The following is a 107,415-nucleotide window of genomic DNA, read 5'->3' as shown; positions in this document are numbered from 1 at the left end:
TTAAGGCTCCCAGTAGACGACTGGGTTGATAGGCCGGATGTGGAAGCCCAGTAATGGGTGGAGCTGACCGGTACTAATAAGCCGAGGGCTTGTCCTCAGATGCTCGCGTCCACTGTTTGGTTCCCGGGTTGCGAACGGTCGCACCGGTTGAACCAGTCACTTAACTGAAGAGTGTGCTTGTTCGCCTAACACCCGATGGTGTTTCGGTGGTCATAGCGTTAGGGAAACGCCCGGTCACATTTCGAACCCGGAAGCTAAGCCTTTCAGCGCCGATGGTACTGCAGGGGGGACCCTGTGGGAGAGTAGGACGCCGCCGAACAATCTTTATGGACCCTCGGTCCTGGCCAAAGCGCTGGGACCGGGGGTCTTTTGTTTTTCTCGTGGTGCGCAGTTCGCGGACGGGTACGAGAGACTGGCATTAGAGCAGTACGAACGACAGGAGTCACGTCGATGTCCAACTCGCCCGAGGAACGGCCGGATCGGCCTGAGGGGCGCGGTCCGCGCCAGGGCGGCGACCGGGGTGGATACCGCAGCAGCGGCCCCCGGCGCGAAGGCGACCGGGCCGGCGGCGGTTTCCGCCGCGATGACCGTCCGCGTGGGCGGTATGAGGACCGGGGTCGCGATGACCGGCGTGACGATCGGGGTGGGTTCCGTCGGGACGATCGTCCGCGTACGGACCGGCCGCGCGACGACCGTGGCGGTTTCCGTCGCGACGATCGCCCGCGTGAGGATCGTCCCCGTGACGACCGCCGTGATGACCGTGGCGGTTTCCGCCGGGACGACCGCCCGCGTACGGACCGGCCGCGCGACGACCGTGGCGGTTTCCGTCGCGACGACCGCCCGCGTGAGGATCGTCCCCGTGACGACCGCCGTGATGACCGTGGCGGTTTCCGCCGGGACGACCGCCCGCGTACGGACCGGCCGCGTGACGACCGTGGCGGTTTCCGTCGCGATGATCGGCCGCGTTATGACCGGCCGCGTGAGGATCGTCCCCGTGACGACCGCCGTGACGACCGTGGTGGGTTCCGTCGTGATGACCGTCCCCGCTACGACCGGCCGCGTGAGGATCGTCCCCGTGACGACCGGCGTGACGACCGTGGTGGGTTCCGTCGCGATGACCGCCCGCGCACGGACCGGCCGCGCGACGACCGTGGCGGGTTCCGTCGCGATGACCGGCCGCGTTATGACCGGCCGCGTGAGGATCGTCCCCGTGACGACCGCCGTGATGACCGTGGCGGGTTCCGTCGCGATGACCGGCCGCGTTATGACCGGCCGCGTGAGGATCGTCCCCGTGACGACCGGCGTGATGACCGTGGCGGGTTCCGTCGCGATGACCGTCCCCGCTACGACCGGCCGCGCGACGACCGCCGTGACGAGCGGCCGCGTGGGCCGCGCCGGGAGGACGACCGTGGCGGTTACCGCCGTGACGACCGTGGGGACGAGCGGCCCCGCGGGCCGCGTCGTGACGACGAGCGGGGCCAGGGCGGCGGCCGGAGGCCGTACGTGCAGGGCCGTGGGCGGTTCGAGAACACCCGGGGTCGCGACGAGCGCCGCGAGGAGCGGGAGCCCATCAGGCGCCTTCCGATCCCGGACGACGTCACGGGCCAGGAGATCGACCCGAGCGTCCGGCAGGAGCTGATGAGCCTGCCGAAGACGCTGGCGGACGACGTGGCCCGCAACCTCGTCATGGTGGCCAGGCTGCTGGACGAGGACCCGGACCTGGCCTATGGCTACTCCCGGGTGGCGCTGCGGCTGGCGTCCCGTGTCGCCGCCGTCCGTGAGGCGGCCGGCTTCGCGTCGTACGCCACCGAGCGGTACGCCGAGGCGCTGGCCGAGTTCCGCGCCTGCCGTCGTATGACCGGCACCGTGGATCTCTGGCCGGTCATGGCGGACTGCGAGCGGGGCATGGGCCGTCCGGAGCGCGCGCTGGAGATGGCGGGTGCGCCGGAGGTGCACAAGCTGGACCGCGCGGGCCAGGTGGAGATGCGCCTGGTGGCCGCCGGCGCCCGGCGTGACATGGGCCAGAACGAGGCCGCCGTGGTGACCCTGCAGAGCCCCGAGCTCGCGTCCAACGCGGTGCACCCGTGGACCGCGCGGCTGCGTTACGCGTACGCCGACGCGCTCCTCGCGGCGGACCGTGAGGACGAGGCCCGCGAGTGGTTCGCCAAGGCGCTGGAGGCCGACCAGAGCGGCAGCACGGACGCCTCTGACCGGCTGGCGCAGCTGGACGGCGTGGCCTTCGTGGACGCGCTGGACGAGTCCGCCGAGGACGAGCAGGCGGCGGCCGCGGCGGCCGAGGAGAAGGCCGGCGAGACCGCCGACGAGGGCGTGCCCGGCACGCCGGAGCCGGACGACGCGGACGAGGCGGCCGACGTGGCTGCCGAGGTCGCCGAGGAGCGGGCGACGGAAGAGGAGCCGGAGGTCGACCTGACCGACGAGGCCGACCCGACGGCGTTCCTCGACGATCCGTTCAAGGAGCCCGCCAAGGGCAGCGAGGACTGATCGCGCGGCGCACAGGACAGAAGAGGGCGGCATCCGCACGACGCGGATGCCGCCCTTTTCGTTCCGTCCGTGTCAGGCGGGCGTGCCGTCGAGTTCCAGGCTGCGCAGCACCAGTCCGGTCGCCGGCTTCGGGCCGAAGGAGGTCGACTTGCGCGGCATGGTCACGCCCTGCTTGGCGAGTTCGTGCACGACGCTCTCGCGCACGGGGTGGATGAGCACGGCCGTGCCGCCGAACTGCTCGGCGCGCTCGACGGCCGCCTCCGTGTCGTGGATGTAGTGGATGTGCTCGGGGGCGTCGGGCACGTCCCAGATCCGGTCCAGGAGCAGGCTGTGCAGCACGGTGGCGTCCAAGTGCCGCCACTCCTCGGGGCGGTCCCGCGGGATGGCCTCGTCGGCGGCCTCGCTGTCCGGCCGGTCCAGGAGGTGGAAGCGGCCGTCGCCGGTGAGCAGGAAGGCGTTGCCCTCGGCCGCCGCGGTCTCCAGGGCGGCCAGCGCCTCGGGCAGCGGTCCGGGCAGCTCGCGGACCCGGAAGGCGCCGCGGGCCGCCTCGACGGCCTGTGCGACGGGCAGTTGGGGCAGCACCCGGTGGATGGCGCGGACCCGCAGCGGGTAGCGGCCGGTGTCGACCAGCAGCACCAGGCCGTAGTCCCAGGGGCTCGGGGCCTCGTGCTCGGCCTGCAGCAGCAGATAGGTGGCCCAGCGGTGGTGGCCGTCGGCGATGACGGCCTGGTGCCGGGAGAGGTCCGCGTCGACCGCCGCGATGGCCTGCGGGTCGGTGATCGCCCACAGGCGGTGGTGGATGCCATCCTCGGTCGTCGTGGCCAGCAGCGGCGGGCCCTGGGCGGTGCGTTCGACGATCTCGGCCGCCTCGCCGCCGTCGCCGCGGTACGCCAGCAGCAGCGGCTCGAGGTTGGCCGCCGTGGCGCGCATCAGCGCGGCGCGGTCGGCGACCGGGCCGGGCATCACGTCCTCGTGCGGCAGCACGATCCGCTCTTCGGGCGGCGTGAGGCGCAGAGCGCCGATGAGGCCGCGCTGCACCTGCTCGCCGTCGCGCTGCTCGTACACGTAGAGGGCGGGTTTGGGGTCGAGGGCCAGGACGCCCTCCTCCTGCCATTGGAACAGCGCCCAGGCGGCCTTGCGGTGCCGGCCGTCCGGGGGCTCGGCGGTGGGCAGGATGAGCCGCACGACATTGTGCGGGTCGGCTGTCTCCAGGTGCCGCAGTCCCTCGGGCCGGACGACGACGTCGTACGGTGGCGAGGTGACCGCGGCCAGGCTGCCGACCCGCTCGGGGACGTAGCGGAGCGCGCGGAACGGCGCCAGCCGCAAGCCCCGCACAGCGGGTCCGGAATTGCTCATCCGGGCATGCTACGCGGGTCACGTCCGCGAAGTGTGCCGAGTGATCGACAACATACGAGGAGCGACCGCCCGATGACCCACCCGACCGGCCCGGCCGGCAGCGAAAGGCCTCTTGACCAGGCGTACGACACGGCTCTGCTCGACCTCGACGGAGTGGTCTATGCGGGTGGTGACGCGATCGCCCACGCCGTCGAGTCGCTCGGCGCGGCGCGTGCGCACGGCATGCACCTGGCCTACGTCACCAACAACGCCGCCCGCACCCCGCAGACCGTCGCCGAGCACCTGACGCGGCTCGGCGTGCCGGCGGAGGCGGGGGAGGTCATCACCTCCGCGCAGGCCGTGGCGCGGCTGATCGCCGATCAGGTGCCGCCGGGCGCGCGGGTGCTCGCGGTCGGTGGCGACGGGCTCCTGGAGGCGCTGCGCGAGCGCAGTCTCCAGCCGGTCTCCTCGGCCGACGACGACCCGGCCGCGGTCGTGCAGGGCTACTCGCCCACGGTGGGTTGGGAGCAGCTCGCCGAGGCGGCGTACGCGGTCAACCGCGGCGTGCCGTGGTTCGCGTCCAACACCGACCTGACGATTCCGACCGCGCGCGGCACGGCACCGGGCAACGGCGCGCTCGTCGAGGTCGTCCGGATCGCGACCGGGGGCGAACCGCAGATCGCGGGCAAGCCGTTGCCGCCGATGCACCGCGAGACGGTGATCAGGACCGGCGCGCGGCGCCCGCTGGTGGTCGGCGACCGGCTCGACACGGACATCGAGGGAGCCCGCGCGGGCGGTGTCGACTCCCTCCTGGTGCTGACCGGGGTCACCACGCCCGCGCTGCTGTTGGCCGCCCCGCCGGAGCACCGGCCCACCTACGTGGACACCGACCTGCGCGGCCTGCTCACCCCGCAGCCCGAGGTGGTGGCGGCGGGTGGGGGCGCGTACCGCTGCGGGGGCTGGACGGCCTCGGCGGGGGACGGGGCGCTGCACCTCGACGGCGACGGCGAGCCCATGGACGGGCTGCGGGCGCTGTGCGCGGCGGCCTGGACGCGGGCCGGGGGCGGCTCATGCGACCTGGACGCCGGGAAAGCGCTGGACCGGCTGGGTCTCTAGCCGCCGAGGGGCCTGGGCGGCTCTACAGGAGCTTGCGCAGCCGCAGCAGGTCGCGCAGGCCCGCCTCGAGTTTGACCCTTCCGCTGCCCCACGCCTTCGCGAAGTGCAGTCGTCCGTCAACGAGCGCGACCAGGTCGTCACCGGCCATGGTGAGCCTTATCTGGGCGCGCTCGGGCGACGGGCCCTGCACGGTGACCACGTCCTGGATGCGGCCGTCCGCCAGGCGGCCGACGAAGGTGATGTCGAGATCGGTGATGCGGCAGCTCAGTGAGCGGTCCAACGCGACCGCGCTGCGCAGGTCGCCCTCGGTCTTGGCGAGGTTCTCGGACAGCCGCTCGAGCGCGCTGCGGCACTCGTCGATGGTCGCCATCGGCTGTTGCGTCTCCCGTTCGGACGTCGATCGTGCAGGTGCTGATCGACGGTACCGCAGCAGACCGTCGGGGAGATGCGGTGGCATAGGCGGTAGCGTCGTGACCGACGATGTCTGGGGAAGTGGCGAAGGCGAGGAGTGAGGCGTATGCGGGACGCGTTGCGGACCTGTCTGCAGATCGCGGGCGGCCTGACCGAGGCCACCCGGCGACGGGCGGTCGGAGCGGCCAGGGAACTGCTCGACCAGACGGGGATAGACGTCGACGCGGTCCAGCGGAGCATCGGCGAGCGGATCCCGCCCGAGGTGCAGACGCTCGCGGATGAGCTGATGGCGTCGGGACGGGCCAACCGCGACCTGCTGGTGGGGCTCATCGGTGAGGAGATCGACAAGGCGATGAGCCGTGTCGGGCGACTCGCGGACGAGGTCACCAAGGTCGGCGTCGTCCTCGAGGCCCTGGAGCGCCGCATCCGCAACCTGGAGGGCGGCGGCGGCGACGCGGCCGAGGCCGACGAGCCGGATCCCGGTTTCTACGTACCGCCGCAGCCGCCGGTCGAGCATGTGCCGGTCGCCGCGGACGGGGCCGCGTCCGCGCCGGCCGCCGAGCCCCCGGCGAAGCCCGTCGCGAAGCCTGCGGCCACGGCTGCCGCCCGCACGCCGGTGGCCCGCAAGAACGCCGTTCCGGCGCAGCCGCCCGCGGCACCCGAGGCTTCCGGGGTTGCCGGGGTCGGTGACCCCACGGTGGCGGCCGGGGCTCCCGTGGCCCGCAAGAACGCCGCCCCGGCCAAGGCGCCGGCGGCGAAGCGGACGGCTGCCGCCGGTACAGCGGCGGCGGCGAGGAAGGCTGCCGCCGGTTCGGCCCCCGCGAAGAAGGCACCTGCGGCCAAGAAGGCACCTGCCGCCAAGCGGACGGCTGCCGCCGGAACCGCGACCCCGGCGAAAAGGGCTGCCGTGGTCACCGGCCGTGCGGAGGCGGCTCCCGCCAAGAAGGCGCCCGCGGCGAAGAAGGCCACCCCGGCGAAGAAGGCCACCCCGGCGAAGAAGGCCACCCCGGTCACCCAGGCCGCCCCCGCTGAGATGGCGGCGCCCGCCGCCCGTGCCGGCGTGGCGAAGAAGGCGTCGGCCGCGTCGAATGCCGCCGCCACTCCGGCCAAGAAGGCCGCGGCCAAGAAGGCCACCCCGGTCAAGGAGGCCGCCCCCGCCAAGGAGGCCGCCCCCGCCAAGAAGACGGCGGCTGCCAAGAAGACGACGGCCGCGAGGAAGGCCGCCCCGGCCAAGAAGGCGGCGGGGCGTGCCGAGGGGGGCGCGGGGGCGTGACCGAGAACGCGCCGGAGGGCACGGTTCCGGAGCCGGAGCCGTTGCAGGAAGTGGAGGCGGGGCCGCGTCCCCTGGGGGTCGTCCTGGAGGCCACGGGGAATACCGAGGTGGACGCCGTCCTTGTGCGCCTTCGGGACGCCGACCTGCTTCCCACAGAGGACCACGTCGAGGTGTACGAGGATGTACACCGTGGGCTGCGCGACACGCTCACAAGACTCGACGACGACAACAGGAGCTGAACCTCACGTGGCACGACGCCGACTCGACGCCGAGCTGGTGCGCCGGAACATGGCCCGCTCGCGGGAGCACGCCGGGCAGCTGATCGCCGCCGGCCGGGTGACCGTGGGCGGGACGACCGCGACGAAGGCCGCCACACAGGTGGAGACCAGCGCCGCGGTCGTCGTCGCCAAGGACGCCTCGGACCCGGACTACGTCTCCCGCGGCGGGCACAAGCTCGCCGGGGCGCTGGCGGCGTTCGTACCGCGGGGGCTGCTGGTCGAGGGGCGCCGCGCGCTGGACGCCGGGGCGTCCACGGGGGGCTTCACCGACGTCCTGCTCCGCAACGGCGCGGCGCACGTCGTCGCGGTCGACGTCGGCTACGGACAGCTCGCGTGGTCGCTGCAGAGCGATGAACGCGTCACCGTGCGGGACCGTACCAACGTTCGCGAGTTGACGCTCGAGCAGATCGACAACCGGCCGGTGGACCTCGTCGTCGGCGACCTGTCCTTCATTCCGCTCGGGCTCGTTCTGCCCGCCCTCGTAGGGTGCGCCGCGCCCGACGCGGACCTGGTCCTGATGGTCAAGCCGCAGTTCGAGGTCGGCAAGGAGCGACTGGGCAGCGGCGGTGTCGTGCGCAGCCCGGAGCTGCGGGCAGAGGCCGTACGACAGGTCGCCGGACAGGCGGCCGCACTGGGACTGGGGGTGCTGGGCGTGACCGCGAGCCCGTTGCCGGGACCGTCGGGGAATGTGGAGTACTTTCTGTGGCTGCGCGCCGGGGCTCCCGAGCTGGACCCGGCGGATGTCGACCGCGCTGTGGCGGAGGGGCCCCGTTGAGCGAGACGCACGAGACGCACGAGACGTCCGACCGCACGGTCTTCCTGCTGGCCCACACGGGCCGGCCGGCGGCCATCCGCAGTGCCGAACGGGTGGTCCAGGGGCTGCAGCGCTGCAACATCGGCGTACGGGTGCTGGCCGAGGAGGCCGAGGACCTGACGCTGCCCGGGAACGGCGCGGTGCAGCGGGTGCGGGAGATCGGCCCGGAGACCGTCGCGGACTGCGAGCTGATCATCGTCCTGGGCGGTGACGGCACGCTGCTGCGCGGCGCGGAGTTCGCGCGCGCCTCCGGGGTGCCGATGCTCGGGGTCAACCTGGGCCGGGTCGGCTTCCTCGCGGAGGCCGAGCGCGACGACCTGGACAAGGTCGTGGACCGCGTGGTCACCCGCGACTACGAGGTCGAGGAGCGCATGACGATCGACGTCCTGGTGCGCAACGACGGCCGGGTCGTCCACACCGACTGGGCGCTCAACGAGGCGTCGGTGGAGAAGCAGGCGCGCGAGCGGCTGCTGGAGGTCGTCACGGAGGTGGACGGCCGTCCGGTCTCCCGCTTCGGCGGCGACGGGGTGGTCATGGCGACCCCGACCGGGTCGACGGCGTACGCGTTCTCGGCGGGCGGGCCCGTGGTGTGGCCCGAGGTCGAGGCGCTGCTGATGGTCCCGATCAGCGCGCACGCGCTGTTCGCGAAGCCGCTGGTCACCTCTCCCAAGTCGGTGCTGGCGGTGGAGGTGCAGCCGAAGACCCCGCACGGCGTGCTGTGGTGCGACGGACGGCGCTCGGTGGACCTGCCGGCCGGGGCCCGCGTCGAGGTCCGGCGTGGCGCGGTGCCGGTGCGTCTCGCACGGCTCCACCACGCCTCGTTCACCGACCGGCTGGTGGCGAAGTTCGCGCTGCCGGTGGCCGGCTGGCGGGGCGCGCCGCACTGAGATTGCCCTCAGGGGTGAGGCCCGTCGCGCGGCGGGCCGCAAACCTCGTATGGTCGTATCCGTGTTGGAGGAAATGCGGATCCGGTCGCTGGGAGTCATCGAGGACGCCGTGGTCGAGCTGTCGCCCGGCTTCACCGCGGTGACGGGCGAGACCGGCGCGGGCAAGACCATGGTCGTCACGAGCCTCGGGCTGCTGCTGGGCGGCCGTGCCGATCCCGGCCTGGTCCGGATCGGTACGAAATCGGCGTCCGTCGAGGGGCGGATCACGCTGAGTGCCGGCGCGCCGGCCGCCGTGCGGGCCGAGGAGGCCGGTGCGGAGCTGGACGACGGCGCGCTGATCATCGGGCGTACGGTGTCGGCCGAGGGCCGCTCCCGGGCGTACGTGGGCGGCCGCTCCGTCCCCGTCGGGCTGCTGGGAGAGCTGGCGGACGAGCTCGTCGCCGTCCACGGCCAGACCGACCAGCAGGGGCTGCTGCGGCCCGCCCGGCAGCGTGAGGCGCTGGACCGGTACGCGGGCGACGCGGTCGCGGTGCCGCTGGCCAAGTACGCGGCCGCCTACCGGCGGCTGCGCGAGGTCGCCGGCGAACTGGACGAGCTGACCACGCGGGCCCGCGAGCGGGCCCAGGAGGCGGATCTGCTGCGCTTCGGCCTCGAGGAGGTCGCGGCCGCCGAGCCGCTGCCGGGCGAGGACGCCGACCTGGCCGCCGAGGCCGAGCGGCTGGGGCACGCCGAGGCGCTGGCGTCCGCCGCGACCATCGCGCACGCCGCGCTCGCGGGGAACCCCGAGGACCCGGAGGGCGTCGACGCGGGCATGCTCGTCGCGGGCGCCCAGCGGGCGCTGGACGCCGTCCGCTCCCACGACCCGGCGCTGGCCGCGCTCTCGGACCGGATCGGCGAGATCGGCATCCTCCTCGGCGACGTGGCGGGCGAGCTGGCCGGGTACGCCGACAACCTGGACGCCGATCCGCGGCGCCTGGCGGTCGTGGAGGAGCGGCGGTCCGTGCTCGCCCACCTGATCCGCAAGTACGGGGAGGACATCGACGCCGTCCTGGCGTGGGCGGAGCAGGGCGCGGCCCGGCTCGGCGAGCTGGAGGGCGACGACGAGCGGATCGGGGAACTGACGGCGGAGCGCGACGCGCTCCGCGCCGAGCTCGGCGACCTCGCGCAGGCGCTCACCGACGCGCGGGCCGAGGCGTCGGACCGCTTCGCGGGGGCCGTCACGGCGGAGCTCGCGCAGCTCGCGATGCCGCACGCCCGGGTCTCCGTCGCCCTGCGGCAGACGGAGGACCCGGAGGGCGTGGAGGTCGGCGGCCGCCGGGTCGCCTTCGGCGCGACCGGGGCGGACGAGGTCGAACTGCAGCTCGCGCCGCATCCGGGCGCCCCGGCCCGGCCGATCGCCAAGGGCGCCTCGGGCGGTGAGCTGTCCCGGGTGATGCTCGCGGTGGAGGTCGTGTTCGCCGGATCCGACCCGGTGCCGACGTATCTCTTCGACGAGGTCGACGCGGGTGTCGGAGGCAAGGCGGCGGTCGAGGTCGGGCGCCGGCTGGCGCGCCTCGCACGGACGGCGCAGGTCGTGGTCGTCACCCACCTGCCGCAGGTGGCGGCGTTCGCCGACCGCCAGTTGCTGGTCGAGAAGACGAACGACGGGTCCGTGACGCGGAGCGGGGTGCGCGTTCTGGAGGGGGAGGAGCGGGTGCGGGAGCTGTCGCGGATGCTGGCCGGGCTGGAGGACTCGGAGCTGGGGCGCGCGCACGCGGAGGAACTGCTGGCGGCGGCCCGCGAAGCGCGCTGACGCGCGCCGGGACCTGGGTACGCGGCGTGCCGCCGGTCCCGTGGGCCCGGGCGGCACGTCGGCCGCGGTGCGGCCACGGTCGTGGCCAGGGTGCCCCGTTGGTGTGGTTGGTTGCCGGGGGTGTGCCCGGGCCAGGTGGGCCGGCGTGCCGGTCACCGCGTGCGCGGGCCGCGGCGCGGCTGCGGTCGTCGCCCAGTCGCCTCGCTGGTGCGGTTCGTCGCCTGGAATGTGCTCGGCCTTCGCCATCGAGCGGTGTGGCCTTGCCGCGACGGGTGGACGCCGGCCGGGCGCCGTCCGGCGGGCCTCGGGAGGGGTTTCCGGGCGTCGCCGTCACCGCGGTGGTTCCGGCGGCCGCGGGGTAGGCGGTCGTCCGTGGCCGGTCCGCCTGAGGCACCGCCGTTCCGGGGCGCGGTCGTGAGCCGGTGGATGACACGCCCGACGGTCGGGCGCCACCCTCACCGCGGCGGTTCCGGCGGCCGCGGGGGAGGCGGTCGTCCGTGGCCGGTCCGCCCGAGGCACCGCCGTCCCGGGGCGCGGTCGTGCGCCGGCGTGATGGCGTGCCCGATGGCCGGGCGCCGTCCGGCGGGCCCCGGGAGGGGTTTCCGGGCGCCACCCTCACCGTGGTGGTTCCGGTGGCCGCGGGGGAGGCGGTCGTCTGTGGCCGGTCCGCCTGAGGCACCGTCGTCCCGGGGCGCGGTCGTGCGCCGGTGGATGACACGCCCGACGGCGGATACCCCGGCTTGGAGGCCGCGCGGACAGGCGGGACGGCGTCGCGTGCCGATGGCTCTCGCCTGGCGGCGTTGCCGTCGGTCGCCGCAGTCCCCCGTGGCCCTTCGGGCCTGGGAGGTGCCCCCACCGCTGCGTCTCCCTCGCCTCCCTTCTCCGCCTGGCCAGGCTCGGCCGACTCGCTCCTTGACCCGCCCCACCGGTCCGCGCGGCCTCCTACGGGTGCGGGGTCGGCGTGTTGGGGGAGTCGGGGCACTCGTAAGGGTGGTCCCGCGTACGTGTGGCCGGGTGGGGGTGGGGCAACGCTCCCTGGATGGCCTATCGGCCTGGCATCCTTGAGGCAGCAGACCCCGACCCTTCGCACGATGCCGAGTCAGGAGCCCGACCCCGCGTGAGCAGTTCACCGATTCCCCTGCACGGGCAGCTGCACGCCGTCCACGTGCTGGGCGAGACGGCGCGGGCCCATGTCGTCTCCGTGGCGGGCGGGTTGGTGGCCCGCGGCGTGCAGGTGACGGTCTGCGGGCCGGGCGAGGCCGAGGAACGGTACGGATTCGGCGCGGCGGGCGCGCGGTTCGCCCCGGTCGAGATCACGCGGCGGGCGCAACCGAGGGCGGACGCCGCCGTGGTGACGGCGCTGCGGGCGGCCTGCGCCGGGGCGGACGTGGTGCACGCGCACGGGCTGCGTGCCGGCCTGCTCGCCACGATGGCCCTGAGCGGGCGCCGTACGCCGCTGGTGGTGACCTGGCACGGCGCGGTGCTCGCGGAGGGGGCGCGGGGGCGGGTGCTGCGGCTGCTGGAGCGCCGGGTGGCGCGGGCGGCGGCGGTCGTGCTGGGCGCCTCGTCGGACCTGGTGGACCGGGCCCGTTCGGTCGGGGCCCGCGACGCGCGGCTCGGGCCGATCGGAGTGCCGGCGCCGCCACGGCCGGTACCGTGCGCGGAGGCCGCGGCCGAGGCGGAGCGCCGGCGGCAGAAGACCCGGGACGAATTCGTCGCGGGGGAGCGGCCGTTGCTGCTCGCGGTGGGCCGGCTGGAGCCGCGCAAGGGTTATGACCTGCTGTTGGACGCCGCCCACGGCTGGGCGGGGCTCGACCCGGCCCCGCTGCTGGTCGTCGCGGGCGAGGGCTCGTTGCGGCCGGAGCTGCAGCGGCGGATCGACGCCGAGGAGCTCCCGGTGCGGCTGCTCGGCCGGCGTGACGACGTGCCCGAACTCCTCGCCGCCGCCGACGCGGTGGTGCTGCCGTCACGCTGGGAGGCGCGATCGCTGATCGCCCAGGAGGCCCTGCACGCGGGGGCTCCGCTGGTGGCGACGGCCGTCGGCGGCACGCCCGAGCTCGTCGGCGAGGCTGCGGTGCTGGTGCCCTACGGCAATCCGAAGGCGCTCGCCGACACCGTCACGCGCCTGCTGCGGGACCCGGCGTGGCGTTCGGAGCTGGCCGCGGCCGGTCCCGTGCAGGCCGCCACTTGGCCGACCGAGGATGACACGGTCGCCCAAGTGCTCAGCATCTACGACGAGTTGATCTCGCGCTGAGGTCCGGCGCCGACCGTGGTCAGCCGCCGTACGCGCCGCTCGCGGTGAGCCGCAGCGCGGTGTCGATCAGCGGCACGTGGCTGAACGCCTGCGGGAAGTTGCCGACCTGCCGCTGCAGCCGCGGGTCCCACTCCTCCGCGAGCAGGCCCAGGTCGTTGCGGAGCGCGAGCAGCTTCTCGAAGAGCCTGCGGGCCTCGTCGACCCGGCCGATCATGGCGAGGTCGTCGGCGAGCCAGAACGAGCAGGCCAGGAAGGCGCCCTCGTCGCCGGGGAGACCGTCCAGGTTCTCGCCGCCGGGCGGGGCGTCGGTCGGGTAGCGCAGCACGAAGCCGTCCTCGGTGGACAGCTCGCGCTGGATCGCCTCGATGGTGCCGATCACGCGCTTGTCGTCCGGCGGCAGGAAGCCGACCTGGGGGATGAGCAGCAGGGAGGCGTCCAGCTCACGCGAGCCGTAGGACTGCGTGAAGGTGTTGCGCTCCTTGTCGTACCCCTTCTCGCACACGTCCCGGTGGATCTCGTCGCGCAGGTCGCGCCAGCGCTCCAGCGGGCCGTCGACCTCGCCGGACTCGATGAGCTTGACGGTGCGGTCGACGGCGACCCAGGCCATGACCTTGGAGTGAACGAAGTGCCTGCGGGGGCCGCGGACCTCCCAGATGCCCTCGTCCGGCTCGTCCCAGTGGTCCTCCAGGTACTGGATGAGCCGGATCTGCAGGAGCGAGGCGTAGTCGTTGCGGGCCAGACCCGTCATGTGGGCGAGGTGCAGGGCCTCGGTGACCTCGCCGTAGACGTCCAGCTGCAGCTGGTGGGCGGCGCCGTTACCGACCCGGACGGGGATCGAGCCCTCGTAGCCGGGCAGCCAGTCCAGCTCGGTCTCGCCGAGCTCGCGCTCACCGGCGATGCCGTACATGATCTGCAGGTTCTCGGGGTCGCCGGCGACCGCCCGGAGCAGCCACTCGCGCCAGGCGCGGGCCTCGTCGCGGTAGCCGGTGCGCAGCAGGGAGGACAGGGTGATCGCCGCGTCGCGCAGCCAGGTGAAGCGGTAGTCCCAGTTGCGGACGCCGCCGATGTCCTCGGGCAGGGAGGTCGTGGGGGCGGCCACGATGCCACCGGTCGGGCCGTACGTCAGGGCCTTGAGGGTGATCAGCGAGCGGACCACGGCGTCCCGGTACGGGCCGTGGTAGGTGCACTGGGCGACCCACTCGCGCCAGAAGTCCTCGGTGGCCTCCAGCGAGGCCTCGGGCTCGGCGAGCGGGGGCGGCTCCTTGTGCGAGGGCTGCCAGCTGATGGTGAAGGCGATCCGGTCGCCGGGGGCGACCGTGAAGTCCGAGTAGGTGGTGAGGTCCTTGCCGTAGGTCTCGACATCGGTGTCGTGCCAGACCGAGTCCGGGCCGGCGACCGCGACCGTGCGCTCGCCGACCTTGTGGACCCACGGCACGACCCAGCCGTAGCTGAAGCGCATCCGCAGCGCGGAGCGCATCGGCACCCGGCCGCTGACGCCCTCGACGATCCGGATCAGCTGCGGGGCGCCGTCACGCGGCGGCATGAAGTCGATCACCCGCACCGTGCCGCGCGGGGTGTCCCACTCCGACTCCAGCACCAGGGAGTCGCCCCGGTAGCGGCGCCGGGTGGCGCTCGGCGGCTGGGCGCCGTTGGCGAAGGCGGGACCGAGGCGCCAGTAGCCGTGCTCCTCGGTGCCGAGCAGGCCCGCGAAGATCGCGGGGGAGTCGAAGCGGGGCAGGCACAGCCAGTCGACCGTGCCGTCCCGGCACACAAGGGCGGCGGTCTGCATATCGCCGATGAGTGCGTAGTCCTCGATACGCCCGGCCACGTAGGTCTCCCAGTCGAAACGACGGCGGCGCCCCTTGGGACTGGGGCGGTGATTGCGGTCTGTGGATCTGTCGACGAGCTCTTTCCCGGGAGCGGGCGGGGTAGTGCCGTGCCGGTTCACTCGCATCGAATCGATGTGTCCGAGCAGGATACGACGTCGACGCGGGCAGTGCGGGCGACGACCGCACCCTCTGGGCCGGTCGGGTGCATTTTGTCGTACCAAACTTCTGCGGCCGTGTTTTTCGCCAGAGAGCCGTCCGCGTCGTCCGGTGCGCGTCACTGATACCCTGGTAGCCCGTGGGCCGGTGGGCTGAACCACTGAACCGCCGCGACGACACCCCTCCTCATCACCATGGTGCCGTCCCGACCACCACCTCGCGACCACGGGAGCCCCCTCTTGGCAATGCCGCCCAAAACCACGACGACCAAGCACCTCTTCGTCACCGGGGGTGTCGCCTCCTCGCTCGGCAAGGGTCTGACCGCCTCCAGCCTCGGCGCGCTGCTCAAGGCCAGGGGGCTGCGCGTCACGATGCAGAAGCTCGACCCGTACCTCAACGTGGACCCGGGCACGATGAACCCCTTCCAGCACGGTGAGGTGTTCGTCACCGACGACGGCGCCGAGACCGACCTGGACATCGGCCACTACGAGCGCTTCCTGGACGTGAACCTCGCCGGCTCGGCCAACGTCACCACCGGCCAGGTCTACTCCTCGGTGATCGCCAAGGAGCGCCGCGGGGAGTACCTCGGCGACACCGTGCAGGTCATCCCGCACATCACCAACGAGATCAAGTCCCGCATCCGGCGCATGGCGACCGACGACGTGGACGTGGTGATCACCGAGGTCGGCGGCACGGTCGGCGACATCGAGTCGCTCCCCTTCCTGGAGTCCGTGCGCCAGGTCCGGCACGAGGTCGGCCGGGACAACGTCTTCGTGATGCACATCTCGCTGCTGCCCTACATCGGCCCCTCCGGCGAGCTGAAGACCAAGCCGACCCAGCACTCGGTCGCCGCCCTGCGCAGCATCGGCATCCAGCCCGACGCGATCGTGCTGCGCGCCGATCGCGACGTGCCGACCTCCATCAAGCGCAAGATCTCGCTGATGTGCGACGTGGACGAGGAGGCGGTGGTCGCCGCCCCCGACGCCCCGTCCATCTACGACATCCCCAAGGTGCTGCACACCGAGGGCCTGGACGCCTACGTCGTCCGCAAGCTGAACCTGCCGTTCCGCGATGTGGACTGGTCGCAGTGGGGCGACCTGCTCCAGCGGGTCCACGAGCCCGAGCACGAGGTGAAGGTCGCCCTCGTCGGCAAGTACATCGACCTGCCCGACGCCTACCTGTCGGTGACCGAGGCGCTGCGCGCCGGCGGCTTCGCCAACAACGCCAAGGTCTCCATCAAGTGGGTCACGTCCGACGAGTGCAAGACCGCGGCCGGAGCCGCCCGCCAGCTCGGCGACGTCGACGCGATCTGCGTGCCCGGCGGCTTCGGCGACCGCGGCGTGGAGGGCAAGGTCTCGGCGATCACCTACGCCCGTGAGAACCGCATCCCGCTGCTGGGCCTGTGCCTGGGCCTGCAGTGCGTGGTCATCGAGGCCGCCCGCAGCCTGGCGGGCATCCCGGACGCCAACTCGACCGAGTTCGACCCGGCGACCGCCCACCCGGTGATCTCCACCATGGCCGAGCAGCTCGACATCGTCGCCGGCCAGGGCGACCTCGGCGGCACCATGCGGCTGGGCCTGTACCCGGCGAAGCTCGCCGAGGGCTCCATCGTCCGCGAGGTCTACGGGGGCGAGCCCTATGTGGAGGAGCGCCACCGGCACCGCTACGAGGTGAACAACTCCTACCGCGGCGAGCTGGAGAAGAAGGCCGGCCTGGTGTTCTCGGGCACCTCCCCGGACAACACGCTGGTCGAGTACGTCGAGTACCCCCGCGACGTGCACCCGTACCTCGTGGCCACCCAGGCGCACCCCGAGCTCAAGTCCCGCCCGACCCGTCCGCACCCGCTGTTCGCGGGTCTGGTCGCGGCCGCGGTCAAGCGCCGCCAGGGTTGATCGATACGGTGGCGGGGGCGGGCCGGCGAACGGCCCGCCCCCGGCACCGCGTACGGAGGGCAGCATGCTCAAGGACACCCCCGAGGAGTGGCGCGTCACCGCCACCGCCACCCCCTTCACCGGGAAGAAGACCAGCGTCCGCACCGATGACGTTGTCATGCCCGACGGCGGCGTGGCCCGGCGCGACTACCAGGTCCACCCCGGTTCGGTGGCCGTGCTCGCCCTCGACGACCAGGACCGCGTCCTGGTCCTCAAGCAGTACCGCCACCCCGTGCGGATGAAGCTGTGGGAGATCCCCGCCGGGCTGCTGGACATCCCCGGCGAGAACCCGCTGCACGCCGCCCAGCGCGAGCTGTACGAGGAGGCCCACGTCAAGGCCGAGGACTGGCGGGTGCTCACGGACGTGTACACCACGCCCGGCGGCTGCGACGAGGCCGTGCGGATCTTCCTGGCCCGCGGTCTGTCCGAGGTGGAGGGCGAGCGCTACGAGGTCTCGGAGGAAGAGGCCGACATGGAGTTCGCCCGGGTCCCGGTGGACGAGCTGGTCCGCGGCGTCCTCGCCGGGGAACTGCACAACAACTGCCTCGTGGTGGGTGTGCTCGCGTTGCAGGCCGCGCGCTCGGGGGACGGCCTGGAGGCCCTGCGCCCCGCCCTGGCCGAGTGGCCCGCGCGACCCTACTCCGCCTGACCCGTTCGGTCCGACCATCCGATCGTCCGAGAGGGTGATCATTGGCCGGATCCGCCGCGTCGCGTACGGGGGTTGGACCCGCCCCGTGAACTAGGCTCATTCCGTTCTCAGTCAGAACGGGAGTGGGCCCGTGGCGGATCACGTGCTGGACGCCGACGCATCGGCGGCGGCCTCTGACGACGGCCCGTGGGAGCCGGCGTCGCAGACCCCGGCACACGGCACGCTGCCACCCGGCCTGCAGGGCTTCGTCGGCCGCCGCCGCGAGCTCGAGGAGCTGCGCGCCGACATCGACCGGCCCGGTCTGGCCGCGCTGCGCGGCCGGACCCCCGACGGCAGCCGCGTGCTGCTGGTGGCCGGCCGGCCGGGCTCGGGGCGCACGGCGCTGGCCGTCCGGCTCGCCCACGACGTCGCGGACCGCTACCCCGGCGGCCAGTTCTACGTACGCCTCAGCGAGAACGACGGCCGGCCCGTGCCGCCCGAGCAGTCCGCCCGCGCCCTGCTGCGCGCGCTGGACGTCGAGGCCGAGCCGGGCGCGGAGCGCGAGGAGCTGTTCGCCGCGCTGCGTGGCGCCCTGAACGGGCGCAAGGCCGTACTCGTCCTGGACGACGTCGCCGACTCCCGGCAGGTGCTGGACCTGCTGCCCAAGGGCTCCGGGAATCTGCTGGTCGCCACCTCGGAAGGACCGCTGCCCGGAGTCCCGGACGTCCGCCCGTGCACTCTCGGCGGGCTCGATCCGGCCGCCTGCGTCGATCTGCTGGCCGAGGCCGTGGGCCGGGTCCGGATCACCAACGACCCCCGCGGCGCGGAGGCCCTGGCCCAGGAGTGCGCCGGCCACCCCGCGGCGCTGCGGCTGGTCGCCGCGTGGCTCGCCGCCCAGCCCCGTACATCCGTCGCCGAGGCCACCCGCAGGCTGCGCGCGGCCGCCGAACCGGCGGCCGGGCCCGCCGCGCCCGCGGCCGCCGAGGGCGCGGCCACCCGGGGCGCCGGCATGCTGCGCGCCGACGTCGGGCACCGTACGGGCGCCGGTCCGCTGCCGGAGTCGCTGCGCGGTCTGGCCGCGGACGGGCAGGCGCGTGTGCTGCGCCGGGCGGGCGCGTCCGCGGAGGGATCCGCGGAGCCGTCCGCCGAGGCGGACAAGGGCGGCACGCGGAAGGCCAACGGCTCCGGGGGAGGAGAGGACAAGGAGAGCGCCGCCGCGCCGCCCGCCCCCCGGGCCACGGCCGCGCCGGAACTGCTGCGCGCCTTCCGTTTCGTGTACGGCGCGCTCTCGCCCACCGTGGCCCGGATGCTGCGGCTGCTCGCGCTGGCCCCCTCGGGCCTGACCGACGCGCAGACCGCCTCGGCGCTGGGCGGCTGCTCGGTCGAGGCCGCGCAGTCCACGCTGGAGGACCTGGCCGGCTGCGGGCTGCTGCACGCCGAGCCCGTGGCGGCGGGGCTGCCGGCGCTGTACCGGGTGCCGGGCTGGCTGACCCCGCCGCTGCGGGCGCTGCTGGACGGGACCGAGAAGCCGTCCGAGGTGCAGCTCGCCCGGGCCCGGATGCTGGAGCGCACGGTGCGGCTGCTGCACGCGTGCCGGATGTGCCTGGAGGGGGAGGCGGAACCGGACGGGCTGCCCAAGTCGCTGCGCTTCCCCAGCCGCCCGGTCGCGGCCGGCTGGCTGCGGGCACGGCTGTCGGTCCTGCTGGCCGCCGCGCGGCTGGCGGTCGCGGACGGCGAACTCGACACCCTGGCCCGCCGCCTCATGGCCGCACTCGTCCGGGCCCTGGCCGCGGACCCCGACGGAGGCGAGACCGCTCCGGAGCGCTACCGGCTCCACCACCTGGTGCTGGACGTGGCCGAACGGCGCGGGCTGCACCGCGAGAAGGCGGCGGCCCTGCTGAACATCGGCGACCTCGACGTGGAGGCCGTGCGCCCGCTGGACGCCCTCGACCGCTACCGGGCCGCGCTCGTGGCCTCCCGGGAAGCCTTCGACGGCGACGCGGAGGGCCGCGCGCTGGAGGCCATCGCCGGGACCTACCTCGAGCTGGACGATCCGCAGCGCGCCTCCGACTGGTACGGCCGGGCGCTGGCCCTGCGGCAGGCCCGCGGCGAGTTGGTGCACGAGGCACGGCTGCACTCCCGGCTCGGCGCCCTGTTCACCTACGCCGGGCACTACGGCAACGCGTTGCGCGAGTGGCGCGCGGCGGCCGCCGCCCACCGCCGGCTGAAGGACCTGCCCGCGCAGGCCCGCGCGCTGAGCGAGGTGGCCAGGGTCCAGGAGTACGCGGGCCACCCCGAGGACGCGCTGCGGACCTGCCGCGACGCCCTGTACTGGGCCCGCCAGGCGGGGGAGCGCCGGCTTGAGGGGGCGGTGCTGCTGCGCATGGCCGACACGCTGGACCGTCTCGGGGACCCGGCGGGCGCCCGGCTGCAGCGGGCCGCGGCACGGCGGCTGCTGCCCGCGGAGGAGATTCCGCAGACCGAGGGGGACTGAAGGGCCGGGGCCTGTGTTTCCCGGGTCCGGAGGGCCCGGGAGGCCCTCGGATCACATGGTCGGCCACCTTTACCTACGAAACTGCCAATGCCTTCGCTAAAAGTAGTCACTTTGTAAGGCTGGACAGCGAGTCCTCCTTCACTACACTTGGTCGCACCGCGGAATAACGCGGTCAGGTCCGACGTACCCCGTCATGGCGCGATATGTCCGGAGACCTGCTGAAACCCTCCACTCCCGTGAACAGGACCGTGATCGACGTGAAGGTCGGCATCCCCCGCGAAGTCAAGAACAACGAGTTCCGCGTGGCCATCACCCCCGCCGGCGTGCACGAGCTCGTCCGCGGCGGCCATGAGGTGTTCGTGGAGCTGGACGCCGGTCTCGGCTCGTCCATCCCGAACGAGGAGTACGTCTCCGCCGGCGCCACCATCCTCCCCACCGCCGACGAGGTGTGGGCCGTCGCCGACCTGGTGCTGAAGGTCAAGGAGCCGATCGCGGAGGAGTACCACCGCCTCCGCAAGGACCAGACCCTCTTCACCTACCTGCACCTGGCCGCGTCCCGCGAGTGCACCGACGCCCTGCTGGAGTCCGGCACCACCGCGATCGCGTACGAGACCGTCGAGACCGCCAACCGCCAGCTGCCGCTGCTGGCCCCGATGTCCGAGGTGGCCGGCCGGCTCGCCCCGCAGGTCGGCGCGTACCACCTGATGCGTTCGGCCGGCGGCCGCGGTGTGCTCCCCGGCGGCGTCCCGGGCGTGGCCCCGGCCAAGGCCGTCGTCATCGGCGGCGGTGTCTCCGGCTGGAACGCCGCGCAGATCGCCATCGGCATGGGCTTCCACGTCACCCTGCTCGACCGCGACATCAACAAGCTCCGTGAGGCCGACAAGATCTTCGGCACCAAGGTGCAGACGATCGTCTCCAACGCCTTCGAGCTGGAGAAGGCCGTCCTCGACGCCGACCTCGTCATCGGAGCGGTCCTGATCCCCGGCGCCAAGGCCCCCAAGCTCGTCACCAACGAGCTGGTCTCCCGCATGAAGCCGGGCTCGGTGCTCGTCGACATCGCCATCGACCAGGGCGGCTGCTTCGAGGACTCCCGTCCCACCACGCACGCCGAGCCGACCTTCGCGGTGCACAACTCGGTCTTCTACTGCGTCGCCAACATGCCGGGCGCGGTGCCGAACACCTCCACCTACGCGCTGACCAACGCGACGCTGCCCTACATCGTCGAGCTGGCCAACCGCGGCTGGCGCGAGGCGCTGCGCCGTGACGCCGCGCTCGCCAAGGGCCTCAACACCCATGAGGGCCAGGTCGTCTACGGCCCGGTCGCCGAGGCGCACGGCCTGGACGCGGTGGACCTCGCCACCGTTCTCGGCTGACGGTCTGCTCGTCGATTGATCGATTTTTCGCCGTCGGCGTCAACTTGTCGCCAATCCGGTACGCACGGCCGGGTCTTGAGTCTCAAGACCCGGCCTTTCGCGTGGAACCATACTGTTTTGCCGATTCGTCCCCCCGCGAAACATCCGCGGCGTCGTCGTTACACCCTTGACAGAGAGACGTTCGGTTGCCGACACATCGTGCCGTGTCCGGTGGATTGTGTTGCTGTGAACCACCGACACGCCATAGAGTCGCCAACCGTCGGCATGCTGCAACGCTGACCTATTGAGAAGTTTCCTGGTCACCAAGGAGGTAAGACGACTTGTGAATGAGTCGACATTTGCTCCCGGGGGTGGTCAGCCAGGAATGACCGTGCAGACCGAGGGCTCCGCGCGGCTCGAACCGGTGGCCTCCGTGGCCGTCCGGACGTTCGAGGCGCGCAGGACCGGGACAGACAACGAGACGCGTTACGCGAACCCCATGGCGCACTACGAAGAAGAGCTGCAGGACGGTCAGTTCTACGACCCCGACGCGGAGTACGAACCGGACCCCGAGTACGCGGCGACGCTCGCGCCCGACGCGGCGCGTCAGCGCAGGGAGCGCGTCGGCCCCACCGGGCGCCCGCTGCCGTACTTCCCGATCCCCGGGCCGCTGACGGACCACGGCCCGGCGAAGATCATCGCCATGTGCAACCAGAAGGGCGGCGTCGGCAAGACGACGTCCACCATCAACCTCGGTGCCGCGCTGGCCGAATACGGCCGTCGCGTGCTCCTGGTCGACTTCGACCCGCAGGGCGCGCTCTCCGTGGGCCTCGGCGTCAACCCGATGGAACTGGACGTCACCGTCTACAACCTGCTGATGGAGCGCGGGCTCTCGGCCGACGAGGTGCTGCTGAAGACCGCGGTGCCCGGCATGGACCTGCTGCCCAGCAACATCGACCTGTCGGCCGCGGAAGTCCAGTTGGTCAGCGAGGTGGCCCGCGAGTCCTCGCTGCAGCGGGCGTTGAAGCCGCTGCTGCCCGACTACGACTACGTCATCATCGACTGCCAGCCGTCGCTCGGCCTGCTGACCGTCAACGCCCTGACCGCGGCCCACCAGGTGATAGTGCCACTGGAGTGCGAGTTCTTCGCACTGCGCGGTGTCGCCCTGCTGACCGAGACGATCGAGAAGGTCAGGGAACGGCTCAACCCCGAGCTGGAGCTGGACGGCATCCTCGCCACGATGTACGACTCGCGCACCGTGCACAGCCGCGAGGTGCTGGCGCGTGTCGTCGAGGCCTTCGACGACCACGTCTTCCACACCGTCATCGGGCGGACCGTCCGCTTCCCGGAGACCACGGTCGCCGGTGAGCCGATCACCACGTACGCCTCCAACTCGGTCGGCGCCGCCGCCTATCGCCAGCTCGCCAGGGAGGTGCTCGCCCGGTGTCACGCCGAGTGAGTCTCCCGGGGGCCGACGAACTGTTCCGGACCACCGGCGGGCGGGGACTCCAGCCCTCCACGCCGCGGCAGCACGCCAACGGCGAGACTCCCGGCGCGGCCACGGGCACCGGTGCGGCGGGCACGGGACCCGGGGCGGGCTCCGGCGCCGGCGAACGCCCCCTGCGGCCCGTTCCCGCCCCCGCGGAGGAGCCGGCGGCGGAGGAAGCGCCCGTCCGGGAGTCCGCGGCGCCCGCCGAGGCCGCCGAGCACGGCGGCCGGGACACCGGCGCGGATCCCGGTGCGGCGCAGGCCCCCGCGGCCCGTTCCGTCCCCGAGCAGGCCGGCCCGTCCGGCTCGCCCGTACGACGCGGCCTGCAACCGCCCGTGCCGGGCTCCACGGGCCCCCAGGCGGCCCCGCAGCCGCCGCAGGCCCCGCAGCCGCGCCGCAAGTCCGGACGGGCCCCCAGGCGGCCCAGCGGCCGCGAGCGCCACGACGAGAAGATCACGGTCTACGTCTCCGCCGAGGAGCTGATGGACCTCGAGCACGCCCGTCTGGTCCTGCGCGGGGAGCACGGGCTCGCCGTGGACCGCGGGCGCATCGTCCGCGAGGCGGTCGCCGTGGTCCTGGCCGACCTCGAGTCCCGCGGCGACGCGAGCATCCTCGTACGCCGCCTGCGAGGCCGCTGACGCGCTCCGCGCGATACGGTGCCGTTTTCCGTACGGCCCCGCCGGCACCACCTGGACCCCCATGCCCCCCGACGACACCGCCAGCCCGCAGCGCTCCCGCCGCCTCCTCGGCCGCGGCCCCGGTGCGGCCCCCTCGTCTGCCCCGCCCGCGGCAGGGCCGGGCACCGCGGACCCGGGCAGTGAGTTCGGCCACATCCCGACCGCGCCGGAAGCGACGGTCGACACCCCGCCGGCGCCGCTCGAGCCCGAGCCCGCGACCGTGTCCGTTCCCGCGACCGAGCCCGCCGATGCGGAGCCGGCGGCCGCGGCCCCGGAGCGTTCGCCCGGGTCGGTGACGGAGACACTGCCGGCCGGCCCGGCACCCGCCGATGCCGTGGTGCCCGGCCCCGCCACGCCCGCGGACCCGGGGCCCGGCGTGCCCGCCGGCGGCCGCGCCGGGGAGGACCCGGCCGGAGCCGCGCCGGGCCCCGCGGAGGCCGATCCGGTGCCCGCGGAGGACGGCGGCGCGGGCGGCGACGGCAGGTTCACCGTGCGGCTGGCGAACTTCGAGGGCCCGTTCGACCTGCTCCTGCAGCTGATCTCCAAGCACAAGCTCGACGTCACCGAGGTCGCGCTCTCCAAGGTGACGGACGAGTTCATGGCGCACATCCGCGCCATGGGACCGGACTGGGACCTGGACCAGGCCACGGAGTTCCTGGTCGTCGCGGCGACGCTGCTGGATCTGAAGGCCGCGCGCCTGCTGCCCGCCGCGGAGGTGGAGGACGAGGAGGACCTCGCCCTGCTGGAGGCCCGCGACCTGCTCTTCGCCCGGCTGCTCCAGTACCGCGCCTACAAGCAGATCGCGGCGATCTTCGCCGAGCGCCTGGAGGCCGAGGCGCTGCACCACCCCCGCACCGTGGGGCTGGAGCCGCAGCACGCCGAACTGCTGCCCGAGGTGGTGCTGAGCATCGGGCCCGAGCGGTTCGCGCAGCTCGCCGTCAAGGCGATGCAGCCGAAGCCCAAGCCGCAGGTGTACGTGGACCACATCCACGCGCCGCTGGTGAGCGTCCGCGAGCAGGCCGAGCAGGTGATCGCGATGCTGCGCGAGCGCGGCGAGGCGACCTTCCGGGAGCTCACCTTCGACGCCCCGGACACGCTGACGGTCGTGGCGCGCTTCCTGGCCCTCCTGGAGCTCTACCGGGAGAAGGCGGTCGCGCTCGACCAGGAGGAGGCCCTGGGTACGCTCCAGGTCCGCTGGACGGGCGGCGAGGCGGCACCGGACCAGCCGCTCGTCACCGATGAATTCGACCAGGAGCCGGCCGCCGGGAAGGACGGGAAGGCATGACCGAGGAAGCGACGGAGGCCGCGCCCGCGGGACTGCTGTCCGTGGCGGAGCTGGAGCTGCGGCCCGCCCTGGAGGCGGTGCTGATGGTCGTGGACGAGCCCGTCACCGAGGAGACGCTCTCGAAGGTGCTGGACCGCCCGCGCAGGGAGGTCGCCCTCGCCCTCCACGACCTCGCCGAGGAGTACGCCGCCCAAGGGCGCGGCTTCGACCTGCGGCTGGTCGCGGGCGGCTGGCGCTTCTACACCCGGCCCGCCTACGCCGCGGCCGTCGAGAAGTTCGTCCTGGACGGGCAGCAGGCCCGGCTCACCCAGGCCGCGCTGGAGACGCTGGCCGTCGTCGCGTACCGCCAGCCGGTCAGCCGTTCCCGCGTCTCCGCGGTGCGCGGGGTCAACTGCGACGGCGTGATGCGCACCCTTCTGCAGCGGGGTCTGGTGGAGGAGTGTGGGACGGAAGCCGAGACAGGTGCGATCCTGTACAGGACGACGAACTACTTCCTGGAGCGGATGGGCCTGCGCGGCCTGGACGAGCTGCCCGAGCTCGCCCCCTTCCTCCCGGAGGCGGACGCCGTCGAGGCGGACTCCCTGGAGGGCGTCCCCTCATTCGACCCGGACTCGACGACGGATACTTGATGCGAAGCAGTAGCGGCAGCGGCAGGAACAGCGGCGGCAACCGGAATTCCCGGGGCGGCGACGGGGGGACCTCCCGGTCGAGGAGCGGGGGGCAGCGCGACGACCAGCAGAAGCGCGCCGGCCGGCCCCGTCCGGAGGAGCGCCGCTACGACGTCGGCGGCTCCGGCGGCCCGGGCGGGGCAGGCAAGGGCAGGACCGGCGGCAAGCCGGGCGGTGCCTCCGGGAAGCCGGGCGGTGCCTCCGGCAAGCCCCGCAAGTCCGTACCGGCGCGCCCGCGCGAGCTGGACGCCCAGATCGAGGAGCGCAACCGCGAGCGGCACAGCAAGCCCAAGCTGAACCTGCCCAAGACCTTCCCGGGCGCCGAGCAGGAGGGCGAGCGGCTGCAGAAGGTGCTGGCCCGGGCGGGCATGGGCTCGCGCCGTGCCTGCGAGGAGCTGATCGAGCAGCGGCGCGTCGAGGTGAACGGCAAGATCGTCACCGAGCAGGGCCTGCGCGTCGACCCCGCCAAGGACGAGGTTCGCGTCGACGGGCTGACCGTCGCCACGCAGTCGTACCTGTTCTTCGCCCTGAACAAGCCGGCCGGCGTCGTATCCACGATGGAGGACCCCGAGGGCCGCCAGTGCCTCGGCGACTACGTCACCAACCGCGAGACCCGGCTCTTCCACGTCGGGCGGCTGGACACCGAGACCGAGGGCATCATCCTGCTCACCAACCATGGCGAGCTGGCCCACCGCCTCACCCACCCCCGCTACGGCGTGCAGAAGACCTACCTCGCCGCGATCAACGGCGTGCTGCCGCGCGACATCGGCAAGCAGCTCAAGAACGGCATCCAGCTGGAGGACGGCTACGCCCGCGCCGACAGCTTCCGCGTCGTGCAGCAGACGGGCAAGAACTACCTCGTCGAGGTCACCCTGCACGAGGGCCGCAAGCACATCGTGCGCCGCATGCTGGCCGAGGCGGGCTTCCCGGTCGACAAGCTGGTCCGCACCAGCTTCGGCCCGATCGCGCTCGGCGACCAGAAGTCGGGCTGGCTGCGCCGGCTCACCAACACCGAGGTGGGCATGCTGATGCGCGAGGTCGACCTCTGACCCCGTCCGGTCCCGGCCGGTCCGCGTCCCGTACCGGACCGGCCCTCTGATCGGCTTCTCATCGGATAAAGGCTTTCCCGGAGGCCGCCGTTCCGGGAAGGATGGCGCCATGACCATCCACGCCGACCGCCTGCGCGAGGCCGGGCTGCCCGAACTCGGCCCGGCCCTCGCCCGGCAGGGACACCCGCTGCTGTTCGCCACCGTCTCCGGTGCGCACCTGTACGGTTTCCCGTCCCGCGACTCCGACGTGGACCTGCGCGGCGTCCACCTCCTCCCGCTGTCCGACCTGATCGGGCTGCGGGAGGGCGAGGAGACCCAGACCCGCATGTGGGAGCGGGACGGCCTCGAACTCGACCTGGTCACCCACGACCTGCTGAAGTTCGCCCGGCTGATGCTGCGGCGCAACGGCTATGTGCTGGAGCAGCTGCTCTCCCCGCTCGTGGTGGACACCAGTGGCGTCCACGCCCAGCTGGTCGACCTGGCGCCCGGTGTCATCACCAGCCACCACGCCCACCACTACCGGGGCTTCGCCCGTACCCAGTGGGAGCTGTACGAGAAGACCGACCAGCTCAAGCCGCTGCTGTACACCTTCCGGGTGCTGCTGACCGGCATCCACCTGATGCGCACCGGCACCGTCGAGGCGCACCTGCCGACGCTGCTGGAGCACGTCACCGCCCCCGGATACGTCCGCGAACTCATCGACGAGAAGGCCGACGCCGAGCACGGCCTCGCGATGGACCTCGACCCGCGCCGGGTCCGTGCCGACGTCGGCGTCCTCCAGGCCGCCCTGGACGACGCGCAGCGGGACTCCCGGCTCCCGGCCGAGCCGACGGCCTACGACGCCCTGCACGACCTGGTCGTCCGCACCCGGACGGCCGCCGCGTGAGCCCCGCGACGGCCGGCCGCCGTCCCGCGGCCGGGGCGATGGCCGGACTCGCGATCGGCGACGCGCTCGGGTTCCCCACGGAGTTCAACGACGTCCCGTCGATCCTCGCCAAGTGCGGTCCCTGGCGCGGTATGGAACTGCCCCGCCCGGCCTTCGTCACGGACGACACTCAGATGACGCTCGCCCTCGGCCGCGGGCTGCGCACCGCCCTGGAGCGCGGCCCGCTGACGCCGTCGCGGCTGGCCCGGCCGGTGCGCGAGGAGTACGTGGACTGGTACCACTCGCCCGACAACAACCGTGCCCCGGGCCGGACCTGCCTGATCGCCTGCGAGAAGCTGGACCACCCGCCGGACCGGCGCTGGCAGGAGGCCAGCCAGACCGGCTCCAAGGGCTGCGGTGCGAACATGCGGGTCGCGCCGGTCGGCCTCGTGCCCGGGCTGCGGCCCGACGAGCGGGCGGGGGCGGCGCAGTTGCAGTCCGCGCTCACGCACGGCCACCCCACCGCCCTGGCGGCGAGCGACCTGACCGCGCACGCGGTCCACCTGCTGGCGCAGGGTACGGCCCCCGGGGAACTCACCGGCCTGCTGCGCCGCTACGCGGCGGAGCAGCGCGACACCTACCACGAGTGGTGGCTCGGCGACCTGTGGATGCTCGCCCACGACCACGGCCCGACGGCCTACATCCGGCGCGGCTGGGACGAGTGCCTCGGGGTGCTGGACCGGCTGGAGGCGGCGCTCGCGGCGCCGGACCGGGAGGCGGACCCCTGCCTGGCCACGGGCGCCGGCTGGATCGCCGAGGAGGCCCTGGCGACCGGTCTGCTGTGCTTCCTGCTCTTCCCCGACGAGCCGGTCACCGCCGTACGCCGGGCCGCGTGCTCCTCCGGGGACTCCGACTCCATCGCCTGCCTGGCGGGCGCCTTCGCCGGCGCGCACCACGGCCTGGCGGCCTGGCCGGACGAGTGGGTGGAGCGGATCGAGTACCGCGACGAGCTACTGGCCCTCGGCGCCCTCTGGGACGGCGCCGGCGGCTGACGCCCGCCGGACCCGGACCAGGAAGTCCTCGACGCGGGCCCGGTCCGGCTCGGCCGGGAGCGGGCTGCGCGAGGCGGCGGCCGCGCCCTCGTCGTGCAGCCGGAGCATCCAGGACTCCGTCTCCGGCCAGCCGACCTCGCCGCGCTTGACCGCCAGCAGCCGCTCGCGGTGCTCCCCGACCTCGATGCGCAGTTCGCCGGTGCGCAGCAGGTCGCGGGAGCTGATCAGCAGCCGGAGCAGGTGCATGGCGTGCTTCCAGCGGGGCGCGCCGTGCGTGCGGACGTCGGCCTCGAGCTTCCGCAGCTGGCCCGTGGCGTAGCGGCCGAAGGTCTCGTGGGCCTGCCGGGACAGGAAGGCGCCGCGCAGCGCGAGCAGTTCCCTCCCGGTGTCGTCGACGTGCTCGACCAGCGGGGAGTGGAGGCACTCCAGGATGTTGGGGTTGGCGCGCAGGGCGAGTTCGCAGAAGCGCTCCAGCTCCCAGGAGAACTGCTCCTCGGCCGGGCCCTCGACGTGCGTGGGCGGCTTGTCGAAGCGCCAGAACAGCGCGGTGGGCGCGACGTAGACCCCGCGCCGGTCGGTGTCGCTGCCGTCCGTGGCCAGGCCGAAGGCGCGCGAGCCCATGACGCAGGCGTAGACGGTGTGGTGGCGTACGAGGTCGTGGTCGCGCATGAACGCGGATCGTACGGGCTACGCGAGGAGGATCTCCCCGCCTTTTTCGGTGATGGCCTGCGGCGCCAGCGGCTTCGGGGCCGGTCCGGCGGCCACCGAGGCGTCGGCGACGCGGTACTTGCTGCCGTGGCAGGGGCAGTTGATGGTGCCGCCCGAGACGTCCTTGACGATGCAGCCCTGGTGGGTGCAGACCGCCGAGAAGGCCTTGAACTCGCCCGCCTCGGGCTGCGTCACCACGATCTTCTTCTCCGCGATCACCGTTCCGCCGCCCACCGGCACGTCGGCCGCCTTCACCAGCACCTCGCCCTCGGCGGACGCCGGCGGCGCGGAGGCCGCCACGGAGCTCGCCGCCGGGGGCGAGCCCTCTTCGCCGTACTTGCTGCACCCCGCCAGTGCCACCGTGGACACCAGCACCATGCGTCGCTTCATGTCGTCACCCCGACCGTACGGAAGAACCACAGCGCGGAGGTCAGCCACAGCACCGTCAGTGCCGTGAAGACCAGCCCGCCGACGACCGGCAGCAGCCAGGAGGGCAGCCGCTCGGTCCGCAACAGCAGCATCTTGGCGCTGAAGGCCCCGAAGAAGAAGCACCCGAGCAGCGAGTGCCACATCACGCGGCTGCTGTACGTCTGATAGCCCAACGCGTAGAGGCAGTGGACCGCGACGGGCACGGACAGCAGGAAGGCGATCCGCCCCGACCAGCGGTGCAGCCCGCCGGTCCAGGAGGGGGCGCGGACTCCCGGCACCTTGCCGTACATCACCAGGGCGGAGGCGAGCTGCACCAGGGCGAAGGCGAAGGCGGCCGTGGCGAGCCACGACTTGACCGCGCCGGTGCTGGAGAAGCCGGCCAGGTTGAAGGCGGTGCCGGCCGGGTCGTGCACCTTGCCGTACGCGCCGAGCCCGACCCCGACCGCCGCGGCGACCAGGGCCGGCACGAGGTAGGCGGCGGCCGCGCGGCGTGCCCCGCCGCGCGGCGGCGGGGCCGGGAAGGAGGTGGTGGCGGCGTTCGGGTCCACGCTCATGGGGCGCTCCTGCTGCTGCCTGCGGGCGGTCAGGGGATCGGGCGTGCGGTGAGCTGTGTGCCGTCGACGGTCACGGCGCCGGTGGCGGTGTCGATGGCGGGCGCCGCGGACGGTTCGCCGTCGCGCGAGACGATGCCGACCTGCGCGCCGCCCGGCAGCACGATCCAGCCGCCGACGACCGCCGCCCCGCGTACGGAGGCGGTCGCGCGGTACAGGCCGGAGGGTTTGGCCGCCCGGTCCGCGGTGAAGGGCTGCCGCAGGCCGGTGAGCCGCACCGCGCCGGTGATCCGGCCGTCCTTCAGGGTGCCCTCCAGCCGGGCGCCCCGGTCGCCGGTGAGACGCATGCCGCCGTCGTCCCCGACGTCGCCGCGCAGCCAGGCCTCCTTCGTCCGTCCGTCGCAGACGTACGCGACGGCCTTGCCCTTGCGCAGCGCGATCGCCACGCTCGCCGCTTTGTCGCCGGTGCGGCCGGCGTAGTCCGCGTCCGGGCGCGGGACGGCGGTGGTACGGGACGGGGAGGCCGCGGGGGCGGAGGAGGGTGGGGCGGCGGACGGAGTGGCGGAGGACGGCGACCGGGTCGCGGGCGCCGGGTCGCCGCCCTTCACGTCCACCACCGGCCGGGTCTCCGTCGTCGCGTTGAGCGACAGCATGATCAGCGCGAGTACCAGCCCCGCGAGGAGCGTGTAGAGCGGTCCGGAACGCTGCATCTCCGCCTCCCCCGAGGCCGCGCGGTCAGGGAACCATCGAAGCGGATCCCCGGCCCCGCGTCCAGGGGCGGGTCAGGACAAAACCGGCGCCTATGACCACACCGCGAGCCCCAGGGCGCGCCCCTCCGGGTCCCGCTGCACCTCCAGCATCCCCACCACCGCACTGCGGTTGATCCGGCCGTACACATGCGGGAAACGCGTCTCCTCCGGCACTCCGGGCGGAGGCACCGGATCGGCGTCCTCCCAGAGCACACGGGCCTCCAGGGCCTCCTCGTCGATCAGCAGCACCATCAGCGGGCCCGGGGTGCCCCGGTGGAAGGCGTCGGCGACGGCGAGCGCCACCGCCTCGTCGGGCGCGCAGTGCACGAACCCGTCCTCGGCGAGCGACGAGGGCGCGTACGGGCGGTCCGGGTCGCGCAGCCAGTCGTCCAGCGGAACCAGGTGGTAGATCATGCTTCATGGTGTACCGCGGCACCGCCCGCGTCTCGCAGGGCGGGCGTGTCCGCCGCACCCCGTCCCCCGCGACTACGCTGACCAGGTACGTACGCGCAGCAACACAGGGAGCGATGACGTGGCGGTACGAGCGGTCCGCGGAGCCGTCCAGCTGGAGCGGGACGAGGCGGAGCACATGCACGAGCAGGTCGCCGAGCTGCTCACCGCCATCCTCGAGCGCAACGGCATCGCGACGGACGACCTGATCAGCGTCTGGTTCACCGCCACCCCCGACCTGCACAGCGACTTCCCCGCGGTCGCGGCGCGCAAGCTCGGCATCACCGACGTACCGCTGATCTGCGCGCAGGAGCTGGACATCGCCGGCGCCATGCCCCGGGTCGTGCGCATCCTCGCCCACATCGAGACCGACCTGTCCAAGGGCGAGATCTCGCACGTCTACCTCGGCGCCGCGGCCGCCCTCCGCAAGGACATCGCCCAGTGAGAACCGCCCTCGTCATCGGCACCGGCCTCATCGGCACCTCCGCCGCCCTCGCACTCGCAGCGCGAGGCGTCGAGGTCCACCTGGAGGACCACGACCCCGCCGTGGTGCGCACCGCCGCCGCGCTCGGCGCGGGCACCGACGATCCTCCCGCCGGCCCCGTCGACCTGGCGATCATCGCCGTACCGCCGGGGCACGTCGGCACGACCGTCGCCGACGCCCAGCGCCGCGGGCTCGCCCGCGGCTACCTCGACGTCGCCAGCGTCAAGGCCGGCCCACGCCGCGACCTGGAGGCGCTCGGCTGCGACCTGACCTCGTACATCGGCACGCACCCCATGTCCGGCCGCGAGCGCTCCGGCCCCCTGGCCGCGACCGCCGACCTGTTCGAGGGCCGCCCCTGGGTGCTCACCCCGACCCCGGTCACCGAGACCGAGGTGCTCAACCTCGCCCTGGAACTGGTCGCGCTCTGCCGCGCCGTCCCGGTCGTGATGGACGCCGAGGCCCACGACCGCGCCGTCGCGCTCGTCTCGCACACCCCGCAACTCGTCTCCAGCATGGTCGCCGCGCGCCTCCAGCACGCCGAGGACAGCGCGGTGCGCCTGTGCGGGCAGGGCATCCGCGACGTCACCAGGGTCGCGGCCTCCCAGCCCGGCATGTGGATCGACATCCTCTCCGCCAACCCGGGTCCGGTCGCCGACGTCCTCGCCGAGATCGCCGCCGACCTGACGGAGACCGTCGAATCCCTGCGGGCCCTGCAGTCCGCCGACGACGCCAAGCGCCGCGACGGCGTCTCCGGCATCGAGGACCTGCTGCGCCGCGGCAACGCGGGCCAGGCCAAGGTCCCCGGCAAGCACGGCTCCGCCCCCAAGACCTACGACGTCGTCGCCGTCCTCATCGGGGACCAGCCGGGAGAGCTGGCGCGACTCTTCGCGGACGCGGGAGCGGCGGGCGTCAACATCGAGGACGTGCGGATCGAGCACTCGACCGGGCAGCAGGCGGGCCTGGTGCAGCTGATGGTGGAGCCCGCCGCGGCGGCGCGCCTGTCGGTGGCGCTGCGCGAGCGAGGCTGGTCGCTGCGCGCCTGAGCGGGGGGCCGGGGAAATCGTGGTACGGAGCCGAATGGGTGGGCCGGTAACCTTGTGGGGATGGCATTGCGCCAACCGTGTCTCCGCTCCACGCACCAGGAAGGTCCCCCCACTGTGTCGAATCCGGTGATCGTCGCGATCGACGGCCCCTCGGGCACTGGCAAGTCCAGCACTTCGAAGGCGGTCGCGGCCAAGCTCGGCCTGAGCTACCTCGACACCGGGGCGCAGTACCGGGCCATGACCTGGTGGATGCTGAGCAACGGTGTGGACGTGAACGACGCGGCCGCGGTGGCGACCGCCGCCGAGAAGCCGGTGATCATCTCCGGGGCCGATCCCACGGCGCCCACGATCACGGTGGACGGCGTGGACGCCTCCGGCCCGATCCGCACCCAGGAGGTCACCTCCGCGGTCAGCGCCGTCAGCGCGGTGCCCGAGGTGCGCACCCGCCTGGTCGGTCTGCAGCGCGACGCCGCCGCCGGGGCGTCCGCCGGCATCGTCGTCGAGGGCCGGGACATCGGCACGACCGTGCTGCCGGACGCCACCGTGAAGATCTTCCTCACCGCGTCCCCCGAGGCGCGCGCCGCCCGCCGCGGCGGCGAGCTGAAGGCCGCCGGCACCGGCGAGGTCGACCTCACGGCGACCCGGGACGCCCTCGTGCGGCGGGACGCGGCCGACTCCGGCCGCAAGACCTCCCCCCTGGCGAAGGCGGACGACGCCATAGAGGTCGACACCAGCGAGCTCACCCTCGACCAGGTCATCGAGTGCGTCGTCACCCTGATCGAGGAGAAGCGGGCGGCTTCGTGAGCGACTCCTCCGCGGTTCCGGGGCCGAAGGGCGCGGCGGTCGGCCGTCGCCTCGGCATCGGGATCATCAACAGCCTGTGGCGCCCCAGGGTGCTCGGCGGCTGGCGGCTGCCCGCCGCGGGCCCGGTGATCCTGGCCGTGAACCACGCGCACTACGTGGACGGGCCGGTGCTGATGGGCACCTGCCCGCGCCCGGTGCACTTCCTGATCAAGAAGGAGGCGTTCGTCGGGCCGCTGGATCCGTTCCTGCGCGGGATCGGCCAGCTCCCGGTGGACCGCCACAGCACCGACCGCAACGCGGTGACCACCGCGCTCGGCGTGCTGGAGCGCGGCGGGGTGCTCGGGATCTTCCCCGAGGGCACCCGGGGCGAGGGCGACTTCGCCGACCTGCGGGCGGGCCTGGCCTACTTCGCGGTGCGCTCCGGCGCGCCCATAGTGCCGGTCGCGGTCCTCGGCACGTCCCGGCCGGGACGGCTGATCCGCGGCCTGCCGCCGCTGCGGGGCCGGGTCGACGTCGTCTTCGGCGACCCGTTCGACGCCGGTGACGGCACCGGGCGCCGTACCCGTACGGCGCTGGACGCCGCCACCGTGCGCATCCAGAAGCACCTGACCGGCCACCTCGAGTACGCCCGGCGTACCACGGGCCGCGCCTCCTAGCGCCGGCCTGATCCACACTGGGGCATGCAGCCCCCGCACATTTGACGATCGACGGAGAAGCTTTCATGGACATCGAGAACGAGTACGGCGAAGTCGGCGCGCTCGACGACGCCGAGTACGCCGAGTTCATGGAGCTCGCCGCCGAGGAGGGCTTCGACCTCGACGACGTCGCGGGTGACCTCGCGGCGGCGGGCCACGGCCCGCTGCCGGTGGTCGCGGTCGTCGGCCGCCCGAACGTCGGCAAGTCGACACTCGTCAACCGGATCATCGGCCGCCGCGAGGCGGTCGTCGAGGACCGGCCCGGCGTCACCCGCGACCGCGTCACGTACGAGGCCGACTGGAACGGCCGCCGCTTCAAGGTCGTCGACACCGGCGGCTGGGAGCAGGACGTGCTCGGCATCGACGCGTCCGTCGCCGCGCAGGCGGAGTTCGCGATCGAGGCCGCCGACGCCGTGGTCTTCGTCGTCGACGCCAAGGTCGGCGCGACGGACACCGACGAGGCCGTGGTCAAGCTGCTCCGCAGGGCCGGCAAGCCGGTCGTGCTGTGCGCCAACAAGGTCGACGGCCCCTCGGGCGAGGCGGACGCCGCCATGCTGTGGAACCTCGGCCTCGGCGAGCCCTACCCGGTCTCGTCGCTGCACGGCCGCGGTACGGGCGACCTGCTGGACGCGGTGCTGGAGGCGCTCCCCGAGGCGCCGATGCAGTCCTTCGGCAACACCGTCGGCGGCCCCCGCCGGGTGGCGCTCATCGGCCGCCCGAACGTCGGCAAGTCCTCGCTGCTGAACAAGGTGGCCGGCGAGGAGCGCGTCGTCGTCAACGAACTGGCCGGCACGACCCGCGACCCGGTCGACGAACTCATCGAACTCGGCGGCAAGACCTGGAAGTTCGTGGACACCGCGGGCATCCGCCGCCGGGTCCACCTCCAGGAGGGCGCGGACTACTACGCCTCGCTGCGCACCGCGGCCGCGCTGGAGAAGGCGGAGGTCGCCGTCGTCCTGATCGACGCGAGCGAGACGCTGGCCGAGCAGGACACCCGGATCATCTCGCTCGCCGTCGAGGCGGGCCGCGCCCTCGTCATCGCCTACAACAAGTGGGACCTGCTGGACGAGGAGCGGCGCTACTACCTGGAGCGCGAGATCGAGAAGGACCTGGTGCAGATCCAGTGGGCCCCCCGGGTCAACGTCTCCGCCAGCACCGGCCGCCACATGGAGAAGCTGGTCCCGGCCATCGAGACGGCCCTGGCGGGCTGGGAGACCCGGGTGCCGACCGGCCGCCTCAACGCCTTCCTGGGCGAGCTCGTCGCCGCCCACCCCCACCCGATCCGCGGCGGCAAGCAGCCCCGCATCCTCTTCGGCACCCAGGCCGGCACCAAGCCCCCGCGCTTCGTGCTCTTCGCCTCCGGCTTCCTGGAGGCGGGCTACCGCCGCTTCATCGAGCGGCGGCTGCGCGAGGAGTTCGGGTTCGAGGGCACGCCGATCCAGGTGTCGGTGCGGGTGCGGGAGAAGCGCGGCCGCAAGAAGTAGCCCCGCGGGGACCGGACATGGTGCCGCCCGCCTGGTCGCTCCCTCGTCGGGGCGGTCCGGGCGGGCGGTTCTTCGTGCGGGGGCCGCTAGAGCCCGTGCATGCGGTTCTCGGCGAGGCCCGGGGGGAGGGCCGGGAGGTCGCCGCGGTGGCGCCCGGAGCGGTAGGGGGAAGAGGAACCGCCGCGGTCGGCGAAGCCGTTGAACTGCAGGTCCTCCTCGCCGGTGCGGTCGCCGGGAAGGGTGCGGAAGAGCCTGCGGTATTCGGAGTAGAGCGCGTCGTAGATCGGCGTGCCCTCACTCAAGGACGCCTCCTGCGCGGTGCGCATGGGGGGAATGGGGCTGCGGTACGGGGCTCGTGAGGAAGCGTCAAAGGTGTGCACATCGTGCCAACGAGCGGCTCATCTGCGGGGATGCGGGGCGTACGGATGAATCACGCATATGCACTGCCATAGGCCAAAGGCGCGTACGGGCCTCCGTACGCGCCTTTGGCCGGATCCGGGTGGATCAGGTGCCGGAGAGCGGCATCGTCGCACCGACGAGGAGTCCGTTCGCGCACGCGCGCTCCAGGGCGTCGCGCAGCAGGTCCTCGCGGGGCTGCTGGCCGATGGAGCCGTGCGGGGCGGCGTACACGTACACCTCGTTGGACTTGTTGACCGCCTGGCGCCAGCCCTCGCTCACCGCGAGCGGTTGGTGCGCCTGCCACCAGGCGCCGGCCGAACCCGGCTGCAGGATCGCGTGCAGCTGCCCCATGGCCAGCAGCACGGACCAGCCGGGCAGCGGGGAGGGCGGGGTGGGGAGGTCGCTCACCGGGAGGAAGCCCTGCTCGATGAGGATCGGCAGGAAGTCGTCGCCGGGACCGGTCTCGCCGGGCCGGGCGATCGGGCCGGTCGGTTCGATGACCAGGGCGGGGCACACCTCGTCCTTGACCAGGACGAGACCGCAGGTGATGCCGAGCACCGCCTGGCGAGGCGTGGCACCGGCCGCGGTGGAACCGGACGGGTCCTCGCCGGCGATGCTCTGCACCGCGCCCTGCAGTTGCTCCTCCGAGACCGGCACGACCTGGGAGGGGATGCAGGTCGCGTGGGCGAAGGCGAGCACGGCGGTCTCCTCGCCGACGAAGAGCACCGTGCTGGTGCGCTCCGTGGCGGTGTCCCCCGGGGTGCGGCAGGAAGTGCAGTCGTACGTGCCGGGCGCGCTTTCGCCGGCCAGCAGGCGTGCCGCCTCCTCATCGCCGATCTCGGCTCGTACCTCGTCGCTGACGTCGAGCATGGGCGGCACTGAAGCCTCCTTGGAAATGTACGGCTACGGGCTCCTTTGCCGGGCCTCGCCCGGCACATAGTGACAACGGCCGATCTGTGGCGGGAGTCACGGCTTTCTTCGCACGCGCTCGTGTGTCCACGTGCGGAGTGTGAGCGGCGGTGCGGAGCCGGTCACTCCATGTCCCACCTTTCACCGTGGAAAGCCCCCACGCCTATGAGACGGGTCACATGGCGCATATGCGCCGTACGGACATGACGTATAAAGCACCATCAATCCGGTGTCCTAAATAGGTCGTTACTTCGGGTAACCCTCAAGTGGCCTGCATCGGAGGCGATTTGCTTGGTGACCGAACGCGACTCTGCCTAGATTTGCCCGCCGTGTGCAGAGAGCACCGCCCGGGAGAGCTCGTACCGAGGGTGACGGTGGATCGGAACGTCATCGGCCGGCGAGCGAAGGGGACGGGAACCGCGCCCGATGCGCGGGGCCCCCGTCCGTCGGACGCCGTACCGCGGGTACGGCGCCATGGGGGAACCCCGGGTCCGTGGAGAGGGATTCCATGGCCGTATCAGCCAAGTACCGTCAGTCCGCAGTCGCAGCCGGTGTCACCGTGCTGACCCCGCTGGCCCTGCTGGCCGTCGCGGGGCCCGCGAAGGCCGCCGACAGCGGGGTCTGGGACCGCATCGCGAACTGCGAGAGCGGCGGGAACTGGCACATCAACACCGGCAACGGGTACTACGGAGGACTCCAGTTCTCCGCCGGGACCTGGCGCGCCTACGGCGGCTCCGCGTACGCGGCGACCGCCGACCGGGCGAGCCGCGCACAGCAGATCGCCGTCGCCACCAAGGTGCAGCGGGCGCAGGGCTGGGGCGCCTGGCCGACCTGCTCCGCCCGTGCCGGCGCCTACGGGAGCGCGCCCGGCCGCGGCACCGCCCCGGCCGTGCCCAGGGCGAAGCGGCACACCGCGCCGGCGCCCGCGAGGGACGCGCGGGGCACCACCGGTCACTCCGACCGGGGCCAGGGCCGTGCGAAGGGGCACGGCGACTACCACGTCCGCGGCGGTGACACCCTGAGCGGCATCGCCGCCGCCCACGGCACGACCTGGAAGAAGCTCTACGCCGTCAACCGGTCCGTCATCGGCGCCGACCCGAACCTGATCTTCCCGGGTCAGCGGCTCTCGGTCTGACCTTCCGTGCCCCCGGCCCATCCGGCGGTTGTACTCCGATGTACTCCGACCGGGTGGGCCGGGGCGCCCGACCCGGCGCGGCGCGCGACGACGCGCGCCGTGCCGTCCCTAATCTGACCCCCATGTCCCGTCCCCGCCGTCTCGCGGTGACCGCGCTCACTCTGCTGGCCACATGGGCGGCCCTCGCCCCCCAGGCCGCGCAGGCCGACGGGCACGCCCCCGTCTGGGTGGAACTGGCGACGTGCGAGAGCAGCAACCGCTGGAACACCAACACCGGAAACGGCTTCTACGGCGGGCTGCAGATCTTCCAGCCCACCTGGGTCGAGCACGGCGGACTCGACCTGGCCGCCCGGCCCGACCGGGCCACGCCGGACCAGCAGGTGAGGGTCGCCGAGGAGATCCTGCGCGACCAGGGCTGGGAGGCCTGGCCGACCTGCGCGCAGCGCCTGCGGCTCTCCGGCCGGGCGCACGCCGTCCAGCCCGGCGAGACCCTGGAGACCATCGCCCGGCGCTTCAACGTCAGCGGCGGCGCCGCCGAGCTGTACCGGCTCAACCAGGACGTCATCGGGTCCGACCCGGCCCGGCAGCTCACGCCCGGAACCCTGGTGCGCCTGCCGAGATGAGCCCGCCCGACCCCTACCTTCCGGGTCGCTCCCGGCGCCGCCTGACGGGCGCGGCGAACCGCCTCGCGAGGTGGAGCGGGGCCGTGGGGGCGGTGGGGATTCGGCTCTCTCGCCGTCTCGCTCCCTTCGGTCGCACAGCGGCGGGCTGCGGATGGGAGGGTGGGGGCTCGGGGCCGGTTGGCGCTGTGCGGGTCGGTGGTCGGCGGGGGTTCAGGCGCCGGAGCGGGGTCGGTTGTTCGTGGGCTGTCGGTCTCGTTGCCGTCCGCGGGTATAGATGGCCGGTTGCCACGCCCACCCTTCGTGGATGGCGCGCCCACCGTAACCGGCGTCTGCGGGTGATTCCCCGGCGGGCACCGGGCTCGGCGGGTGGCTTTACGAGATCGGGCTCTGTTTCGCCGACATAGTCGGTGAAAGCGAGCCCGATGTCCCCCGGCACAAAGAACGGGCTCTCTTCCGCCGAACATATCGGCGAAAGCGAGCCCGATGTCCCGCAGGCCGCTCAACAGCACCCCGGATCAGCCGCAGACGCCGGTCACGGCAGGCGCGCCCACCACTCAGAGTGGGCGTCGCAACCAGCCATCTATACGCGCGGACGGCAACGGGACCCCCGCCACCGGAGTGGGAACCCGCTCCGGCGCCTGAACGCCCGCCACGCACCCACCCGCACACCGCCAACGAGCCCCAGTCCGCCACCCTCCCCTCCGCAGCCCGCCGCTTTGCGACCGAAGGGAGCGAGACGGCGGGACAGCCGGCCCACAGCCGAACGGCCGCTGGGGACTCCGGCCCCGGGACGCCGCGGTGCCGGGCGTCCGCGGCCTCGTACGGGCTCGCGGGGTTCCTTGTTCTCGCTCATCCCGCCCCCGCGGCGGCCGCGGCCCGCGACGGGGCACGGGTACCCCACCGTCCCAGTGCGGGCCGGAGGCGGGAACGGGGTCGTGCGGTCCGCCGACGCTCTCGCCTCTCCGCGGCGCGTGGCGCGGAGTCATCCGTCAGCCACCGTCCGTGCCGGTCCGTAGCCTGGTGGGGTGACATCGCGGACGGGGGCGGGAGGGCGTGACCGCCGAGGGAAGCGATAGGGAGCGCGGTCGCCTTGATGCGCAGCAGCCGGTCCTCCCGTGCCGGACGGGCGCGCGCCCCGGGGAGGATGTCATGCGGATCCACAGAAACATCACAGCGGGGACACGGCGATGAAACGGGAAGGTGAACAGACGCAACCCGCGAGTCGGGGGCGCGGTCTAGCCACCACGAGGGCGGACGCGAGTCCGCGGGGAGAAGACGAACGCGGGGACGCATGCGCATTTCGATACTGATCCACAACGCGTACGGAGTCGGGGGCACCATCCGCACGACGTACAACCTGGCCGGTGCCCTGGCCGAGCGGCACGAGGTCGAGATCGTCTCCGTGTTCCGCCACCGTCAGGACCCCGTCTTCGCCCTCGACCCCCGGGTCGGGCTGCGCCACCTGGTGGATCTGCGTCGGAAAAGCGCGACGAGCGACCTCGAGAACCCGCTCTACCACCGGCCCGCCAAGGTCTTCCCGTCCGGCGAGAACCGCTACGAGCAGTACAGCCTCCTCACCGACCAGCGGATCGGCGCCTACCTCGCGGCACTCGACTCCGATGTCGTCATCGGCACGCGCCCCGGGTTGAACGTCCACATCGCGCGGCAGGCGCCGCGTCACGTGATACGGGTCGCACAGGAGCACCTGACGCTGGAGACCCACTCCGTGCCGCTGGTCCTCACGCTGCGCCGGCTCTACCCCCGGCTGGACGCGGTCACCACGACGACCGCCGCCGACGCCGAGTCCTACCGGCGCCGACTGCGGCTACCCGGGGTGCGGGTGGTCGCCCTGCCGAACAGCGTCCCCGACCCGGGGGTCGCGCCCAGCACGCTGGACGCCAAGTACGTCGTCGCCGCCGGCCGGTTGGCCCCGGTGAAGCGCTACGGAGATCTCATCAGGGCCTTCACCAAGGTCGCCGCGGAACGCCCGGACTGGGGCCTGCGGCTGTACGGCGGCGGAGCGCAGGAGGAGAAGCTGCGGCAGCTCATCGAGAGCCTGGAGATCGGCGACAAGGTCACGATGATGGGCACGGCGGCGCGGATCGAGCCGGAGATGGCCAAGGGCTCGCTGCTCGCCGTCTCCTCCAGCTTGGAGTCGTTCGGCATGACCATCGTCGAGGCCATGCGCGTCGGTCTCCCGGTCGTCAGCACCGACTGCCCGCTCGGCCCCGGCGAGATCATCACCGATGGAGTGGACGGCCTGCTGGTGCCGCCGAAGGACGTCGACGCGCTGGCCGCGGCGATGCTTCGGCTGATCAACGACGACGAACTGCGCCGGCGGATGGGCCGGGCGGCCCTGGAGAAGGGTGCCCGGTACGACCCGGCCGAGATCGCGCTGGCCTGCGAACGCATGCTGGAGGAGCTGCTGGAGCGCCGTTCGGGGCCCGCGGGCCGGCTGCGCGCGGCCGGGCGGCGGGCCGGCGGCCTGGGGGTCGGCGCCGTGTACGCGAGCAAGGACCTCGCCCGCGCGGCGAAGCGGCGCGCCCGCAGGCTCCGCAAGAGGCTGCGGGCCAAGGGGTGAAGGCACGGCCGCGCAGCGGGCGTCCCGCACCGGTTCGGGGCCCGTTCAGGGGCCGGGGTCCACGACGTCGCGGCGGCCCGTCGCCCGCGCGTGGTCGAGGGCGGCGACCTCCGGGTGGTGCAGGTCGAAGGCGGGGGACTCGGAGCGGATCCGCGGGAGAGTCGCGAAGTTGTGCCGCGGCGGCGGGCAGGAGGTCGCCCACTCCAGGGAACGGCCGAAGCCCCAGGGGTCGTCGGCCGTCACCCGGTCCCCGTACCTCGCGGTCCGCCAGACGTTGCAGAGGAACGGCAGGGTGGACAGGCCCAGGAGGAACGCCCCGATCGTCGAGACGGTGTTGAGCACCGTGAAGCCGTCCGCCGCCAGGTAGTCCGCGTACCGCCGGGGCATGCCCGCCACGCCCAGCCAGTGCTGGACGAGGAAGGTGGTGTGGAAGCCGACGAACAGCGTCCAGAACTGGATCTTGCCCAGCCGCTCGTCGAGCATCTTCCCGGTGAACTTCGGCCACCAGAAGAAGAAGCCCGCGAACATCGCGAACACCACCGTGCCGAAGACGACGTAGTGGAAGTGGGCCACGACGAAGTACGAGTCGCTGACCTGGAAGTCCAGCGGAGGAGAGGCGAGGATCACCCCGGTGAGGCCGCCGAACAGGAAGCTCACCAGGAAGCCGACCGCCCACAGCATCGGTGTCTCGAAGGACAGCGAGCCGTGCAGCATCGTGCCGATCCAGTTGAAGAACTTGACCCCGGTCGGCACCGCGATCAGGAACGACAGCAGCGAGAAGAACGGCAGCAGCACGGAGCCGGTGACGAACATGTGGTGCGCCCACACCACCATCGACAGCCCGGTGATGGCCATCGTCGCGCCGACGAGCGTCGTGTAGCCGAAGATCGGCTTGCGCGAGAACACCGGGATGATCTCGGTGATGATGCCGAAGAACGGCAGCGCGATGATGTAGACCTCGGGATGGCCGAAGAACCAGAACAGGTGCTGCCACAGCAGCGCCCCGCCGTTGGCCGGTTCGAAGACCACCGATCCGAAGCGCCGGTCCGCCTCCAGCACCAGCAGCGTCGCGGCCAGCACCGGGAAGGCCAGCAGCACCATCACCGAGGTGAAGAGCACGTTCCAGGTGAAGATCGGCATCCGGAACATCGTCATGCCCGGCGCCCGCATCCCCACGATCGTGGCGACGAAGTTGACCGCGCCGAGGATGGTGCCGAAGCCCGCCAGCGCCAGCCCCATGATCCACATGTCGGCGCCGATGCCGGGCGACCGGGTCAGGCTGTTCAGCGGTGCGTAGGCGAACCAGCCGAAGGACGCCCCGCCGGTGGGGGTCAGGAAGCTGCCCAGCACGATGAGCCCGCCGAAGAGGAACAGCCAGTACGACAGCATGTTGAGCCGTGGGAAGGCGACGTCGGGCGAGCCGATCTGCAGCGGCATGATCTCGTTCGCGAACCCGGCGAAGGTCGGGGTGGCGAAGAGCAGCAGCATGATCGTGCCGTGCATCGTGAACAACTGGTTGAACTGGTCGTTCGTCATCAGTTGCAGCCCGGGACGGGCGAGTTCGGCGCGCATCAGCAGGGCCATGAGTCCCGCTGCGAGGAAGAAGCCGAACGAGGTGATCAGATAGAGGTGGCCGATCTTCTTGTGGTCGGTGGTGGTCAGCCAGTCCACCAGCAGCCGTCCCGGCCGCCGGGGCCGCCCCGGGGCCCGCGTCTGCCCGGCCGTGGCCTGCGCCGCGTCCGTCCCCATGCGCGCTCCCTAGCTGTCGGAGATCCTGCCGGGCCGATCCTTCGTACAGTTTCCGGCAGACGGCGCGTCATATGGCGGACCGGGACATGACGGCCCTGCCGCGCCGTCCGCCCGGCCTGGCCGGTCCGGCGTCACCATGGCGTGCCCTGCCCTGGGGAGCGCGGGCGTGGGGGTACGTCAGGCGCCGGGTGCCGTGGGTGGGTGCGGGCGCCTTTCGCGAAGGGGCGGAAGCGTCGTTCCGGGCGGTCAGGGGCCGTTCGAGGCGGCATTGAGGAGACCGTCGAACGAAAGTACGATAAAGGGGTCATGCCGTAGCGCAGCGAGGGGGCACCCCGTGACGCATCCGGACCACGACCACGCGCTGGAGTGCGCGCTCGCCGCCGCGCGGCGCGGTTTCCCCGTCATCCCGCTGTCGCGGACCAAGCTCCCGGCGGTGCGCTCGCCCCACCGGGGGGAGACCGGGCGCGGGATGTGCCGCGGACAGTGCGGCCGGCTCGGCCACGGAGTGCACGACGCCGCCACCGACCCCGCCCGGATCGCCGAGCTGTTCGCGGCGGCTCCCTGGGCCGCGGGATACGGGATCGCCTGCGGACGCGCGCCGCACTGCCTCATCGGCCTCGACCTGGACCGCAAGGACGGTGTCGACGGCGTGACCGACCTGGTGGACCTGGCGGCCCGGTACGGCTTCGCGGTGCCCTGGACGCGCACGGTGATCACCCCGAGCGGCGGGCGGCATCTGTGGCTGCGCGGCCCGGCCGAGGTCATCGTGCCCAACTCGGTGCGCCGGCTGGGCAACGGGATCGACGTGCGCGGCAGCGGCGGCTACCTCGTGGGGCCGGGGTCCGTGACCGTCGCCGGGCGCTACCGGTGGGATCCGCCGACGGCGTCGATGCCGCCGGCCGCGGTGCCCAAGCGGCTGCTGCGGCTGCTGCTGACGACCCCGCAGCGCCGGCCGTCGCGCACGGCGGCGGGGGCCGGGACGGGTGCGGGTGCCGGGGCCGGCGGGGGTGCGGCCGAGCCGCTGATCCGCTTCGTCCTCGGCTCGGCGGTCGGGGAGCGCAACGAACGGCTCTTCTGGGCAGCCTGCCGGGCGTTCGAGAACGGGCACGGCGACCGGGTGGCCGCGGAGATGGTCGGCGCGGCCGTCAGCACCGGTCTGCCGGAGCGCGAGGCGGAGTCGACGGTGGGCTCGGCCCGCCGTCATGTCCTCGGGGGGTCTGGCGGGCGGCGCCCGGCGGGAGCACTCTGAACGCCATGACCTCTATCGCACCCAGGGCCGGCCGGGTCGCCGTCACCGAGGAGGCCGCGGGGCTGCTGCGGCGTCTCGCCGACCAGAACGGCCCGTTGATGTTCCACCAGTCGGGCGGCTGCTGCGACGGCAGCTCGCCCATGTGCTACCCGCTGGGGGAGTTCCTCACGGGTGACTCCGACGTGCACCTGGGCGACCTCGACGTCCTGGGCATCGACCCGGTACCGGTGTGGATGTCCCGTGACCAGTTCGCGTACTGGAGCCACACGCATCTGACGATCGACGTGGTGCCGGGGCGCGGCAGCGGCTTCTCGCTGGAGGCGCCGACGGGCAACCGGTTTCTCATTCGGTCCCGGCTGCTGACGGACGAGGAGCTGTCGAGCCTGGGGATGTGATGTGAGGGAACTGTGAGGACCCTTTCCTGGAATTCCCTTCCATCCGGCCCGGCTGGTTTTCGGCGGTCGGCTCCGCGAATTCGGCGGGGGACGGGAAAAGTGACCCCCAAAGAGTGAACGGTGCACGCCAAACGCAACCCTGGTATCTGTGACACAAGTGTGACGATCAAGGCTTCGCCGCCTTCCGTCACGGCTCGTGTGCGCCTACGGTTGCTCACATGGCAACCGATCCGACTCCCGCACGGCAACCTCAGGACGAACCGGAGACCTATGTCGGCCTCCCGGCCGACGAGGCCGAGCGCCGGGCCGCCGCGCGTGGCTGGAGCATGGTGCGCGCCCTGCCGCCGGGCGCCGTCATCACCATGGAGTACCGCGTGGGACGTCTCAATTTCACCGTCGCCGACGGCCGGGTGACCCGCTGCTGGAGCGGCTGAGGCCGGCCGCCCGGCCGCGCACGGCAGAAGGCCCTGGCCGCTCCCTCGGGGGTGGCCAGGGCCTTCGTACGCCTTCGGGCGGGACGGGAGGTGTGCGTACCTGCCCCGCCTTCGGTCAGCCGGCGGCGCCGCGGCCGCGGGCCACGCCGGCCTGGCCGAGCGTGCCCGGGCGGGCCGGACGGTCGGCGGGTGGACGGCGGCTGCCGGCCGGGGTCACCGGGGTGCGCTCGTGCCGGGTGGTGTGGGGGCGTGCCGGGTGGTGCGGTATCCCGGACGCGGGCGTGGTGGCCCGGCCGCTCAGAACGACGGGCTCGAGTACGCCGTCCGGGTTGTCGGAGAGCTGCGAGGAGGCCATCGCCGTGCTCGCCACGGGGGTTGCGACGGGCACCGTGCCGGTGCCGCGGCGGCGCTCCCAGGCGGCCGTGATCCGCTGCTCCGCCGAGGCCATCAGCGGTTCGAACCAGGGCAGGGCCAGCAGGATCAGCAGGCCGGCCGCCCAGCCGAGCAGCACGTCGCTCACCCAGTGGGTGCCGAGGTAGATGGTGGTCATGCCGACGCCCAGCGCCAGCAGTGCCGCGATCACGGAGGTGACCCGGCGGACCCACGGGGTGGTGGCCAGATAGGCCAGGACTCCCCAGGTCACCACGGCGTTCGCGGTGTGACCGGAGGGAAATATATCGCCGCCGGCGAAGAGTTCGGCCGATCCGGCGCTGGTCGCGTAGTGCGGGCCGAGTCTGCCGAGGCCGTACTTCACCGAGCCCACGGTGACGTTCAGCAGCAGGAGCGACGTCCCCAGCACAAGGAGTGGGTGCAGGGTGCGCTGGCGCCAGGCGCGCCAGCCCAGCCAGGCGGCGACGATGGCGGCGGTCGGGCCGCGCTGGCCCAGAACCACGAAGTAGTCCAGGAACGCGTGGATCTGCGGCCATTGCTTGTACGGCCGCCACATCATGACCTGCCAGTCCAGCGTGACGAGCTTGGACGTGGTCAGCACGGCTACGACGATGGCCACATAGGCCACCAGCGTCGAGCCGAACAGCAGCACACGTGTTCGGCTCATGCCCGGTGGCGCCTGGGCTGTCTCGGGCTCCTCCATGAGGAGAAGCTTGTCATCGGTACGCACTCAATCGACGTTACAGCGTGTGATGGCGGAGTTCGGCCGGAAGGCGGTGTTCGTAATGACGATGTGATGTGGACTGCGTCTCACGCCACCCATTGGCCGTAGTGCGGACGGACGCATTGCGCCGAATGCGGGAACTCTTTGATTTTATGTTTCAAGGTGTACGCGGAGGATCTTGGCAAATCTCGTGTTCGATTTCCGCACGCGCCGTTCTTCTTTGATTACCCGTCACTTTTCCCGGAGTTCGCCCGCCCTTCCGCCGGGCCCGCCCCGGCTCTCGGCGCGGATCCGGGGCCGGTGCCGGCCGACGTCGGTGACCTGGGCGAATCCCGGATCGGGGGCGCGTGAACGGGTGTGGAGGGCGTACGGGTTGACGGACGCGCGCCGTGCTTCGGCTGTGTACGGCCGGAGTCGGCGGGTACACGACATCGAGTCGGCGGGCGGGGTGACCGGCTTCCGGCGGGACGGCCGGTGCGGCAGGCGCACCGGAAAGCCGCGGCGATCGCATCGGGTCCGGTGCCGGACATGTCCGGCAGGTCTCCGATGGGTGACGGTCACGTGACGACCACCACGTCGGAACGTGACCTGCGCCACCCACCGGGAGCGCGGACTCGCGTAGTCTGACGACTTCACTCGCCCTCGTCGCTGGGTTCCCCCGGGACCGTCCCCTCGTCCTGCCCAGGGACACCGCGAGCGCACCGCTGGGAGGTACGTACATGACAGGGACGTCCTCGGCCGGCATTCCCGGGCCGGCCGCCGTCCCACAGCACACTCGGCCGGTCAACCGCTGGACCGTGCTGATCGTCCTCTGCGTCAGTCTGCTGCTCGTCGCCCTCGACGCGACCGTGCTGCACGTCGCCGTTCCCGCGGTGAGCGAGGACCTGCGCCCCGGCGCGATAGAGCTGCTGTGGATCGTCGACGCCTATCCGCTCGTCGCGGCATCCCTGCTGATCCTTTTCGGCACCCTCGGCGACCGGGTCGGGAGACGCCGGATCCTGCTGCTGGGGTACGCGATCTTCGCGGCCGCCTCGGCGGCGGCCGCCTTCGCGCCGGACCCGCGCGTCCTCATCGCGGCCCGCGCCCTGCTCGGCGTCGGCGGGGCGATGATCATGCCTGCCACGCTGTCGATCCTCCGGCAGGTCTTCCCGGACCGCCGCGAACGGGCCGTCGCCATCGGGGTGTGGAGCGCCGTCGCGGCCGTCGGCGCGGCCGTCGGGCCGGTCCTCGGCGGCTTCCTCGTCGAGAACTTCTGGTGGGGCTCGGTCTTCCTGATCAACATCCCGCTGATGGCCGTCATCCTTCCGGTGGCCCGCTGGCTGCTGCCCGAGTCCCGCGGGGAGCTGGACGGCCCCTGGGACGTCCTGGGCGCGCTGATGGCCGCGTTGGGCATCCTCGGCGCCATCCTCGGCGTCAAGCGGATCGGCGGCGGTGCGACCCCGTACGAGCCCTCCGCGCTCGTGCCGCTGCTCGCGGGGCTGGCCCTGCTGGTGCTGTTCGTGCGCCGGCAGCGCAGGCGCGAGCACCCGCTCATCGACATACGCATGTTCGTCAGGCCCGCCTTCGGCACCTCCGTGGGCTGCATCGTGCTGGCGCTGCTCGCCCTCGTCGGCCTGGAACTGATCGCCGTCCAGTACCTGCAGCTGGTTCTCGGCCTGAGCCCGCTGCAGACGGGGCTGCGGCTGCTGCCGCTCACCCTCGCCGCCATGGGCGCGGGCCTCCTGGGTTCCCGGATGCTCGGCAGCTTCGGGCCGCGCGTCATGGTGAGCTCCGGTTTCGTGCTCACCGCCTGCGCGGTGCTCGTGCTGACCCTGATGGGCCAGCACGACCGGCCGGGCGTGCTGACCGCGGGCTTCGTCCTGCTCGGCTTCGGGCTGGAGACCACGCTCTTCGGCGCGTACGAGTCCATGCTCAGCGACGCCCCCGCCGAACAGGCGGGCGGCGCCGCCGCGATCGGCGAGACCTCCTACCAGCTGGGCGCCGGCCTCGGCATCGCCTTGCTGGGCAGCGTCATGAACGCCGCCTACGCCCCCGGCGTCGCGCGGGTCCCCGGGGTTCCGGCCGACGCCCGCGCCTCGGCCGGGAAGTCGCTCGGCGAGGCCTACGAGGTCTCCGACCACCTCGGCGGTTCCGCCGGGGCCTCCCTGCGGCACGCCGCACGGCACGCCTTCGTCCACGGGATGCACCTCACCCTGGTGGTCAGCGCCGGCCTGCTGCTGCTCGGCGCGGTCGCCGCGCTGCGGCTGCCCCGCCGCATGGAGTGCGGCACGGCGGCCCAGCGGCCGGCCGCCCCCGGGATCCCGGCGCCGCGCGAGCACGCCCTGGCCGGGGCCGACGTGTCGCGCTGAGCACACGGCCGGGGGCTTTACCCGCCCCCGCCGCGGAAGTAGCTTCGTCGGCGAAGCGCAGTGATCACCGGAGAGGACGACGATGTCCGCTGGAAAGCCGCAGTTCGACCCGCACGACCCGCTCGGCGTCGACGACCTGCTCGGCGAGGAGGACCGCGCCGTGCGGGACACCGTGCGCCGCTGGGCCGCCGACCGTGTGCTGCCGCACGTGGCGGAGTGGTACGAGCGCGGCGAGCTGCCGGAGATCCGCGAGCTGGCCCGGGAGCTCGGCTCCATCGGGGCACTGGGCATGTCCCTGAGCGGATACGGCTGCGCGGGCGCCACCGCGGTCCAGTACGGACTGGCCTGCCTGGAACTGGAGGCGGCCGACTCCGGCATCCGCTCGCTCGTCTCCGTCCAGGGTTCGCTGGCGATGTACGCCATCCACCGCTTCGGCTCCGAGGAGCAGAAGCAGCGGTGGCTGCCGCGGATGGCCGCCGGCGAGGTCATCGGCTGCTTCGGGCTCACCGAACCCGACCACGGCTCCGACCCGGCCGGCATGCGCACCCACGCCAAGCGGGACGGCTCCGACTGGATCCTGAGCGGCCGCAAGATGTGGATCACCAACGGCTCGGTCGCCGGCGTCGCCGTGGTGTGGGCCCGCACCGACGAGGGCATCCGCGGTTTCGCCGTTCCCACCGACAGCCCCGGCTTCTCGGCTCCCGAGATCAGGCACAAGTGGTCGCTGCGCGCCTCCGTCACCAGCGAGCTGGTGATGGACGACGTACGCCTGCCCGCCGACGCCGTCCTCCCGGAGGCCACCGGCCTGCGCGGTCCGCTCAGCTGCCTCAACCACGCCCGCTACGGCATCGTCTGGGGCGCCATGGGCGCCGCGCGCAGCAGCTTCGAGGCCGCCCTGGAGTACTCCCGCACCCGTGAGCAGTTCGGCCGGCCCATCGGGGGCTTCCAGCTCACCCAGGCCAAGCTCGCCGACATGGCGGTCGAACTGCACAAGGGCATCCTCCTCGCGTACCACCTCGGGCGACGCATGGACGCGGGCACGCTCCGGCCCGAGCAGGTCAGCTTCGGCAAGCTCAACAACGTGCGCGAGGCGATCGAGATCTGCCGCACGGCCCGGACCATTCTGGGCGCCAACGGCATCTCGCTGGAGTACCCCGTGATGCGGCACGCGACCAACCTCGAGTCCGTGCTCACCTACGAGGGCACCGTCGAGATGCACCAACTCGTGCTGGGCAAGGCGCTCACCGGCATCGACGCGTTCCGGTAGCCCGCCGGTCAGTTCTGGTTGAAGAACCCGTCGCCGCCGCGCTTGCTGTCGGCGTTGACGACCAGGTAGTCGGGTGGGGTCAGCAGGAAGACGCGGTTGGCCACCCGGTCGATGGAGCCGCGCAGGCCGAAGGTCAGGCCGGCCGCGAAGTCGACGACGCGCTTGGCGTCGGCGGACTCCATGGCCGTCAGATTGACGATGACCGGGACGCCGTTCCGGAAGAGCTCGCCGATGCCGCGGGCGTCCCGGAAGCCGTCCGGGGTGACCGTGGCGATCCGTCGGCCCTGCTCCTCGGCCGAGTCGGAGGCCACGCGCACGCGCGGGTCGGTGACCCAGGAGTCGGGGGAGGACGTCTCGGCGCCGTCGCCGTAATCGGCGTATTCCTCGTCGTAGTACTCCTCGGCGCTGTTGTCGTCGACGAGTCCCAGCCAGGCGCTCGCCCGTCGTACCGATCCCATGGACGCCTCCTCTCGCACGCGGTCAGTTTGCCGTCCGCACCCCTATGGTCGTCCATGATGCGGATGATGCGCCAAGCGGATACCCACCGTGGGGTGGATTCGTGACAGACCTGGTGCATAAATCGCACTAGTGGCCCCTCAGTCATCCCCCGGAATACGGCTTCTGACGGATGATCGGAAAGAGTCCCGCTCGGTAGAGTGATCAGGCACCGCCGGTCGGCCGAACGGCGGGCGTACGGAACGACCAGACGATGACGTGCTCCATTGCTGCGAATGACGTACGGGGGATTGCGATGTTCGGAATCGTCAGACCATGCCGGCACCGTCTGCCGGAGAAGCTGGCCATATCGTGGACGGCCCATCTGTGCGGCCTCTGTCTCGCTCTGCGCGACGACCACGGGCAACTGGCCAGGGTGGCCACGAATTACGACGGGCTGATCATCTCGGTACTCGTCGAGGCCCAGGCGGCGCGGGCGGACGGCGGGCGGCGGACCGCCGGGCCGTGCCCACTGCGCGCGATGCGGACCGCTCCGGTGGCCAAGGGGGAGGGGGCGCGGCTGGCCGCCGCGGTCTCGCTGGTCCTGGCCTCCGCGAAGATGCGCGACCACATGGCGGACGGGGACGGGTTGCTGGCCCGGCGTCCGGTGGCCGCGGCGGCGCGCACGGTCGCCCGGCGCTGGGACCGGGCGGGCGCGGCGACCGGTTCGGGACTCGGCTTCGACACCGCGGTCCTGGTGGACGCCGTCGGCCGGCAGACGGCCGTCGAGGCGGCCGCCGGGCCGGGCACCCCGCTGCTCGCCGTCACCGAGCCGACGGAGACCGCCACGGCCGCCGCGTTCGGCCACACGGCGGTGCTGGCCGGGCGTCCCGGCAACCGGGCGCCGTTGGAGGAGGCGGGCCGGCTCTTCGGGCGGCTCGCCCATCTCCTGGACGCGGTGGAGGACCTGGACGCCGACGCCGCGGTGGGCGCGTGGAACCCGCTGACCGCCACCGGCACGGGCCTGGACGAGGCCCGGCGGCTGTGCGACGACGCCGTGCACGGGGTGCGGCTGGCCCTGCGGGACGTGGAGTTCACCGACGGCGCGCTCGCCCACGTCCTCCTCGCCCACGAGCTGCGGCGCTCCGTGGACCGCGCGTTCGGCGCCTCGTGCGCCCACCACCCCGGCGGTCCCGGGGGGCCGGTCCAGTCGCCGTGGCTGACCCCCGGGCCGCCGCATCAGCCCGGACCCCGTCGCGGCCTGCTCGCCGGGTGCGCGGTGTTCGCGGGGCTCTGCTGCACCTGCCAGGTCTGCTGCCGGGACCATTACGACGACCCCTGGAGCGGCAAGCGCCGCGAGGGCTGGTGCTCCAACTGCGACTGCTCCGGCTGCGACTGCGGTTGCGGGGACGGCTGCTGCTGCGACTGCGACTGCTGCGGCTGCGATTGCTGACGGGCCGTGCGGCCCGTTCCCCGCGGTGGCGGTGGCGGTGGCGGTGGCGGTGGCGGTGGTGACGGGGCGCGGGCGCGATGTCATGGGGGCGTGGGGCCCGTAGGAGGGCGCGGAAGCGCATGGGCGGTGGTGTCGGGTGCGTGCCCGGCGTGCGCGTCCGATCCGCCGCGCCCGGTGCCGCCCGGGCGCGGGCGCGGTGAGGCGGTTCAACGGGCCCTGCGGCGAGGGATCACACGGCCTCGGCACCTGGGGGAGGCGGCGCGGACGGCCGCGTCCTGGGCGCGGGGCGCCGCCGTTCTCCTGCCGCCGTTCCCCTGCGGGCGGGCGATCATGGAGCCGGGGCCAGGCGGAGGGGGCGTGAGGGGACGGGGACGTCGTGCTGCGCTCCCCACTGCGGAAAGCGGGGCACCGCGAGAGCGGCGAGTGGGCGTCGGGGGCCTGGACGCGCGTGGCCGGCGGGGCCGCTCAACGGGGAGCGTGCGGTGGGCGAAAGGGGCGTCGGCGCGATCGCGCGGGCCCTTGACGCGGGTCGCGCGGCCGCACATCGGCGGTGGCGGGCGGCGACCCGGCGGCGTCGCGCCCGGCGCTCCCCGCGGAGCCGCCCGTTCGCGCCAAACCGGGGGCGGGGCGGGGCGGCCGGGGCCGGCCGGCGTGGACGCGGGGCTCACCAGGTGATACCTCGTCACCGTGGCGTCCCCGGCCCGTCGCAGCCGCGTTTCCGGGGTGTCACGCGGCCGAAACCCGCCCTTGTGCGCTTGTGCGTGACTCTGAATACTCCCGTGTGCGCAGCACTTGTCAGGGGCACGCCACCCCCACAGTACGGCGGCGCCCTCGCTGCGCCTCACAGGCCCGCGCTACGCGGGTCAACTTCCGTTCCCCCACAGGAGGAAAAGAGTGAGGATCAAGCGCACGACCCACACCCCCGTCCCGAGACGCGCACGGCTGATCGCCGTGGCGTCCGGTCTGCTGGCGGCCACCGCGCTCACCCTGCCCGCCGCCCAGGCCGCCCCCGCGCCCAAGGCCTCCCCCGAGGCCGCGGCCACGCTCACCACGTCCCTCGGCACCGCCTCCACCGCCGGCTCGTACTACGACGCCAAGGCCAAGACCATGGTCGTCAACGTCACCAACGCCAAGGCCGCCCAGGCCGTCAGCGACGCCGGCGCGGTCCCGAAGCTCGTGGCGCACAGCACCGCCCAGCTGAACAAGGCCGGGAAGGCCGCCCTCGCCGCGGACATCGCGGGCACCTCGTGGGTCGTCGACCCGAAGTCCAACCGCCTGGAGATCACGGCCGACAGCACGGTCACCGGCGCCGAGCTCGCCACGCTGCAGGAGGCCACCGCCTCCTACGGCGACGCGGTCACCTTCCGCCGCACGGCCGGCACCTTCAAGCGGCTGATCGCCGGCGGCGACGCCATCTACGGCGGCGGTTACCGCTGCTCGCTCGGCTTCAACGTGCGCAGCGGCAGCACCAACTACTTCCTGACCGCAGGGCACTGCGCCGAGGTCGCCTCCACCTGGTACTCCAACTCCAGCCAGACCACGGTGCTGGGCCCGAACGCCGGCTACAGCTTCCCGACCAACGACTACGCGCTGGTCCGGTACACCAACACCTCCGTGACCAAGAGCGGCACCGCGGGCAACACCGACATCACCAGTGCCGGCAACGCCTTCGTGGGCCAGGCCGTCCTGCGCGACGGCTCCACCACCGGCATCCACAGCGGCTCGGTCACCGGTCTCAACGCCACCGTCAACTACGGCGGCGGCGACGTGGTCTACCAGATGATCCGCACCAATGTGTGCGCCGAGGGCGGCGACTCCGGTGGCGCGCTCTACACCTCGGGCGGCATCGCCCTGGGTCTGACCTCCGGCGGCAGCGGCAACTGCAGCGTCGGCGGCACGACCTTCTTCCAGCCGGTGACGGAGGCGCTCAGCGTCTACGGCGTCAGCGTCTTCTGATCCTCGGGGAGGTCCACGCCCTCCCTTGCGTCACGGACGTGCCCGGTGGCCTCACGGCTGCCGGGCACGTCCCGTATGGCCCTCTTGTCCGCCCGGCCCGGGGGTCGCGATACTCCGCGAGGCACCGCATAACCTCGCAGGGGGGAACATATGAGGAACAAGCGCACCACTCCGCGCGGCGGCCTCGCGGGACGCGCCGCGCTGCCCGTGGCGGCGCTGCTCGGCCTGGTCGCCGCGACCGCGGTCGCCGTGCCGGAGGCCCGGGCCGCCGCCGGAAGCCGGGTCTCGGCCGTCCAACTGGCCGCGGCCGGCCGGGCCGCCGAGTCGGCGGACGTCGCGGGCAGCGCCTGGACGGTGGACCCGGAGAGCGGAGTGTTGGTCATCGCCACCGACGACACCGTCTCGCGCACCGGGCTCACCGCGCTGAAACGGGCCGCAGGAGGCTACGGCGGCGCGGTCCGCTTCGAACGGGTCGACGGCTCCTTCAGGCGGCTGATCGCGGGTGGCGACGCCGTCCACGGCGGCGGCTTCCGCTGCTCGCTCGGCTTCAACGTCCGCGCCGGCCGCGCGTACTACTTCCTGACGGCCGGACACTGCGGCCAGGCGGCCACGACCTGGTACACCGACCCGGCCCAGACCAGGCCGCTGGGCACCACGACCGGCTTCAGCTTCCCGTACGAGGACCACGCCCTGGTGCGCTACAGCGGTTCCGCGGCCCGCCCCGGCACGGTGGGGCGGCAGGACATCAGAACGGCCGCCCGCGCCCGCGTCGGGGAGACGGTGAAGCGGGACGGCTCCACCACCGGCGTCCGCGGTGGCACCGTCACCGGGCTCGGCTACACCGTCAACTACGGTGGCGGCGACATCGTCCGCGGGCTCATCCGCACCGACATCTGCGCCGAACCCGGGGACTCCGGGGGCCCGTTGTACGACGGGACCAAGGCCCTGGGGATCCTCTCCGGGGGCAGCGGCGACTGCACCGAGGGGGGCACCACCTTCTTCCAGCCGCTGCCCGCCGCCCTCAAGGCCTACGGGGTGAGCGTGTACTGAGCGGGGCCGGGACGCGGCCCGGGGCGTGCGCGGCGGTCACCCCGTGAAGCGCACCTCCCGGGCCGTGGTCTCCGGTACCGCGAACTCCAGCAGCCGTGCGCCCTCGGCCGCGACCGCGTCCCGCGCCCCGGCGTCCAGCGGCCCGTACGGCAGGACGTGGAGCAGGGCCGCGCCCCGGGCCGTCTCGATCCGCCACAGTCCGCCGACGAAGCCGTCGTGGAGGAAGAAGCCGCGGTTGCCGCCGCTGCCGGGCAGCGGGGCCTCGGCGTAGGGGTTGCGCGGCATGATCCGCGCCCGGTCGGCGTGCGACAGGGCGATGTTGTCGTACTGCGGCAGGAACCGCGGCGGCGCCTCCACCCCCGGGCCGGGGAACGGCGCGCCCGGGACGTCGTACAACTCCGTGCCCTTCTCGTCGCGGTAGACCCGCAGCCCCGGGCGGAGCCGGTCGACGACCGCGCGGACCCCCGACAGGCCCGACCAGACGGCGACGTCCCTGACCGAGGCGGGGCCGAAGGCGGCCAGGTAGCGCAGGACGGCCGCGTCCGGGGCGGAGCCGGCCGCGAAGTCGAAGTCCCGGCCGAGCCATCGGTCGGCCGGGGTCTGCAACGCCGCGCCCGGGGTGCGCCACAGTCCGCGCGGCGGGGGCTGCACGGTCGGCACCCGCGCCGTGACGGCCAGGCTGAGCGGCAGCCGTTCGCGGTCCGGCCACCGCTCCCGCAGGGCGTCCCCGAGCCGGCTCGCCGACAGCGGACCGTCCTGGAGGAGCAGCCGCCCCGCCTCGGCGACCTCCGCCAGGTCGAGCCCCGCCAGCTGCCGCCGGAACTGCCCCAGCAGGCGCCGCTCGATCACGCCCTGCACGACCGGCCGCAGCGCCATGCAGTCCCGCGCGGTCACCAGGTGCACCGTCCACCGCAGCAGGGACATCCGCACCGCCCGCCGTTCCTCGAGCATCGCGGACAGCTCCCGCGGTGCGAAGTCCTCGATCCGGGACCACAGCGCCACATACGGGTCCGGCGGCTCCTGCGCCTGGAGCCCCACCAGCCCCTCGATCATCTCCTCCGCGCTCGCGCGCACCCGGCCGAGCAGCGACTGCCGCGCCAGGAGCGAGCGGTTGAGCGTCCGGCGGTCCAGGACGGTGCCCTCGGGGATCGTCTCCATGGCTCCCACGGTAGGAGGGAATGCGGTCAGGAACCGTCCGCGACGGCTGCCAGACTGGTGCCGTGCTGGAAACCTCCGCCCGACTGCTGCGCCTGCTGTCCCTGCTCCAGTCCCGGCGCGACTGGACGGGGCCCGAACTCGCCGAGCGGCTCGAGGTCACCGCCCGGACGGTGCGCCGCGACGTGGAGCGGCTGCGCGCCCTCGGCTACCCCGTGCACGCCACTCCCGGCACGGCCGGCGGTTACCGGCTGGGCGCCGGGGCCGCGCTGCCCCCGCTGCTGCTCGACGACGAGGAGGCGATCGCGGTCGCGCTGTGCCTGCGCACCGGCGCCGGCGGCAGCGTCGAGGGCATCGAGGAGACCTCGCTGCGCGCCCTGGCCAAACTGGAGCAGGTGCTGCCCTCCCGGCTGCGCCGCCGGGCGCGGGCCATGGAGGCCGTCGCGGTCGCCCGGCCCGCGACCGTGCCGGACGCCGTCGCCCAGGACGTGCTGACCGCGATCGGCACCGCCTGCCGGGACCACGAACGGCTGCGCTTCGACTACCTCGCGCACGGCGGCACCGCCAGCCGCCGCACGGTCGAGCCGCACAGCCTGGTCCACCACGGCCGCCGCTGGTACCTGCTCGCCTGGGACACCGACCGGCAGGACTGGCGCACCTTCCGCGTGGACCGGATGGACCCCAAGTCCCCGGCCGGTCCCCGCTTCACGCCCCGGCGGCCTCCGGCGGACGCCGCCTCCTACGTCGCCCGCGGCGTCACCTCGCGGGCCTACCGCCACCAGGCCGTCATCGTCGTGCACGCCCCCGCCGAGGCCGTGGCCGAGTACGCCGGCTACGCGACCGTCGAGGCCACCGGACCGGACAGCTGCGTGCTGCGCACGGGCTCGGAGTCCCTCGACGCGCTGGCCGTCTACATCGGCATGCTCGGCGTCGACTTCGAGGTGCGGGAGCCCCCTGAGCTGGCCGAACGGCTGCGGGTCGTCGCGGACCGCCTGGCGCGGGCGGCGGGCGCGCCGCGGTAGAGCCTGTCGTCACATTCCCTCCCCCAACCTTCGGCCGGGGGTGCCCCCACCCCGCGACGCTCCCCCAGCTTCGCTGGGAGGTACCCCCAGGCACGGCACTCCCCCAGCCTTCGGCCGGGGGTGCCCCCACGCTGCGTTGTCGAATCGTCCGAGTAGCCCACTACGAGGACGACTCTCCGCCTTGCGATGCACCGCACCTGGGGGCACCTCCCAGCGCCAGCTGGGGGAACCGCGGGGCCCGCCCTTCGGGCGGTGGGGGCACCTCCCAGCGGTAGCTGGGGGAGCCAATGTGACGACCGGCTCTCGGCCGCCGCGGGGACCGTAACGGGGCATCCCGGCCCGTATCCGGCGGGTTACCCGCGAGGTACCGTGGAAGTACCGCGATACCGGACCCCAGGGGGCCGTGATGGTCGTCGAGTTGATAGCCGCCGTACTCTCGGCCGGAGCGCTGTACTTCGTGGCCGGGGCCAGGGTGGTGCAGCAGTTCGAGCGGGGCGTGGTGTTCCGGCTCGGCCGGGTCAGGGGCGGGGTGCGGAACCCCGGGTTCACCATGATCGTTCCGATCGTCGACCGGATGCGGAAGGTGAACCTGCAGATCGTGACGATGCCGGTGCCGGCCCAGGAGGGCATCACCCGCGACAACGTCACGGTCAAGGTCGACGCGGTGGTCTACTTCAAGGTCGTGCACGCCGCCGACGCGATCATCAACGTCGAGGACTACCGCTTCGCCGTCTCGCAGATGGCGCAGACCTCGCTGCGCTCGATCATCGGCAAGAGCGACCTGGACGACCTGCTCTCCAACCGCGAGAAGCTCAACCAGGGGCTGGAGCTGATGATCGACAGCCCGGCCATCGGCTGGGGCGTGCAGATCGACCGCGTCGAGATCAAGGACGTCTCGCTGCCGGAGACGATGAAGCGCTCGATGGCCCGCCAGGCCGAGTCCGAGCGGGAGCGGCGGGCGCGGATCATCAACGCGGACGCCGAGTTCCAGGCCTCCAAGAAGCTCGCCGACGCCGCGGCGGTCATGAGCGACACTCCCGCCGCGCTCCAGCTCCGCCTGCTGCAGACGGTCGTCGCCGTCGCCGCGGAGAAGAACTCCACGCTCGTCCTGCCGTTCCCGGTGGAGCTGCTGCGCTTCCTCGAGCGCGCCCAGCCGGGTCCCCACCCGGCCGTCGAACAGCCGCGGGCGGCCGTGCCCGCCGCATCCGCCGGGCCGTCCGCACCCGTGCCGGAGGCCGCCGCCGAGGCGCACCCGGGCGGCGGGCCGCCGGCGGACCCCGCCGAGGAGCTCCCCGCCGATCTGCGCGATGCCCTCGCGGCGGACCCGCTGCTGGACAGCGTCCGGCCGCAGCGGCCCTCCGACGTCAGCTGACCCCGTCGCCCGCGGGCGGCACGTCCGGCTGCCAGACGTACGGGACCGTCACCGCCACCGGCACCAGTCCCAGCCGGGCCAGGATCGGCGCGCTGTCCGGGGACGCGTCCACCTGTACGAAGCGGTGACCCGCCGCGACCGCCAGCCGGGCCCGGTGCGCCACCGTCGCCCGGTAGGCGCCGCGCCCCCGCCACCGCGGCAGGGTGGAGCCGCCCCACAGCGACACGAAGTCGGTGCCCTCGTGGAAGCGGGCCCAGCCGGCGCAGACCACGGTGCCGTCGGCGGTCTCCGCGACGACCACCGCGCAGGGGTCGCCGGGCCCGGACACCTCGCTCTCCAGCATCCCCGGCAGCCAGTCGTGCGGTACGCCCCAGACCGTCTCCTCCATGACCCGGATGCGCTCGAAGTCCGCCCGTGACGTGACCTCCCGCAGCGTGAGTCCCTCCGGCAGCACCGGGGCCCCGGTCAGCGCCGCCGCCTCGCCGACCAGCACGGTCTCCGGTTCCTCCGGTACGTATCCGGCCGCGACCAGCCGGTCCGGCAGCCCGGCGGGCAGGTCGTGGGCGTGGAGCTTCCACTCCACCGGCATGCCGAGCGCGGCGTAGTGGTCCCGCTGCCGGGTGATCAGGGCGTCCAGCTCGGGGCCGTCCAGCCCGCCGAGGTCGCGGTAGTCGAGGAACCCCGCCTCCCCGTGCCGGTAGGTCTTGCGCAGCAGCGGGCCGTCGCGTTCCACCGACTCGTACCGCGAGAGGTCGGCGGGGACGCGGGCGCGTAGCTGCCGGTCATAGGCGGCGCGGTACTCCAGCGCCACGGGGGAGAGGTCGAAAGTGCTCATCGGGCGGATTCCACCACAACCGCGACCCGGCCGCGAGCGAATTGGGCGTGGTGAACGCAACAGGGCGGGCCTGCGTATGTCAGGCGGACGACGCTTCCCCCTGCGCCCGACGATCCGACCTGTATCCCCCCACAGGAGGTCACGACTTGAAGCACAAACAGATAGCCAAGCGGAAGATCGTGTTCGTCACGGCCGGTGCCGCCGCCATCGCGGCAGCGGCCGTACTGCTGCCCAACGCCAACGCGTCGCAGTCTCCGTCGCAGGACCGGGAAGCCGCCGCGCCGAAGAGGTTCAGCGCCGCGTCCGCCGCCGAGCTCGCCGCCGGCCTCGGCGAGCGGTTCGGCCCGTCCATCGCCGGGGCCTACTACGACAAGGCGAGCGGGCGGCTCGTGGTGAACGTGGTCTCCGGGGACAACGGCGACGTGATCGCACAGGCACAGCGGGCCGGCGCCGCGACCCGGACGGTCGAGAACAGCGCCGCCGAACTGACCTCCGCCGCGCAGACCCTGAAGCAGCGGGCCACGATCCCCGGCACCGCCTGGGCCGTCGACCCGCGGACCAACCGGATCCTGGTCACCGCGGACCGCACCGTCACCGGCGGCAAGTGGGACACCCTTGAGTCCACCGTGCGGTCCCTGGGCACCGGCATGGCCCGGATCCGCAAGTCCGCGGGAGAGTTCAAGCCCCTCGTGGCCGGCGGGGACGCCATCTTCGCCGACGGGGCGCGCTGTTCGCTGGGCTTCAACGTCGTCAAGGACGGCGCTCCCGCCTTCCTCACCGCCGGCCACTGCGGCGTCGCCTTCGCGAACTGGTCGGACAGCCAGGGCGGCGCGCCCATCGCGACCGTGCGGCAGGCGACCTTCCCGGGCGACGGCGACTTCGCCCTCGTGACGTACGACGACCCGAACACCCAGGCGCCCGGCCAGGTGAACCTCGGCAACGGCCGGGCCCTGCCCGTCAACGGGGCGGCGGAGGCGGCCGTGGGCCAGGAGGTGTTCCGGATGGGCAGCACCACCGGGCTGCACGGGGGCACGGTCCTCGGGCTGGACGCGACGGTCAACTACCCGGAGGGCACCGTCACCGGGCTCATCCAGACCGACGTCTGCGCCGAGCCGGGCGACAGCGGGGGCGCACTGTTCACCCGTGACGGCAGCGCGATCGGCCTCACCTCCGGCGGCAGTGGGGACTGCCAGACGGGCGGGGAGACCTTCTTCCAGCCGGTGACCACGGCGCTGGCCGCGGTCGGGGCGGAACTCGGCTGACGGCCACGCGGTTCAGGCAGGGCCCCGGGCTACGGCGGAGTCCCGGGGTCCTGCCGTGTCGCGGTGCCGGTCACGAGCGGTTCCGGGGGAAGGCCGTGACCGTCGCGCCGACGTGTACGGCCCGCGAGGGCGGGCGCGGGGTCCGGGCCTCCTCGTGCAGGCCGACCAGCCGGGCCGCCAGACGGTGCGGGAAGTCCTCCCAGACCTCGGCGTCCTGGGCGTCCTCGCCCCTGTCGGCCGGGCGTTGCTGCGGCCGCGCGGCGCCCGGCGGCTCCACCAGGCCGGCGGCCGCGAGGCGGCGCAGATGGCTCACCATGCGCGGCCGCCCGGGGCGGGCCACGGGTCTGAAGGTGGTGTCGGTCGCCGTCATGGCGGTCAGTAAATCGTGCCGTCCCCTCGCCTTCGCAACCCCTGAGAGCCGCTGGGGTGACGCGCGCGTGACACGCGTCGCCTCACGGGGCGGGTGAGTACGCGCGTGGCATCCGGACGTGACCAATCTCGCACCGATGCGGTGTTTGGTCCGTCCGGGAGGGCGCGTACGCTCACACCCCTCCCGAACCGCAGGCGCTCGTCCCCGACCCTCCGCCGCCGCTGTGCCAGTGGTTGACGCCGTAGAGGCTCTCGGTCCCGTCGCGCCGGGCGAGCAGCCCGGCCTCCCGGGTGAAGTGCGGCACGGCCAGCCGCAGAGCCGGCTCGCCGTGCAGGGCGACCGCCAGCAGGACCGACTCGGGCGATGCCCTCCGGGTACGCGGGCGCGGGAAGCGCTCGCGGGCCCGCTGGAGGACCCGCCGGCCGGCCCCGGTGCGCCGGGGCACCGCCCACAGGGCGACGGCGGCGGCCACCGGGACCGCGGAGACGGCCGTCCGCAACGGGGAGTTCCAGGGCGGCAGAGGGCCGGACGCCAGCTCCCAGACCACGGTCAGCACGGCCGCGCACAGCAGCACACGGGCCGCGCGCCAACGGCGGTCGCCGCGGATCAGCCCCGCCCCGGCCAACCGCCCGCGCAGGGCGTCCAGCGGGCGCCGTACCGGCCGGGACGCGGCGACGGTGTTCACCCCGGACGGCCGGTACAGCGCCTCGTACACGGCCCGTTGCAGCGGCTGCGACAGATCCCGCGCCGGCCCGGAGATACGCGCGGTGCCGCGCGGGCCGGCGTCCACCGTGCCGCGCAGATGCAGCGCGACCAACGCGACGACCACCGCGCCGCGGCGCCCGTCGCGCAGGTAGGCCGCTTCGTAGGGGTCCGTCACCTCGTCGTCCGCGGCGCGCGGCGCGCGTAGCAGCGCGGCGGCCACGAGGAGTGCCGCCGTGGCCGTCGCCGGATATGTCCATGTGAGCCATGACATGGTCCACCACCCCCTGGGGGCGGTGTGCCCGCGGGGAGCGGGGATGACGCCCTGTTTGAGGAAGGCCGGAGCTTTTCGGCGTAGCGTGGCCGCCGTGACGGATCTGGTGGCGCGGACATGTGACCGTATCGACCGGCTCGACGCCAGGATCAAGGCGTTCGTACGGGAGCCGGACCGGCGGGGGCGGCTGGCGGCGGAGGCGGCCGCGGCACCACCGGGAGTGCTGTCCGGGGTGATGGTGGGCGTCAAGGACATCGTCCGGATCGACGGGATGGACACCCGTGCCGGATCCGCGGTGCCGCCGGAGGCGCTGGCCGGGCCGCAGGCACCGCTGGTTGACCGGCTGCGGGCGGCCGGGGCGCTGGTCGCGGGGAAGACGGTGACGGCCGAGTTCGCGGTGACCGCGCCGGGACCGACCCGCAATCCGCACAACACCGCCCACACGCCGGGCGGTTCGAGCAGCGGCTCGGCCGCCGCGGTCGCGGCCGGCATGGTGCCGCTGGCGGTCGGGACGCAGACCGTCGGGTCGGTGATCCGGCCCGCGGCCTACTGCGGGGTGGTGGGTTTCAAGCCGACCTTCGGACGCGTCCCGGTGGACGGCGTGATCGCCAACGCCCCCAGCTTCGACACCGTCGGGGTGTTCGCGGCCTCCGTCGCGGGCGCGGCGCGCGGCGCGTCCGTACTGTGCGACGACTGGCGGGAGCCGCGGGCCGCCGGTGACGGCCGGCCGGTGCTCGGCATCCCGGCCGGACCGTATCTGGACCGGGCCGGGGCGGAGGCCCGGGAGGCCTTCGCGGTGCACACCAAGCGGCTGGAGGCGGCGGGATGGAGCGTGCGCGAGGTGCCGTTGATGGCGGGCCCGGGTGAGTTCGAGGCGGTCGTACGGCAGTTGTACGTCATGAACCGCTACGAGGTGGCCCGTACGCACGCCGACTGGTTCCCCCGGTACGGCCGGCTGTACCGCGAGCAGACGGTCGCCGCCATCCGCGAGGGCCAGGCCGTCGGCCGCGACGACTACGAGCGGGCCGCGGGCGAGCGCCGGGTCTTCCGGGAGCGGCTGGTGGAGGCCATGGGGGAGGTCGACGCATGGCTGGCGCCGTCCGCGACCGGTCCCGCCCCGCTCGGGCTGGGCAGTACCGGCGACTCGGTGATGTGCCTGCCGTGGAGCAACGCCGGCTTCCCCGAGGTGAGCCTGCCCGCCGGGTACGCCGCGAACGGCCTGCCGCTCGGTCTGCAGGTCGTCGGGCGCCCCGGCGAGGACGAGGAACTGCTGGGGTGGGCGGCGGAGCTGGCCCCCGCCGTCATGCCTCGGTGAAGACCAGGTCCTCGATCGGCCGGGTCATCCGCACGGTGTCGTTCCCCGTGACCTCGACGACGTGGTGCAGCCCCCGCACCTGTGCGCGCGGGGTGTCCGAGGACAGGATCCGGTAGCCGTCGGCCGCCCCGGCCAGATAGGCGCGGAAGGCGGCGAGAGAGGTCTCGCCGAGGGCGAGGTAGTCGAAGAGCCGCCGGAAGAGCTTGGGGACGAGCGTCACGTCGTCGGTGAGCGAGGAGAGTCCGGTGATCTTCGCCCCGGTGGTGCTCACGTCGCCGGGCCACAGTCCCCTGCCGTCGTCCCGGGCCCGGCGGGCGACGTCCGCCAGTTCCTGGCGCAGGTCCGCGTAGAGGTTGCCGTAGAAGGTCGGGTAGGCCAGGCCCTCCGCGATCAGGTGGTGGTTGACGGTCTCGCGCAGCAGCGGCACGCCGACGGTGACCTCCTGCCCGCTCTTCGTGCCCTCCGGCAGCGGGCCCCGGCCGGCCAGGGCGACGCAGCGGCCGTGCACGTCGACCCCGCCGGTCAGGATCCAGCCGGGGACGCTCTCGGGGGCGGACGCGACGACCCGCTCGTCGCCGGGCTCGCGCTCCACGGCGGTGAAGCCGAGCCACCGCAGCAGCTCGTCCCGGGCGGCGTGGGCGAAGGGCAGCGGCTGGTGGGCCGGGGCGGAGGTGGGTCCGTAGTGGGTCTCCAGCGCGTCGACGGCGTCCAGGCGCAGCTTGCCCCGGCAGGAGTTGGTGAGGTCGAGCCCGAGCCCGCCCCTGACGCGGTTCCAGTCGGGGTGGCGGGTGGGGGTGAAGCCCACGGTGTCCCCGTCCGGTTCGGTGTTCTTTATCTGGAAAGAGCCCTTGACCAGCAGCATCGGCATGGCGACTCCCCATCGGGGTGCGAGCGGCGGTGACGTCGTGTGCAGGAAACCACGCGGAGGGTGGCGGAGGACAGGGATCCGGCATGTCTTCGTACATGTGTTCGATGATTGGTCTATGGTGGGTGCCGGAGGGTTCGGAAGGGGGGAGACGTGAGCGGTCGGAGGTGCGTATGCCGGGTTTTACGCATCTGCACACCGTCTCCGGCTTCTCGCTGCGGTACGGCGCCTCCCACCCCGAACGGCTCGCCGAGCGCGCCGCCGAGCGGGGGATGGACGCGCTGGCGCTGACCGACCGGGACACGGTGGCCGGGGTGGTGCGCTTCGCCAAGGCGTGCGCACGGGCGGGGGTGCGGCCGCTGTTCGGCGCGTCCCTGGCGGTGCCGGCGGCGTACGCGGGGGAGAGCGCCACCCCGGGAGCCGCCCCGCCGGCCGCCCGCCGGCGCACCCCGGTGCGCGGCGGGGCCTTCGTGCCCGAGGCGACCGACCGGGCGGTGTTCCTCGCCCGGGACCGCCGCGGCTGGGGCGCGCTGTGCCGGCTGGTCAGCGCCGCCCACACCGAGGGCGGCCTCGGCTGGGAGGACCTCGGACGGGAGGGGCTCCACGTTCTGCTCGGCGCGGACTCCGAGGTCGGCCGCGCGCTGGCCGCCGGACGCCCCGACCGGGCCGCGCGGCTGCTGCGCCCCTGGCGCGAGGTGTACGGGGACGCGCTGCGCCTGGAGGCCGTGCACCACGGCCGCGGCGGCACCGGTCCCGGCTCGCTGCGGCTCGCCGCCCGTACCGTCGGCTTCGCCGTCGAGCAGGGCGTCGTCCCGGTGCTGACCAACGCCGTCCGCTACGCCGACCCCGGCCAGGGGGAGGTGGCCGACGTCCTGGACTCGGCGCGCCGGCTCGTGCCGATCGACGTGCGCGACGCGGAGAGCCTGGACGGCGGGGAGCGCTGGCTCAAGGACGCCGGGGACATGGCGCGTACCGCCGAGCGGGTCATGGAGGCGGCCGGCTTCCCCCGCACCGACGCCCGCCGGCTGCTGCGGGCCACCGAGGAGACCGCCGCGGGCTGCGCCGTCGACCCGGAGGAGGACCTGGGGCTCGGGCAGGTGCACTTCCCCGAGCCGGAGGTCGTCGGCGCGGGCGCCCGCACCGCCGACCGCGTGCTGCGCTCGCGCTGCGCCGCCGGGATGGTCCGCGAGGGCCACGACCGGGAGCCGGAGTACTGGGCGCGGCTCGACCACGAACTGCGGATCATCGAACGGCTCGGTTTCGCCTCGTACTTCCTCACCGTCGGCCAGGTCGTCGACGACGTGCGGGAGATGGGCATCCGGGTCGCGGCGCGCGGCTCCGGTGCCGGCTCGCTCGTCAACCATCTGCTGGGCATCGCCAGCGCCGACCCCGTCGAGCACGACCTGCTCATGGAGCGCTTCCTGTCCGGGCGACGGGCCTCGCTGCCCGACATCGACATCGACGTGGAGTCCGCCCGCCGCCTGGAGGTCTACCGGCGGATCCTGGACCGCTTCGGCGGTGAGCGGGTCGCCACCGTCGCCATGCCCGAGACCTACCGCGTCCGGCACGCCGTCCGCGACGTGGGCGCCGCCCTCGGGATGGACCCGGAGCAGACCGACCGGCTGGCCAAGGCCTTCCCGCACATCCGGGCGCGCGACGCGCGGGCCGCACTCGCCGAACTGCCCGAGCTGCGCCAGGTGGCGGGGGAGGACCACGGCCGGCTGTGGGAGCTGGTCGAGGCACTGGACGCGCTGCCGCGCGGGGTCGCCATGCACCCCTGCGGGGTGCTGTTGTCGGACGCCGGGCTGCTGGACCGCACGCCGGTGATGCCGACCAGCGGCGAGGGCTTCCCCATGTCGCAGTTCGACAAGGACGACGTCGAGGACCTCGGGCTGCTCAAGCTCGATGTGCTCGGGGTGCGCATGCAGTCCGCGATGGCGCACGCCCTGGACGAGGTGGAGCGGACCGGCGGCGGCCGGATCGACCTGGACCGCGTCCCGCAGGGCGACCCCGCGACGTATGAACTGATCCGCTCCGCCGACACGCTGGGCTGCTTCCAGATCGAGTCCCCGGGCCAGCGCGACCTGGTGGGGCGGCTGCAGCCGAGCACCTTCCACGACCTGGTGGTCGACATCTCGCTCTTCCGGCCGGGGCCGGTCGCCGCCGACATGGTGCGGCCGTTCATCGACGCCCGGCGCGGCCGCACACCCGTCCACTATCCGCACCCCCACCTGGAGCCCGTGCTGCGCGAGACCCATGGAGTCGTCGTCTTCCACGAGCAGTTGATCGACATCATGTGCGTCATGACCGGCTGCGACCGGGCGTTCGCCGACGAGGCCCGGCGCGCGCTGTCGGACGAGGCGCGGCAGGGGCGGCTGCGGGCCTGGTTCGCGGACGCGGCCCGCGAACGCGGCTACTCCCGCGAGGTCATCCGGCACACCTGGGAGATCGTCTCGGCCTTCGGCGCGTACGGCTTCTGCAAGGCGCACGCCGTCGCCTTCGCCGTGCCGACCTACCAGTCCGCCTGGCTCAAGGCGCACCATCCCGCGGCCTTCTACGCCGGGCTGCTGACCCACGACCCCGGGATGTACCCCAAGCGGCTGCTGCTCGCGGACGCCCGGCGGCGCGGGGTGCCGGTGCTGCCGCTGGACGTCAACCGGTCGGGCGCGGCCCATCGGATCGAACTGGTGTCCGACGGGGAGGGGGGTGAAGGGGTGTGGGGCCTGCGGCTGGCGCTGTCGGAGGTGCACGGCATCAGCGAGGCCGAGGTCGCCCGGATCACCGCCGGGCAGCCCTACTCCTCCCTCCAGGACCTCTGGGAACGCGCCCGCCCGGGCCGCGCCGCCGCCGAACGCCTGGTCCAGGTCGGCGCGCTGGACACCTTCGGCGGCAACCGCCGCGACATGCTGCTCCAGGTCGCCGAGGTGCACCGGCAGGGCCGGGCCTCCGCGTACGACGGCCAGCTCACCCTGACCGGAGGGGAAGGCGAGCCGGCGTTCGCGCCGATCGGCCTGCCCGACATGGACGACGGCGAACGACTCGGCGCCGAGCTCGGCGTCCTCGGCATGGACGCCTCCCGTCATCTGATGGACGACCACTTCGCCTTCCTGGAGGAACTGGGCGCGATCCCCGCGAACCGGCTGCGCGAGGTGCGGCACGGTCAGACCGTGCTGGTCGCCGGGGCCAAGGCGGCCACCCAGACCCCGCCCATCCGCTCCGGGCGCCGGGTCGTCTTCACCACCCTCGACGACGGCACCGGCCTGGTCGACCTCGCGTTCTTCGACGACAGCCACGAGGCCTGCGCCCACACCGTCTTCCACTCCTGGCTGCTGCTGGTCCGCGGGGTGGTCCAGCGCCGCGGACCGCAGAGCCTGTCCGTGGTCGGCGCCGCGGCCTGGAACCTGGCCGAACTGGTCGAACTGCGCCGGGAGGGCGGCCTGGAGGCCGTCGCGGCACGGCTCGCCGAGACCCCGGGCGAGTCCGCCGGCCTCCCCGCGCCCCCGCCCGAGGGCCGCCGGGTCCGCATGTCCACCGGGTACGAGATGCACCCCTGGGCCGATCTGCGGCCCGCGGGCGAGGGCGTCCCCACCGGCCGCAAGCTGTGGCACTCAAGTCCGGGGAGCGCGGGACGATGACGGACGACCTGCATGTGCTGTACGTGCACTTCCACGCCGCCGAGGCACTGTACGAGCGACTCCTTTCGCTGCTCGGCGGTTTCACCCCCGTCGTCCAGGCGCTGCCGCCCGACGCCGCGCTCGCCGACGTCCGCGGGGCGCTGCGCTACTTCGGGCGGGACGCCGCCGAACTGGCCACGCTGCTGCGGGTGCGGCTGCTCGCGCTCCACGGCGTGGACTGCACCATCGGCGTCGGCCCGAACCCGCTGCTCGCCCGGATGGCGGCACAGGACGGACCGGAGGGCGCGGTGCGCGCCGCGCCCTCCGATCCCGCGGCCGTGGCGGCCTTCCTCGCCGAACGCCCGGTGGCGGCGCTGCACGGCGTCGGCCCCGCGACGGCACGGCAACTCGGCACGTACGGGCTGGACACGGTCGGACGGGTGGCCGCCGCGCCCCTGGGCACCCTGCAGCGGATCCTGGGCGCCGCGGCGGGCCGGACGACGCACGAGCGGGCTCGCGGCATCGACCCGACCCCGGTCGTCCCGAACGCCCCCGCCCGCTCCACCGGCGCCGAACGCCGCTTCGGCCACGACGAACTGGACCCCGTGCGGCACCGCCGCGCGCTGCTGTCGCTCACCGAGGAACTGGGCTCCTCGCTGCGCGCGTCGGGCCGGGTGGCGCGCTCGCTGACCCTCACCGTCCGCTACGCCGACCGCTCCACGACCACCCGCACCCGCGCGCTGCCCGAGCCGACCGGCCACGGCGCCGCCCTCGCCGGTGCCGCGTACCGGCTGTACGAGGGACTGGGGCTGCAGCGCGCCCGGGTGCGCGGCCTCGCGCTGCGCGCGGAGGGGCTGACGGACGCCGGGCTCGCGACGCTGCAGCTCAGCCTGGACCCGGGGGACGAGAAGGCGCGCCGGATCGAGGCGGTCGCGGACCGGGCGCGGGCCCGTTTCGGACCGCGGGCGCTGATGCCGGCGGCACTGTCGGGCGCGGCGTGACGGTCTGTCATCACGGTGGTGCGAAGAGCCGCGTGATGAATTCTTTACCGACCGGTAGCTGGCGCCCTTTGTTACTCCTCCGTAAATTGACGGAAGCTCAGCATTCTTGTGATCCGGATCACAGGCCGCACGGGAGCCAGTCATTCCCCCACCTGCGAGGAGATCGCTCGATGCTGCACATCAGACCGCGATCAGCGCTCCGGCTCCTCTCCGCGCTGACTCTCACCGCCGCCCTGTCCGTCACCCCCGTCCTGGCCGCCACCGCCACCACCGCGGCGGCGAAGGCCCCCACGTCCGGCACCGCGTCCGCCACCACGTCCGGCGCCGCGTCCGCCACCACGTCCGGCACCAGGGCGACCGCCGCGGCCATCGCCGCCGCGACCGCCGCCGACGCCACCGCGAGCAGCGGCTGGAACAAGTGGTCCTGCAAGCCGTCCGCCGCCCACCCGCGGCCCGTCGTCCTCGTCCACGGCACCCTCGGCAACTCCATCGACAACTGGCTCGGCCTCGCGCCGTACCTGGTCAAGCGGGGCTACTGCGTCTACTCCCTGGACTACGGCCAGTTGCCCGGCGTGCCCCTCTTCTACGGGCTCGGCTCCATCGCCGCGTCCTCCCAGCAGCTCGCCGACTACGTCGACCGGGTCCTCGCGGCCACCGGCGCGAGCAAGGTCGACATCGTCGGGCACTCCCAGGGCGGCATGATGCCGCGCCACTACATGAAGTTCCTGGGTGGCGCCTCCAAGGTGAACGCGCTCGTCGGCATCGCCCCCAGCAACCACGGGACCGATCTCAACGGGCTGCTCAAGCTGCTGCCCTACTTCCCCGGCGCGGCCGAGGCCATCGAGGACCTCGCCCCGCAGGGACTGACGGACCAGATGGCCGGATCGGCCTTCCTCGCCCAGCTCAACGCCGGCGGCGACACCCTTCCCGGCATCCGCTACACGGTGATCGCGACCAAGTACGACGAGGTCGTCACGCCGTACACCTCGCAGTTCCTGTCCGGCCCCGGCGTCCGCAACGTGGTGGTCCAGGACCTGTGCCCGCTCGACCTGTCCGAGCACGTCTTCGTCGGACTGACCGACCGCATCGTGTTCCACGAGACGGCCAACGCCCTGGACCCGGCGCACGCCACGGCGACCGACTGCGGGGACGTCTTCAGCTGACGCTCCCCGCCGGCTGATTCCCGTGAGCTGATTCCCGTCGGCCGACCCGTGTCAGCCGATCCGCGTCCGGCGCCTGCGGGCGACGAGCAGCAGCACCGACGCACCGAGCGAGACGGCGCCGACCCCCGCCGCCATCAGCGAGGTCGTCCCGGTGCTGCTGCTTCCGGTCTCCGCGAGGTTCGTGCCGGTTGGGGACGCGTCCGCCGTCACGGACGGCTCCGCGAGCGGGCTCGCCGAGTCGCCGTCCGCGGCGGTGTGCGCGTGGTGGTGGCGCACCGTCGACTTGTCCGCACCGGCGGCGATCTGCGCGTCGTCCGGCACGGCGGCGGTGGGCGCGGGAACACTCGTGGCCGGGGCGGGGGCCTCGGCCGTGGCCGGGGCCGACGTCGCCGGTGCCGCGGGCGACGTGCCGGTGCCGGCGCCGAAGACCACGTCGGAGCAGGAGTAGAAGGCCTCGGGGCTATCCGAGCGCTGCCAGATCGCATAGATCAGCTGCCGCCCCGACGCCGCCGGGACGTTCACCGGCAGTACGTAGCTGCCGTCCCGCACCTCCGGGTCGGTGACCTTCGCGAACGGCCGCGCCTCCAGGTCCGACCACTTCAGCGGCCGCGCGGGGTCATAGCCGGCCTTCGTCATGTACAGCTCGAACGATCCCTTGTGGCGGGCCGTCACCCGGTACGCCAGGTTCTGCCGCCCCGGCGCCATCCTCGTCGCCGGCCAGTCGGCACGTGCCAGGTCCAGTGCCTTGAACTCCTGATTGCCCGCGCTGCACAGCCTGCCGTCCGGTATCAACTGGCGGTGGCGTCCGGCGGCGTCGCCGATCCGCACCCCGTTCCAGTCGTAGAAGGCCTGCGTGCCACCCGCCGCGACCGCCGCCCTGCACGCCGCCGACACCGGGTTCTCGGGGTTCTCCGCGTAGCAGGTCAGCACCCGGCTGACCGGGCCGCCCATGGTGCCGTGCGCGCTCGCCGGAGCGGCTGCCAGGCCGGTCAGTACGAGTGGTCCGATCCCGAGGGCGGCGGCCAGGGCGGCCGTTCTGCGTGCGGTCATCGCGGGTTCTCCTTCGGCGGCGGTGCTGCGTGTGGGGGTGCCGGGGGAGTTCGTCGGCGCCGCCCCCGTGCGCGGCGCCGACGGGCGCCGGCGAACCAGCACGCTAGCCGCGCCGAAAGGCCGGAACCCCAGTTCGGAGGACCCGTGGGCGATCTTTATGGCGGCGTTAAGGCATCGCTAAGCGGGGGCTGAGGAAGCCCGTCGCCCGTCGCGCGTCCGGCGGCGCCCCACACGGCGGCGGCGCCGGACAGGAGACCTGTCCGGCGCCGCTCTGCCGTTCCCGGGTGTGGCTCCCGCGGCCGTCAGCCGAGCCAGAGCGTCAGGAGGTAGCCCGGGCTGTCCCAGGTGCAGGTGTACTTGTAGGCCTGACCGGAGTCGACGAAGTTCTGGCCGGCCGTCTTGCAGGCCGCGCTGGTCGAGTACACCTTGTAGGGCACGCTCGCGTTCGCCGGGGCGGCGAGCGCGAACATCCCGCTGAGCGTCGCGGCCACGGCAACGGCGACCGAGGCGGTCCTGCGCTTGTTCATGTCCCCTCCACGAAAAGCTCGAATGCTCGACTGGATCATGAGCATCCTCACATTCTTGTAAGGGGCACGTCAATCATCCGGATCATGGGCGACGAGGGGGTGGGATGCCACCCGTCATGCCAACTCCCCTTGTCCGCAGGGCGGGTTGGGTGAACGCGAGGCCGGGAGTGCCGCGCCGCCGTCCCCGGGCCGCGCCGTCCCGCCTCGGTCGTGCCGTCCCCTCTCAGGAGGAGTGCCGGCTGCGGGAGGTGCGGCGCGGCGGGTGGGTCAGGGTGATCTGGCGCACCAACTGGTGGAAGCAGGAGAGCGCCGCGATGGCGGGGAGGCTGGCGACGGTCCAGTCGGTGATCGTCCGGGGGGCGGAGGCGACACAGAACAGGATCGCGAACGCCGAGAAGAGCAGGACGACCGCCCAGGAGTGCGGGGCGCGGCGCTGGTGCAGGGCGGCCCGCAGGATCGACAACGAAGCCACCATCCAGGGACCGTAGACCAGCAGCGGCCACCAGTCCGCCAGGCCGGACGAGGCGTCGGTGGCGGCGATGTGGCTCAGCGGGTCGTGGGCGACCATCCCGCCGAGCACGCTCACCATGGCCACGATGGTGGCGGCGACCGCCGCGACGACGAAGCTGAGCGTCTGGGTCCGCGACACCTTCTGCCGCAGCGCGGCCCGGCGGATCCTGCGGTGCCGGTGACGGGTGAGCGGCAGTTCGTGGGTCGCGGACTCCGGGGAAGGCGCGGCGAAGACGTCGTCCTCGTCCTCCTCGTCCGGCAAAGGGGGTTCGAGGAGCTGGGCCAATTCCTCCTCGGAGGTCCACGCCCCGTTCAGGACGTCGTAGTCCGGGGCGGAGAAGACGCCGTTTCCGGAGGTGTCGTCGGGGGCCTGGCGGGGACTGTAGATGGTGTGGCCGTTGAGGTGGTCCTCGTAGGGCATGTCGTTTTCAAAGCGGAAACGGTCCTGCAAAGGCGGCATGAAGGAATTCCTGTCGGGGCCGGGCGTGGGCGAGGGATACGGGGGATACACGCCCTCAGGTCCTCGCATCCATGTCGATTCCGGAGCAGCGGCGGGTGAAATCCCCCTCGATACCGGCCATTTCATTGGCGAACTGTTCCAGTTCCGAAGAGCAGTACACGAGTGGAATGCGCTCCTCGCCGCGCTCGATGTAGGCGTCCGAACTTCTCCCGAAGAATCCCGCCGTCCCCGGGACGAGGACCCATTCCCCGAGGGGGAGGCCCTCCATCGGGCGGTACGGACGACTGCGGCGGATGGGCGCGGGGACGGTCCGGGGGATCTCACTCCCGGACGGCACACCCGGCGCGCTCTGGGGATCGACTGTGACCACATCCCCACAACGACCCCAGACCCGTGATGGAGTTGCGCCGAACGAGTGACCTCCGCCCCGTGTTCCGTGAGGTGTTGGCCCTGGCCACAGCCCCGGACGGGCGCCCTAGTGTGGGCGCCATGACCGAACCGACGCGCCGCCGCGCGGCCGCCCTCGAGCTCATCGACGCCGTCGTCGACCCCGGCACCTGGCACGGCTGGGACGAGCCGGTGCCGGACCTGCCCGGATACCTCGACAACGCCGAGTACCGGGCCGATCTCGCCCGGGCGCGGACGCGCACCGGGCTCGACGAGTCGGTGGTCACCGGCGAGGGCGACATCCACGGCCGCCGGGTGGCCGTCGTCGCGGGCGAGTTCGGGTTCCTGGGCGGCTCGATCGGCGTCGCCGCGGGGGAACGCCTCGTACGGGCCGTCGAACGGGCCACCCGGGAACGGCTGCCGCTGCTGGCCTCGCCCGCCTCGGGCGGGACGCGGATGCAGGAGGGCACCATCGCGTTCCTGCAGATGGTCAAGGTCGCCGCGGCCATCGCCGACCACAAGGCCGCCGGCCTGCCCTACCTGGTCTACCTGCGGCACCCGACCACGGGCGGGGTCTTCGCGTCCTGGGGCTCCCTCGGCCATGTCACCGCCGCCGAACCCGGCGCGCTCATCGGCTTCCTGGGACCCCGGGTCCACGAGGCCCTCTACGGAGAGGAGTTCCCGCCCGGCGTCCAGCTGGCGGAGAACCTGCTGGCCAACGGGATCGTCGACGCGGTCCTGCCGCCCGCCGGGCTCGCGCAGGCCACGGCGCGGACCCTCGGCGTGCTGTGCGGGGACACGAGCGAAGCCGCGGACGGGGACACGACCGGTGCCGCGTCCGCCGACGAGCCCGGAGCCGGGCTCCCCGTCCCGTCGGCCGCGGAGTCCATCCGGCGCTCACGACGGCCCGAACGGCCGGGGCTGCGCACCCTGCTGGCGGTGGCCGGACGCGACGTGACCCCGCTCAGCGGCACCGGCGCGGGGGAACGGGACCCCGGGCTCCTGCTCGCCCTCGCCCGGATCGGCGGCACGCCCTGCGTCGTCCTCGGCCACGACCGGCGGGAGACCGACGACGGACGGCCGCCCGCGCTCGGGCCCGCCGGACTGCGGGTCGCCCGGCGCGGCATGCGCATCGCGGCGGAACTGGACCTGCCCCTGCTGTCCGTCGTGGACACGGCGGGTGCCGCCCTGTCGCGGGAGGCCGAGGAGGGCGGCCTGGCCGGCGAGATCGCCCGTTCCCTCGCCGACCTGATGACCGTGCCCGCGCCCACGCTCTGCCTGCTGCTGGGGCAGGGCGCCGGCGGGGGCGCGCTCGCGTTGCTGCCCGCGGACCGGGTGGTGGCCGCACGGCACGCGTGGCTCTCCCCGCTGCCGCCCGAGGGTGCCTCGGCGATCCTCTACCGGACGACGGAGCGGGCGTACGAGGTCGCCGAGCGGCAGGGGGTGCGGTCGGCGGACCTGGCCGCGCACGGGATCGTCGACCGCGTGGTGGAGGAGTCCCCCGACGCGGCGGACGCGCCGGAGGCGTTCCCGGCCCGCCTCGGCACGGTGCTCGGCGCGGAGCTCGCGGCTCTGCGCACCCAGCCCCGCGCCGTACGCCTCGCCGCCCGCCGCAGGCGCTACCGCAACCTCGGCCTGAGCTGACACCCCCTGCCGGACGGGCTCCGCGCCGCGGTGTCCGGGAGGCGGACCGGGGACGTCGCCGGTGCCCGCCGTGCGGGTGGCGCCCCGCGGCGGCCGGCGAGGTGCTTCGCTCCCGGTGGGGGGACGTACCGCCCCTGCGGGTGCTGGTCGCCCCATCGACCCTTCCGCCGCCCTGCTCGCACTCACCCGGGGTGGGGCCGGCGGCGGTGGCGGCGCCTGTGAGGCCGAGTCCGGCGAGGGCTGCCGTGGCGATGACGGCGGTGAGGCTTCGTCGAGGGCTGCTCGCCGTCGACCTCCGCGCCGCGTGCGGTTCCGGTCGGGCCGTGGCGGCGGCGGGCGGCCGCGGCGGGACGGCCCGGCTCCGGCAGGGGACATTCCGGGCCGGGGAGAGGCCGCCGGCGTCGGCAGGGGGCGGCGCCCCACGGTCACCACCGCGAGGTGCCCCGCCCGTCCTCGGTCGCGGCGGCGCCGCGTGCGGGCCGCGTCCACCGGGTCCCGCCCGAACGCGGAGGCGTTGTCAGTGGGGGGTGGAAGGATCGCGGGGTGGGCGAACTCGACAGTGACGTGTACTGGGACACCGCGGCGGACCGCTTCGACGAGGAGCCGGATCACGGACTGCGGGAGCCGGCCGTCCGGGCGGCGTGGGCGGCGCGGATGAGGGCTTGGCTGCCGGACACCCCGGCCGACGTGCTGGACCTCGGGTGCGGCACGGGCAGCCTCGCGGAGCTGGCCGCCGAGCAGGGGCACCGGGTGACCGCCGTCGACCGCTCCCCGCGCATGGCCGCGCTGGCCCGGGCCAAGCTCGCCGGCACCGGGGCCCGCGTCCTCCTCGGCGACGCCGCCGAACCGCCCGTCGCGGAGGGCCGGTTCGACGTCGTGCTCGTCCGCCATGTGTTCTGGGCACTGCCCGACCCCGTGGCGGCGTTGCGCCGCTGGGCCCGGCTGCTGCGCCGCGGCGGGCGCATGGTGCTGGTCGAGGGCCGCTGGGGGGAGGCCGACCCCGTGGGCTTCCGCGCCCGCGAACTGGCCGCGATGGTGCGGCCGCTGGCCGAGCACACGGAGATCGAGCAGCTCGCCCACGACACGGCACTGTGGGGCCGCCCGGTCCGGGACGAGCGCTATGCGGCGATCGTGCGGATCAAGCCGCCCCGCCGGCACACGGAGATCGTCGACGTCCATCTCGTCCTGCGCCGCGGCGACGAGGTCCTGCTCGGCCGCCGCGTCAACACCGGATACGCGGACGGCCTGCTGCACGCCCCCTCCGGCCACGTCGAGGACGGCGAGGACGTCCTGACCGCGCTGATCCGCGAGACCCACGAGGAGGTGGGCGTCGTCCTGCGTCCCGAGGACGTTGCCGTCGCCCTCGTCATGCAGCACCGCGCGCCCGGCGGCGGCGCGCGCATCGGCTGGTTCTTCGAGGCGGACGCCGACGGCCACGAGCCGGTCAACCGCGAGCCGGAGAAGTGTTCGGAGCTCGGCTGGTTCCCCCTGGACGCGCTGCCGGACGACATGGTGGCCTACTGCAGGGCCGGCCTGGAGGCCTATCGCGCGGGCGAGCGCTTCGTGCTGCACCTGCACGAACCGGGGGACGAGATCGCCCACGACCCGGAGGGTCCCGGCCGCGCCGTCGTCCTCGCGGACGGTGCGTGCAGCACAATGGCCGCGACAAACAGCGCCGCACCGTCCCGCCGGGAGGACGACACACCGTGAGCCTCAAGATCACCGTCAGGCCGGACGCGGCCACCGCGCCCTTCGAGCAACTGCGCGCGCAGATCGCGGACCAGGCCCGTTCCGGTGCCCTCCCGGTCGGCTACCGGCTGCCGACCGTCCGCGGTCTCGCCGACGACCTCGGCCTGGCGGCGAACACCGTGGCCAAGGCCTACCGCGCCCTGGAGGCGGACGGTGTGATCGAGACCCGCGGCCGCAACGGCACGTTCGTCGCGGCCGCGGGCGACGCCGCCGCCCGCGAGGCGGCCGCGGCCGCCACCGCGTACGCCCAGCGCGCCCAGCGTCTCGGCCTGGACCGCGCCGCCGCCGAGGCCGCGGTGCGGGACGCGCTGCGCGCCGCGTACGAGGCGTAGGCTCCGCGGTCGCCGCTCACAGCAGCCCGGCGAGTTTGTAGAGCGCCAGCGAGCCCGCGACCGCGACGTTGAGGCTGGCGCCCGTGCCCACCATGGGGATCTCGACGGCGAGGTCGAGCAGGTCGAGGGCTTCCGGCGGGATGCCCTGCTGCTCGTGCCCCAGCACGACGACCGTGGTGCGCCGCGCGGGCGGCAGGTCCGCCAGCCGTACGGCCTCGTCGGCCAGTTCGACGCCGACGATGTGCGCGCCGCGGTCGCGCTGCCGCTTCAGCCAGCCCAGGGGATCACCCGTCCAGTGCACGCAGGCCGGGCGCCGCAGCGTGTTGCCGCGCGCGAGCGCCTCCGGCACCCAGGGGAAGCGCGGGACGACCATGCACGCCCCGACCGCGTCGCACGTGCGCAGCAGAGTGCCCAGGTTGGCGCCGTGCAGCGGCCACAGCGGTGCCGCGTACAGGTGGTCCCAGCAGCCGTGCGACCGCGGGCGGCGGCCGCGGCGCAGTTCCGCCCGGGTGCGGGTCCGTATCCTCCCCGCCGCTCCGCCGGGGGGACCCCCGGCCATCAGAGGTAGAGGCCTCCGGAGGCGGAGGCCGGGGTCGTCTGGCCGGGGAGCGCGGGGCCGCCGGGGGCGGACGCGCCGCGGCGCAGGGCGTACAGCTCGGCGAGCGTGGCGCCGTCCCGCCCGATGCCCTCGGACGTGCCGAGCCAGCCGCTCGCCTCGGCGCGGGTCAGCGGGCCCACCTCGATCCGGGCCAGGCAGCGGCCGGGGCGGACCACCGCCGGGTGCAGCCGCTCCAGGTCCTCGTTGGTCGTGATGCCGACCAGGACGTTGCGGCCCTGGCCGAGCAGCCCGTCGGTGAGGTTGAGCAGCCGGGAAAGGGCCTGGCCGGTCTGGTGCTTGGCCTGGCCGCGGATCAATTCGTCGCAGTCCTCCAGGAGCAGCAGCCGCCAGCGGCCCGGTCCCTCGGAGTCGTCCTCGCCGATGGCGATCTCCATCAGGTAGCCGACGTCGTTGAAGAGCACCTCGGGGTCGAGGACGCAGTCGACCTGGCACCAGTCGCGCCACGAGCGGGCCAGCGTGCGCAGCACGGAGGTCTTGCCGGTGCCCGGCGGGCCGTGCAGGAGCAGCAGCCGGCCGCTGACGTCGTCCGCCGTCAGCTTCATCAGGCCGTCCATGGCCTCCGCCACCGGCGCCGTGTAGTTGCCGCGTACGTCGTCCCAGGGGGCGGCGCTGATCTGCCGCGTGATGCGGTGCGGTCCGCGGCGCGGGGCGACGTACCAGAAGCCCATGGTCACGTCGTCGGGCTGCGGTTCGGGCTGGTCCTCGGCGTCCTCGACGGCCTCGGCCAGGACCCGCTGGGCCAGTTCCTCGCTGACCGCCGTCACCGTCACATCGGCACGGCGGTGCCAGCGCGACACCAGGATCGTCCACCCCTCGCCCTCGGCGAGGGTCGCGCCGCGGTCCTTGTCCCGCGCCGAGCGCAGCACCGACCCGCCACCCGGCACGAGCGTCCGGCCCGACTTGACCCGGTCCAGGGACGTGCCGCAGGAATAGGGCTGCTCGCCGGTGACGAAACGGCTGAGGAAGAGGGCGTCGATGGCGTCGGACGGCGAGTCGTCGTCGTTCATGCCGAGACGGATGGACAGGGCGCGATGCGGGGGCGTTGCGTCGGGCATGACGCTCATGATCCGCCACAAGGTCCCCATTCGCACAGGGTTTTTGCGGAGTGGCGGAATCCCCCGGAATCCCTGAACGCCCGGTGAAATCGGCCCGATCCGGGCATCGCGGCGGTTACCCTGGCTGGTGATGGGACGTCATGCGAACGTGCGTATGGGGTTACCGGGGGCGGGGCGGCGAGGCATCACCGCGCTCCTGGGCATCGGTGTGATCGCCCTCGTCCTCCTGCTGGCGATGTGCGATCTCGGGGGCGGCGCGGGCAGCACCGCGCGCGGCAGCGGTGGTGCGGGGGGCGGGGTGCACGGCCCGTCGGCCACACCCGCCGGGAAGCCCACGGCAGAGCTCGGCTTCGGCCTGACCCACACCGAGTACAGCGCGGACCACGGAGTGAGCGCGGCCAAGCGGTCCGCCGAGGGGCTGCTCTCGGCGCGTCCGCTGCCGCAGAACCAGGCGATCATGGGTTGGGGTGCCGACAACCCCGAACCCTCGCCCGGGACGTACGACTTCGGGGAACTCGACGACCGTGTGGACCTGATCCGCGCCAGCGGGGGCACACCCGTCATCACCCTGTGCTGCGCCCCGGACTGGATGAAGGGCGGAAAGCCCGGGGCGACCGACTGGTCGCGGCTCGAGGTCGCTCCCGGCCCGGACCACTTCGACGACTTCGCCGCCCTCGCCGCGACCGTCGCCCGCCGCTATCCGGACGTGCGGCACTTCATCGTCTGGAACGAGTTCAAGGGCTTCTGGAACGACGGCGGGCGGCGTTGGGACTACGAGGGCTACACCGACCTCTACAACCGGGTGTTCAAGGCACTGAAGAAGGTGAACCCGGAGAACCTCGTCGGCGGCCCCTACCTCGTCATGGACAGCTTCGCCCCCGGCGACGACGGCAACGGCGACGCCTCGACCACCCTCAAGGGCCCCTGGGGCGCCGCCGACCGGCGCGCCCTCGAGGCCGTCGACTACTGGCTGGAGCACAAGGCCGGTGCCGACTTCCTCGTCGCCGACGGCTCCAGTACGAGCCGTGACGACAGTCTGCGGCCCGACGAGTTCGCGGCCACCGAGAAGTTCGCCGCCATCGGCCGCTGGCTGAAAGAGCGCAGCGGCGGACTGCCCCTGTGGTGGGCCGAGTGGTACGTCGAGCCCGACGGCGACACCACCGGGTGGGGCGAACCCCACCGCACCGCCGTGCAGGCCGCCGCCATGATGGAGCTCGCCCGCGGTGGCGCCGACACCGCCTTCTACTGGAACCCCCAGGCACGGGGCCGCACCTGCCCCGGCTGTCTGTGGACCAGCACCGAACTCGCGTCGGGCGGTGGCAGGCAGTTGCCCATGATGGACCTGCTCCGGCGCTTCGCCGCCGCCTTCCCGCCCGGCACACGCTTCCGCGACGTCCCGGTCGCCGAGGACGACCGCCCGAATGTCCGGGTCCTCGCGGACGACGCCACGGTGCTGGTCGTCAACACCCTCGGCCGGACCATCCGGGCGACGATCGACGGCCGCTCCTTCGACCTGCCCGCTTACGGGGTCCACTGGTTGCGGCGCGGGTAGGGGTACGCGGTCGCGGGGTTGGCGGGGGTTCGCGCTGTGGGTCGGCTGTCGCGCCGTCCGGCTCCCTTCGGTCGCAGAGCGGCGGGCTGCGGATGGGAGGGTGGGGCGGGCCCTCGTCGGGCGTGTGCGGGCGGGTGGGTCGCCGGGGTTCAGGCGCCGGAGCGGGGTGCCTTTCCGGCGGTTGGGGTCTCGTCGCCGTCCGCGGGTACAGATGGCTGGTTGCCACGCCCAGTGCCGGTGGTGGGCGCGCCCGCCGTGACCGGCGTCTGCGTCTGTTTCGGGGTGCTGGTGAGGGGTGTGCGGGACATCGGGCTCGCTTTCGCCGATATGTTCGGCGGAACAGAGCCCGATCTTTGCGCCAGCGGACATCGGGCCCGCTTTCACCGACTATGTCGGCGAAACAGAGCCCGATCTCGCCAGACCACCCGCCGAACCCATGTCCTGTAGGGGAATCACCCGCAGACGCCGGTTACGGCGGGCGCGCCACCCACGAAGGGTGGGCATGGCAACCAGCCCTCTCTACCCGCGGACGGAACGAGACCGAAGCCACCGGAGAGGGACCCCGCTCCGGCGCCTGAACCCCCGCCACGCACCGGCCCGCACACCGCCACGAAGCCCCGCCCCGACCCTCCCCATCCGCAGCCCGCCGCTTTGCGACCGCAGGGAGCGAGACGGAGGGACAGCCGGACCGCCGCCGGACCGCAGCCGGACCGCAGCCGGAAGGACAGCGGACCGCCGCCGGAGGGACAGCCGAACCCCAGCCGGACCGCAGCCGGAGGGAGTCCGCCCTCGGGATACCCAGGACACCCGGGATGCCGCGCTCACCCCACGTTGCGGATCAGCCACTCGTCCGGGTTGTAGGTGTCCCGCGCCGGGTCCGGCGTCGTGGCCGGGGTCCCCGCGAAGGTGTCCTCCGGACGGATCCGCTTCGGCAACTTGCCGAACCGGGCGTGCCGGGCCTCCGCAGCCTCGTCCTGTACGGGCTCGCGGGGTTCCTGGTTCTGGGTCATTCCGCCACCTCCCTCACTCACCTCCGGCAACACCGGACCGGAGTCGGCTGTTCCCGGCGGGCCTCAGGCCCCCGCCGTCGCCGGCGGGGGCCCGGGGCCCGCCCGTTCAGCGCAGGGTCAGAAACCGTACGACCGTGGCCGCCAGGAACACCAGCAGCAGCGGCACCGCCACCAGCAGCGAGATCCGCATGCCGCGCCGCCGCAGCACTTCCGGCACCGTGGCACGGGCCAGCTCGCGGGCGCCGAGCAGCACCAGCAGTGCCACCCCGGCCAGTACACCCGCCGCCGTCCAGGCGTTCCAGGTGACGACCGGGAAGACACGTCCCGGCCGCGGCTCCGGCACCGGCCAGTCGGCGGGCTGCCGGCGCAGCTCGTACAGCGTCGCGTCCTCGTCGCGCAGCACCGGCCGCAGCTCGGGACGTTCGTCGAGTGAGCGCAGCAGCTTGTCCGGCCAGGTCGCCGAGAAGCCCGCGTCCAGTTGGAGGTAGGCGTTCTGTCCGCGCGACACCATCAGGTAGGAGTTGGGGCCGGCGTCCCGCAGCGCCTCGACCAGCGGGCCCACCAGCACCGGGTCGCGCGGGGCGAGTACCGGCACATAGGTCACCCGTTCCATGTCCCGCGCGTTCCACGGCAGGCTTGGTGTCACGTCGTCCACGGGATCGGTGCTGAGCCACACCACCCGGGCGGTCGGCCGGTCGTGCTCGTAGACGTACTCCATCGCGGCGACCTCGCCCGTGCGGACTCGCTCGAAGGACTCGTTGCCCCAGCGGGCCACGAGGAAGCCCCCGATCAGCACCCACCCGGCGAGCAGCGCCGCGACGGGCCCGCGCCACCCGTGGTCCGACGAACTGCGCGGGAAGATCGCGAGCGCCGCGAGCACACACGCGCCGGGCAGGGCGAAGAGGAAGACCCGCAGCGCCATCTCGCCGCCGTACGACTGCATGCCGAAGCCCAGGAACGGCACGAGCAGCAGCACCAGCAGCGCCCGGTCGTCGATCCCGGCCCAGCGGCGGCGCAGCCAGCCGAGGACCGCGAGCGCCATGACCCCGCCGGCCAGGGCCACCCGGGTGTACAGCACCAGTTTGTGCACGGTGCTGCCGCCCTCGATCCGGCCGGACACGCTGGAGGAGACATTGCCGCCGAGCGAGCCCATGCCGCCGAACAGCTCGTCGAAGTGGCCCGACCAGTACGGTTCGGCGACGAAGCAGATCCACCCGACCAGCAGCACCCCGCACAGCAGGGGGAGCCCGCGCGGCGCGGAGCGCCGGACGAGCACCAGCGCCGTCAGCACGCCGAGCATGACGAACGGGGTCAGCTGGTGGCTGACGACCGACGCGGCGAACAGCCCGACCAGCAGGGCCAGCAGCAGGGCCCGGTCGGTCCGGCCCGCCGGCGGCACCTCGGCCTCGCCCGGGATGAGCCTGCCCCCGGGCTGCCCGGGGGTACGGAACCACACCAGCAGCACGGCGACGAACATCAGGTGGATCAGGAAGTTGACGGACTGCGGCGAGAAGTAGTCCTGTCCCACCCAGCCGCTCAGCGCGAACAGCCACGCCGCGCACCACTTGGCCCGCCGGCCAGCCCGCACCGCGCGCAGCAGCAGCATCAGCGGCGCCAGGTACAGCAGCTGCACGGTCAGCGGCCACCAGCGCAGCACCTCGGTGAGGTCGGTGATCCCGCAGGCCCTGGTGACGAAGGTGACGGCCGCGAAGAAGCCCGGCCACGAGAACCGGGCGTCCATGTCGGGTGCCGCGTCCCCGGTCCGGCCGATGAAGTCGATGAAGCCCGCGTGCTGCCAGGCCGTCGCGAACCGCGGCTGCTCCTCCAGCACAGCGGGGACGGCGTGCAGGGACACCACCGTCGCCAGCAACACGGCGGCCGGCAGCCACGGCCGGGGGGTGCCCAGCCACAGGCCGCAGGCGAAGGCCACGACGAGCAGTGCCGCCCCGGCCAGCGTCGCCGGGGGCAGGACGGAGACCAGGCCGAGCCCGTTCATGGCGTCCAGCGAGGCGTCGTCCATGCCGCGCAGGGGCAGCCAGTACAGCCCCAGGGCGCAGAGCAGCAGCCCCCACACCCCCAGTTCGAGCAGCGCGGCCCGGCCGCGGAAGCGCCCGGCCGGCGACTGCCCGGGCGGGTCCGGTGCCGGCGCGGCCGCCCGGGGCGGCTCCGCGCGCCCGGGTGCCGGGATCGCGGGAACCGCCGGGGCGGCCGTGGCCGGCGGTCCGGCCGGGGCGAGGGTCTTCTCCGCCCGCTGTGCGGCTGGGGACCGGGGCGGGGCGGTGCCCGGCGCCGGTGCCACACAGGGACGCCGCTCGGGGTGGTCGAAGTCGAGCCGTACCCCGAGTCGGAGGGTGTCGCCGTCCAGCGCCGCGGCGCGCGCCCAGCGCGTGCCGTACACGACGTCCGGGTCCTCCCCGGCCGCGGACTCCGCGGACTCCGGCGCGCCGTCGGTGGCCGCCGGCGTGGCGGGCGGCAGCGGCAGCGGCGGCGCGTCGGCCGGTCCGCCGGGCACGGCAGCGGCACCGGCACCGGACGGCACGGCGGCCGGCGCACCGGAGACCAGCCGCCGCAGCCCGGCCAGCGAGACGACCGCGATGACGACCAGGCTGCCCAGCTCGGCCCAGCCCGCGCCGGTGATGCCCAGTGGGCCCAGCAGCGCGAGGGTGAGCCCCAGTACCAGTGCGCACAGCAGGCCCTGCAGGAGGGCGAGCAGGCCGGTGCGGCTCTGGGCGCGGAGGATGCCGAAGTACACCTCGATCAGGACCCGGGTCAGCGAACACAGGGCGAGCAGCCGCAGCAGAGGAGCGCCCTCCTCGGCGTACCCCTCGCCGAACACGCCGAGGATCTGCGGGGCGAAGACCACCATGAACAGGGCGATCGGGACCATGATCTTGGCCATCCGGCGCAGGGCGGCCCGGCAGTTCTCGGCGATCCGCGACGGGTCGTGCGCGCCCTCGACGGTGAGCGAGGAGCCCATGTTGATCGCCAGCAGGTCGATCGTGCCGCCGATCGTCATCGTGATGTAGAAGTACGCGTTGTCCGCGGCGCTGATCTGCGAGGCGACGATGACCGGGACCAGGTAGACCACGGCGAGGGCGAAGAAGGAGCCGGTCGCGTCGCCCGCGACGAAGCGCCCCATCGTGCGGGGCCGCGGCGGGTCCGCGGCGCCCTCGGTGGCCTTGACGTGCCGCGGTACCAGCCGCCGGAAGACCAGCCAGCCGAGCGGCACGACCGACAGGGCGATCGCGGCGACCCACGAGACGAACACCCCTGCGGTCGGCACGGCCGCGGCGAAGGCCACCAGCAGCGCCAGCTTGGCCGCGGAGAACACGGTGTTGCCCACCGGTACCCACAGGGCGCTGCGCAGCCCGGTCAGCACCCCGTCCTGCAGGGTCAGCAGGGACCAGCCGACGACCGCGGCGATGAAGCCGAGCCCGTTCACCGGCCCGTGCAGGAACCGGTACGACGGACCCCAGAAGTCCAGGGTCAGCAGGAAGACCGCCGCCGCGAGCGCCACGACCGCCGAACTCCCGGCGTACGTGCCGAGGATCAGCCGGCCGGTGCGCCGTCCGGAGACCGGGATGAAGCGGGCCAGCGCCCCGGTGAGCGTCACGGCGGTGAGGCCGGCCAGGAACTTCATCGCGGCGATCGCCGCCGAGCCCTGGCCGACCGCGTCCTCGGTGTAGTAGCGCGCGGCGACCAGCCAGTAGCCCAGGCCGAGGACCGCGGAGACGCCGGTGTTGAGCATCAGCGCGTAGGCGTTGCGGAACAGCGGGCTGCCGCCCCGCTTGGCGGAGCTCCCGCCGTCCCCGCCGTCGGGGCCGCCGCCCGTGGCGGCGGGCGGCGGCGAGGCGGTGGCACCCGCGTCCGCGGTCGTCGTCGTGGTCGTGGCGGCGGTCGTCTCAGACACTGGCCTCGTGCACCTTCCGCAGGCACCGGCGGGCTCTGCGGACCAGGGCGTACCCCTGGGTCAGCGCCCGGTCCTTGGCGAAATTCCGGGCGATGGCACGGCCCTCGACCAGGCGCTCGAACTCCCCGGTGCCGGTGCTGCGGCGCACGGTCACCCGGGCCAGCGCGTAGGGTCCCTGGCGCCCTCGGTCCGCGAGGGCGTTGCCGACGGCGAGCGCGGAGGTGAACCCGGCGGAGCGCACCGCATCCCGCACACGGCGGCTGGAGTACCCGTACGGATAGGCGAAGGAAAGCGGAGGTGCGCCGAGTTCACCGCGGAGGATCTCCCTGCAGCGCAGCACCTCGCACCGGATCCGTTCGTCGCCGAGCTGGTCCAGCTGCGGGTGGGTGTGGCTGTGGCCGCCGACCTCCACCCCGGCGGCGCGCAGTTCGCGCACCTGATCCCAGTCGAGCATGGTGTCCGGAGCGGCGCCCGGCACCTCGTGCGTTCCGCGCAGCCAGCCCGTCGAGACGAAGAGCGTCGCGGGGAAGCCGAGGCCCTTGAGCACGGGGAGGGCGTGCCGGTGCACGCCCTCGTAGCCGTCGTCGAAGGTGATCAGCACGGGCCGGCGGGGGAGCGGCCGGCCCTCGCGCCACGCCCCGGCCAGCGCGGTGGTGCCGAGCGGGGTGAAGCCCCGGTCGGCGAGGAGCGCCATCTGCCCGGCGAAGGCGGCGGGCGCGACCGAGAGCCCGCGCGTGGCGGGCGCGGGCGCGTCGGAGATCGCGTGGTACATCAGGATCGGCACGGGTCCGGTCCCCTGTCCGGCCGGCTCGGTCATGCGACGGCACCTCCCGGTGCGTTGTGGTCGGAAGGGGACGCGGCGGGCGGTCTCATGCCGGCCCGGCCTCCCCTCGGGTGCGGAGCCTCGCCACGACGTAGCCCGCGGCCGTCGTCGCGACGCCGGCGACGATCGCCCCGGCCCGTCCCGCGCCGTCCGGACGCCCGCGCAGGGCGTCGCGCACTCCGCGGGCGGCCCCGGCGGGCAGAACGCGTGTGGCGTACCGCCGTTCGGTCTCCAGCCCGGCGCCGGTGCCGACGCTGCGGGTGACCAGCGCCTTGGACAGGCCCTCGGCGTAGCAGCGGGTGCGGAAGTAGCCGAAGCGCTCCCGGGCGGCGGGGACGCGGTGCCAGATCACGGCCCGGTCGTCGATGAGCAGCAGGCTGCCCGGCTTGGCCTGGGCGAGCCGGATGCAGAACTCGGTCTCCTCGCAGCCCAGCGGCCGCCGGTCGCCGTCGCGGCCGATGCCGGTCGCGAAACCCCCGGCGATGTCGAACGCGATCCGCCGGAACGAGGCGTTGCCGCCGAGGACGTTGCGGACCCGGGCGCGCCCCGCGGGCTGCCCCCGGTAGGAGGCGCCGACCACCCAGTCGAACTCCTCGGGGAACCAGCGGGGCCGCCGGCCCGAGGCCCACACCGGCCGGGTGCGTCCCCCGACGCCCACGACCAGCGGGTCCCGGTACGCGTCGGCGAACCAGTGCAGCCAGTCCCGTTCGGCGACGGCGTCGTCGTCGAGGAAGGCGACGATCTCGCCCTTCGACGCGGCGATCCCGGTGTTGCGCCCGGCCGACAGGCCGCGGGGCCCGGCGTTGGGCAGCACCCGGACGCCGGTTCCCTCGTAGTGGCCGGTCAGCCGGGCCAGCAGGACGGGATGGTGGTCGACCACCAGCAGCACCTCGTGGGCCGGGAGGCGCTGCGTGTGCACCGAGGCCACCGCGGCGAGGATGTCGTCCCAGCGCTCCTCGGTGTACACGCAGATCACCACGGACACCCGGGGGACGTCCGACCGGCTCACCGCACCTCCTTGCGGCGGGCCGCGCGGCGCTCGTTCTTCTCCCGCAGGATGACGTTGAGCACCCGCAGCCCGTCGCGCACGGCCCGCAGGTTGCTGGCGCCGTGGATGCGGACGTACTCGTGACTGGGGATCTCCTGCACCTTCAGACCGGCCTTGACCACTCTGATGTTCATTAAGGTCTCGACCTCGAAGCCGGTGCAGTCCAGGGTGATCTTGTCCAGGCAGTGCCGCCAGAAGGCGTTGTACCCGTAGCACAGATCGGTGTAGCGGGCCCCGAACTTGGCGTTGACGACGGCGCACAGCACGCGGTTGCCGAGCTTGCGGATCGGTGTCATGTCGTCCGTGCCGCCGCCGTTGGCGAAGCGGGAGCCCTTGGCGAAGTCGGCCCCTCCGACCAGGGCCGAGACATACGAGACGATCTCCGAGCCGTCCGCCGACCCGTCGGCGTCGACCATGACGATGATCTCGCCCGTGCAGGCGGCGAAACCGGCGATCAAGGCGTCGCCCTTGCCTTTCCCGGTCTGCCGGACGATCCGCACCCCGGGCCGCAGCGCCCGGGCCACCTCGACGGTGTCGTCGGTGGAGTTCCCGTCGACGAGGACCACTTCGTGGACCCAGGCCGGCAGGGTGGCGAACACGTGCGGCAGGTTCTCCGCTTCGTTCATCGCCGGAATGACCACGCTGACCAGCGGAGCGATGGCCATGTGCGTGGAGACCGGCGTGAAATGGTCCGGCGCGAGCACCGCGGCGGTCTGAGCCTGCCCGGTGGCTGCCGGGCGCAGAAAGGAGCTCATGAGTCGTGTTTCCCTCTCGTCCGGTGGGCCGCCCGCCCCGGGTGGCCCTGTGGCGTTTCCGGTTCGAAAGGGGGGTTGGTCTCACCCCGCCCGGGACTCCGCGCATGGCGGGCATGGCGGTGTCCCGTGTGCTGGCGGGCCGGGTGAGTGGGCATGCGTGACTGGCCGCGCGGCTCGCGACTCGGCACACGTGTCCAGGTGACCGAGCACGGCACCCCCCTACCGCGCCCCGCGGTCCCCCTGTCGCGACTCTCTGGCCCTCCCCTTGAGTCGCTGTGCATGACAGGTTTGCCGCGGGCGGATGTACGACAATATTGACCATTGGGACTCTATGGCAATACCTGGCATGGTGAATACCGTTTTAAGAAATTGCCACCGAGTCGTCTGATTGATCATTCCTGTACGGCAATGTCCGTTATTGGGCGCCGGCGCGCAACCGCCCCATACGCTTGAGGAATCGGTCCGCGGGCTCCCTCAGCCCGGGCCGCGCGGTCACCGCGTTGCGCAGGGCGCGCACCGGCGCACGCCGGGCCCGGTGCCCCACCGCGACCGGATGCCGGCGGGTCACCCACCCCTCGGAGACGGTCAGGTCGCGGGTCTTCAGGGACTCCTTGTACTCCTTGTGGCCACGCCCCAGATCGAGCTGGGCCACCCCGCCGGCGGCGGCTCCCTCCGCCATCCGCAGATGCAGCACCAGCCCCGGGGAGAACTTCGCGAACTCCGTGTCGTAGGCCGGGAACCAGCAGGCCAGCACGGCGGGCGTGCGCATCCCGAAGTGCGCGGCGATCGGCCGCTCACCCGCGTAGAGCACGGACAACTGCCCGGCGAAGCCCTCGGTCCTGGTGTGGAAGAGGCGCTCCACCAACTCGACGATCCACGGCCGGGCGAAGCGGTCGCTGCGCCCGGTTCTTCGGTACTGCGCGGACTTCCATTCCATCAGCTGCCGCAGCATCCCGATGTCGCGCTCGTCGTGCACGTAGCGCACCTCGCCGACGTCCCGGCCCAGCTTGCGCTCCTTGGCGAGCGTGGTCCGCAGGAACTTGGGCGAGTGCGCCCGAAGATGGCCGAGATACGCCTCGTACCCGTGTTCCACGTCCATGACGGGTGACGGGTAGGATCCGCTCGCCCCCTCCTCGAAGGGCTTCTGGCCCTCCATCAGGTGATCGAACTCCCAGACGGCCAGCCCGCACGCGCGCAGCAGCTCGCGCGCGTCCCACTGGAACCCCGGACGGTGCACGAGGCCCTGGCAGTCCGACAGGCCGAGGCCGACGGCCCGCCCCACGCCGGCGGCCGAGCGCTGATGCGGGAAGAAGGCGACCGGGACGCCGTCCTCGCGGATCACGCCGACCCGGACGCCCCGGCGGTGATGGGCCACGGCGAGCGTGAACTCGGGTGACAGGAACGGGTTGCCGAGCTGCGGGCAGCCCATGGCCGCGGCCTGGCCCTGCACGCGCGCCCACTCCGCCCGGTCGGCGGCGGTGAGCTCGCCGGGGCGGTACACGGTGATGTCCACGTTACGGAGTCCGCCTTCTCTCGGCCCGGGTGAAGGAGCGCCGCAGCAGCGGCAGCAGGAACAGCGCGGCACTCAGCGCCGCGACCACCGCGACACCCCCGCGGACCGACCACATGTGCAGGGCGAGCATGCTCTGCGCCACCAGCAGGTCGATCACGATCGCGCCGCCGGCCGCGACGACCGCCCGGCTCAGCGGGTCGAGGGAGCGCAGCCCCCCGGCGAGCGCGGCCGCCGGGGCGGCCAGCAGGAAGAAGAAGGTGAACGGTGCCCTGACGGGCGAGGCGATGTCCGCGATCGCGAGCACCGCGCCGACCCCGCCGACTCCCACGGCGGCGCCCGCGAGCAGGGGAAGTGATTCGTTGCCGGTCGGGTGACCGGATGCGTTGTCTCTACGCGTTGGTTGCATTGGCGACTTTGCCCCCCAAAACGCCGGATGCAGAAGTTCAATGTCGCTCAATTCGGGCGCGTGCGTCAAGGAAGGGGCGAACAGAAGCGGCCGTCGCCTCCGGAGGGGCGAAGGAGCGGGCGGAGCGCGGGCGATTTCCGTCGAACTGCCCCTCGGTCAGGGCCGTTGTGTTCGAGCCCGTTCGCCGCCGGCACATCTAAAGCGCTCTCCAACTACGGGAGTAGAGCGCCGCGGCCGAGACGTCGTCACCTCCGGTGCACGCAGCGGCGATCACCGTCGGCGCACGGGAATGTCCATGTCAAGAAATCTTGGCATGGACACTTCCCGAACGTGTTACTGCGCGGTACGAAAGATGCGGCAGAGATCCTGCTAAGGGAGGTTCCATGAGACTGTCCCGTTTCGTGTCAGCCGCATCCGCACTTCTCCTTACCGCCGCACTCGCCCTGATTGGCGCCGGTTCCGCCCAAGCCGCCGGCCCCGTCTACGTGGCCCTGGGCGACTCGTACTCCGCGGGAGTCGGGTCCGGCAGCTACGACGGCTCGAGCGGCAACTGCTACCGCAGCAGCAAGGCGTTCCCCCGGCTGTGGGCCAACACGCATAGCCCGTCCGGGTTCTCTTTCACCGCCTGTTCCGGAGCGACGACGACCGACGTGCTCAACAACCAGCTCGGTCCGCTCAACGCCTCGACGACCCTCGTCAGCATCAGCATCGGCGGCAACGACGCCGGCTTCGCCGACGTGATGACCACCTGCGTCCTCAGTTCCGACAGCACCTGCCTCAGCCGTATCAACCAGGCCCGGGACTTCGCCAACAACCAGCTGCCCGCCCGGCTCGACGCCGTCTACAACGCCATCAGCTCCAGGTCCCCCTCGGCCCGTGTCGTCGTTCTCGGCTACCCGCGCTTCTACAAGCTGGGCACCGGCTGCATCGGTCTCAGCGAGACCAAGCGCAGGGCCATCAACGACGCGGCGGACCTCCTCGACACCGTGACGGCCAAGCGCGCCGCCGACCACGGCTTCGCGTTCGGCGACGTCCGCGGCACCTTCACCGGGCACGAGCTCTGCTCGGGCTCGGCGTGGCTGCACAGCCTCACCCTCCCCGTCTACGAGTCCTACCACCCCACCGCCTCCGGCCAGTCCGGCGGCTATCTGCCGGTGTTCACCGCCGCCGCGTGACCCGCGGCGCGACAGCGCGACCCGTACGGAGCGAGGGGTGCCGGGCCACCGCCCGGCACCCCTCGTCCGTGCCGGCGCGGGCTCAGGGGGCCGCCGCGGTCGCGGCCGAGACGCTGGGCGACGGGCTCGGCGACTGGCACGTGACCGTGAACGGGACGTGCCCGGACTCCTTCTCCACCGGGCTCTTCACCACGACCGCCATCCAGTCCTCGACCGTGGCGTCCGGCTTGTACGACAGCTCGGTGTGCTCGACCGTGCGGCTCTTCTGGCCCCCCGCGGGGAAGTCGAGGGTCTTCCAGCCCGGGTCGGAGCTGCCGCCGTTGCTCGTCGTCCAGCGGTACGTGACCGTCACCGGCGTGCGGTCGACCGTGACGACCGCCGAGAAGGACGGCGCCTGCTCCGCGGACGGCGGGCAGCCTCCGGTGTAGGAGTCGCGCACGGCGGACACCGTGACGTGGACGTTCACATGGGCCGGCGTCGAGGGCGGCGCCGAGGTGTGCGGGTCCCCGGAGCCGGTGGTGCCCGAGGTGGCCCCGTAACCGGTGGCGTCCGCCCCGCCGTCGTCCTCCGAGCCGGTAGCGGAGGGGGAGTCCCCGCCGCCCCGGGTGTTCCCCGCCGTGGTGCCCTGCCCGGTCGAACCGCGGCCCGGGGGCTCGTCGTCCAGCAGGGCGTAGGCCACACCCCCGATCCCCAGTGCCAGGGCGAGCACCCCCGCGGCCATCGCCGCCACGGCGCGGCGCGGTCGAGCAGGGGGGCCTCCGGCCGGCGCCGCGTCACGCCCGGTGCCGATCGGCGCCGTCGGCCCGAGCGGCGTGGCGGAGACCGGGGTCGAGGAGACCGGTGTCGACCGTACCGGCGTGGCGTCCGGCCCCCACGGCGGCAGCGGTACGGCGGCCTGCGTCGTCGCGTAGGCGGTGCCGGCCCCCGGCGGGGTGCGGCCGGCGGCCAGGGCGTCCAGCTGCCGCTGTGCCTCCTCGCCCGGGAGCCGGGTCGCCGGATCCTTGCGCAGCAGCCCGGCGATCACCGGGGTCAGCGGCCCCGCCCTGCGCGGCTCGGGCAGATCCTCGTCCACCACCGCGCGCATCGTGCTCAGCGCCGTGTCGCGGCGGAAGGGCGAACCGCCCTCCACCGCCACGTACAGCAGCACCCCGAGCGACCACAGGTCCGACTCCGGGCCGGGACGGCGGCCGAGCGCCCGTTCCGGCGCCAGGAACTCCGGTGAACCGACCAGTTCACCGGTGCGGGTGAGCGCCGAGGAGCCCTCGATCATTGCGATGCCGAAGTCGGTGAGGACGACCCGCCCGTCGTTGCCGATCAGGACGTTGCCGGGCTTCACGTCGCGGTGCAGCACCCCGGCGGCGTGGCCCACGCGCAGCGCGGCCAGCACCTTGCCGCCGATGCCGGCGGCGCGCCGCGGCTCCATTGGGCCCTCCGCGTCGAGGACGTCGGCGAGCGTCATGCCCCGGACGAGCTCCATGACGATCCACGGACTGCCCTCCGCCATGGCCACGTCGTAGACCTTGATGACGTTGGGGTGCTCGACCCGGGCCGCCGCGATCCCCTCCTGCTGCAGCCGCGCGTACAGGCGCTCGACCTCCCGGTCGTCGAGACCCGCGGGGGCCTTGACCTCCTTGACGGCCACCTCGCGGCCCAGCAACTCGTCACGGGCCAGCCACACCACACCCATGCCGCCCCGGCCCAGCTCGCTGATCAGCCGGTAGCGCCCCGCCACGAGCCGTGTCATCGGCGTGTCCCCCCTCCGTGCCGCCCGCAGCCCAGCATGACCGAACTTCCCTCCGAACGGACCCTTTCGACGGAAACCTCCCTCAACCGAGCATCGCCAGCGCGGCCCTGAGGACCAGGCCGCAGCCCAGCACCAGGACCACCGTCGCCGTCGTCAGCGGCGCCAGCCGCCGTGCCGCGGTGAACAGCCGCCCGCGGGCCCGCAGCGCCGACGCCTTCCCGGCCAGCCGGCCCAGGCGGACGACGGCGAAACCGGCCGCGGTGAGCGTGATCGCCAGGCCCGCGCCGTACGCCAGGACCAGCAGGAAGCCGAACCACGCCTGGCCCAGTGCCGCGGCGCCGACGAGTACGACGACCGCGGAGGGGCTCGGGACCAGGCCCCCGGCGAAGCCGAGCAGGATCGTGCCGCGAAGGGTGGGCCGCGGTTCGTGGGTGTGGGTGTGGGTGTGGGTGTGGGTGTGCGGATGCGGATGCGGGTGGGTGTGCACGGGGGGCCGCGGCGCGGGGCGTTCGGCGGTGAGGACGGCGGCCGGCGCGGCGGCGGGTTCCGCTTCCGCCGCCGCCATGGAGGAGGCGGCGGGCCGCGGTTGCCCGTGCGGGTGCCCGTGGTGGTGATGCCCGTGGCTGTGGTGGTGGCCGTGATCGTGTCCGTGATCGTGGCCGTGGTGGTGTCCGTGGCCGTGGTCGTGGCCGTGATCGTGCGGGCGCCCCCTCAGCCGCCACGCCCGGCGCAGCAGCGCCGCCCCGGCGAAGGCGACCAGCACCCCGCTCGCCACGCCCAGCCAGCCGATCACCGAGGGCGCCGCGGCCGATCCGGTGGTGACCAGAAGCCCGAGCGCGAACACCCCCAGGGTGTGGGTGACCGTCACCGACGCACCCAGTGCGATCATGTCCCGCCGCGACCGGCGCCCGCCCGCCGCGGCCGCCGCGGCCATCAGCGTCTTGCCGTGGCCCGGGGCGAGCGCGTGCATCGCGCCCAGGGCCAGCGCCGTGAGCAGGGCCAGGGCGGCGAACCCCGGGGTCAGCGCGTGCCGCGACACCAGATCGGTGAGGGCCTGCGTCCAGCGGTCCGCGCCCCGCGGCAGGACACCGGAGGCGGCGGGGGCGTCCTCCTGCGCCGCCAGTGCGGGGCCGCCCGGGGTCACCCGGAAGCGGGCCGCACGCTCGTCGGCGGGCGAGGAGAGCAGATCCTTCGGATAGGCGGTGAGCCGCCGCGACACCGAGTCCCCGGGCACGTCGGAGTCGTGGAGCGCCATCCGGTCGGCGCGGGCGGTGATCTCGCGCCAGCCCGGCCCGGCGCCGATGTCCGCCGGGCGGTACGTCAGGGACGCGGGCTCGCCGTCCGGCAGGGGCACCGTCAGCCGGCACTCCACGCGCAGCGTCGTCAGCCCCGCCTGCCCCGGGCGTACGGTGGCCGCCGCCGCGCGCACCGTCACCGGTTCGCCGCGCCCGCCGACGGTCGCGTCCGCGCCCTTCGCGGCCGAGTCGCAGCGCGCCGCCGCCCACCTTGCCAACTCGGGGCGGCCGAGCGCCCGGTCGCCGTCCCGGTCGATCTCGGGCACGGCCTGCGCCGCGGGGATCTCGGCGAGGTCCTCCACGTGGTCGATCCGCAGTACACCGGGGGCGGCGACCAGGCCGTCGTAGCGGTTGACGGTGAAGTTGCCCAACGGGTGTGCCTGCGCCTGCCCCGCGGGCAGCAGCGCGAGGGCCGCGCCCGCCGCTGCCGCGGCCGCCGCGGCGGCCGTCCTGCGCCGGATCATGACGGGTCTCCTTCGATGCGGGCCAGCGCACGGCGGGCGGCGGGGGCGGCGGTGGGGGAGAAGCCGGGGTTGAGGCGGAGCGCCGCGGCGAGGGACGCCCTGGCCGCCGCGCGCTTGCCGAGGGCCGCCTCGATGACGCCCCGGTGGTAGAGGAAGGCCGCGTTGCGGTAGCCCGGCGCGGAGGAGCGCTTCGCGTACGTCAGGGCCTCGCGGTCGCGGCTGTTGACGTGCAGGGCCCAGGCGAGGGCGTCGGCGGTGTGGACGGTCTGCCGGCGCGACCATTCGGCCCGGGCCGCACGCAGCGCCTCCGCGGCGTCCCCGTGGTCGGCGGCGACCAGCGCCGCGTCGAGGTCGGTGGCGACGCCGTTCGCCCGGGCGAGGGCGATCCAGGTGCCGACCACCGCGTACTGCCGCTCCGCCCGCGCGTCCTGGCCGGCGGCCTCGTACAGCTCGCCCAGCTCCGCGAGTTGCGCGGGCAGCGGATAGCGGTCGACGACCCGGCCCAGGTCGCGCAGCGCCTTCTCCCGGTCGCCGCGCGCCGCGTACGTACGGCCGCGGCCCTCGACCGCCGGCAGGTAGCCGGGGTCGGCGCGCAGCGCGGTGGCGAAGTGCCCCAGCGCCGCCGCGTAGCGGCCCTGGCTCCAGGCGAGCTGGCCCAGCGCGGTGGCGACGTAGGCGGTGTCGCCCGGGGTCGCCGCGGAGTCCAGGGCGCGGGTCAGGATGCGGCGCGCACCGGCCGGGTCGCCGCGCAGTTCGTGGACGTAGGCGAGGCGGGTGAAGACCGGGATGCCGGGCCGCACCGAGTCGGCGTGCTCGGCGGCGCGCAGCGCGTCGTCGTAGCGACCGAGTTCGACCAGGGCGTCGACGCGCACGGCGAGGGCGCGCTCGTTGTACGGGTTGACCTTCAGGGCCCGGTCCGCCGCGGCGAGGGCGGCGGGGAAGTCGTGGCGGGCGGCTGTGAGCGCGGCACGTCCGGCGAGGGCGGCGTCGTTGTCGCGCGGCGAGATCCGCAGCGAGCGGGTGATGGCCGCCTGGGCCTGCGGATAGCGGGTCGGATCGCCGCTGGTCCTGGCCTGTTCCACGTAGGCGGCGCCGAGTGCGGCCCACCCGGAGGCGTCCTTGGGCTGGGTCCGCAGATGCGTCTGCAGGGCCGCGATGCCGCCGGCGAGGTCGCCCTCTCCGAGGCGGTCCAGCGGGGCGTCGGCGGCGGGCGCCGCGACCCGCGCGGCGTCCCGGGGACCGGGTGAACCGCCGAGGACCAGCGCGCCCGCGGTGAGCGCCAGCGCGAGGCCGAGCACCAGTGCCGCGTACAGGACGGCGGTGCGCAGTCGGCCCGGGGCCGGTACGTCCATGGCTGCTGCCTTTCGGGATGATGGGGTGGAGCCCGGCCGGGGCGCTCGCGGTGCGCCCCGGCCGGGTGCCGTGCGGTGTGCCGGGTGGCCGGGTGGCCTGCGGCCTGCTGCCGTCAGGCGCGGCCCTGAGCCCGCCGGCCGACGGGACGGCGGCGCATCCGCCACCACAGCAGCGCGGCGCCGATGAGGAGCACGCCCGTGCCGCCGGAGGCCGCGGAGGCGATCAGCACCGTGTTGTCGTCACCGCTTTCCGGGAGCAGGCCGCCCGCGTCGAGCTGCGTGACCCCGTTGGTCTGCGCCGAGTTGGTCGCCGGCTTGGCCAGCGGGCCGTCCGAGCCGGAGGCCGGCAGCGCCACGTAGGGGAAGCCGGCGCCGAACGCCTGGTCGTTGGCGTTGACGGCGTCACCCAGGTCGTTCTTCGACCCCAGCAGTTCGCCCTCGACGACCTGCAGCGCGATGTCGACGACGTCGTCGCCCAGCCGGCGCCCGTTCGGGAAGCCCGCGGTGTCGCCGTCGAGGACTCCGAGCCGCTTGGGCTTGGCGGTCGGCGGGATGGCGGTGTTGAGCCGCAGCATCTCCGCCGGGCGGACGTGCGGCGGCTGGTTGAGCTTGGGCACACCGGTGAGGAACACCTGGACCAGGTCGTTGCGCGGCGTGGCCGGGGCCTTGATCTTGTAGATGCCCTCGATCAGCTTGGGCAGCTCGGGGTGCGTCACGTTCTTGAGGAACTGCCCGTCGTTCCAGGGCGAGGACGCGTTGAACCTGTCCTTGTCCTTCAGCGGGTTGACGACCTCGTTCACCAGCGGCATGCCGAGGCGGGAGACCTGCGCCCAGTCGCCGTTGGCGGTCCGCCGCTGCGTGGTGGACCAGATGCCGACGACCGGCTGCTTGGCCGACTGGCGGATCGCCGCGGTGGGGACCTGCAGGGCTATGGTGTTGACGTTGTAGCCCTTGAGGGTGTCGTCGCCGACCTCGGAGAGGTTTCCTCCGTAGAGCAGGTCGAAGACCCGCAGGTCCAGGAAGAACGGGTCGTCGGACTGGCCGGCGAAGGCCGTCGTGCCGCGGCCGAGCCGCTTGACGGCCTGCTGGCGCAGCACGTTGTAGTCCGGCATCGACGCCTTGCCGACGTTCGACGGCGCGACGGGCACGTCGTTCGCGACCTTGTAGCGGCCGGTGACCTGCTGGTCGTGCAGGCGGAACAGGTCGATGTCGTAGGTCTGGAAGAAGTTCAGGTCCGGGTCGTCGAGGCTGGTGACCGGGCCGGTGTTGTAGAGGAACGTCTTCTTGTTGCGGAAGTGGTCCTGGAACGTCCACCGGTAGAGGTAGTCGCCCTGGGCGTCGCCGTCGTTGTCGATGTGGATGTCGTACTGGGCGTCGTCGGCGAACTTGTAGAAGTTCGGTCCGCCGGCCGGGTCCTGGAACGGGATCCAGTTCGCCACCAGCGTGGTGGTGTCCGGCCGGTCGGGGCTGACGAACGCGTAGACGTCCGTGGTGTCGTACTGCGGCTGCCCCGAGATCAGCGGTGCCTCCCGGTGGCTGGACGCCTGCGCCGTCCCCGGCTCCAGTCCGGTGACGCCCGCCGCGGCGAGCCCCCCCGCGGCCACTGCGCCCGCGGCCAGCAGGGCGATCGTGCGTGATCGCCCGAACCGGGCCGTGAGCCTGCTCCTGCTGTGTGCGGTCATCGCGTCGGTCCTTCGCGAGTCTGGCCCCTCCCCCTTGGAAGAGGTCCTGCGTGGGTTGTTCGGGGCCGGTTGGGCGGCGGATTGGCGGAGCGGCGGGAATTTGTGTCACAGGGCTGTAACGTGATATCGGCCCGGCCGGACGGTGAGCGCACCGCGGAGGGAGGCACGGCGACGGATGAGACGCTCCGTGCACGAACTGGCCTCCGCGTACGCCCTCGACACGCTGGCACCGCGTGAACTGCGCCGCTTCGAGCGGCATCTGATGCGCTGCGACCTGTGCGCGGACCGGGTACGGGAGCTGGCCGGGGACACCGTGCGGTTGGGGGCCGCGCCCGGTTCCGACCCCGGTTCCGGCCCCGGTTCCGCGCCGCCGATGGTGTCGCCGCCGATGGTGCCGCTGCCCGTGGAGGACACCGCGGCGGCCCAGGGCGGGTACGCGCCGGGCCGGTACGCCCCGGACGGTGACGCCGCTCCGGATGCCCCCGACGGAGCCGAACCCGACCCGCGGCGGTGGTGGGACGTCCGGCGCCGGACGTCCGCGGTCCGCCTGGCGGTGGCGGGTGCCGCGGCGGCGCTCCTGGCCTGCGCGGTGCTCGGCGCCCTGCTGCTGCGGGCTTCGGGGCAACTGGAGCGGGAACGGGGGAACGTCCGCGCCGTGTACGAGGTGCTGACGGCGGACGATGCCCGTCCCGTCTACTCCAGCGACGACCACGGACGGGGAGTGACCGCCGTGTACTCCCGGGAGTTGCGCCGGGCGGTGGTGACGGTGCAGGGACTGCCGCCGCTCGAGGGGCGCCGCGCCTACCAGTTGTGGCTGGTGAGCGAACGTCCGACGGCCTTCCGTTCGGTGGGGGTGCTGGGGGCCGTTCCCGTGGCGGGCGACGCGCCCGGGCCGCTCGTGGCCGCGGGGCTGGACGAGAGGTCGTTCGCCTTCACGGTGACGGTTGAGCCGAGTGGCGGATCCGTCCGGCCCACCTCGGATCCCGTCGCCCAACTTCCACTGCTCGCGCTGGGAATCGGTTCGTGACCGTCAACCCCCTTGACGAGACGGTGAATCCGGGAACGCGGATGCATAGGTGACGCCGCAGGACGATAGGGTTACCCTGCCCGGTGCCGGGTGCCCTCGAACGGGTGGGGAGTGTCATGGATCAGATAGCAATGCGGAGCAGGCCGCGAGTGCCTGCCGTCACGTGCGGGAGCAGCGCGTCCAGCGCGCGTCTCGACCGCCATCTCTCGGTGCTGGCCGGCCCCGCCGTGCCGCAGCGGGAGGCGGAGGAGGCCACGCTGTTGATGCGCGAGCTGACCGCGCGCGACCACGTGCGGACGAACGCCAACCGCGGAGCGCGCGTGTCGCTGTTCGCGCCGCTGCGGAGACTGCGCCGCTCACTCTTCGGCAGCCGCGGCTGACCGGAGGCGCTCTCGACGTTCACTGAAGCGGACAGGCTCGGGCGCAGCACACCGTCCCGGCACCGCGTCGTGTCATGCGGCGCGTCGGTGTGCTCCGTCCGGGCCTGTTGTCTTGTCGACTTATGGTCACAGCAGGGCGAATTGCCCGTCCGGGCCCTCTTCGCGGTGGTCCAGTACGGAGGCGGGGCGGCGCGCCGTCTCGGGTACCGGCAGGACGCGGGAAGCGCGCAGCTCGGCGGCACCGATCAGCGGACCCCCCGCCACCCGGGCGGCGAGCGCGCGGAGCGACGGCCGCACCTCCGCCAGCAGGGCCAGCACACTGATCAGCTCCAGCAGTTCGGTCGTCCTGGCCCGCGGCCAGGCGGTGGGACGGACGGCGTCGAGACCTTCCGCCGCCCCGGCGGGGATCCGCCGCCCGAACCAGGTCTCCAGCACCCGCGTCCCCCCGGCGTGGAACTCCCAGGCCGTCTCCGGCACCGGCGCGACCCGCCCGCTCCCCAGCACCAGCGCCTGCTCCTCCGGGTCGTACGAGGGCGCCTCGCGCGGTACGTCCGGCAGCGCGGAGCGGACGTAGGGGCGCCGGCCGCCCGGCGGCCGCGGATGCCCCGCGGGACGGTCCTCCGCCGGATCGGCGAAACGGGCGCCCCGGGTGTGCAGCCAGAGCAACCGGCGTCCCAGCGCGACGCCCTCCGTCCACAGCGCGGGATCCGCGGTCAGCGGGACCCGCACCGGCGAACCCGTGGCCTGCGCGGCGATCCAGGCGAGCACGTCCTCCGCGGTGACCACCGTGTCCAGCCGCAAGGCGAGATGGCCCAGCAGGCCCGGCGCGAGGTTCGGGTCGAGTCCGCCGGGGCGGCGGAACAGCGGCCGGATCCGGCCGGGCCTGCCCGCGGGGGAGTGCCCGTCGGGGAGCAGCGCGGAGAAGACCAGGGGCGGTCCCGGGAGCTGGGGCAGGCGTGCCGTCTCCACCGCGTAGAGCTGACGGCTCCCGTCGGCGACCCGCCACAGCTCCGGGCGGGCCGCGTCGATCAGGCGCTGGTCGGGGATGAGCCACTGCTGGTCGTAGGGGCCGTGCAGCACCCGTACCGGCGCCGCGCACGGTCCGTCCTCCCGCTCCAGCCGTGTGGTGGGCGCGGGGTGGCCCGGCAGTTGGGCGACGGCCGTGTGCGGGGTGCGCGCCCTGGTCGGCTGGAACAGCCGCTCGCGCTCTTCGCCGTCGGCCTTCAGCAGCCGGTCCCAGCGCGCGGTGAGGGTTCCGGCCTCGGGAGCCATCACCCAGCTCCGCCCCAGGCGCAGCGGCGGGACGGACCACGGCATCAGGTCGGCCAGCGTCGGCGCCTCATCGCTCACATCGCTCACCGTGGGCATGCTACTGACGCCCCTCAGGGAGCCTCCATGGTCACGGTGAAGGAGAAGCGGTCGCCCCGGTAGTGGATCCGCACCACGTCGACCGCGCGGCCGGTGTCGTCGTAGGTCACCCCCGTGTAGTGCAGGATCGGGCTGAGCAGCGGCACCTGCAGCAGCCGGGCGGTGCCCGGGTCCGCCAGCCGCGCCTCGACGGTGTCGGTGATGCGGCTGATCCGTACGCCGAGGGCGTCCCGCAGCACTTTCGTCATCGGCCAGCGCGCCAGGTCTGCGAGGTCGATGCGGGCCGCGAGCTCCGGCAGGACGAAGTTCTCCGCCCAGTTGGTCGGTTCACCCGATTCGTCGCAGCGCAGCCGGCGATAGGCGACGGTCTCGGCCAGCCCGGGGAAGTACTCCGCGTACTCCGGCGGCACCGGCGCCGGGCCGTGGCCGAGCACGCTGGTGCGGTCCCCGGACTGCTGGGCGACGATCGCGTCGACCGAGCCCAGCAGCCGCACCGGTGCCCCGCGCCGCGCGGCCGGCTCGATGAAAGTGCCGCGCCGCCGGTGCCGGCTGATCAGCCCCTCCTCCTCCAGCTCCTTCAGCGCCTGGCGCATCGTGAGCACGCTGACGCCGTAGTGCTCCGCCAGTGCGTCCTCGGTCGGCAGCCGCAGCGGGGCGTCCGGACGGCGGCCGAGTATCGAGGCGCGCAGGGACTGCGAGACCTGGTACCACAGCGGGAGCTTGCGGTTCAGGACCAGCGAGTCGGGGGCGAAGGTGCTCGGGCTCGTCGTCATGGCCTGAAGTGTCGCTCGAGCCCCCGCCACACGCCGTCGTAGTCCCGCTGGAGATGCCCGGCCGCCAGCGCCTGCGCCGTCGCGACCACCGGCCAGCGCGTCTCGAACATGAACGCCAGCCCGTCGTCCACCTTCTGCGGCACCAGTTCGGCCGCGCTCGCCTTGTCGAAGGTCGCCCGGTCCGGGCCGTGCGCCGACATCATGTTGTGCAGCGAGGCCCCGCCCGGGACGAAGCCCTCCGCCTTCGCGTCGTACGCGCCCTCGACGAGCCCCATGAACTCGCTCATCACGTTCCGGTGGAAGTACGGCGGCCGGAAGGTGTCCTCGCCGACCAGCCAGCGCGGCGCGAAGACCACGAAGTCGGCGTTGGCCAGGCCCGGCGTGTCGGAGGGCGAGGTCAGCACCGTGTAGATCGACGGGTCGGGGTGGTCGTAGCTCACGCTGCCCAGCACATTGAAGCGCCGCAGGTCGTACACGTACGGCACCAGGTTGCCGTGCCAGCCGACGACGTCGAGGGGGGAGTGGCCGTACTCGGCGGCCCACAGGTTGCCGCCGAACTTGTTGACCACCTCCACCGGCTCCTCGCGGTCCTCGTACGCCGCCACCGGCGCCATGAAATCCCGCGCGTTGGCCAGGCCGTTGGCGCCGATCGGGCCGAGGTCGGGCAGCCGGAAGGGCTGGCCGTAGTTCTCGCAGACGTAGCCCCGCGCCTCGCCGTCCGGGAGCTCGACGCGGAAGCGCACTCCGCGCGGGATCAGCGCGACATGGCCCGGCCCGGCCGCCAGGACGCCCAGCTCAGTGCGGAGCAGCAGCCGGCCGCGCTCCGGCACGATCAGCAGCTCGCCGTCGGAGGAGGAGAAGACCCGGCTGTCCATCGAGCGGTTGGCCGCGTACCAGTGGATGCCGATGCCCTCGCGGCGCAGCACGTCACCGTTGCCGCCGACGGTGACCAGGCCGTCCACGAAGTCGGCCGGCTCCTGCGGCATGGGCAGCGGGCTCCAGCGCAGTCGGTTCGGATCGGGCTCGGCCTCCGTGAACGGCGCGCTGCGCAGCAGCCCGTTGCCGATGCGGCGGAACGGCGGATGCGCCGCCGAGGGGCGGATGCGGTACAGCCACGAGCGGCGGTTGTGATGCCGCGGCTCGGTGAAGGCGGTACCGCTCAGCTGCTCCGCGTACAGGCCGAGCGGGGCGCGCTGCGGTGAGTTGCGGCCGACCGGAACCGCTCCGGGGACCGCCTCGCTCACGTGCTCGTTGCCGAAGCCCGGGAGGTAGGCGAGGTCCTTGCCGTCCTGGATCTCTGTGCTGGCGATCTCTGTGCTGGTCACGATTCCTATGGTTGTCCATAGGAATCAACCCCGCAAGGGATCGACCCCTCCCTGTGGAAAACCGGCATGATGGACCTCGTGCACAGCAGCGGCAACGGTCTCCGGCGTGTCCCCGTCCAGCAGCGCAGCGCCGAACGCTTCGCCCGCATCCTCGACGCGGCCGCGGCGATCCTCGACGAGAGCGGGTACGAGGAACTGAGCACCCGCGCCGTGGCCGCCCGCGCCCGGGTGCCGATCGGTTCGGTCTACCGCTTCTTCTCCAACAAGCGCGCCATGGCCGATGCCCTCGCCCGCCGCAACCTCGACCAGTACCTCGCAGGGGTCACGGCCCACCTCGACGCCGCCGACACGCCCCGCGACGGAGCCGACGGCGTGCACGAAGGCGTGACCGGCGGCGCGACCGGCGGCGGGGCCGCTCCCGGTGACTGGCGCCGTCTGGTCGACCTCGTCGTCGACCAGTACGTCGTCATGCGGCGCACCGTCCCCGGCTTCGCCCTCGTCAGCTTCGCCGGCCCGGCTCCCGGCCCCGCCGCCAACGACCTTGCCAACCACCTCGTCGCCGACCGCCTGCGCGCCCTGCTCATCGCCCCGCTCGGCGCCGCGGGTGTGGCCGTGGCCGACGGCCGGCGGCTGCGGACGGCCTTCGTGGTGGGCGTCGAGGCCGCCGACGCCCTGCTCAAAATGGCCTTCCGCGCCGACCCGCAGGGCGACGCCTCGCTCATCGCCGAGACGAAGGAACTGCTCCGCGCCTACCTGGGCGGGGTCCTGGAGCCGTAGGCCGGGTCGGCCCGGCCCGGGAGCGCCTGCCCGGGAGTGCTACCCCACATGCATACCGGTCGGTATGGTGGCCGCACACGAGGAAGCGCCCTGCCCCGGGAGGCCCCATGGCCAGCAGTCGTACCGCCCTGCGTATCTGTCCGCTGTGCGAGGCCACGTGCGGGCTGACCCTGACCATCGACGCGGACCGGGTGACCGGTGCCCGCGGCGACCGCGACGACGTCTTCAGCGCGGGATTCATCTGCCCCAAGGGCGCCTCCTTCGGCGAGGTCGACGGCGACCCCGACCGGCTGACCCGCCCGCTCGTGCGCCGCGACGGCGCGCTCACCGAGGCCACCTGGGCCGAGGCGTACGCGGCCGTCGCCGAGGGCTTCGCCCGCGTCCGCGCGACCCACGGCGCCGCGGCGACCGGTGTCTACCTCGGCAACCCCAACGTGCACACCATCGCCGGCGGCCTCTACCCGCCCATGGTCATCCGCGCCCTCGGCACCCGCGCGCTGTTCTCCGCCAGCACCCTGGACCAGATGCCCAAACAGGCCGCGTGCGGCCACCTCTACGGGGACGCGCTCGCCGTCCCCGTACCCGACCTGGACCGCACCGACCACCTGGTCGTCATCGGCGGCAACCCCCTGGTGTCCAACGGCAGCCTCGCCACCGCCGCCGACTTCCCCGGCAAGCTCAAGGCGCTGCGCCGCCGCGGCGGCAGACTCACCGTCATCGACCCCAAGCGCACCCGGACCGCCGAACGCGCCGACCTCCACATCGCCCCGCGCCCCGGCACCGACGCCGCACTGCTCTTCGCCGCCGTCCACGTGCTGTTCGAGGAGGAGCTCACGGACCTCGGCCGCCTCGAAGGCCACGTCACCGGCGTCGACGAGGTCCGCGCCCTGGCCCGCGACTTCACGCCCGAGGCCGTCGCCCCTTACTGCGACGTCCCCGCCGAGCGCATCCGCACCCTCGCCCGCGACCTGGCCGCCGCCCCCACCGCCGCCGTCTACGGGCGCCTGGGCAGCACCGCCGTACGCTTCGGCACCCTCGCCAGCTGGCTGATCGACGTCCTCAACATCCTCACCGGCAACCTCGACCGGCCCGGCGGCGCCATGTTCCCGCTGCCGGCCACCGCACGCGCCCCCCGCCCGGCAAGCCCCGGACGCGGCTTCACCACCGGCCGCTGGCACAGCCGGGTCTCCGGCCACCCCGAGGTCGCCTCCGAACTGCCCGCCGCCGCACTCGCCGAGGAGATCGACACCCCCGGCGACGGACAGCTCCGCGCCCTGGTCACCATCGCGGGCAACCCCGTGCTCTCCGCCCCCGACGGCGCCCGCCTCGACCGGGCCCTGGCGCAGCTGGACTTCATGGTCAGCGTGGATCCGTACCTCAACGAGACCACCCGCCACGCGCACGTCGTCCTGCCGCCGCCCCCGCCCTCCCGCAGCGCCCACTACGACTTCGCGTTCGGCAACTTCTCCGTGCGCAACAACGCCCGCTACAGCCCGCCCGCCATCCCGCTGGAGGACGGCAGGCCCGGCGAGCCGGAGATCCTGGCCCGGCTCGCCCTCCTCCTCGGCGGCTTCGGCGCCGACGCCGACCCCGCGCTCGTCGACGAGCAGGCTGTGGCCCACCGCCTGGCCAAGGAGACCGCCGACCCGCACTCCGCGGTCCACGGCCGCGACCCCGCCGAACTCGCGGCCGCGCTCACCGGGGACACCGGATACGAGCGGCGGCTCGACATGATGCTGCGACTCGGCCCGTACGGCGACGGCTTCGGCACTGACCCCGACGGCCTCAGCCTGCGCCGGCTCCTCGACCGGCCCCACGGCATCGACCTCGGCCCGCTCCGCCCGCGCGTCCCCGAGGTGCTGCGCACCGTCTCCGGCACGATCGAGCTGGCGCCCGCCCCGCTCACCGCCGACGTGCCCCGGCTGCTGGCGGCGGTCACCGGCCGGTCCGGGGACGCGCTGGTCCTCATCGGCCGCCGCCATCTGCGCTCCAACAACAGCTGGATGCACAACGTGCCCGCGCTGACCGGCGGCACCAACCGGTGCACCCTCCAGGTGCACCCCGAGGACGCGGCCCGCCTCGGCCTCGCCGACGGGGCCCCGGCCCGGATCAAGGGGGACGGCGGCGAGATAGCGGCCCCGGTCGAGGTCACCGACGCGGTGCGCCCCGGAGTGGTGAGCCTGCCGCACGGCTGGGGCCACGACCGCGAGGGCAGCCGGCTCACCGTCGCCGCCCGCGAACCCGGTGCCAACGTCAACCAGTTGCTCGACGGCACCCTGCTGGACCCGCTGTCGGGTACGGCGGTCCTCAACGGCTTTCCCGTCCAGGTCGCCCCGGCGTGATCCACCGCACGGGGCGCCGCCCTGGAAACGGAAAACTATCGGCGCTAGTTTGGGCGTGCCACGGCAGGCCCGCCCGGGAGGACGAGGAATGAAGCCGCACGACGGGATGTACATCGACGGCGAATGGCGGCCCGCCGCCGGTACGGAGACGATCGCCGTCGTCAACCCCGCCGACGAGCAGGTGATCGCCACCGTGCCCGCCGGCACCGCCGAGGACGTCGACGCCGCCGTCCGCGCCGCCCGCGCGGCGCTCCCCGGCTGGGCGGCCACCCCGCCCGCCGAGCGCGCCGCCCGCATCGCCGCGCTGCGCGACGCCCTCGCCGCCCGCCGCGACGAGATCGCCGAGACCGTCACCGCCGAACTCGGCGCGCCGCTGCCGTTCAGCCAGCTGGTCCACGCCCGGCTGCCGATCGCCGTCGCGGGCTCGTACGCCGAACTCGCCGCCACCCACTCCTTCGAGGAGCGGATCGGCAACTCCACCGTCTTCCACGAGCCCGTCGGCGTGGTCGGCGCGATCACCCCCTGGAACTACCCGCTCCACCAGATCGTCGCCAAGGTCGCCCCGGCGTTCGCCGCGGGCTGCACGGTCGTCCTCAAGCCCGCCGAGGACACCCCGCTCGTCGCCCGGCTCTTCGCGGAGGCCGTCCACGAGGCGGGCCTGCCCGCGGGCGTGTTCAACCTCGTCACCGGTCTCGGCCCGGTCGCCGGACAGGCCCTGGCCGCCCACGAGGACGTCGACCTGGTCTCCTTCACCGGCTCCACCGCCGTCGGCCGGCAGATCGCCGCGACCGCGGGCGGCGCCGTCAAGCGCGTCGCCCTGGAACTCGGCGGCAAGTCCGCCAATGTCATCCTGCCGAGCGCTGACCTCGCCAAGGCCGTAGGCGTCGGCGTCGCCAACGTCATGTCCAACACGGGCCAGACGTGCAGCGCCTGGACCCGCATGCTCGTCCATCGCGACCGGTACGAGGAGGCGGTGGCCCTCGCCGCGGCGGCGGCCGCCAAGTACGTGCCGGGCGAGCGCATCGGCCCCGTCGTCAACGCCAAGCAGCGGGACCGCGTCCGCGGCTACATCGCCAAGGGCGTCGAGGAGGGCGCCCGCCTCGTCGCGGGCGGCGCCGACGCGCCCCGCCCCGAGGGCTACTACGTGAGCCCGACCGTCTTCGCCGACGTCACCCCGGACATGACGATCGCCCGGGAGGAGATCTTCGGCCCCGTCCTGTCGATCCTGGCGTACGAGGACGAGGACGACGCACTGCGCATCGCCAACGACACCGTCTACGGCCTCGCCGGCGCGGTCTGGGCGGGCGACGACGCCGAGGCCGTCGCCTTCGCCCGGCGCATGGACACCGGCCAGGTCGACATCAACGGCGGCCGCTTCAACCCGCTGGCGCCCTTCGGGGGGTACAAGCAGTCGGGTGTCGGGCGGGAACTCGGCCCGCACGGCCTCGCCGAGTACCTCCAGACCAAGTCCCTCCAGTTCTGACCGGTTCCGCTGGTTCTGACAGCCCTGAACGCAGGAGAAAACACCGTGGTCCGCGCCGCCGTACTGCCCGCCGTCAACGCGCCCCTGGTCATCGCCGACATCGACCTGCCCGAACCCGGGCCGGGCCAGGTCCGGGTCAGGCTCGCCGCGGCCGGGGTGTGCCACTCCGACCTGTCCCTGTCCAACGGGACGCTGCGGCAGCCCGTGCCCGCCGTCCTCGGGCACGAGGGCGCCGGCACGGTCGTCTCCGTCGGCGAGGGCGTCACGGGCGTGGCCCCGGGCGACCGGGTCGTCCTGAACTGGGCACCCTCCTGCGGCGCCTGCCACTTCTGCGGGCTCGGCGAGCCCTGGCTCTGCTCCCATGCGGGCGCCGCGGCGGGCGTTCCGTACGCCAAGTCGGCCGCCGCGGGCGACCAGCTCTACCCGGGCCTCGGCACGGCCGCGTTCGCCGAGGAGACCGTGGTCGCGGCGGGCGCGGTGCTGCCTCTCCCCGACGGGGTCCCGCTCATCGAGGCCGCGCTCCTCGGGTGCGCCGTGCTCACGGGGTACGGGGCGGTCCACCACAGCGCCGCGGTGCGCCCGGGTGAGTCCGTGGCCGTCTTCGGCGTCGGCGGGGTCGGCCTCGCCGTCCTCCAGGCCGCCCGCATCGCGGGGGCGGGCGCCGTGGTGGCCGTCGACGTCTCCCCGGAGAAGGAGGAGCTGGCGCGGGCGGCGGGCGCCACGGAGTTCCTCCTCGCGGGCGACGACATCGCGAAGCGCATCCGCGCGCTGACCGGCGGCTACGGGGCGGACGTCGCCATCGAATGCGTCGGGCGCGCGGAGACGATCCGCTCCGCGTGGTCCTCGACGCGGCGCGGAGGCCGCACGACGGTGGTGGGCATCGGCGGGAAGGGGGACCTGGTCTCCTTCTCCGCGCTGGAGCTCTTCCACTTCGGGCGCACGCTGTCCGGGTGCGTGTACGGGAACAGCGACCCGGCACGGGACCTGCCCGTTCTGGCCGAGCATGTGCGGGCCGGGCGGTTCGACCTCTCCGCGATGGTGACGGAGCGGATCGGGCTGGAGGGGATCCCGGGGGCGTTCGAGGGGATGCTGGCGGGGAGGGGTGGGCGGGCGCTGGTCGTCTTCTGACAGTGCGGTCGCTTGTGCCCGGGGTTCGTCTTGCGGCCCGGTTGTTGTGTGCGGGTGCGTCGTGGTTGCGGTTGGGGGTTTCCCCGCCCGCCCTCCCGATTGCCCGGCGCGGTCAGTGACCGCGCCGCTGCGTGTGTGGGTGGGCCGGGTGCGGGGCCTCCGGGGCTGG

The 107,415-nt window shown here is 73.6% G+C and carries 90 protein-coding genes and 2 rRNA genes; 55 read left to right on the top strand and 37 right to left on the bottom strand.

What is annotated here, in order from left to right:
• From AB0F62_RS18745 to AB0F62_RS18735, 3 genes are all read left to right on the top strand, one after another.
• Nucleotides 1-97 (top strand): 23S ribosomal RNA (locus AB0F62_RS18745); the annotation flags it as partial.
• Nucleotides 98-202: 105 nt separating this feature from the next.
• Nucleotides 203-319: ribosomal RNA gene (gene rrf, locus AB0F62_RS18740) — 5S ribosomal RNA — on the top strand.
• 1,319 nt (nucleotides 320-1,638) lie between these two features.
• Nucleotides 1,639-2,502, top strand: a complete 864-nt coding sequence (locus AB0F62_RS18735) for a hypothetical protein (RefSeq protein ID WP_361799666.1) — start codon at nucleotides 1,639-1,641, stop codon at nucleotides 2,500-2,502.
• A 72-nt stretch (nucleotides 2,503-2,574) separates the two neighbouring features.
• On the opposite strand, the gene AB0F62_RS18730 is transcribed toward AB0F62_RS18735, so the two are convergent.
• Entirely contained in the window at nucleotides 2,575-3,858 is a 1,284-nt protein-coding gene (locus tag AB0F62_RS18730) for a DUF1015 domain-containing protein (RefSeq protein ID WP_361799648.1), read from the bottom strand.
• Nucleotides 3,859-3,930: 72 nt separating this feature from the next.
• Here AB0F62_RS18730 and AB0F62_RS18725 point away from each other — a divergent pair, with 72 nt between their 5' ends.
• Nucleotides 3,931-4,953: an HAD-IIA family hydrolase gene (locus AB0F62_RS18725; RefSeq protein WP_361799645.1), complete on the top strand. Its 1,023-nt coding sequence runs from the start codon at nucleotides 3,931-3,933 to the stop codon at nucleotides 4,951-4,953.
• 22 nt (nucleotides 4,954-4,975) lie between these two features.
• On the opposite strand, the gene AB0F62_RS18720 is transcribed toward AB0F62_RS18725, so the two are convergent.
• A complete protein-coding gene (locus AB0F62_RS18720; RefSeq protein ID WP_361799642.1) occupies nucleotides 4,976-5,323 on the bottom strand; it encodes a sterol-binding protein in 348 nt (115 codons plus the stop codon).
• A 147-nt stretch (nucleotides 5,324-5,470) separates the two neighbouring features.
• Between AB0F62_RS18720 and AB0F62_RS18715 the strand changes: the two genes are divergently transcribed.
• The 6 genes from AB0F62_RS18715 (at nucleotide 5,471) to AB0F62_RS18690 (ending at nucleotide 12,662) form a co-directional block, all read left to right on the top strand.
• Nucleotides 5,471-6,637, top strand: a complete 1,167-nt coding sequence (locus tag AB0F62_RS18715) for a hypothetical protein (protein ID WP_361799639.1) — start codon at nucleotides 5,471-5,473, stop codon at nucleotides 6,635-6,637.
• Complete coding sequence (locus AB0F62_RS18710) at nucleotides 6,634-6,876, top strand: hypothetical protein (RefSeq protein ID WP_361799636.1); 243 nt, start codon at nucleotides 6,634-6,636, stop codon at nucleotides 6,874-6,876. The genes AB0F62_RS18715 and AB0F62_RS18710 overlap by 4 nt, the downstream gene beginning before the upstream one ends.
• Before the next feature lie 7 nt (nucleotides 6,877-6,883).
• Entirely contained in the window at nucleotides 6,884-7,690 is an 807-nt protein-coding gene (locus tag AB0F62_RS18705) for a TlyA family RNA methyltransferase (RefSeq protein WP_361799633.1), read from the top strand.
• Nucleotides 7,687-8,616: an NAD kinase gene (locus AB0F62_RS18700; protein WP_361799630.1), complete on the top strand. Its 930-nt coding sequence runs from the start codon at nucleotides 7,687-7,689 to the stop codon at nucleotides 8,614-8,616. Before AB0F62_RS18705 ends, AB0F62_RS18700 begins: the two co-directional genes overlap by 4 nt.
• A 49-nt stretch (nucleotides 8,617-8,665) precedes the next feature.
• Nucleotides 8,666-10,408, top strand: coding sequence for a DNA repair protein RecN (gene recN / locus AB0F62_RS18695; protein ID WP_361799627.1), 1,743 nt, complete (start codon nucleotides 8,666-8,668; stop codon nucleotides 10,406-10,408).
• 1,138 nt (nucleotides 10,409-11,546) lie between these two features.
• Nucleotides 11,547-12,662 (top strand): glycosyltransferase family 4 protein, encoded by a 1,116-nt coding sequence (locus AB0F62_RS18690; protein WP_361799663.1) that lies wholly within the window; start codon nucleotides 11,547-11,549, stop codon nucleotides 12,660-12,662.
• Between the two features lie 19 nt (nucleotides 12,663-12,681).
• Here AB0F62_RS18690 and AB0F62_RS18685 read toward each other — a convergent pair whose 3' ends face one another.
• The gene (locus AB0F62_RS18685) at nucleotides 12,682-14,490 is read right to left on the bottom strand and encodes a glycoside hydrolase family 15 protein (RefSeq protein WP_361799624.1); all 1,809 of its coding nucleotides are present in this window, start codon (nucleotides 14,488-14,490) and stop codon (nucleotides 12,682-12,684) included.
• Nucleotides 14,491-14,892: 402 nt separating this feature from the next.
• Here AB0F62_RS18685 and AB0F62_RS18680 point away from each other — a divergent pair, with 402 nt between their 5' ends.
• From AB0F62_RS18680 to AB0F62_RS18630, 11 genes are all read left to right on the top strand, one after another.
• Nucleotides 14,893-16,539: a CTP synthase gene (locus tag AB0F62_RS18680; protein WP_361799621.1), complete on the top strand. Its 1,647-nt coding sequence runs from the start codon at nucleotides 14,893-14,895 to the stop codon at nucleotides 16,537-16,539.
• Nucleotides 16,540-16,603: 64 nt separating this feature from the next.
• Nucleotides 16,604-17,227: an NUDIX hydrolase gene (locus AB0F62_RS18675; protein ID WP_361799618.1), complete on the top strand. Its 624-nt coding sequence runs from the start codon at nucleotides 16,604-16,606 to the stop codon at nucleotides 17,225-17,227.
• Nucleotides 17,228-17,357: 130 nt separating this feature from the next.
• A complete protein-coding gene (locus AB0F62_RS18670) occupies nucleotides 17,358-19,700 on the top strand; it encodes an NB-ARC domain-containing protein (protein ID WP_361799615.1) in 2,343 nt (780 codons plus the stop codon).
• 257 nt (nucleotides 19,701-19,957) lie between these two features.
• Nucleotides 19,958-21,073 carry an alanine dehydrogenase gene (gene ald / locus AB0F62_RS18665; RefSeq protein WP_361799660.1) on the top strand — a complete coding sequence of 372 codons (1,116 nt, stop codon included), beginning with the start codon at nucleotides 19,958-19,960 and terminating at the stop codon, nucleotides 21,071-21,073.
• A gap of 364 nt (nucleotides 21,074-21,437) precedes the next feature.
• Nucleotides 21,438-22,511, top strand: a complete 1,074-nt coding sequence (locus AB0F62_RS18660) for a ParA family protein (protein WP_361799612.1) — start codon at nucleotides 21,438-21,440, stop codon at nucleotides 22,509-22,511.
• Nucleotides 22,496-23,179, top strand: coding sequence for a hypothetical protein (locus AB0F62_RS18655; protein WP_361799609.1), 684 nt, complete (start codon nucleotides 22,496-22,498; stop codon nucleotides 23,177-23,179). The genes AB0F62_RS18660 and AB0F62_RS18655 overlap by 16 nt, the downstream gene beginning before the upstream one ends.
• 61 nt (nucleotides 23,180-23,240) lie before the next feature.
• Complete coding sequence (locus AB0F62_RS18650) at nucleotides 23,241-24,503, top strand: segregation/condensation protein A (RefSeq protein WP_361799606.1); 1,263 nt, start codon at nucleotides 23,241-23,243, stop codon at nucleotides 24,501-24,503.
• Nucleotides 24,500-25,132, top strand: coding sequence for an SMC-Scp complex subunit ScpB (scpB, locus tag AB0F62_RS18645; RefSeq protein ID WP_361799603.1), 633 nt, complete (start codon nucleotides 24,500-24,502; stop codon nucleotides 25,130-25,132). Before AB0F62_RS18650 ends, scpB begins: the two co-directional genes overlap by 4 nt.
• Nucleotides 25,132-26,220, top strand: a complete 1,089-nt coding sequence (locus tag AB0F62_RS18640) for a pseudouridine synthase (RefSeq protein ID WP_361799600.1) — start codon at nucleotides 25,132-25,134, stop codon at nucleotides 26,218-26,220. The genes scpB and AB0F62_RS18640 overlap by 1 nt, the downstream gene beginning before the upstream one ends.
• Before the next feature lie 109 nt (nucleotides 26,221-26,329).
• Nucleotides 26,330-27,106, top strand: coding sequence for a nucleotidyltransferase domain-containing protein (locus AB0F62_RS18635; protein ID WP_361799597.1), 777 nt, complete (start codon nucleotides 26,330-26,332; stop codon nucleotides 27,104-27,106).
• Entirely contained in the window at nucleotides 27,103-28,137 is a 1,035-nt protein-coding gene (locus AB0F62_RS18630) for an ADP-ribosylglycohydrolase family protein (protein ID WP_361799594.1), read from the top strand. The genes AB0F62_RS18635 and AB0F62_RS18630 overlap by 4 nt, the downstream gene beginning before the upstream one ends.
• Here AB0F62_RS18630 and AB0F62_RS18625 read toward each other — a convergent pair.
• From AB0F62_RS18625 to AB0F62_RS18605, 5 genes are all read right to left on the bottom strand, one after another.
• Nucleotides 28,096-28,806 carry a nucleotidyltransferase domain-containing protein gene (locus AB0F62_RS18625; RefSeq protein WP_361799591.1) on the bottom strand — a complete coding sequence of 237 codons (711 nt, stop codon included), beginning with the start codon at nucleotides 28,804-28,806 and terminating at the stop codon, nucleotides 28,096-28,098. The genes AB0F62_RS18630 and AB0F62_RS18625 overlap by 42 nt on opposite strands.
• Nucleotides 28,807-28,824: 18 nt before the next feature.
• Complete coding sequence (locus AB0F62_RS18620) at nucleotides 28,825-29,235, bottom strand: Rieske (2Fe-2S) protein (RefSeq protein ID WP_361799588.1); 411 nt, start codon at nucleotides 29,233-29,235, stop codon at nucleotides 28,825-28,827.
• Nucleotides 29,232-29,828 carry a DUF6529 family protein gene (locus AB0F62_RS18615; protein ID WP_361799585.1) on the bottom strand — a complete coding sequence of 199 codons (597 nt, stop codon included), beginning with the start codon at nucleotides 29,826-29,828 and terminating at the stop codon, nucleotides 29,232-29,234. Before AB0F62_RS18615 ends, AB0F62_RS18620 begins: the two co-directional genes overlap by 4 nt.
• 29 nt (nucleotides 29,829-29,857) lie before the next feature.
• On the bottom strand, nucleotides 29,858-30,535 hold the full coding sequence (locus AB0F62_RS18610) for a hypothetical protein (protein ID WP_361799582.1): 678 nt from the start codon (nucleotides 30,533-30,535) through the stop codon (nucleotides 29,858-29,860).
• A gap of 90 nt (nucleotides 30,536-30,625) precedes the next feature.
• Nucleotides 30,626-30,988 (bottom strand): DUF952 domain-containing protein, encoded by a 363-nt coding sequence (locus tag AB0F62_RS18605; RefSeq protein WP_361799579.1) that lies wholly within the window; start codon nucleotides 30,986-30,988, stop codon nucleotides 30,626-30,628.
• A gap of 118 nt (nucleotides 30,989-31,106) precedes the next feature.
• On the opposite strand from AB0F62_RS18605, the gene aroH reads away from it, so the two are divergent.
• From aroH to der, 5 genes are all read left to right on the top strand, one after another.
• The gene (gene aroH / locus AB0F62_RS18600; RefSeq protein WP_361799576.1) at nucleotides 31,107-31,469 is read left to right on the top strand and encodes a chorismate mutase; all 363 of its coding nucleotides are present in this window, start codon (nucleotides 31,107-31,109) and stop codon (nucleotides 31,467-31,469) included.
• Nucleotides 31,466-32,551: a prephenate dehydrogenase gene (locus AB0F62_RS18595; RefSeq protein WP_361799573.1), complete on the top strand. Its 1,086-nt coding sequence runs from the start codon at nucleotides 31,466-31,468 to the stop codon at nucleotides 32,549-32,551. The genes aroH and AB0F62_RS18595 overlap by 4 nt, the downstream gene beginning before the upstream one ends.
• A 114-nt stretch (nucleotides 32,552-32,665) precedes the next feature.
• Nucleotides 32,666-33,355 carry a (d)CMP kinase gene (cmk, locus tag AB0F62_RS18590; protein ID WP_361799570.1) on the top strand — a complete coding sequence of 230 codons (690 nt, stop codon included), beginning with the start codon at nucleotides 32,666-32,668 and terminating at the stop codon, nucleotides 33,353-33,355.
• Complete coding sequence (locus AB0F62_RS18585) at nucleotides 33,352-34,011, top strand: lysophospholipid acyltransferase family protein (protein ID WP_361799567.1); 660 nt, start codon at nucleotides 33,352-33,354, stop codon at nucleotides 34,009-34,011. The genes cmk and AB0F62_RS18585 overlap by 4 nt, the downstream gene beginning before the upstream one ends.
• A 65-nt stretch (nucleotides 34,012-34,076) precedes the next feature.
• Nucleotides 34,077-35,534: a ribosome biogenesis GTPase Der gene (der, locus tag AB0F62_RS18580; RefSeq protein WP_361799564.1), complete on the top strand. Its 1,458-nt coding sequence runs from the start codon at nucleotides 34,077-34,079 to the stop codon at nucleotides 35,532-35,534.
• A gap of 86 nt (nucleotides 35,535-35,620) precedes the next feature.
• Here the strand turns inward: der and AB0F62_RS18575 are convergent, their stop codons facing one another.
• Nucleotides 35,621-35,860, bottom strand: a complete 240-nt coding sequence (locus AB0F62_RS18575; protein ID WP_361799561.1) for a hypothetical protein — start codon at nucleotides 35,858-35,860, stop codon at nucleotides 35,621-35,623.
• Nucleotides 35,861-36,038: 178 nt separating this feature from the next.
• Nucleotides 36,039-36,803 carry a hypothetical protein gene (locus AB0F62_RS18570; protein ID WP_361799657.1) on the bottom strand — a complete coding sequence of 255 codons (765 nt, stop codon included), beginning with the start codon at nucleotides 36,801-36,803 and terminating at the stop codon, nucleotides 36,039-36,041.
• A 547-nt stretch (nucleotides 36,804-37,350) separates the two neighbouring features.
• Between AB0F62_RS18570 and AB0F62_RS18565 the strand changes: the two genes are divergently transcribed.
• The 3 genes from AB0F62_RS18565 (at nucleotide 37,351) to AB0F62_RS18555 (ending at nucleotide 41,181) form a co-directional block, all read left to right on the top strand.
• Complete coding sequence (locus tag AB0F62_RS18565; protein WP_361799558.1) at nucleotides 37,351-37,977, top strand: transglycosylase family protein; 627 nt, start codon at nucleotides 37,351-37,353, stop codon at nucleotides 37,975-37,977.
• Nucleotides 37,978-38,099: 122 nt separating this feature from the next.
• Nucleotides 38,100-38,600 carry a transglycosylase family protein gene (locus tag AB0F62_RS18560; RefSeq protein ID WP_361799556.1) on the top strand — a complete coding sequence of 167 codons (501 nt, stop codon included), beginning with the start codon at nucleotides 38,100-38,102 and terminating at the stop codon, nucleotides 38,598-38,600.
• Nucleotides 38,601-39,891: 1,291 nt separating this feature from the next.
• Nucleotides 39,892-41,181 carry a glycosyltransferase family 4 protein gene (locus AB0F62_RS18555; protein ID WP_361799553.1) on the top strand — a complete coding sequence of 430 codons (1,290 nt, stop codon included), beginning with the start codon at nucleotides 39,892-39,894 and terminating at the stop codon, nucleotides 41,179-41,181.
• 45 nt (nucleotides 41,182-41,226) lie between these two features.
• Here AB0F62_RS18555 and ctaD read toward each other — a convergent pair whose 3' ends face one another.
• Nucleotides 41,227-42,930: a cytochrome c oxidase subunit I gene (ctaD, locus tag AB0F62_RS18550; RefSeq protein ID WP_361799550.1), complete on the bottom strand. Its 1,704-nt coding sequence runs from the start codon at nucleotides 42,928-42,930 to the stop codon at nucleotides 41,227-41,229.
• A gap of 334 nt (nucleotides 42,931-43,264) precedes the next feature.
• Between ctaD and AB0F62_RS18545 the strand changes: the two genes are divergently transcribed.
• The 3 genes from AB0F62_RS18545 (at nucleotide 43,265) to AB0F62_RS18535 (ending at nucleotide 45,008) form a co-directional block, all read left to right on the top strand.
• Nucleotides 43,265-44,179, top strand: coding sequence for a bifunctional DNA primase/polymerase (locus tag AB0F62_RS18545; RefSeq protein WP_361799547.1), 915 nt, complete (start codon nucleotides 43,265-43,267; stop codon nucleotides 44,177-44,179).
• Nucleotides 44,180-44,184: 5 nt separating this feature from the next.
• Nucleotides 44,185-44,574 (top strand): DUF779 domain-containing protein, encoded by a 390-nt coding sequence (locus tag AB0F62_RS18540; protein WP_361799544.1) that lies wholly within the window; start codon nucleotides 44,185-44,187, stop codon nucleotides 44,572-44,574.
• Nucleotides 44,575-44,792: 218 nt separating this feature from the next.
• Nucleotides 44,793-45,008, top strand: a complete 216-nt coding sequence (locus AB0F62_RS18535) for an I78 family peptidase inhibitor (RefSeq protein WP_361799542.1) — start codon at nucleotides 44,793-44,795, stop codon at nucleotides 45,006-45,008.
• Nucleotides 45,009-45,123: 115 nt separating this feature from the next.
• Here AB0F62_RS18535 and AB0F62_RS18530 read toward each other — a convergent pair whose 3' ends face one another.
• Entirely contained in the window at nucleotides 45,124-46,065 is a 942-nt protein-coding gene (locus AB0F62_RS18530; RefSeq protein ID WP_361799540.1) for a phosphatase PAP2 family protein, read from the bottom strand.
• Nucleotides 46,066-46,841: 776 nt separating this feature from the next.
• Here AB0F62_RS18530 and AB0F62_RS18525 point away from each other — a divergent pair.
• Together AB0F62_RS18525 and AB0F62_RS18520 are read left to right on the top strand one after the other, a co-directional pair.
• Nucleotides 46,842-48,470 carry an MFS transporter gene (locus AB0F62_RS18525; protein WP_361799538.1) on the top strand — a complete coding sequence of 543 codons (1,629 nt, stop codon included), beginning with the start codon at nucleotides 46,842-46,844 and terminating at the stop codon, nucleotides 48,468-48,470.
• Between the two features lie 82 nt (nucleotides 48,471-48,552).
• Nucleotides 48,553-49,737, top strand: coding sequence for an acyl-CoA dehydrogenase family protein (locus tag AB0F62_RS18520; protein ID WP_361799535.1), 1,185 nt, complete (start codon nucleotides 48,553-48,555; stop codon nucleotides 49,735-49,737).
• Nucleotides 49,738-49,745: 8 nt separating this feature from the next.
• Here the strand turns inward: AB0F62_RS18520 and AB0F62_RS18515 are convergent, their stop codons facing one another.
• Complete coding sequence (locus AB0F62_RS18515; protein WP_361799532.1) at nucleotides 49,746-50,195, bottom strand: cell division protein SepF; 450 nt, start codon at nucleotides 50,193-50,195, stop codon at nucleotides 49,746-49,748.
• A 293-nt stretch (nucleotides 50,196-50,488) separates the two neighbouring features.
• Here AB0F62_RS18515 and AB0F62_RS18510 point away from each other — a divergent pair, with 293 nt between their 5' ends.
• The 3 genes from AB0F62_RS18510 to AB0F62_RS18500 all read left to right on the top strand — a co-directional run bounded on the left by AB0F62_RS18510 (nucleotide 50,489) and on the right by AB0F62_RS18500 (nucleotide 54,631).
• A complete protein-coding gene (locus tag AB0F62_RS18510) occupies nucleotides 50,489-51,625 on the top strand; it encodes a DUF5685 family protein (protein WP_361799529.1) in 1,137 nt (378 codons plus the stop codon).
• Nucleotides 51,626-52,519: 894 nt separating this feature from the next.
• Entirely contained in the window at nucleotides 52,520-53,581 is a 1,062-nt protein-coding gene (locus AB0F62_RS18505; RefSeq protein WP_361799526.1) for a S1 family peptidase, read from the top strand.
• Nucleotides 53,582-53,731: 150 nt separating this feature from the next.
• Nucleotides 53,732-54,631 carry a S1 family peptidase gene (locus tag AB0F62_RS18500; protein WP_361799523.1) on the top strand — a complete coding sequence of 300 codons (900 nt, stop codon included), beginning with the start codon at nucleotides 53,732-53,734 and terminating at the stop codon, nucleotides 54,629-54,631.
• Between the two features lie 36 nt (nucleotides 54,632-54,667).
• On the opposite strand, the gene AB0F62_RS18495 is transcribed toward AB0F62_RS18500, so the two are convergent.
• The gene (locus tag AB0F62_RS18495; RefSeq protein ID WP_361799520.1) at nucleotides 54,668-55,789 is read right to left on the bottom strand and encodes a winged helix DNA-binding domain-containing protein; all 1,122 of its coding nucleotides are present in this window, start codon (nucleotides 55,787-55,789) and stop codon (nucleotides 54,668-54,670) included.
• Nucleotides 55,790-55,851: 62 nt separating this feature from the next.
• On the opposite strand from AB0F62_RS18495, the gene AB0F62_RS18490 reads away from it, so the two are divergent.
• Together AB0F62_RS18490 and AB0F62_RS18485 are read left to right on the top strand one after the other, a co-directional pair.
• On the top strand, nucleotides 55,852-56,808 hold the full coding sequence (locus AB0F62_RS18490; RefSeq protein WP_361799517.1) for a YafY family protein: 957 nt from the start codon (nucleotides 55,852-55,854) through the stop codon (nucleotides 56,806-56,808).
• 406 nt (nucleotides 56,809-57,214) lie between these two features.
• Complete coding sequence (locus AB0F62_RS18485) at nucleotides 57,215-58,180, top strand: slipin family protein (protein WP_361799514.1); 966 nt, start codon at nucleotides 57,215-57,217, stop codon at nucleotides 58,178-58,180.
• Here AB0F62_RS18485 and AB0F62_RS18480 read toward each other — a convergent pair.
• Entirely contained in the window at nucleotides 58,173-59,015 is an 843-nt protein-coding gene (locus AB0F62_RS18480; protein WP_361799511.1) for a GNAT family N-acetyltransferase, read from the bottom strand. The genes AB0F62_RS18485 and AB0F62_RS18480 overlap by 8 nt on opposite strands.
• A 146-nt stretch (nucleotides 59,016-59,161) precedes the next feature.
• Between AB0F62_RS18480 and AB0F62_RS18475 the strand changes: the two genes are divergently transcribed.
• Entirely contained in the window at nucleotides 59,162-60,277 is a 1,116-nt protein-coding gene (locus AB0F62_RS18475) for a S1 family peptidase (protein WP_361799508.1), read from the top strand.
• 70 nt (nucleotides 60,278-60,347) lie between these two features.
• On the opposite strand, the gene AB0F62_RS18470 is transcribed toward AB0F62_RS18475, so the two are convergent.
• Both AB0F62_RS18470 and AB0F62_RS18465 read right to left on the bottom strand, forming a co-directional pair.
• On the bottom strand, nucleotides 60,348-60,647 hold the full coding sequence (locus tag AB0F62_RS18470) for a hypothetical protein (RefSeq protein ID WP_361799505.1): 300 nt from the start codon (nucleotides 60,645-60,647) through the stop codon (nucleotides 60,348-60,350).
• A 172-nt stretch (nucleotides 60,648-60,819) separates the two neighbouring features.
• A complete protein-coding gene (locus AB0F62_RS18465) occupies nucleotides 60,820-61,623 on the bottom strand; it encodes a TIGR04222 domain-containing membrane protein (protein ID WP_361799502.1) in 804 nt (267 codons plus the stop codon).
• Between the two features lie 85 nt (nucleotides 61,624-61,708).
• Between AB0F62_RS18465 and AB0F62_RS18460 the strand changes: the two genes are divergently transcribed.
• Entirely contained in the window at nucleotides 61,709-62,938 is a 1,230-nt protein-coding gene (locus AB0F62_RS18460; protein ID WP_361799499.1) for an amidase, read from the top strand.
• Here AB0F62_RS18460 and AB0F62_RS18455 read toward each other — a convergent pair.
• Nucleotides 62,925-63,806, bottom strand: a complete 882-nt coding sequence (locus AB0F62_RS18455; RefSeq protein ID WP_361799496.1) for a nuclease — start codon at nucleotides 63,804-63,806, stop codon at nucleotides 62,925-62,927. The two genes, AB0F62_RS18460 and AB0F62_RS18455, sit on opposite strands and share 14 nt — an antisense overlap.
• 170 nt (nucleotides 63,807-63,976) lie before the next feature.
• On the opposite strand from AB0F62_RS18455, the gene AB0F62_RS18450 reads away from it, so the two are divergent.
• The 3 genes from AB0F62_RS18450 (at nucleotide 63,977) to AB0F62_RS18440 (ending at nucleotide 69,581) form a co-directional block, all read left to right on the top strand.
• Nucleotides 63,977-67,438: a DNA polymerase III subunit alpha gene (locus tag AB0F62_RS18450; protein WP_361799493.1), complete on the top strand. Its 3,462-nt coding sequence runs from the start codon at nucleotides 63,977-63,979 to the stop codon at nucleotides 67,436-67,438.
• Entirely contained in the window at nucleotides 67,435-68,418 is a 984-nt protein-coding gene (locus AB0F62_RS18445) for a hypothetical protein (protein ID WP_361799490.1), read from the top strand. Before AB0F62_RS18450 ends, AB0F62_RS18445 begins: the two co-directional genes overlap by 4 nt.
• A 170-nt stretch (nucleotides 68,419-68,588) precedes the next feature.
• Nucleotides 68,589-69,581, top strand: a complete 993-nt coding sequence (locus AB0F62_RS18440; RefSeq protein WP_361799487.1) for an alpha/beta fold hydrolase — start codon at nucleotides 68,589-68,591, stop codon at nucleotides 69,579-69,581.
• Between the two features lie 51 nt (nucleotides 69,582-69,632).
• Here AB0F62_RS18440 and AB0F62_RS18435 read toward each other — a convergent pair whose 3' ends face one another.
• The 3 genes from AB0F62_RS18435 to AB0F62_RS18425 all read right to left on the bottom strand — a co-directional run bounded on the left by AB0F62_RS18435 (nucleotide 69,633) and on the right by AB0F62_RS18425 (nucleotide 72,128).
• Nucleotides 69,633-70,631, bottom strand: coding sequence for a lytic polysaccharide monooxygenase (locus AB0F62_RS18435; RefSeq protein ID WP_361799484.1), 999 nt, complete (start codon nucleotides 70,629-70,631; stop codon nucleotides 69,633-69,635).
• A gap of 302 nt (nucleotides 70,632-70,933) precedes the next feature.
• On the bottom strand, nucleotides 70,934-71,158 hold the full coding sequence (locus AB0F62_RS18430; RefSeq protein ID WP_361799482.1) for a hypothetical protein: 225 nt from the start codon (nucleotides 71,156-71,158) through the stop codon (nucleotides 70,934-70,936).
• 223 nt (nucleotides 71,159-71,381) lie between these two features.
• Nucleotides 71,382-72,128, bottom strand: coding sequence for a DUF2637 domain-containing protein (locus AB0F62_RS18425; RefSeq protein WP_361799479.1), 747 nt, complete (start codon nucleotides 72,126-72,128; stop codon nucleotides 71,382-71,384).
• A gap of 489 nt (nucleotides 72,129-72,617) precedes the next feature.
• On the opposite strand from AB0F62_RS18425, the gene AB0F62_RS18420 reads away from it, so the two are divergent.
• From AB0F62_RS18420 to AB0F62_RS18410, 3 genes are all read left to right on the top strand, one after another.
• Nucleotides 72,618-74,159, top strand: coding sequence for a carboxyl transferase domain-containing protein (locus AB0F62_RS18420; RefSeq protein WP_361799476.1), 1,542 nt, complete (start codon nucleotides 72,618-72,620; stop codon nucleotides 74,157-74,159).
• 543 nt (nucleotides 74,160-74,702) lie between these two features.
• Complete coding sequence (locus AB0F62_RS18415) at nucleotides 74,703-75,869, top strand: methyltransferase domain-containing protein (RefSeq protein WP_361799473.1); 1,167 nt, start codon at nucleotides 74,703-74,705, stop codon at nucleotides 75,867-75,869.
• Entirely contained in the window at nucleotides 75,866-76,240 is a 375-nt protein-coding gene (locus AB0F62_RS18410; protein WP_361799470.1) for a GntR family transcriptional regulator, read from the top strand. The genes AB0F62_RS18415 and AB0F62_RS18410 overlap by 4 nt, the downstream gene beginning before the upstream one ends.
• A gap of 16 nt (nucleotides 76,241-76,256) precedes the next feature.
• Here AB0F62_RS18410 and AB0F62_RS18405 read toward each other — a convergent pair whose 3' ends face one another.
• Complete coding sequence (locus AB0F62_RS18405; protein WP_361799467.1) at nucleotides 76,257-76,799, bottom strand: TrmH family RNA methyltransferase; 543 nt, start codon at nucleotides 76,797-76,799, stop codon at nucleotides 76,257-76,259.
• Nucleotides 76,799-77,914, bottom strand: a complete 1,116-nt coding sequence (locus AB0F62_RS18400) for a DUF5925 domain-containing protein (protein WP_361799464.1) — start codon at nucleotides 77,912-77,914, stop codon at nucleotides 76,799-76,801. Before AB0F62_RS18400 ends, AB0F62_RS18405 begins: the two co-directional genes overlap by 1 nt.
• A gap of 154 nt (nucleotides 77,915-78,068) precedes the next feature.
• On the opposite strand from AB0F62_RS18400, the gene AB0F62_RS18395 reads away from it, so the two are divergent.
• Entirely contained in the window at nucleotides 78,069-79,466 is a 1,398-nt protein-coding gene (locus AB0F62_RS18395) for a xylan 1,4-beta-xylosidase (RefSeq protein WP_361799461.1), read from the top strand.
• Between the two features lie 821 nt (nucleotides 79,467-80,287).
• Here the strand turns inward: AB0F62_RS18395 and AB0F62_RS18390 are convergent.
• The 7 genes from AB0F62_RS18390 to AB0F62_RS18360 all read right to left on the bottom strand — a co-directional run bounded on the left by AB0F62_RS18390 (nucleotide 80,288) and on the right by AB0F62_RS18360 (nucleotide 88,853).
• The gene (locus tag AB0F62_RS18390; RefSeq protein ID WP_361799458.1) at nucleotides 80,288-80,476 is read right to left on the bottom strand and encodes a hypothetical protein; all 189 of its coding nucleotides are present in this window, start codon (nucleotides 80,474-80,476) and stop codon (nucleotides 80,288-80,290) included.
• A 106-nt stretch (nucleotides 80,477-80,582) separates the two neighbouring features.
• Nucleotides 80,583-84,224 (bottom strand): lipopolysaccharide biosynthesis protein, encoded by a 3,642-nt coding sequence (locus AB0F62_RS18385; protein ID WP_361799654.1) that lies wholly within the window; start codon nucleotides 84,222-84,224, stop codon nucleotides 80,583-80,585.
• A 154-nt stretch (nucleotides 84,225-84,378) separates the two neighbouring features.
• Nucleotides 84,379-85,203 carry a polysaccharide deacetylase family protein gene (locus AB0F62_RS18380; protein WP_361799455.1) on the bottom strand — a complete coding sequence of 275 codons (825 nt, stop codon included), beginning with the start codon at nucleotides 85,201-85,203 and terminating at the stop codon, nucleotides 84,379-84,381.
• Nucleotides 85,204-85,255: 52 nt separating this feature from the next.
• Nucleotides 85,256-86,218, bottom strand: coding sequence for a glycosyltransferase family 2 protein (locus AB0F62_RS18375; protein ID WP_361799452.1), 963 nt, complete (start codon nucleotides 86,216-86,218; stop codon nucleotides 85,256-85,258).
• Entirely contained in the window at nucleotides 86,215-87,012 is a 798-nt protein-coding gene (locus AB0F62_RS18370; protein ID WP_361799449.1) for a glycosyltransferase family 2 protein, read from the bottom strand. Before AB0F62_RS18370 ends, AB0F62_RS18375 begins: the two co-directional genes overlap by 4 nt.
• Before the next feature lie 415 nt (nucleotides 87,013-87,427).
• Entirely contained in the window at nucleotides 87,428-88,525 is a 1,098-nt protein-coding gene (locus AB0F62_RS18365) for a GNAT family N-acetyltransferase (RefSeq protein WP_361799446.1), read from the bottom strand.
• 1 nt (nucleotide 88,526) lies between these two features.
• Entirely contained in the window at nucleotides 88,527-88,853 is a 327-nt protein-coding gene (locus tag AB0F62_RS18360; protein WP_361799443.1) for a hypothetical protein, read from the bottom strand.
• 461 nt (nucleotides 88,854-89,314) lie between these two features.
• Between AB0F62_RS18360 and AB0F62_RS18355 the strand changes: the two genes are divergently transcribed.
• Complete coding sequence (locus tag AB0F62_RS18355; RefSeq protein WP_361799440.1) at nucleotides 89,315-90,106, top strand: SGNH/GDSL hydrolase family protein; 792 nt, start codon at nucleotides 89,315-89,317, stop codon at nucleotides 90,104-90,106.
• A gap of 82 nt (nucleotides 90,107-90,188) precedes the next feature.
• Here the strand turns inward: AB0F62_RS18355 and AB0F62_RS18350 are convergent, their stop codons facing one another.
• The 4 genes from AB0F62_RS18350 to AB0F62_RS18335 form a co-directional block, all read right to left on the bottom strand.
• Nucleotides 90,189-91,850 carry a protein kinase gene (locus tag AB0F62_RS18350; protein ID WP_361799437.1) on the bottom strand — a complete coding sequence of 554 codons (1,662 nt, stop codon included), beginning with the start codon at nucleotides 91,848-91,850 and terminating at the stop codon, nucleotides 90,189-90,191.
• 82 nt (nucleotides 91,851-91,932) lie between these two features.
• Nucleotides 91,933-93,609, bottom strand: coding sequence for a nickel transporter (locus AB0F62_RS18345; protein ID WP_361799434.1), 1,677 nt, complete (start codon nucleotides 93,607-93,609; stop codon nucleotides 91,933-91,935).
• Nucleotides 93,606-94,961 carry a tetratricopeptide repeat protein gene (locus tag AB0F62_RS18340; RefSeq protein ID WP_361799431.1) on the bottom strand — a complete coding sequence of 452 codons (1,356 nt, stop codon included), beginning with the start codon at nucleotides 94,959-94,961 and terminating at the stop codon, nucleotides 93,606-93,608. The genes AB0F62_RS18345 and AB0F62_RS18340 overlap by 4 nt, the downstream gene beginning before the upstream one ends.
• A gap of 113 nt (nucleotides 94,962-95,074) precedes the next feature.
• Nucleotides 95,075-96,643: a DUF4331 domain-containing protein gene (locus tag AB0F62_RS18335; protein WP_361799428.1), complete on the bottom strand. Its 1,569-nt coding sequence runs from the start codon at nucleotides 96,641-96,643 to the stop codon at nucleotides 95,075-95,077.
• Between the two features lie 175 nt (nucleotides 96,644-96,818).
• On the opposite strand from AB0F62_RS18335, the gene AB0F62_RS18330 reads away from it, so the two are divergent.
• Nucleotides 96,819-97,670, top strand: coding sequence for an anti-sigma factor (locus AB0F62_RS18330; RefSeq protein ID WP_361799425.1), 852 nt, complete (start codon nucleotides 96,819-96,821; stop codon nucleotides 97,668-97,670).
• 116 nt (nucleotides 97,671-97,786) lie between these two features.
• A complete protein-coding gene (locus AB0F62_RS18325; protein ID WP_361799422.1) occupies nucleotides 97,787-98,050 on the top strand; it encodes a hypothetical protein in 264 nt (87 codons plus the stop codon).
• A 126-nt stretch (nucleotides 98,051-98,176) separates the two neighbouring features.
• Here AB0F62_RS18325 and AB0F62_RS18320 read toward each other — a convergent pair whose 3' ends face one another.
• From AB0F62_RS18320 to hmgA, 3 genes are read right to left on the bottom strand one after another with little or no spacing between them, the layout of a single operon-like run.
• A complete protein-coding gene (locus tag AB0F62_RS18320; RefSeq protein WP_361799419.1) occupies nucleotides 98,177-99,418 on the bottom strand; it encodes a type ISP restriction/modification enzyme in 1,242 nt (413 codons plus the stop codon).
• A 14-nt stretch (nucleotides 99,419-99,432) separates the two neighbouring features.
• Nucleotides 99,433-100,191: a GntR family transcriptional regulator gene (locus AB0F62_RS18315; protein ID WP_361799416.1), complete on the bottom strand. Its 759-nt coding sequence runs from the start codon at nucleotides 100,189-100,191 to the stop codon at nucleotides 99,433-99,435.
• Nucleotides 100,188-101,501: a homogentisate 1,2-dioxygenase gene (gene hmgA / locus AB0F62_RS18310; RefSeq protein ID WP_361799651.1), complete on the bottom strand. Its 1,314-nt coding sequence runs from the start codon at nucleotides 101,499-101,501 to the stop codon at nucleotides 100,188-100,190. The genes AB0F62_RS18315 and hmgA overlap by 4 nt, the downstream gene beginning before the upstream one ends.
• Nucleotides 101,502-101,582: 81 nt before the next feature.
• Here hmgA and AB0F62_RS18305 point away from each other — a divergent pair, with 81 nt between their 5' ends.
• The 4 genes from AB0F62_RS18305 (at nucleotide 101,583) to AB0F62_RS18290 (ending at nucleotide 107,246) form a co-directional block, all read left to right on the top strand.
• Nucleotides 101,583-102,293 (top strand): TetR/AcrR family transcriptional regulator, encoded by a 711-nt coding sequence (locus tag AB0F62_RS18305; protein WP_361799413.1) that lies wholly within the window; start codon nucleotides 101,583-101,585, stop codon nucleotides 102,291-102,293.
• Nucleotides 102,294-102,400: 107 nt separating this feature from the next.
• Nucleotides 102,401-104,635: a molybdopterin oxidoreductase family protein gene (locus tag AB0F62_RS18300; protein WP_361799410.1), complete on the top strand. Its 2,235-nt coding sequence runs from the start codon at nucleotides 102,401-102,403 to the stop codon at nucleotides 104,633-104,635.
• An 88-nt stretch (nucleotides 104,636-104,723) separates the two neighbouring features.
• Entirely contained in the window at nucleotides 104,724-106,118 is a 1,395-nt protein-coding gene (locus AB0F62_RS18295; RefSeq protein WP_361799407.1) for an aldehyde dehydrogenase family protein, read from the top strand.
• A 45-nt stretch (nucleotides 106,119-106,163) separates the two neighbouring features.
• On the top strand, nucleotides 106,164-107,246 hold the full coding sequence (locus tag AB0F62_RS18290) for a zinc-binding dehydrogenase (RefSeq protein ID WP_361799404.1): 1,083 nt from the start codon (nucleotides 106,164-106,166) through the stop codon (nucleotides 107,244-107,246).
• Nucleotides 107,247-107,415: the final 169 nt, after the last annotated feature.

The sequence above is a fragment of the Streptomyces sp. NPDC026673 genome (genome assembly GCF_040638135.1).
Classification (GTDB): domain Bacteria; phylum Actinomycetota; class Actinomycetes; order Streptomycetales; family Streptomycetaceae; genus Actinacidiphila.
The sequence above is the reverse complement of the archived record's forward strand: the minus strand, read 5'-3'. Positions and strand labels throughout refer to the sequence as shown.

Coding starts and splice junctions, on each gene's coding strand:
- AB0F62_RS18330 (WP_361799425.1), top strand. CDS start 96,819: ATGAGACGCTCCGTGCACGAACTGGCCTCCGCGTACGCCCTCGACACG.
- AB0F62_RS18560 (WP_361799556.1), top strand. CDS start 38,100: ATGTCCCGTCCCCGCCGTCTCGCGGTGACCGCGCTCACTCTGCTGGCC.
- AB0F62_RS18735 (WP_361799666.1), top strand. CDS start 1,639: ATGAGCCTGCCGAAGACGCTGGCGGACGACGTGGCCCGCAACCTCGTC.
- recN (WP_361799627.1), top strand. CDS start 8,666: ATGGTCGTATCCGTGTTGGAGGAAATGCGGATCCGGTCGCTGGGAGTC.
- AB0F62_RS18620 (WP_361799588.1), bottom strand. CDS start 29,235: ATGAAGCGACGCATGGTGCTGGTGTCCACGGTGGCACTGGCGGGGTGC.
- AB0F62_RS18305 (WP_361799413.1), top strand. CDS start 101,583: ATGATGGACCTCGTGCACAGCAGCGGCAACGGTCTCCGGCGTGTCCCC.
- AB0F62_RS18345 (WP_361799434.1), bottom strand. CDS start 93,609: ATGATCCGGCGCAGGACGGCCGCCGCGGCGGCCGCGGCAGCGGCGGGC.
- AB0F62_RS18610 (WP_361799582.1), bottom strand. CDS start 30,535: ATGCAGCGTTCCGGACCGCTCTACACGCTCCTCGCGGGGCTGGTACTC.
- AB0F62_RS18510 (WP_361799529.1), top strand. CDS start 50,489: ATGTTCGGAATCGTCAGACCATGCCGGCACCGTCTGCCGGAGAAGCTG.
- AB0F62_RS18450 (WP_361799493.1), top strand. CDS start 63,977: ATGCCGGGTTTTACGCATCTGCACACCGTCTCCGGCTTCTCGCTGCGG.
- AB0F62_RS18725 (WP_361799645.1), top strand. CDS start 3,931: ATGACCCACCCGACCGGCCCGGCCGGCAGCGAAAGGCCTCTTGACCAG.
- AB0F62_RS18525 (WP_361799538.1), top strand. CDS start 46,842: ATGACAGGGACGTCCTCGGCCGGCATTCCCGGGCCGGCCGCCGTCCCA.
- AB0F62_RS18575 (WP_361799561.1), bottom strand. CDS start 35,860: ATGCGCACCGCGCAGGAGGCGTCCTTGAGTGAGGGCACGCCGATCTAC.
- AB0F62_RS18715 (WP_361799639.1), top strand. CDS start 5,471: ATGCGGGACGCGTTGCGGACCTGTCTGCAGATCGCGGGCGGCCTGACC.
- AB0F62_RS18730 (WP_361799648.1), bottom strand. CDS start 3,858: ATGAGCAATTCCGGACCCGCTGTGCGGGGCTTGCGGCTGGCGCCGTTC.
- AB0F62_RS18355 (WP_361799440.1), top strand. CDS start 89,315: ATGAGACTGTCCCGTTTCGTGTCAGCCGCATCCGCACTTCTCCTTACC.
- AB0F62_RS18680 (WP_361799621.1), top strand. CDS start 14,893: ATGCCGCCCAAAACCACGACGACCAAGCACCTCTTCGTCACCGGGGGT.
- AB0F62_RS18495 (WP_361799520.1), bottom strand. CDS start 55,789: ATGGAGACGATCCCCGAGGGCACCGTCCTGGACCGCCGGACGCTCAAC.
- AB0F62_RS18395 (WP_361799461.1), top strand. CDS start 78,069: ATGGGGTTACCGGGGGCGGGGCGGCGAGGCATCACCGCGCTCCTGGGC.
- AB0F62_RS18570 (WP_361799657.1), bottom strand. CDS start 36,803: ATGCTCGACGTCAGCGACGAGGTACGAGCCGAGATCGGCGATGAGGAG.
- AB0F62_RS18640 (WP_361799600.1), top strand. CDS start 25,132: ATGCGAAGCAGTAGCGGCAGCGGCAGGAACAGCGGCGGCAACCGGAAT.
- AB0F62_RS18540 (WP_361799544.1), top strand. CDS start 44,185: ATGACCTCTATCGCACCCAGGGCCGGCCGGGTCGCCGTCACCGAGGAG.
- AB0F62_RS18520 (WP_361799535.1), top strand. CDS start 48,553: ATGTCCGCTGGAAAGCCGCAGTTCGACCCGCACGACCCGCTCGGCGTC.
- AB0F62_RS18660 (WP_361799612.1), top strand. CDS start 21,438: ATGACCGTGCAGACCGAGGGCTCCGCGCGGCTCGAACCGGTGGCCTCC.
- AB0F62_RS18430 (WP_361799482.1), bottom strand. CDS start 71,158: ATGAACAAGCGCAGGACCGCCTCGGTCGCCGTTGCCGTGGCCGCGACG.
- AB0F62_RS18340 (WP_361799431.1), bottom strand. CDS start 94,961: ATGGACGTACCGGCCCCGGGCCGACTGCGCACCGCCGTCCTGTACGCG.
- AB0F62_RS18535 (WP_361799542.1), top strand. CDS start 44,793: ATGGCAACCGATCCGACTCCCGCACGGCAACCTCAGGACGAACCGGAG.
- AB0F62_RS18650 (WP_361799606.1), top strand. CDS start 23,241: ATGCCCCCCGACGACACCGCCAGCCCGCAGCGCTCCCGCCGCCTCCTC.
- AB0F62_RS18465 (WP_361799502.1), bottom strand. CDS start 61,623: ATGTCATGGCTCACATGGACATATCCGGCGACGGCCACGGCGGCACTC.
- AB0F62_RS18445 (WP_361799490.1), top strand. CDS start 67,435: ATGACGGACGACCTGCATGTGCTGTACGTGCACTTCCACGCCGCCGAG.
- der (WP_361799564.1), top strand. CDS start 34,077: ATGGACATCGAGAACGAGTACGGCGAAGTCGGCGCGCTCGACGACGCC.
- AB0F62_RS18335 (WP_361799428.1), bottom strand. CDS start 96,643: ATGACCGCACACAGCAGGAGCAGGCTCACGGCCCGGTTCGGGCGATCA.
- AB0F62_RS18675 (WP_361799618.1), top strand. CDS start 16,604: ATGCTCAAGGACACCCCCGAGGAGTGGCGCGTCACCGCCACCGCCACC.
- AB0F62_RS18385 (WP_361799654.1), bottom strand. CDS start 84,224: ATGCTCAACACCGGCGTCTCCGCGGTCCTCGGCCTGGGCTACTGGCTG.
- AB0F62_RS18440 (WP_361799487.1), top strand. CDS start 68,589: ATGCTGCACATCAGACCGCGATCAGCGCTCCGGCTCCTCTCCGCGCTG.
- AB0F62_RS18425 (WP_361799479.1), bottom strand. CDS start 72,128: ATGCCGCCTTTGCAGGACCGTTTCCGCTTTGAAAACGACATGCCCTAC.
- AB0F62_RS18405 (WP_361799467.1), bottom strand. CDS start 76,799: ATGGCCGGGGGTCCCCCCGGCGGAGCGGCGGGGAGGATACGGACCCGC.
- AB0F62_RS18315 (WP_361799416.1), bottom strand. CDS start 100,191: ATGACGACGAGCCCGAGCACCTTCGCCCCCGACTCGCTGGTCCTGAAC.
- AB0F62_RS18350 (WP_361799437.1), bottom strand. CDS start 91,850: ATGACACGGCTCGTGGCGGGGCGCTACCGGCTGATCAGCGAGCTGGGC.
- AB0F62_RS18370 (WP_361799449.1), bottom strand. CDS start 87,012: ATGAGCTCCTTTCTGCGCCCGGCAGCCACCGGGCAGGCTCAGACCGCC.
- AB0F62_RS18555 (WP_361799553.1), top strand. CDS start 39,892: ATGCGCATTTCGATACTGATCCACAACGCGTACGGAGTCGGGGGCACC.
- AB0F62_RS18420 (WP_361799476.1), top strand. CDS start 72,618: ATGACCGAACCGACGCGCCGCCGCGCGGCCGCCCTCGAGCTCATCGAC.
- AB0F62_RS18515 (WP_361799532.1), bottom strand. CDS start 50,195: ATGGGATCGGTACGACGGGCGAGCGCCTGGCTGGGACTCGTCGACGAC.
- AB0F62_RS18435 (WP_361799484.1), bottom strand. CDS start 70,631: ATGACCGCACGCAGAACGGCCGCCCTGGCCGCCGCCCTCGGGATCGGA.
- scpB (WP_361799603.1), top strand. CDS start 24,500: ATGACCGAGGAAGCGACGGAGGCCGCGCCCGCGGGACTGCTGTCCGTG.
- AB0F62_RS18295 (WP_361799407.1), top strand. CDS start 104,724: ATGAAGCCGCACGACGGGATGTACATCGACGGCGAATGGCGGCCCGCC.
- AB0F62_RS18605 (WP_361799579.1), bottom strand. CDS start 30,988: ATGATCTACCACCTGGTTCCGCTGGACGACTGGCTGCGCGACCCGGAC.
- ctaD (WP_361799550.1), bottom strand. CDS start 42,930: ATGGGGACGGACGCGGCGCAGGCCACGGCCGGGCAGACGCGGGCCCCG.
- AB0F62_RS18320 (WP_361799419.1), bottom strand. CDS start 99,418: ATGCCCACGGTGAGCGATGTGAGCGATGAGGCGCCGACGCTGGCCGAC.
- AB0F62_RS18530 (WP_361799540.1), bottom strand. CDS start 46,065: ATGAGCCGAACACGTGTGCTGCTGTTCGGCTCGACGCTGGTGGCCTAT.
- AB0F62_RS18300 (WP_361799410.1), top strand. CDS start 102,401: ATGGCCAGCAGTCGTACCGCCCTGCGTATCTGTCCGCTGTGCGAGGCC.
- AB0F62_RS18720 (WP_361799642.1), bottom strand. CDS start 5,323: ATGGCGACCATCGACGAGTGCCGCAGCGCGCTCGAGCGGCTGTCCGAG.
- AB0F62_RS18470 (WP_361799505.1), bottom strand. CDS start 60,647: ATGACGGCGACCGACACCACCTTCAGACCCGTGGCCCGCCCCGGGCGG.
- AB0F62_RS18400 (WP_361799464.1), bottom strand. CDS start 77,914: ATGCCCGACGCAACGCCCCCGCATCGCGCCCTGTCCATCCGTCTCGGC.
- AB0F62_RS18325 (WP_361799422.1), top strand. CDS start 97,787: ATGGATCAGATAGCAATGCGGAGCAGGCCGCGAGTGCCTGCCGTCACG.
- AB0F62_RS18565 (WP_361799558.1), top strand. CDS start 37,351: ATGGCCGTATCAGCCAAGTACCGTCAGTCCGCAGTCGCAGCCGGTGTC.
- AB0F62_RS18485 (WP_361799514.1), top strand. CDS start 57,215: ATGGTCGTCGAGTTGATAGCCGCCGTACTCTCGGCCGGAGCGCTGTAC.
- AB0F62_RS18615 (WP_361799585.1), bottom strand. CDS start 29,828: ATGAGCGTGGACCCGAACGCCGCCACCACCTCCTTCCCGGCCCCGCCG.
- AB0F62_RS18635 (WP_361799597.1), top strand. CDS start 26,330: ATGACCATCCACGCCGACCGCCTGCGCGAGGCCGGGCTGCCCGAACTC.
- AB0F62_RS18455 (WP_361799496.1), bottom strand. CDS start 63,806: ATGCCGATGCTGCTGGTCAAGGGCTCTTTCCAGATAAAGAACACCGAA.
- AB0F62_RS18625 (WP_361799591.1), bottom strand. CDS start 28,806: ATGCGCGACCACGACCTCGTACGCCACCACACCGTCTACGCCTGCGTC.
- AB0F62_RS18380 (WP_361799455.1), bottom strand. CDS start 85,203: ATGACCGAGCCGGCCGGACAGGGGACCGGACCCGTGCCGATCCTGATG.
- AB0F62_RS18480 (WP_361799511.1), bottom strand. CDS start 59,015: ATGAGCACTTTCGACCTCTCCCCCGTGGCGCTGGAGTACCGCGCCGCC.
- AB0F62_RS18500 (WP_361799523.1), top strand. CDS start 53,732: ATGAGGAACAAGCGCACCACTCCGCGCGGCGGCCTCGCGGGACGCGCC.
- AB0F62_RS18390 (WP_361799458.1), bottom strand. CDS start 80,476: ATGACCCAGAACCAGGAACCCCGCGAGCCCGTACAGGACGAGGCTGCG.